Raw genomic sequence first — 107,399 nt, 5'->3', positions numbered from 1 at the left:
TTGCCGCAACCGCGCTGGCGCGGCGAGGACCTGGCGGGCCGCAGCATCCTGCTGTATGGCGAACAGGGCTTCGGCGACATCATCCAGTTCCTGCGCTTCGTGCCCGAGATCGCGCGGCGCGCACAGACGGTGCATGTGCGGGTGTTGCGCCCGCTCGAGCCGCTGCTGGCGCAGTTGCCGGACAACTGCAAGGTCGTGCCGCAGGGCGCGGCCCTGCCGCAGACCGACTACCAGTGTCCCCTCATGAGCCTGCCGGCCGTGCTGCGCACGACGCAGGCCACCGTTCCTGCGGTGATTCCCTACCTGCACGCGGACCGCGCGCGCGTGGGAGCGTGGCGGGAGCGGCTTGCGGGGCCGGGGCTGAAGGTCGGCATCGCGTGGGCGGGGAAACCCACGCATCGGCTGGACCACCTGCGCTCGATGCCGCTGGAAATGTTCCGGGGAATCGCCGCTCCGGGCTGCAGGTTCTTCACGCTGCAGCCGGACCTGCGCGAAGAGGACCGCGCGGCCCTGGCACGGTGGCCGCAGGCGCAGGACCTGGGGCGCGAGCTGCGCGACTTCGGGGACACCGCAGCCATGATGGAGGCGCTGGACCTGGTCATCGCGCCGGACACGAGCGTCGCTCACCTGGCTGGCGCGTTGGGGCGGCCGGTGTGGGTGATGCTGCAGTACATGCCGGACTGGCGGTGGATGCTGGGGCGGGATGATTCGCCGTGGTATCCGACGCTGCGCTTGTTTCGGCAGGAGGCGCCGGATGACTGGGCGCCGGTCGTCGCCAGGGTGCGGCGGGAGCTGGCGGACCTGGCCGCGGGCCGCAACGGCTCGTAACACGCGAGCGAGGGTCGACACAGGGAGAGTGTCCGTCACGCCACGGCATCGTTCGCATCGCTTGTCGCAGCGCTGGCTCCGCTATACAACGGGGCCATGCTGTACGGCCAGTATGAAGCTTCACTGGTACTCGCCTCCGTCCTGGTGGCGATTCTTTCCTCCTACACCGCGCTGACCGTCGTCGAGCGCGTGTCCCACGCGCCACGGGCGGCGGCGCGCTGGTGGATCGTGGGAGGCGCGTTTGCCATGGCGACCGGGATCTGGGCCATGCACTTCGTCGGCATGCTGGCGTTCCAGTTGCCGATCCCGCTCGGGTACGACTTCGGTATCACGCTGCTGTCGTGGATGATCCCGGTGCCCGTCGCGGCTCTGGCGCTCTGGCAGGTGCGCCAGCCGCGGCCGGACGTGCGGCACCTGGCGGTGTCCGCCGTACTGCTTGGAGGCGGCATCAACGCCATGCACTACGTGGGCATGAGCGCCATGCGGATGGACCCCGCGATCGTCTGGAACTGGCGGCTGGTGGCGGCCTCGGTGGCCATCGCCATCGCCGCCGCCGGCGCCTCGCTGTGGATCGCGTTCCGCCTGCGCAGCAACGCCACGCCGCACGTGTGGGCCTTCCGCGCAATTGCCGCCGTCGTGATGGGCGCCGCCATCGCGGGCATGCACTACACGGGCATGGCCGCCGCCCAGTTCCCGGCCGGGACCATCTGCGGCGCGGTAACCGGTTCCTTCAGCGTGAGTGAACTGGCCTCGCTGGTGATCGTGGCGACCTTCGCCATCCTGCCGGTGGCCCTGCTGGCGTCGGTGTACGACGCGAAGCTCGAAGCGCGCGCGCAAGGCCTTGCGCTGCTGGAGCGCGCCGCCGGCGAGCGGCAGGCACTGCTGGAGCAGGAAAGCGCAGCGCGCGTCGAGGCCGAACGGCTCAGCGCCCTGAAGGACCAGTTCCTGGCGACGCTCTCGCACGAGCTGCGGACGCCGCTGAACGCGGTGCTGGGCTGGGCGCAGCTGCTGCGCCTGAAGCGCGACGAAGCCACCTTGCAGAAGGCGATCGACACGATCGAGCGCAACGCCCGGCTGCAGGCGCAGCTGATCGAAGACCTGCTGGACATGAGCCGCATCGTGGCCGGCAAGGTGCGGCTGGAGCTGCAGATGGTGGACCCGGCCGCGGTGGTCGAAGCCGCGGTCGAATCGGCCCGGCCGGCCGCCGCCGCCAAGCGCATCGAGCTGGGCGCCTTCATCGAGCGCGATCTCGGGCAGGTGAGCGGCGATCCGGCGCGGCTGCAGCAGATCCTGTGGAACCTGCTGTCCAACGCCGTCAAGTTCACGCCCGAAGGCGGGCGCGTCGACGTGCGGCTGACCCGCGTGGAAGGCGAAGCGCTGGTGGTCGTCGAGGACAACGGCGGCGGCATCGAGGCGGCTTTCCTGCCGCACGTGTTCGACCGCTTCCGGCAGGCCGATGCTTCGACGACACGCGTGCACGGCGGGCTCGGCATCGGCCTGGCGATCGTGCGGCAGCTGGTGGAGTTGCATGGAGGGAGCGTGGCTGCGGCCAGTGAGGGGCTGGGCCGGGGCTCGGTCTTTTCGCTGCGCCTGCCGCTGGCCAACGTGCACGGGAACGCCCCGTGTTCCGCCGACGCTGCGCCCGCCATCGCGACCAGCCTCGCGTTGGCGCCGGTCGATTTTTCCGGCATGCGCATCCTGGTGGTGGATGACGAGCCGGACGCGAGGCAGGTGGTGAACCAGCTGCTGCTGGCGTGCGGCGCCGAGGTGCTGCTGGCCGGCGGAGCCGAAGAGGCCTTGCGCGTGCTGGCCGAGGGCCGGCCGGACGTCCTGGTCAGCGACATCGGGATGCCGGGCGTGGACGGTTTCGAATTGATCCGGCGCGTGCGCGGAATGCCGGACCCGGAGCTGGCGCGCGTGCCCGCGATGGTGCTGAGCGCCTTTGCGCGCACCGAGGACCGGGCCCGCGCTACGCGCAATGGCTTCGATTGCTATGTGGCGAAGCCAGTGGAGGCGAAGGAGTTCCTGGCGGCGATGGCGGGGTTGGCGAAGGGGAAGGTTGTGCCGGTGGCGGGGTGGCAGGGCTGCTCGAGCACTACGAAAGTATTGATGCGGTGAATCGAATGCCGCGCGCGACGTGGCTGCGTCCGCGGACAATCCGGAGTACCTGGTGCAAAGCAAAAAGACAGGCGGCCAGGCGGCGCATCAGCCGTCTGCGTTGCGCAAGAAGAGGCGCTGAGCGGAGCCCCGCCCCGAGCCTAGTAGAATCCACGGCTGAACCGCGGGCGTCGTTCAATGGCAGGACCTGAGCTTCCCAAGCTCAAGACGTGGGTTCGATTCCCATCGCCCGCTCCACCCCCTCACTCGATCACCTCGTCCGCCCGCAGCCGCGCCGCTTCCGGGATCGTGATGCCCATCGCCCGGGCGACCTTCAGGTTGATCACGAATTCGAAGTTCATCGGCTGCTCCATCGGCAGTTCGCCGGGATTCGCGCCACCCAGGATCTTCGCGACGTACTCCGCCACCTTGCGGGCGGTGGCGAAGAAGTCGAGGCCGTAGGACAGCATTCCCCCGAAGCCGCGATGGGCGACGAAAAGGGGCGCCCGCAGCTCCGAGGAGAGCGCGATCCATTCGCGCTGCAAGGCCATGTTGACCGGCGTGATCTGCAGGATGATCGCGTCCGGCCGCTCGCGGCGCAGCGCGGCTGCCACCTTCTCGAAGCCCGCCGCCGAATCCAGGTCCAGGCGCAGCAAGTTCACGCCCAGCACGCGCGCCTCCTCGTCTTCCGCGGCTTGCACCGCTGCGACCTTGGCCTCGCTTCCATGGGCGAGCAGCAGGCTGGCAGGCGAGCCGGGGTACGCGACCCGCGCCGCTGCCGGCAGCGCCGCCTTCAGCAGTTCGAGGCGCTTGGGCACCAGGTCGTCGGGGAAGTTCGCCATGCCCGTCAGCTGTCCGCCGGGCCGCGCCAGGCTCGTGACCAGGCCCGCACGCACGGGATCCGGCACCGGGAACGCGACGATCGGCAGGCTGCGGCTGGCCGCCATGACCGCCCGGATCGCGGGCGTGCTCAAGGCGACGACGAGGTCCGCCTTGAGCCTGACCATTTCGGCCGCGAAGTCGGCATAGCGCTCCATCCGGCCTTCGGCGTAGCGCCACTCGAAGACGAGGTTGCGGCCTTCCGCGAAGCCAAGCTCGCCCAGCCTCTGCGTGAAGACATTCAGCAAGCGCTGGTCGTCCGGCGAGTTGTAGGCGGTGAACCCGAACCAGCCAACCCGGTAGACCTTGCCGGCGGCTTGCGCCAGCGCCTCGAGCGTCGCGAGCAGCGCCCCGGACGCCAGGACCAGGGAACGTCGATGAATCATCGAACCACCTCCGTCGTTGGAAGGAGCAACCAGCCCTCACCGCGCGATCCGCAGCACCTGCACCGGCCGCGGAAAGCCCTTGAGTTCCAGCGCTCCGGCTTTCTCGAACGGCGCAACCTCGCCGGCCCGCGCCGCCGCGCGCTGCTGCACCAGTGTTTCGCCCGCGGCCGCCTCCGAGCACAGGCGCGCCGCCAGGTTGCAAACCGCGCCCACGGCGCCATAGTCCAGGCGCCCTTCGAATCCGATCAGCCCCATCGTTGCATAGCCCTGCGCGATGCCGACGCCCATGCCGAGCTCGTAGCCCATGCTCGCCCACTCCTGCGCGAGCTCGGCGAAGACGGCATGCATTTCCAGCGCCATCCGGATCGCGCGCGCCGCGGGGTTGTCCACCGGCACCGGATCGTTGAAGAAGATCATGATGCCGTCGCCCGCGAAGTGCTCCACGGAGCCTTGATGCTTCATGATCAGGGCGCCCATCTGCCGGTGGTACTCGCGCAGCACGGTGTGCACGTCCTCGGGGTCCACGCTTTCGGAGAAGGCCGTGAATCCGCGCAGGTCCAGGAACACCACCACGATCTCGCTGCGGTGGCTGCGCATGGCGTCCAGCTGTCCGCTGAGGATCAGGTCGGCCACGGCCGGCGAGAAGAAGCGCTTCAGGTAGGACAGCTTCTGCAGTTCCTCGACGCCCTCTTTCACGCGCTGCTCCAGGCGCAGGTTCCAGTCCGCCAGCTCCCGCTTCTGCACCTCCACCTGGTCGTGCAGGGTCTTGATGCGCAGCAGCGAGCGCACGCGCGCCAGCAGCTCCGGCCGGTTGATCGGCTTGGTCAGGAAATCGTCGGCGCCCACGTCCAGGCCGCGGACCCGGTCCTCGCGCGCATCCAGCGCGGTCACGAGCACGACCGGCAGCAAGGCCGTCCTCGCATCGGCCCGCAGCGCCTGGCAGACCTGGAAGCCGTCGAGCCCGGGCATCATGACGTCGAGCAGGACCAGATCCGGCGCTTCGGCTTCGATCGCCCGCAATGCCTGCTCGCCGTCGGCCGCGGACTCCACTGCGTACCCTGCGGCGCCGAGCATGTCCACCAGCAGCTTCACGTTGGAAGGCGTGTCGTCGACCACCAGGATGCGGGCCGGCTTCATGCCCGGGCCTCCAGCGCCTGCTTCACGGTAGCCAGGAAGGACTTCACGTGGATCGGCTTGGTGATGAAGCCGTCGAAGCCGGAGACGACGACGCGCTGCTGGTCGTCCGGCATCACCGAGGCCGACACCGCGAGCACGGGCATCCGCAGGCCGGCTTCTTCGCGGATGGACCGCAGCACCGCCACGCCGTCGGTGTCGGGCAGCTGGATGTCCATCAGGACCAGGTCCGGCTGGTGCTGCCTGGCCGCGGCCAGCCCCTGCGCGCCGGTGCTGGCCTCGATCGTGCGGTAGCCGGCGAACTGCAGCAGGTCGCGAAACAGCTTCATGTTCCGGTCGTTGTCCTCGACGATCAGGATGGAATTCATGCAACCTCCTGCTGCGGCAGCCGGACGACGAAAGTCGATCCCTGGCCCACCTGGCTTTGCATCCGGATCGTGCCGCCGTGCAGTTCCGCCAGCCTGCGTGCCAGGGCCAGGCCGAGGCCCGAACCCTCCACCTTGCCCGGATGGGCGCCGCTGGCCTGGCGGAACTCCTCGAACACGAGCTCCTGGTCTTCGGCCTTGATGCCGATGCCCGTGTCCTGCACCGCGATCTCCAGCGCGTCCGCCGCCGTGGCGGCGCTGACGCTCACCTCGCCCCCGGCAGGCGTGAACTTCACCGCGTTGGACAGCAGGTTGATCATGATCTGCTTGAACTTGCGCTCGTCCGCCACCCACTGCCGGGGCACCTTGTCGCAGTCCAGGCGCAGGGCCACGCGGCTGCGGCTCGCGCGCTCCCGCATCAGCGACAGCGTGCTTTGCAGCGCCGCCGGCACGTCGAAGCGGGACAGCTCCAGGTCCATGCGTCCGGCTTCGATCTTGGAGAGGTCCAGGATGTCGTTGATCAGGGACAGCAGGTGCACGCCCGAGGCATGGATGTCGGCCAGGTAGTCCGCCTGCTTTTCGTTCAGCTCGCCGAACATCCGCTCCAGCAGCGCCTCCGAGAAGCCGATGATGGCGTTGAGCGGCGTGCGCAGTTCGTGCGACATGCTGGCGAGGAACTCGGTTTTGTGCCGGCCGGCGACTTCCAGCTCGGCGCTCTTGCGCCGGATCTCGCGCAGCGCTTCGCTCAGTTCCTCGGTTCGGAGGTCCACCTTGCGCTCCAGGTTGCCGTACAGGTCGCCCAGCGTCGCCGCGAGGTGGTTCACCTGGCCCGCCAGGCCTTCCAGCTCGTCCCCGGTGCGGATCTCGATGCGATGCGACAAGTCGCCGCCGGCGAGCACGCTGGCGCCCTCGCCGATGGCCATGATGGGCTTGGCCATGCGGCGCGAGACGTAGATGCTGGCCAGCACCGCGAGCGCCAGGCCCAGGAGCAGCAGCAGGCCCGTCCGGCGCAGCGCCGCGTACACCGGCCCCAGCGCCTCGGAGACGGGCTGCTCCACGAACACCAGCCAGTGCAGCGAGGGGATCTCGGCGTGCGCCGACAGCACCTGGGCGCCATCGGGTCCGTGCGTCACTCGCGGCGTCCGATCCTCGTGCGAGCGCGCGCTCGCGACCTGCGGCAGCGCCGAGAGATCCAGCTTGCGCAGCACCAGGCTGATGTCCGGATGGGCGATGAGGCGGCCATCGGCATCCACCACATAGGCGCTGCCGTTCTCGCCCGCCTTGATCTGCGAGATCACGTCCCAGATGAACTTCAGGTTCACGTCGGCCACGATGACGCCGCCCGCGTGGCCGCCTTCGGCCACGGCGATCGTCATGTAGGGTTCCGTCTCCTTGCGGAAGGAGACCGGGCCGAAATAGGTCTCGCCCTGGCGCGGCAGCACGAAGCGCGGATCGCGCGAGTGGTCGGCCGCCGGGTCGACGCGGTCGGCGCTGAGCCGCGACACCTTGAGGCGCTCGTGCCCCTGGGCATCGAGCAGCATCAGGTCCGTGATGGCAGGGACCTGGCGCAGCAGCTTCAGGAAGTCCAGCCGGACCTGGTCCTCGCCCGTGCCCGCGGGCCGGGGAAAGCGCATCCACCCCATCTGGTGCTCGATCTCGCGCACGTAGGCTTCGATGCGCGACGCGGCGAACGCCGCCTTCTCGGCCTGCAGGTTCAGCACCGCGGACTGGTTCTCGCGGTAGGTGAAGGACAGCTGCACCAGGCCGCTCACCAGCAGGGCGGTTCCCACGACCGCCACGAAGTAGATCGCGTACTTGCGTCCGAGCGAGCTGGGCAGGATCCGCATCCGGCGCAGGAAGGAGCTGTTCATGGCTGGGCTGCTGCTGCCGTGCAGAATACACGCGCGCCAACCGCGGCGCCACCACCGCCGAGGGGATGACGCCGTGCAAGGCGGTCGGCCAGTTGGGAATCACCATCCCGGCGGAACTGCTCATCACGGCGGAAATGATCGACTGAGACGCGCTTCCCTTGCCCGATGCGCCGTCGATGCCATGCTGGCGCGAGCCGGCGCGCTGCACTATCTTGCGGCATGGATCGCACGACGCGAAGCTTCACGCTGGCTGCCGCCCTGGCGGCCGCGCTCGCCGCCGGCTGCGGCGGTGGGGCCGGCAGCGCGCCCATGGCGCAGGCCGCAAGCCGGTGCCCCTGCGTCACCACCTTCGCCGGCTCCGGCGAATTCGGCAACACCGATGGCATGGCGCTCTCCGCGCAGTTCACCTTCCCGCACGCGGTGGCCATCGACGGTGACGCGCAGGTGCACGTCGCCGACTACGGCAACAACAGCATGACGCGCCTGATCGCGGGCGGGCTGGTGTTCACGCTGGAGGAGGACCCGACGGACTTTCCGCTTCCGCAGGAGGAGACTGTGGATGCTGAAGGGAACCGCTATGTCGCGGATACCTATGGCAACCGCATCCTGAAGGTCTCGCCGGATGGCGTGACGAGCGTGCTCGCGGGGACCGGAGAGTCCGGCGATGACGATGGCGCCGCGGCAAGCGCGAGCTTCAGTTTGCCGACGGGGGTGGCCCTGGGAGGCGATGGCGTGCTCTATGTGGCGGACATGGGGAACCGGAAGATCCGGAAGATCACGCTCGGGTGAGCCAAGTCAGCACAGGGTCAGCCCGCCAGGCAAGTCCCTATCCCCAGCGCATGTAAATCGCCAGCCTCTCCGAGGGGGGAATGGGCGTGCGCCATGAGCCGCCATTGCCCCCCGCAAAAACCGTGTGTACCGTTTTCCGGCCTTTGCGGAGGGAGTGCGTCCGCGTGGCATCCACTTCAGGAGAGCGACATGCGAAACACAACATGGATGTTGGCAGCCCTGATCACGGGTCTTCTCGCGGGCTGCGGAGGCGGCGGGGGCGGCGGCTCCCTGCAGCCGAAACCGCTGGCGTCGACCTTGCTGCCCGTGCAGGGCGCCGGCCCCACCACCAACTTCGGCTTCGACCTGGGCATGGTGGTGGGCAACCGCTACTACTTCACCGACCGCACCAATGCGTCCGTGGACGTGTTCGACACGGGTTCCGGCGCGCAGGTGGCGCAGATCAAGGGCACCGGCGCCAATGCCTTCGCCGGCACCGGCGCCAGCAACGCCGTGTCGGGGCCCGATGGCATCAACGCCGTGGGCAACCTCATCTACGTGGGTGACGTGAACTCGGTGAAGATCATCGATCCCTCGACCAACACGATCATCAAGACGATCGTCGTGGGCAACCAGAACGTGCGCGCCGACGAGGGCTGCGTGGATCCGACCCACAACCTGTACTTCATCGCCACGCCGGAAGGCAGCCCGCCGTGGGTAACCGTCATCAACACGCAGACGCAGATGATCGTGGCGCAGATCAATTTCGTCGATCCCGCGGGCAATGCGACCGCCGGCCTCGAGGAGTGCCAGTACGACACGGCGTCCGACACCTTCTTCATCAACAACGACGGCACCACCGCCAACCCGAACGGCGAGCTGATCTCGATTCCCGGCGCGTCCATCCGCGGCATCGCTGCCGGCGCGACGGTCAACTACACCACGCTGGCCGGCGCGGTGGGTTACTCCGAGGGCAATTGCGATCCGACCGGGCTCGCACTGGGGCCCGGCACCGACATCGCCGTCAACTGCCGCGAGGGCACGGCGGGCGCGCCGCTGCTGGTGGAGATCTTCAACCGCAACACCGGCGTGATGGTCACCACGCTCAATGCGGGCGGCGGTGACCAGCTGGAGTACGACGCCGGCCAGAACCGCTACTTCTCGGCGGCCAGCCGGTGGACCCCGAACGGCCTGTCCTCGGGCGGGTCCTGCGTGGCCAACGGCGCGGCTGCGTGCACGCCGCGCCTGATCACCATCGATGCGGGCACGCGAACCATCCTGTCCAAGGTGGCAACCGGCAACAACGCACACTCGGTCGCGGTCGACCCGGCCTCGGGGCTCGTCTTCGTGCCGGTCTCGTCGGACGCGAGCCCGGCGGGTTGCATCAACTGCAACAACGGCAGCGCCGGCGTGCTGATGCTCACGACCCGGTATTGAGGCCACAAGCGCGGCCTGGGACCGCGCGAGGCACCTGCGCGACACCCCTTGGGGAAACCCCCATCCGGCCGGGCGGCGCTTTGGTGAAAGCATTCGCCACCCCCTCGCCAGGCCGGAGGTCCAGCGCGTGCCCGTCTCGCCAGCTGATCGCACCGTTTCCCGCCCGGGCGCCGACGGCCCGCTGCTGTCGGTGCGGGACGTCACCGTGCGCTTCAGCGGCATCACGGCCCTGGACGGCGTGTCCTTCGACGTGCGCAAGGGTCAGATCGCCGGCCTGATCGGCCCCAACGGCGCCGGCAAGACCACCCTCTTCAACTGCCTGTCGCGCCTCTACGGCTACTCCCAGGGCTCGATCCGTTTCGACGGCCAGGCCCTCGAAGGCGTGCCGCGCCACGGCATCGCCCGCCTGGGCATAGCCCGCACCTTCCAGAACCTGGCGCTGTTCTCCACCATGAGCGTGCTGGACAACATCAAGGTGGGCCGCCACGCCCGCACCCGCAAGGGCTTCCTCGCCAACGCGCTGCGCCTGCCCGGCGTGGGCGCCGAGGAGGCCGACAGCAGCCGCCGCGCCGCGGAGCTGGTGCGCTTCCTCGGGCTCGAAGCGGTGGCGGACCGCCGCGTGGCCGACCTGCCCTTCGGCACCCGCAAGCGCGTGGAGCTGGGGCGGGCGCTGGCCAGCGAACCCACCTTGCTGTTGCTGGACGAGCCCGCCGCCGGCCTCAACCACGAAGAGGTCGGCGCGCTGGGCAGCCTCATCCGTTCCATCCGCGACCAGTTCCGCCTCACCGTGCTGCTGGTCGAGCACCACATGGGCCTGGTGATGAGCGTGTCCGACCAGGTCGTCGCGCTCAACTTCGGCCGCAAGATCGCCGAGGGCACGCCGCAGGAGGTGCGCAACCACCCCGACGTGATCCAGGCCTACCTGGGGACGCAAGGCTGACATGACCACCCCGCTGCTCGAAGTTCGCAACTTGCACGCGGGTTACGGTCCCACCGAGGTGCTGCACGGCCTGGACTTCAGCCTGGAGGAAGGCCACATCACCGCCCTGCTCGGCGCCAACGGCGCCGGCAAGACCACGACCTTGCGCGCCATCTGCGGCATGGTGCAGGCGAGCGGCGACGTCCTGTTCGACGGCCAGCGCATCACCGGCAAGGCCACGGAAGACATCACGCGGCTGGGCGTCGCGCACGTGCCCGATGGCCGCGGCACCTTCACCGATCTCACGACCGAAGAGAACCTGCGCCTGGGCGCCTATGCGCGCCGCGACCGCAGTGCGGCCAGCCTGGCGCAGGACTACGAGCGCATGTACACGCTCTTTCCCATCCTCAAGGAAAGGCGGCACCAGCAGGCCGGCACCTTGAGCGGCGGCCAGCAGCAGATGCTGGCGGTGGCGCGCGCGCTGATGCTGCATCCGCGCCTGCTGCTGCTGGACGAACCTTCGTTCGGCCTGGCGCCGCTGGTGGTGAAGGACATCTTCGAGGTGATGCGCGACATCAACGCCACGCAGCAGGTCAGCATCCTGCTGGTGGAGCAGAACGCCGCGATGGCGCTGAAATTGGCCGGCAGCGCGCACCTGCTGGAGACCGGCCGCATCGTGCGCAGCGGCCGCAGCACCGACCTGATGAACGACGACGCGGTGCGCCGCGCCTACCTGGGGTATTGATGGAAGCCTTCCTGCACCAGGTGGTCAGCGGCCTCGCCACCGGCGGCATCTACGCCAGCCTGGCGCTGGCGCTGGTGATGATCCACAACGCCACGCGCCTGGTGAACTTCGCGCAAGGTGAGATGGCGATGTTCGCGACCTATCTCTGTTGGACGATGCTGCAGGCGGGCTGGCCTTACTGGGCGGCTTTCGGGTCCACCGTGGTGCTGGCCTTCGTGCTGGGCGTGGCCATCGAGCGCATCATCATCCGGCCGGTGGAGCGTGCGCCGGTGCTGACGGTGGTCGTCGTGTTCATCGGCCTGCTGTTGATCCTGAACTCGCTGGCTGGGTGGATCTTCACGTACACGATCAAGAGCTTCCCCAGTCCCTTCCCGAGTGGGCCGCCCTTCGGGCTGCACATCGTTTCCTGGCACGAGCTGGGCGCGATTGTCGTGACCTTGTGCGTCCTGCTGCTCGTGTTCCTGTTCTTCCGCTTCACGCCGCTGGGCCTGGCCATGCGGGCGGCGGCGCAGAACCCGGAGTCGAGCCGGCTGGTGGGCATCCGCGTAGGCTGGATGCTGGCCCTCGGTTGGGGCTTGGCCGCAGCGATCGGCGCGACCGCGGGGATGATGGTCGCGCCCATCGTGTTCCTCGATCCCAACATGATGACGGGCGTCATCCTCTACGCCTTCGCGGCGGCCCTGATGGGCGGCATCGACAGCCCCGGCGGCGCGGTGGCGGGCGGCTTCATCGTCGGCGTGCTGGAGAACCTGGTAGGCGCGTACGTGATCGGGACGGAGTTGAAGCTGACCGTGGCCCTGGTCCTGATCGTCGGCGTGCTGGTGGTGAAGCCCGCCGGGATCTTCGGGCGCACGATCGTCCAGCGGGTGTGATGCCATGTCCGCCGTGAGCACCGACCTCGCGCCCCTGCAAAACGTCTCCGGCAACGCGGCCGGCGGCGTTCGGGGCTGGTCGCCGCGCGTGGTGATCTGCGTCGCGGTGCTGCTGCTGGCCGCCTGCGCCCTGCCCTTCCTGGTCAGCAACTACCGCGTCTTCCAGTTCACGATGGTCCTGATCTACGCCATCGCGCTGCTGGGGCTGAACATCCTCACCGGCTACAACGGCCAGATCTCGCTGGGGCACGGCGCCTTCTATGCGATCGGCGCGTACGTCACCGCCATCCTCATGGACCAGGGCAACGTGCCTTACTGGGCCTGCATCCCGATTGCGGGTGCGGTGTGCCTGTTGGCGGGTTTCCTGTTCGGGCTGCCGGCGCTGCGCCTCGAAGGCGTGTACCTCGCGCTTGCCACTTTCGCGCTGGGCGTCTGCCTGCCGCAGCTGCTGAAATACAAGGGGCTGGAGCACTGGACCGGCGGCGTGCAAGGCATCTCGCTGATGAAGCCCGATCCGCCCATCGCGGACATCTTCGGGCTGAAGCTCAACCCGGATCGCTGGCTGTTCCTGTTCACGCTGGCCGTCACCGTGGTGATGTTCGCGATCGGCTGGAACCTGCTGCGCGGGCGCGTGGGCCGCGCGCTCATCGCCATCCGCGACCAGCCCATCGCCGCCTCCACCATGGGCATCAACAACGCCCTGTACAAGTCGCTCGCCTTCGGCGTCAGCGCGCTGTTCACCGGCGTGGCGGGCGCGCTGGGGGCGATCGCGGTGGCCTTCGTCGCGCCGGACAGCTTCACCATCTTCCTGTCCATCTCGCTGCTGGTGGGCATGGTGGTGGGCGGGCTGGCTTCCATCACCGGCGCGTTCTGGGGCGCGCTGTTCATCCAGTTCGTCCCCAATGTCGCCGACAGCATCTCCAAGGCCGCGCCCTGGGCCATCTATGGCGCGCTGATGATCCTTTTCATGTACGTGATGCCCACGGGCATCGCGGGTGCCTTGCGCCTGGCGTCGCAGCGGCTGCGGCGACGCCGGGACTCCGCGGCGGGGTGATCGCCGTTTCCTCTCCCTGAAAGGACTCCCTATGGCCATCAAGAACCGCATGCTGTGGGCCGCACTGGGGCTCGCCCTGGCCGCCGCCCCCGCCGCGGCGCAGCAGAAACAGTACGGGCCCGGCGCCAGCGACACCGAGATCAAGGTCGGCAACACCATCCCGTACAGCGGGCCCGCATCGGCCTACGGGATCATCGGCAAGGTGGAGGCGGCCTACTTCAAGATGCTCAACGAGCAGGGCGGCATCAACGGCCGCAAGATCGACTACATCTCGCTGGACGACGGCTACAGCCCGCCCAAGGCGGTGGAGATGATCCGCAAGCTGGTGGAACAGGACGAAGTGCTGTTCACGGTGAGCACGCTGGGCACGCCGTCGAACTCCGCCATCCACAAGTACATGAACCAGAAGAAGGTGCCGCACCTTTTCCTGGCCACCGGTGCGAGCAAGTGGAACGACCCCAAGGACTTCCCCTGGACCATGGGCTTCAACCCCAGCTACCAGGCCGAAGCCAGGCTCTATGCGGCGGACATCCTGCGCAACCACCCGAACGCGAAGATCGCCATCCTTTACCAGAACGACGACTACGGGAAGGACTACCTCAAGGGCTTCATGGACGGCCTGGGCGACAAGGGCAAGGCCATGGTCATCAAGACCGCGACCTACGAGGTCACCGACCCCACCGTCGATTCGCAGATCGTCACGCTGCAGTCCTCGGGCGCCGACGTCTTCTTCAACATCACCACGCCCAAGTTCGCGGCGCAGGCGATCCGCAAGGTGGCGGACGTCGGCTGGAAGCCGGTGCACTACCTGAACCAGGTGTCGGCAAGCGTGGGCGCCGTGCTGAAGCCCGCGGGCCTGGACAAGTCGGTGGGCCTGGTCTCCATGCAGTACTTCAAGGACCCGACCGACCCGAAGTGGGCCAACGACCCGGCGATGAAGGACTACTTCGCCTTCATGAAGGCGCGCGTGCCCGATGGCGACCCGGCCGACGGCCAGGCCACCTACGGGATGATGGTGGCGCAGCTCACCACCGAGCTGCTGAAGATGTGCGGCAGCAACCTGACGCGCGAGAACCTGATGAAGCAGGCTGCGAGCTTCAAGAACTACCAGATCCCGCTGGCGCTGCCTGGCGTGACGGTCACCACCGGCCCGAACGACTTCGCGCTGTTCCAGACCATGCAACTGGTCAAGTTCGACGGCAAGACCTGGCAGGGGCTCGGCGAGCCCGTGGCAGTGAAGTAGCGGCTATCGGAGGCCGGGGTCTCAGGACCCGGCCACCTTCATCTTGTCGATGAGGATCGAGCCCACGGTCTTGGCGCCGTAGTTGTAGACGTCCGCGCCGACGGCCTGGATGCCCATGAGCATGTTCTTCAGGTTGCCGGCGATCGTGATCTCTTGCACCGGGAAGGCGATCTCGCCGTTCTCCACCCAGAAGCCGCTGGCGCCGCGCGAATAGTCGCCGGTCACGTAGTTCACGCCCTGCCCCATCAGCTCGATGACGAACAGGCCGGTGCCCAGCTTCTTCAGCATCTGCACCAGGTCGTCGCCGGGCTGCGTCAGGCGCGAGGTCAGCGACAGGTTGTGCGAGCCGCCGGCGTTGCCGGTGGTCTTCATGCCCAGCTTGCGGGCCGAGTAGCTGCTGAGGAAGTAGCCTTCCACCCGGCCGGCGTCGACCACCTTGCGGGCCCGCGTGCGCACGCCTTCCTCGTCGAAGGCCGCGCTGCCCTTGCCGCGCTGGACGAAGGGGTCCTCGTCGATGTGCACGTGCTCCGGAAAGACCTGCTTGCCCAGCGAATCCAGCAGGAAGGTGCTCTTGCGGTACAGCGAGCCGCCGCTGATGGCCTGCACGAAGCCGCCCAGCAGGCCGGCAGCCAGCGGCGACTCGAACAGCACCGGGCATTCGCGCGTCGGGATCTTGCGCGACTTCAGGCGGGCCAGCGCGCGCTCGGCGGCGTAGCGGCCCACGGCTTCCGGCGAAGCCAGTTCCGCGGCCGAACGCATGGAGCTGTACCAGGCGTCGCGCTGCATCCCGTCGCCCTTGCCGGCGATGGGCGCCACCGAAATCGAGTGGCGCGAGCTGGCATAGCCGCCACGGAAGCCGTGCGTGTGGGCGCTGAAGAAGTGGCTCTGCTGCGCCGAAACGCCGGCGCCTTCGCTGTTGGTGATGCGCTTGTCGGTCTGCAGGGCCGCGCGCTCGCAGCGCAGGGCCAGCTCGGCGGCCTGCTCGCTGGTCACGTCCCAGGGGTGGAAGAGGTCCAGGTCGGGCTGGGCGCCGGCCGGGGCCACGTCATCGAGGTCGGGCAGGCCGGCCACCGGGTCCTGGGCGGTGAAGCGGGCGATGTCGTAGGCGGCCTGCACCGTGCGCTGGATGGCCGGACGCGAGAAATCGGAAGTGCTGGCATTGCCACGCTGGTTGCCCACGTAGACGGTGACACCGAGGGACTTGTCGCGGTTGCGCTCGACCGTTTCCAGTTCTCCCTTGCGGACCGAGACACTGAGACCGCAGCCCTCGGAGGCTTCGGCGCCGGAGTTGGTCGCGCCCAGCTTGCGGGCATGGTCCAGCGCGAAATCCACCAGTTCCTCGAATTCGGAGCGGCTGTAGCTGAAGCCGTGGGCGGCTTGCGCGGGTTCGTTCTTCATGGCGGGCTATGATACTTTGCAGAGCACGGCCGCTGCGGCCGTGCAGCCCTCTTTCGCATACCCCATGTCCCGCAAACCCAAGAAGGGCTACTACGTCAAAGGCCATTTCGTGGCCGAAGGCAGCGAGCTCGACCTCCAGCTGAAGGCCGAAGTGACCGGCGGCGAGCCGAGCAAGACCGACCTGAAGAAGGAAAGCACCGAACTCCAGAAGCTCGGCGAAGCGCTGCTGACCCTGCGCGAAGACCTCTTCACGCGCCTCGAACTGCCCGAACAGCTGGTGTCCGCGCTGGCCGACCTGAAGCGCATCACCAACTTCGAGGGCCGCCGCCGCCAGATGCAGTACGTCGGCAAGCTGATGCGCCAGCAGGACGAGGCCACCTTGCAGGCCGCGCGCGACGCGCTGGAAGAACAGCGCGGTGGCTCCGCACAGCAGACCCTGGCCCTGCACGCCGCCGAACGCTGGCGCGACGAGCTGGTCGCCAGCGACGACGCCCTGCAGCAGTGGCTGTCCGCCCACCCCGACACCGACGCGCAGCAGCTGCGCGCGCTGGTCCGCCAGGCCCGCAAGGACGCCGCGCCCACGCAGGACCAGGTCTCGCGCGGCGAAGTGCCGCGCAAGGGCCGGGCCTTCCGCGAAATCTTCCAGATCGTGCGCGAACGGCTGGAGCAGGAAGAAAACGAAGATGAGTGATTTAGCCGCCGCCCGCATCGGCATCGTCTCGATCAGCGACCGGGCTTCGTCCGGCGTCTACGAGGACAAGGGCCTGCCCGCGCTGAAGGACTGGCTGGGCAAGGCGCTGAAGAACCCGCTGGCCTTCGAGGAACGGCTGATCCCGGACGAACAGGCGAAGATCAGCGCCACGCTGATCGAACTGGTGGATGCCGGCTGCGCCCTGGTGCTCACCACCGGCGGCACCGGCCCGGCGCCGCGCGACGTCACGCCCGAGGCAACGCTCGCCGTCGCCGACAAGGAAATGCCCGGCTTCGGCGAGCAGATGCGGCAGATCTCGCTGCGCTTCGTGCCCACGGCCATCCTGTCGCGGCAGGTCGCGGTGATCCGCGGCAAGACGCTGATCATGAACCTGCCGGGGCAGCCGAAGGCGATCCAGGAGACGCTGGAAGGCCTGAAGGAAGACGGCAGGCAGGTCGTGCCGGGCATCTTCGCCGCTGTGCCCTACTGCATCGATCTGATCGGCGGCCCCTACCTCGAGACGAACGACGAGGTGTGCAAGGGGTGGCGGCCGAAGAACGCGGTCCGGCCCCGATAACCCTTATTTGCCGACCAGCTGCGTGTACTTGTCGGAGTCGAACGACTCCTTCTTCGCCGCGCCGGCCGGCACGCAGTTTTCCCCACGCGCCTGCAGCTTCTCGATCGCCTGCCACAGCAACGCGATCTGGTGTTCCTGCGTGCCGGCGTTGTCGATCAGGCCCTTCATGGCCTGCGACAGCGGGTCGTCGGCGGCCGTGACGCCGTAGGCGGAGAAGCCCATCTTGGCCGCGGCTTCCTCGCGCCGCGCGCCGTCCTCGGCCTGGATGATCCGCGCCGGGATGCCCACCGCCGTCGCGCCCGGGGGCACCGGCTTGGTCACCACGGCGTTGGAGCCGATGGCGGCGTCATCGCCCACCTCGAAGCCGCCCAGCACCTTGGCGCCGGCGCCCACGACCACGTTGCGCCCCAAGGTCGGATGCCGCTTGGAGCCCTTGGTGAGCGAGGTGCCGCCCAGGGTCACGCCCTGGTAGATGGTGCAGCCGTCGCCGATCTCCGCCGTCTCGCCGATCACGACACCCATGCCGTGGTCGATGAAGACGCCATTGCCGATCTTGGCGCCCGGATGGATCTCGATGCCGGTCAGCCAGCGCGAAAGCTGCGAAACGAGCCGGCCCACCCAGCGGAAATCGCGCAGCCACAGGCCGTGCGCCACGCGGTGCAGCAGCAGAGCGTGCAGGCCCGGATAACAGGTGACCACCTCCCACTTGCTGCGCGCGGCAGGGTCGCGGTCGAGGATGCACTGGATGTCGGAACGCAAGCGGCTGAACATGGGGTGTTTACTTATGCCCGGACAGTCTAAGGCTTTGCCTTTTTGGCCGCTTCGCCCATGGCCTTGGCGACACCACGCAAGATGTGGATTTCCTCGGGGGTCGGTTGCGCGCGATTGAAAAGCTGGTTCAGCCGCGGCATCAGCTTCTTGGGCGCCTTCGGGTCCAGGAAGCCGATCTCCACCAGCGCCTGCTCCCAGTGCGCCAGCAATCCCGCCACCGCCTGCGCGTCGGCGGCGGGCGTGGCCGGGGGCCGGGCTGCGCCGAAGCCGCCCAGGCACTGGCGCCATTCGTAGGCGACCACCTGGATCGCGGCGGCCAGGTTCAGCGAGCCGTAGTCCGGGTCGGTCGGGATCTGCAGCGCCACGTGGCAGCGGTAGACGTCCTCGTTGCGCATGCCGTAACGCTCGGACCCGAACAGGAAAGCGACTGACTCGCCGCGCGGTGCCAGCGGCTCCAGGTGCTCGCGCGGGGTGCGGGTGGGCGGACCGAAGTCGCGCGCCGTCATCACGGTGGCGCACAGGTGCGTGATGCCCTCCAGCGCTTCCTCCAGCGTTTCGACGGCGCGGGCCTTCTGCAGCACGTCCACCGCGCCGCTCGCGCGCTCGATGGTCTCGTCGCGTTCCAGCACGTCGTCCCAGCGGGGCTTCACGAGCACGAGGTCGTCGAAGCCCATGACTTTCATGGCGCGGGCGGCGGCGCCGACGTTGCCGGCATGGCTAGGCTGGATGAGGATGAAGCGCGTGGTCACCACGGGATTGTCACGCAAGGCCGCTACACTTTTTGACATGGATCGTCCTGTCACCCTGAAGGCGGCCGCAGTTCAGGTGTCCGCCGGGTTGATCCTGGGCCTGAGTGCGGTCATCTACGCCATCTCGTACGCGGCCCTGATGTTCTCGGGCCAGCTGGCGCCCCTGCTGCCTTACGCCATCACGGTAACCTTGATCACGGCCGCGGTCGGCGGCTTCTACGGATTGTTCTCCGAAGAGCCCACCATCGTCAGCGGCCCGGACTCCAACACCTCGTCGGTCATCGCCGGCATGCTGCTCACGGCCACGGCCGCCGCCCTGCCGGGGCCGCAGATGCTGGAGCACGCGCTGGTGCTGCTCGCCCTCGCGTCTTTCACCTGCGCCGTCGCCTACCTGGCCATCGAGCGCTACCGGCTGGCGCGGCTGGTCCGCTTCATTCCCTTCCAGGTGATGGCCGGCTTCCTGGCCTCGGCCGGCTGGCTGATGGCCAGCGGCGCGCTGAACATCGTCGCCGGCACGCCGCTCACGCGCGCGGGGCTGCAGGCCCTGTTGGAACAGCCCTGGCGGCCCGAGTTGCTGGCCGGCCTGGCGCTGGCCGGCGTACTGGCCGCGCTGAACAAGCGCTTCAAGCCGGCGCTGGCGGTGCCGTTGTTCATCGTCGTGGTCAGCGTGGCCATCAACCTGGTGACGCGCGTCGGCTGCCCGCATGTGGCTGCCTGCGCCGCGGACACCTGGTTCTTCCAGCCCTTCGACCGCCTGCCCTGGGTCGCGCCCTGGCACCTGCAGGTCGACGCCACCCTGCTGCACCAGCTGCCGGTGCTGCTGCCGTCCTTCATCGCGGTGGCCTTCGTCGGCACGCTGACGGTGCTGCTGTCCCTGAGCAGCCTGGAGCACACCTATCAACGTGACTTCCGGCTGGAGCCGGCGCTGCGCGTGCACGGGCTGATGACGCTGCTGGCGAGCGCGCTGGGCGGCTACGTCCTGGCCGTGTCGGTGGGCCGCAGCGTCATGCTGCGCCAGACCGGGGGCGGCCGCCTGAGCGGGCTGGTCAGCGCCCTCGTCTGCCTGGGCATGCTGTTCGGCCTGGCCTGGGTGGTCGCCTGGATCCCCAAGGTGGCGCTGGGCGCCCTGGTGCTGGTGCTGGGCGTGGGCATGCTGCGCCAGTGGTTCTGGGACTTGCGCACGCGGCTGCCGCGCGCCGACTGGCTGCAGATCGGCGGCATCCTGGTGTGCGTCGTCCTCTTCGGTTACGTCGTGGGTTTCCTGGTGGGCCTGCTGGCCGCCTGCATCTTCTTCGTGGTCACCTACAGCCGCATGCCAGCCATCCGGCTCGCCACCACGCTCGCCACGGTGCGCAGTTCCGTGATCCGCGAAGTGGAGGACCAGCAGTTCCTCTCCAGCGCCGGCAGCACCTGCCGGGTCGGGCGCTTCGAGGGCTACGTGTTCTTCGGTGTCGCCAACTCGATCTACGAGTGGTACCGCACCGGCGACGGCGCGGACTTCCGCCTGCTGGTGCTGGACTTCTCGCATGCGCGCGGCATGGACCATTCGGCCGCGACGGTGATCGCCCGCATCGTGCGCGCCGAAGCGCAGCGCGGCGGCCGCGTCATCCTCGCGGCCAGCAGCGCGGCGCGCCAGGTGCTGGACGCCAACCTGCCGGCCGAAGCGGCCGGCGTGCTGGAGGTCACCGACAGCTTCGACACCGCGCTGGAACACGCCGAAGAAGCCGTGCTGGCGCTGCGCCCCGTGGCGGACGCCGGCGGCGGCGCCGCCGCCAGTCCCGCGCTGCGCTGGCTGGACGCGGCGGCCGAACGCGAAGCCTTCCTCGCCTTCACGCAGAACCTGCAGCTGCGCGCGGGCGACCAGCTGTTCGCGGAAACGCAGGCTTCCACCGAGATGTACTTCATCGAAAGCGGCTGCCTGGAAGTGGTGAAGGCCAACGGCGTGCAGCAGCCCTTCCGCCTGGCCAAGGTGGTGGCTGGCTCCATGATCGGCGAGATGGCGCTCTATTCCGGCGAGCCGCGCACGGCCAGCGTGCGCGCGGCGCAGGAAAGCGAGCTGCTGATGCTGACGCTGGAAGCCTGGCAGCGCATGCAGCGCGACCGGCCCGAACTGGCGCGCGCGCTGGACCGGCACGTGATCCGCGGCCTCGCCAACCGCGTCAGCCGCACCAGTGCCGCGCTCAGCCAGCAGGACGCCTGACCCGGGCTTTCACATGGCGCAATCCCCTCGGGAAGCGTTCCGACAGCCCAGCCGGTAAAATCGCGCTAACCTCCCGCCTGTCGCATCGCCGGCAGGCGACCCGCCTGGTGTCCCGGGCGCAGCTCTTCGCACAACTCATGTCGTCCAACCAGCACCCCATGCTCAACGTGGCCGTCAAGGCCGCCCGCGCCGCCGGCGCCATCATCAACCGGGCCGCGCTCGACGTCGAGAGCGTCCGCATCTCGCAGAAGCAGGTGAACGATTTCGTCACCGAAGTCGACCACGCCAGCGAACAGGCCATCATCGAAACGCTGCTGCAGGCCTACCCCGACCACGGCATCTGGGCCGAGGAATCGGGCCGCGAACATGGCCGCGCCGGCGCGGACCACGTGTGGGTCATCGACCCGCTGGACGGCACCACCAACTTCATCCACGGCTTCCCGGTCTATTGCGTCAGCATCGCGCTGCTCGTGAAGGGCCGCGTCGAGCAGGCCGTGGTCTACGACCCCACCCGCAACGACCTCTTCACCGCCACGCGCGGCCGCGGCGCCTTCCTGAACGATCGCCGCCTCCGCGTGAGCAAGCGCACCCAGCTGAAGGACTCGCTGGTCTCCACCGGCTTCCCCTTCCGGCCGGGCGACAACTTCAACGTGTATCTCCGCATGATGTCCGACGTCATGCAGCGCACGGCGGGCCTGCGCCGCCCGGGCGCGGCGGCGCTCGACCTCGCCTACGTGGCCGCCGGCTTCACCGAAGGCTTCTTCGAGACCGGCCTGTCGCCCTGGGACGTGGCAGCCGGCTCGCTGCTGGTCACCGAGGCCGGTGGCCTGATCGGCAACTTCACCGGCGAATCGGATTTCCTGGAGCAGCGCGAATGCGTGGCCGGCAACCCGCGCATCTACGGCCAGCTGGTCGGCCTGTTGAAGAAGTACAGCAAGTTCGCCACCGCCGGCGAGAAGGCCGAACTGCGCCAGAACACGCTGCGCCTGGTCGACCCCGAAACCAAGCCGGGCACGCAGGTGGAAGAAGCCGGGAAGCCCGAAGCCGGCGAAGCCGGAAAGCCCGAAGCGGAGGCCTGACGGGCCGGGCATGGCGGACCTGCACGGGCATCCCTGGGCCGGCACGCTGTTCGCCGCGCTGGGCGCGACCGTGGCCGCCATCATCGGCCGCCACGCGCTGCGTGCCACGCTGCGCCGGCTGGCGCGGAGCAACCCGCTGGTCCTGTGCATGCTGGACGCCACCGAGCGCGCCGGCGCCGCCGCCATCCCCATGCTGGCGCTGCTGCTCGTATGGCAGGCCGCGCCGCAGGAGCTGCCGCACCTGGTGACGGTGCGGCACTTCACGACCCTGCTGTTGATCGGCTCGCTGACCTGGTTCACCAACGCGGCCATCGGCGGCCTGGTGCGCGGCGTGATCGAGAAGCACCCGGTGGACACCGAGGACAACCTGGACCAGCGGCGCATCCAGACCCAGACCGACGTGCTGGGGCGCACCGCGCAGGTGGTCGTGATCATCGCCGGCAGTGCGATGGCGTTGATGACGTTCCCCAGCGCCCGCCAGGTGGGCACGAGCCTGCTGGCCTCCGCCGGCGTGCTGGGCATCGTGGGCGGCATCGCGGCGCGACCCGTGTTCGCCAACCTCATCGCCGGCCTGCAGCTGGCGATCTCGCAGCCGATCCGCCTGGACGACGTGCTGATCATCGAGGGCGAATGGGGCAAGGTGGAGGAGATCACCGGCACCTACGTGGTGCTGAAGATCTGGGACGAGCGGCGGATGATCATCCCGCTGCAGTACTTCATCGAGAAGCCTTTCCAGAACTGGACCCGCACCGGCTCGCAGATCCTGGGCACGGCCTTCCTCTACGTCGACTACGAAGTGCCCATCGAGGCGATCCGCGCCGAGGCCAAGCGCATCTGCGAAGCGGCGCCCGAATGGGACAAGCGCGTCTTCAACGTGCAGGTGACCGACCTCACCGACAAGTCGGTGCAGCTGCGCGTGCTGGTTTCCTCGCGCGACGCCGGCCGCAGCTGGGACCTGCGCTGCAAGGTCCGCGAAGGGCTCATCGCCTTCCTGGCGCGGGAATATCCGCAAGCCTTGCCGCGATTCCGCATCGCGGAGCGTCCGCAGGCGCAGGCCTGACGCTGCGGGGCCCATGGGCCCAAAGTCCGATTGCCAGCCGCGCTACCGCCGGGGATGGTGTCTTCTCCAGGAGACCCACACCATGGCCAAGGACAAGAAGGACAAGCACGCCCCGATCGAAGCCGTGCCGGCGCCGGGCAAGCTGAAGACCAGCGAGTACGAGGAAGAGCTTTACAAGCTGCACGTCGAACTGGTGAAGCTGCAGCAATGGGTGCAGCACACCGGCGCCAAGGTCTGCGTCGTGTTCGAGGGGCGCGACGGCGCCGGCAAGGGCGGCACCATCAAGGCCATCACCGAACGCGTGAGCCCGCGGGTGTTCCGCGTGGTGGCGCTGACCGCGCCCAGCGAACGGCAACAGAGCCAGATGTACCTGCAGCGCTACGTGCCGCACCTGCCGGCCGGCGGCGAGATCGTCATCTTCGACCGCAGCTGGTACAACCGCGCCGGCGTGGAGCGGGTGATGGGCTTCTGCACCGACGCCCAGGCGCAAGAGTTCCTGCAGGCCGTGCCGCTGATCGAGAAGGCGATCGTCGACTCCGGCGTCCTGCTCCTCAAGTACTGGCTGGAAGTGAGCCCTCAGGAGCAGACCCGCCGCCTGCAGGACCGCATCAAGGACGGCCGCAAGACCTGGAAGCTGTCGCCCATGGACCTGAAGTCCTACAGCCGCTGGTTCGACTACTCGCGCGCCCGCGACGACATGTTCAAGGCCACCGACACCGAGTTCGCGCCCTGGCTGGTGGCGCATACCAACGACAAGCGCCGCGGCCGCCTGAACATCATCACCGACCTGCTCTCGCGCATCCCCTACAAGGCGGTGCCGCAGGACAAGGTGGTGCTGCCCAAGCGGCAGAAGCCGGGTGAGTACCGCGAGCCGGATTACCCGTACCGGTTCATCAAGGAAAAGTTCTGAGCGAGGCCGGCATGGACAGGGAGCTGCCGCTGCTGGCCGAGGCGCCGCGCGGGCGGCTGCCGGTGCTGCAATGGCTGGCGCAGTACCAGCCGCAATGGCTGGCCCCCGACCTGCTGGCGGGGGCGACTGCCGCCGCGGTGGTGATCCCCAAGGCGCTGGCCTACGCCACCATTGCCGGCCTGCCGGTCCAGGTGGGCCTGTACACCGCGCTGGTGCCGATGGCGGTCTACGCGCTGCTCGGCACCTCGCGGCCGCTGAGCGTCAGCACCACCACGACGCTGGCCATCCTGGCCGGGGCCGCCCTGGCGCCATTGGCGGCGGGCGGTCCGGCGGCACTGGCGGTCGCCTGCGCCACGCTGACGCTGCTGGTGGGGGTGATGCTGTTCGCAGCCGGCCTGCTGCGCCTGGGCTTCATCGCCAACTTCATCTCCGAGCCGGTGCTGGTGGGCTTCAAGGCCGGCATCGGCATCGTCATCATCGTCGACCAGGTCCCCAAGCTGCTGGGCGTGCACTTCACCAAGGGGGACTTCGTCCACAACATCGGCGCGATTGCGCTCAACCTGCCGCATACCTCGTGGGCAACGTTGGCGGTGGCCGTCGCCATGGTGGTCATCCTGCTGGGGCTGGAGCATGTGTCACCGCGCGCGCCGGCACCGCTGGTGGCCGTGGTGGCCGGCATCCTGGCCATGAAGTTCCTGGACCTGGGCCGCTTCGGCGTGGAAGCGGTGGGTAACGTGCCGACCGGCCTGCCCTCGCCCACGCTGCCGGACTGGCACCTGCTGGCGACGCTGGCGCCGGCAGCGGCGGGCATCGCCCTCATGAGCTTCACCGAGTCGATCGCCGCGGCGCGCGCTTTCGCCGAAAGCAACGAACCACCGCCCGGAGCCAATCGCGAACTGCTCGCCACCGGCCTTGCCAATGCCGCCGGCGCGCTGCTGGGCGCCATGCCGGCCGGCGGCGGCACCTCGCAGACGGCAGTGAACCGCCGCGCCGGGGCGCGCTCGCAGCTTGCCGGCCTGGTGACCTCCGCGCTCGCGCTCGCCACGCTGCTGCTGCTCGCGCCCTTCATCGGCGCCATGCCGCAAGCCACGCTGGCTGCCGTGGTGGCAGTCTATTCCGTCGGGCTGATCGAACCGCACGAGTTCCGCGCCATCCGCCAGGTGCGCCGCACCGAGTTCACCTGGGCGCTGGTGGCGATGGCAGGCGTGATGCTGCTCGGGACGCTGCAAGGCATCCTGGTGGCGATCATCGTGTCGCTGCTGGCGCTGGCGTACCAGGTGTCGGACCCGGCGGTGCACGTGCTGGCGCGCAAGCCGGGGACCAACGTGTTCCGCGCGCTCTCCTCGGAGCACCCGCACGACGAGACCTATCCGGGCCTGCTGATGTTGCGGCCGGAGGGGCGCATCTTCTTCGCCAACGCGAACCGCCTGGGCAGCAAGGTCACCGAACTGATCGCCGAACAGCGGCCGCAGGTGGTGGCGCTGCACTTGCGCGGCGTGTTCGACCTGGAATACACCGCGCTCAAGATGTGGATCGAAGCCGAAAAACGTCTGCGCGCGGCAGGCGTCACCATCTGGCTGGTGGGCATGAACCCCGGCGTGTTCGCCATGGTCCGGCAATCGCCGCTGGGCGAGGCTCTCGGCGAAGAGCGCATGTTCCACAACCTCGAACAGGCGGTCGCCGCCTGGCGGGCGCGCGGCCTCGGCGCCGCTACGCCGCCGACCGGTACAGCGCCCGCACCAGGTCCGTCTGCGTGATCATGCCGACCAGCCGCTGCTTCCCGTCGATGATGGGAATGTGGTGGTGGCCGTCCTCGGAGAACACCGGCACCAGGTCCGCCAGCGGGCGATCGGCACTGGCCACCCGCACGTTGCGGGCCATGATCTGGCCCACCACCTCGGGCCGCTCGGTGTGCGTGAGGCCGGTGGCCCGCAGCAGCTGGCGCAGGCGGTCGCGCAGGCCTTCGTGCTGGTCCAGGTCGGCCAGGCGCATGAAGTCCGCGGGCGTGACGATGCCGGCGATGTGCCCGGCGCGGTCCACCACCGGCAGCGCCTTGATGCGCCGCTCGCGCATCAGCGTCCAGGTTTCCTGCAGCGAGGCGCCGAAGGCCACCGACACCGGCTCGCGCGTCATCACGTCCTCGCAGCGCAGCGCGCCCAGGCGGCGCTGGTAGGCGGCCATCTCGGCGTGTTCCAGCAGGTCCTGCAGGTCGGCGCGGCTGATGTCCACCACCTGGTTGTAGTGCGCCAGGGCGACGTCGAGGTCGGCCTCGGAGAAGCGCCGCCCGGCCACGGTCCGCACGCCCAGCGCGCTCGTGGCGCCCTGCGCGCGCGGGTAGGGACGGCCTGTGAGGCTGTTGTAGACGATGCCGGCGGTCACCAGCAGCAGCGAATTCCCCATCACCGGGAACAGCGCGAAGTGGAAGCCGGTGGTGTGCGTCACCACCATCAGCAGCGCCGCCGCGCCGCCCGGCGGATGCAGGCAACGCAAGGTGACCATCAGCGCGATCGCGCCGGCCACGGCCAGGCCGGCGGCCAGGGCCGGGTCCGGCACCAGGTTGGCGCAAGCGATGCCCACCAGGGCCGACAAGGTGTTGCCGCCCACCACCGACCAGGGCTGTGCCAGCGGGCTCGCCGGCAGCGCGAACACGAGCACCGCGGACGCGCCCAGCGGCGCGACCAGCCAGGCCGCGATCGGCAGCGGCCCCGCCAGCGCGTGGCTGAAGACGGCGGCGAACAACATGCCCAGCGCAGCGCCGGCGACAGCCCGCAAGGTCTCGCGGCCATCGATGCCCACCGGCGCCGGCCACCAGCGGGCCAGCCAGCTGCGGAGCGTTGCGGGACGGGGGGACGAAGGGGAAACGGCGACGCTGTCGCGGAAAGACGGAGGCACGGAAAACTGCGGGAACTGCTGGCCGGGGCGAGATTGTCGCCGATCCGCCCGGAAGTCGCCCCGGAGCGCCGTCGATAATCGGGGCCGAATGAGCCAGAATCCCGCCGCCCCCGACCTCAGCAAGCACACCCCCATGATGCAGCAGTATCTTGGGGTGAAAGTCGACCATCCGGACACTTTGGTGTTCTACCGGATGGGGGACTTCTACGAGCTGTTCTTCGGCGACGCCGAGAAGGCGGCGCGGCTTCTTGACATTACCCTGACGCGTCGCGGCATGTCCGCCGGCGAGCCGGTGGTGATGGCCGGCGTGCCCTTCCACTCGATGGAAAACTACCTGGCGCGCCTGATCAAGGCCGGCGAGTCGGTCGCCATCTGCGAACAGGTGGGCGAGGTCGGCGCCAGCAAGGGCCCGGTGGAGCGCAAGGTGGTGCGCGTGGTCACGCCCGGCACGCTGACCGACACCGAGCTCCTCACCGAGAAATCCGAAGCGGTGCTGCTGGCCCTGCACCAGGCGCCGCGCAACAAGGTGGGCCTGGCCTGGCTGAGCGTGACACAGGGCGCGCTGCAGCTGGCCGAATGCGACGCCGACGCACTGGAAGCGTGGATCGCCCGCATTGCACCCAGCGAGCTGCTGCACAGCGCCGCCGATCTCACGCCGGCTTTCATGCAGCGCCTGCAGGCCCTGCGCCTGGCCGGCCTGCCCATGACGGCCAGGCCCGAATGGCAGTTCGAAGCCGGACTGGGCCAGCGCAAGCTGCTGGAGCAGCTGCAGGCCGCCAGCCTCGCAGCCTGGGGCGCCGAGGACTTGGAGCATGCCCATGCGGCCGCTGCCGCCCTGCTCGCCTACGCCGAACACACGCAGGGCCGCGCGCTGTCGCACGTGCGGCAGCTGCAGGTGGTGCGGGACGGCGAGCGCATCGAGCTGCCGCCGGCGACGCGGCGCAACCTGGAACTGGTGCAGACCCTGCGCGGCGAGGACGCGCCCACCCTGTTCTCGCTGCTGGACACCTGCATGACCGGCATGGGCAGCCGGGCGCTGAAGTCCTGGCTGCTGGAGCCGATGCGCGACCGCGGCGTGGCCACGCAAAGGCTGGAAGCCATCACCAGCATGCGCGAAGGCCTGTGGCAGAAACTGCGCGGCGAGCTGAAGGGCGTGAGCGACGTGGAGCGCATCACGGCGCGCATCGCGCTGCGCCAGGTGCGTCCGCGCGAGCTCGTCGGCCTGGGCTGGGCGCTCTCGAAATCGCAGCAGCTGGGCCTGATGCTGCAAGGCCTGCCGGGGTTGCTCTCCAGTGCCGCGGCGGACCTGCAGCCGCCGCCCGGCTGCGCCGAACGGCTGGTTGCGACGATCAAGGAAGACCCGTCGGCGCTGGTGCGCGACGGCGGCGTCATCGCCACCGGCCACGACGCCGATCTCGACGAACTGCGCGCGATCCAGGACAACTGCGACGGCTTCCTGCTGGAGCTGGAAACGCGCGAGCGCGCCCGCAGCGGCATCGCCAACCTGCGCGTGCAGTTCAACAAGGTGCACGGCTTCTACATCGAAGTCACGCAGGGGCAACTGGACAAGGTGCCGGACGACTACCGCCGCCGCCAGACCTTGAAGAACGCCGAACGCTTCATCACGCCGGAGCTGAAAGCCTTCGAGGACAAGGCGCTGTCGGCGCAGGAGCGCGCGCTGGCCCGCGAGAAGTGGCTGTACGAGCAACTGCTGGACGACCTGCAGCAGCACATCCCGGCCCTCACGCGCCTGGCGCGTGCGCTGGCGGGGCTGGACGCGCTATGCGCGCTGACGGAGCGTTCACTGACGCTGAACTGGTGCCGCCCGGTCTTCATCAAGGAACCGGGCATCGAGATCACGCAGGGCCGCCACCCGGTGGTGGAAGCGCGGCTGGCCGAGACGCACGGCGGCAGCTTCATCCCCAACGACACGCGCATGGGCCCGAAGCAGCGCATGCAGGTGATCACCGGTCCCAACATGGGCGGTAAATCGACCTACATGCGGCAGGTGGCGATCGTCTGCCTGCTGGCCTCGATGGGTTCCTACGTACCGGCGCAGGCCTGCCGGCTGGGACCGATCGATGCCATCCACACGCGCATCGGCGCGGCGGACGACCTGGCCAATGCGCAGTCGACCTTCATGCTGGAGATGACCGAGGCCGCGCAGATCCTGCACGGCGCCAGCGCGCAGAGCCTGGTGCTGATGGACGAAATCGGCCGCGGGACTTCCACCTTCGATGGCCTGGCCCTTGCTTCCGGCATTGCCGCGCACCTGCACGACAAGACCCAGGCCTTCACCTTGTTCGCCACGCACTACTTCGAGCTGACGGAGTTCCCCGCGAAGCACCACTGCGCGCTCAACGTGCACGTGGGCGCCACCGAGTCCGGTGCGGACATCGTGTTCCTGCACGAGATCCTGCCCGGACCGGCCAGCCGCAGCTACGGCATCCAGGTGGCCCGGCTGGCAGGCATGCCCACCGGCGTGGTCAACCACGCGCGCCACGCCCTGGCTGCGCTGGAGAAGCACCAGGAATCCAGCCGCGAGCAGGTAGACTTGTTCGCGCCCCCGCCCGCCGCCGAGGCGTCCGCGCCGAGCAAGGCAGAGGCCGCCCTGTCGGCGCTGGACCCGGACGCGCTGAGCCCGCGCGAGGCGCTGGATGCGTTGTACCAACTCAAGAAACTGATCCAACCATGACGTACTGCGTCGGCATCAAGCTCAATGCGGGACTGGTGTTCCTGTCCGACTCGCGCACCAACGCGGGCGTGGACAACATCAGCACCTACCGCAAGATGATCATCTACGAGAAGCCGGGCGACCGCTTCATGGTGCTGCTGTCGGCGGGCAACCTGAGCATCTCGCAGTCGGTGCGCGAGATCCTGCAGGTGGAGCAGCTGAAGGAGACGCCCGAGTCCGAGCCGCTGACCATCTGGAACTGCAACAGCATGTTCGACGCCTGCCGCATCCTGGGGCAGGCGGTGCGGCACGTGTACCAGCGCGATGCGCAGTCGCTGAAGCACGCTGGCGTGGAGTTCAACGTCAACCTGATCTTCGGCGGCCAGATCCGCGGCGAGAACATGCGCCTGTTCCAGGTGTACTCCGCCGGCAACTTCATCGAGGCGACGGCCGAGACGCCCTACTTCCAGATCGGCGAGTACAAGTACGGCAAGCCGGTGCTGGACCGCGTGCTGACGCCCGAGACCGACCTGGACGAAGCCGCCAAGTGCGCGCTGGTGTCCATGGACTCCACGATGAAGTCCAACCTGTCGGTCGGCCCGCCGCTGGACCTGGTGGTGTACGAAGCGAACCGCTACGAGACCGACAAGGTGGTCTGCATCGACATGCAGAACCCGTACTACCGCATGCTGCACACGGGCTGGGGGCAGAAGCTGCGCGAGGTGTTCGACAGCCTGGAGGACCCGGTCTGGGACGACGCCCACACCGACACGCCGCTGCGCTGCGAAGACACCACGGGCGGCCGCAACAAGCCGCTGAAGAAGATCACGCGGCCGGAAGAAAAACTGATTTGAGCCTCGTCGTCTTCTCCCACGCCAACAGCTTTCCGGCCGGCACCTACACCGTCCTCTTCAAGAGCCTGCGTTCGCGCGGCTTCCTGGTGAAGGCGGTGGAGAAGTTCGGCCACGAGCCGCAGTACGCGCCTTCGAACAACTGGCCCCATCTCGTGCAGCAGCTGCACGACTTCGCCGACCGCGAGGTGCAGAAGGCCGGCGAGCCGGCCTTCCTGGTGGGGCATTCGCTGGGCGGCTTCCTGAGCGTGATGTGCGCCGCCCTGCACCCCAAGCTCGCGCGCGGCGTGCTGATGTTGGATTCGCCGCTGCTGGGCGGCTGGAAGTCGCATGCGTTGCGCGCCGTCAAGCGCACGCCGCTGGTGGGCTCCATCTCGCCTGGCGCGGTGAGCCGCAAGCGCAAGAACCGCTGGCCCTCGCGCGAGGAGGCGCTGGAAAATTTCCGCCGCAAGAAGGCCTTCGCGCACTGGGAACCGCAGGTGCTGGCCGACTACATCACGCACGGCACGCACGACGAGGACGGCCAGCGCGTGCTCGGCTTCGATCGCGAGATCGAGACGGCGATCTACAACACCATCCCCGACAACCTCGACCGGATGCTGGCCAAGCATCCGCTGAAGTGCCCGGCTGCCTTCATCGGCGGGCTCGAGTCGGAGGAGATGAAGCAGGTCGGGATGGCGATGACGCAGAAGGTCACGCAAGGCCGCGTGATGATGCTCGAAGGCAGCCACCTGTTCCCGATGGAAAAGCCGCTGGCGACCGCGGCGGCGATCGAGGCGGCCTTGCTGGCCATGTGATCGCCCGGTGCGGACCGGTTGCGGCCGGTACTGCTTTTCGTTTCAGAAGTTGCAGGCGGATGGCAGGGTTTGCTTCTGCTGTCCTACGAGCGTGTCATGCGCGCGCCCACACGGCGGTTCGCGCAAATGGTCCAGATTGACTTCCATGCGTCCTACTCCGGCAGCCACTGCCTTCACCGCCCCGCCGCTCGGGTTGCTCTTCGCCGAACCGCTGCGCGCCCTGCTCGACCTGTGCGCCAACCGGCTGAAGCACCTGCCCCACTACGAGGGCGACGGCCATCCGGTCGTGCTCTATCCCGGGCTCGGGTCCGGTCCGCTGGGCACGTCGGACCTGCGCACCTACCTGCGCAGTTGCCGCTTCTCGGTGCACGACTGGGAGCGCGGCATCAATACCGGTCCGGAGGGACGCCTGGATGAATGGCTCGAACCGCTGGCCGAGCACGTGCTGGCGCTGCAGGAACAGTCCGGAAAGCGCGTCAGCCTGGTCGGCTGGAGCCTGGGCGGCATCTACGCGCGGGAAGTCGCCAAGCGCGTCCCGCAGGCGGTGCGCCAAGTCGTCACCCTGGCCACGCCGGCCCATTCGCTGGGCCGCGGCAACCATGCCGGGACGCTCTACACGCTGATGGGCGGCGACTCGTCGAAGCTGACCCCGGCGCTGCAGGCGCAGCTGGCCGCGCGGCCGCCGGTGCCCACCACCTCCATCTACAGCCGCAGCGACGGGATGGTCAGCTGGCGCGGCTGCGTGGAGCCGCCCGGAACGGAAGTGGAGAATGTGGAGGTGCACGCCAGCCACCTGGGCATGGCGACGCACCCGGAGGTGCTGCGCGTCGTCGCCGACCGGCTGGCGCAGCCCGAAGGCGGCTGGCGGCCTTACCGCCGCCGCGTCAATCGCGCCAGTCCACCCAGCCGGTGAAGGCCGTCAGCAGCACGATGATGCCGAAGGCAATGCGGTACCAGGCAAAAGGCGTGAAGCTGTGGGAGGAGATGTAGCGCAGCAGCCAGCGCACGCACAGCCAGGCGGCCAGGAAGGAAAACACCAGGCCGACGGCGAACAGCGGAATGTCCGCAGCCGACAGCAGTGCGCGCTCCTTGAACAGGCTGTACACGCCGGCGCCGATCAGCGTCGGAATGGCCAGGAAGAACGAAAACTCGGTGGCCGCCTTGCGCGACAGGCCCAGCAGCATGCCGCCGATGATGGTGGAACCGCTGCGGCTGGTGCCCGGGATCAGCGCCAGGCACTGGACGAAACCGAGCTTCAGGGCGTCCAGCCAGGTCATGTCGTCGACTTCCTGCACCCGCACCTTGTGGTTGCGGCGCTCGGCCCACAGGATGATGAAGCCGCCCAGGATGAAGGTAGTCGCGACGACCGGCGCGGTGAACAGGTGTTCCTTGATGGCCTTGCCGAAAGCCAGGCCCAGCACCACGGCCGGGAAGAAGGCGACCAGCACGTTGGTGGCGAAACGCTGGGCCTGCCGGTCGCTCGGCAGCTTGACGATGGTTTCGCGGATGCGCTGCCAGTAGACCAGGATGACCGCCAGGATGGCGCCGGTCTGGATGGCGATGTCGAACACCTTGGCCTTCTCGTCGTCGAAGTGCAGCAAGGCACCCGTGAGGATGAGGTGGCCCGTGCTGGAGATCGGCAGGAACTCCGTCAAGCCTTCCACGATGCCCATGATGGCGGCTTTCACCAGCAAGACGAGGTCCACGTACGCTCCCGCAAAAAGGGCGGATTATCGCCGGCCAGCCTGACCGGAAGCCGCGCCGTTACAAGCCGCGTGCCTCAGCCGTTGAACTTGTCCGACACGCCGCGTAGCTTTCACGCCGGGAAGCCACGCGCGCCGAGCCTACAGTGCCGTCGCCCCGCCCCGGCACCATAGCCGGCATGAAAATCATCAGCCTCCTCCATGTGGTGGTCGCCCAGGCCTTCTACCGTTGGGCCATGTCCGAGATCAGCCCCACGCACCCGGACGTGCCCAACATCGTCCGGCGGCAGCAGGAACTGGCCGAAAAGTACCGCCGGATGTGGGCCTGAGGCCCCTGGGCGCCGCTGAACGGCGCCGCGTTTGACTCCCCGCGGGCTGCATTTCACGGCCCGCCGCCCGCATTCCGTCGCAGCCGCGTGGTGGCGGCGGGGCTCTCCTTGCACAGTGCGTCCATCGCAACCGGAGAGCCCCATGATCATCCAGCTCGTTTACCAGCACCCCGAAGCCATCGGCCAGATCCTGCGCAGCACGCCCACCTGGGTGTGGGGCCTGGCCACCGCCCTGGCCGCGCTCGGCGCCAGCCAGCTGCGGGCCCGCACCGCCAGCCTGGCCCGCGTTTCCCTGATGCCCGTGGCCATGACCGGCTTCTCGGTCTGGGGCATGGTCTCCGCCTTCGGCAATTCGCCGCTGCTGACCCAGGCCCTGGGCCTGTGGCTGGCCGCCGCGGTGATCGTGGGCGCCTTCGTCGCCCGCCTGTCCGCCAACGCCCGCTACGACGCCGCCACCCGCACATTCGCCATCCCCGGCAGCGTGGTGCCCTTGCTGCTGATCGTGGGCATCTTCCTCGTCAAGTACGTGGTCGGCGTCGACCTCGCCATCGCGCCCCAGCTGATGCGCGACAGCCAGTACGCCCTGACCGTCGCCGGCCTGTATGGCGCCTTCACCGGCCTGTTCGTCGGCCGCACCGCCCGCCTGTGGCGCCTGGCCCTGCCGTCCCGCGCCGTCCTCGCCGCCTGAACCCCAAACTTCGCCAGGAGAACCGCCATGCTGACCGACGACCTCGAGAAACAGGCCCGCCGCCGCGCCGGCGCCAAGATGGGCTGGTACATCCATGCCACCGTGTACGTTGCCGTCAACGCCCTGCTGGCGATGATCTCCGCCATGAGCTCCCATGCCTGGGCCTTCTTCCCGGCGGCGGGTTGGGGCATCGGCCTGGCGATCCATGGCCTGGTGGTGTTCGGACGGACCAGCGGCCTCCGGGAGCGCATGGTGGCCGAGGAACGCCGCCGCCTGCTGCAGGAACGGGAGCGGCTGCAATGAAGCCCGCCCTCCTGCGCTATGCCGGCGTGGTGCTGCTCGCACTGCTGGCCGCCGCGGCGCACGCCGGCGTCGGAGTCCGGGAACTGCCGGGCCTCGAAGGCGACGGACCGGTCACCGTGTTCTACCCGACCAACGCGCCCGCCCAGACCAAGGTGCTCGGCCCCTTCACGCTGCAAGTCGCCTGGGGGGCCGCGCCGGTGCGCGGCAACGGCCGCCTGGTGGTGATGTCGCACGGTTCCGGCGGCTCCCCCTGGGTCTACAGCGACCTGGCGATGCGGCTGGCCGAAGCGGGCTTCGTCGCTGCGCTGCCGGAACACAAGGGCGACAATTGGCACGACCACAGCATGGTCGGCCCGCAGACCTGGAAGCGCCGCCCGTTCGAAGTGTCGCGCGCCATCGACGCGATCGCCGCGGACCCGCAGTTCGCGCCCCTGCTCTCGCTGGACCGCGTCGGCATGTGGGGCATGTCGGCCGGGGGCCACACGGCGCTCACGCTCGCCGGCGGCCGCTGGTCGCCCGCGGCGCTGAGCGCGCACTGCCAAGTGCACATCGACGACGACTTCCCCACCTGCGTGGGCACGATGCTGGAACTGCACGGGACCTGGGCCGACGGCCTGAAGAAGGCCGGCGCCCGCTTCGCCATCCGCCACCGCCTGGACGACGCGACCTGGTACGGCCATACCGACCCGCGCATCGCCGCCATCGTGGCCGAAGTGCCGCTGGCGGCCGATTTCGACCCCACCTCGCTGGCGCACCCGAAGGTGCCCCTGGGACTGGTGCGCAACGGCCAGGACATCTGGCTGAAGCCGGCGTACCACATCGACGTCGTCGCCAGGTCCTGCGGCAGCAACTGCACGATGGTGTCGAACCTGGCCGACGCCGGCCACGGCTCGCTGATGTCCCCCCTGCCGCCCGACCTGCACGGCCCCGAAGTGCGCCTGCTCGCCGACCCGGCCGGCTTCGACCGCGCCCTGGTGCCGCAGGCCCATGCGCGCATCACCCAGTTCTTGCAACAACACCTGCTCCCCTAGAATCGTCCGAGATGCACCAGCCGCTCAGCCCCGAACAGATCGAGAGACTCGCCCGCAAGCGCGCGGGCGCCAAGCTTGGCTGGTACATGCATGCCTGCATCTACGTGCTGTTCAACCTCGCCTGGTTCCTGGGCGCGTATTTCGGCATGGGCCACCACCGCTGGACCTGGTTCCCGACGATCGGCTGGGGCATCGGCGTGGTGCTGCACGGCGTCTCGGTCTTCGTGCTCGGTTCGTCCAGCGGCCTGCGCGAGCGCATGGTGGCGCGCGAGCGCGAGCGCCTGCAGCGCGAGCAGTCCCGGCTGCCATGAGCATCGACCTCGTCGCCAAGCTGCGGAACATGCTGCAGGTGATGGCCTTCTGCCTGGCCATCGCAAGCATCCAGTACTTCTTCATCCCGGACCGCGGCTACGGCCCGCCGCTGGTGTATTCGCTGGCCATCGGCATGGTGACCTGGGCCTTCATCGACCTGGGACGGCACCTGCTGCCCTCGTCGGAGGAGACCGGCTGGCCCAAGGGCTTCCCCGGGGTGGCCATCGTCATCGTGGGCATCGTCATCGGCTTCTTCGCGGGCAACTTCATCGGCGACGTGCTGTGCCTGCACTTCCACCTGTACCAGGGGCCGCCGCCCACGGACCTGGCGGCCGAGACGCGCAGCTCGGTGATGATCACCGTGCTGGCCACCATCGCCTGCAGCTACTACTTCTATAGCGCCGGCCGCAGCAGCTACCTGGAACGCAAGATGGGCGAGGCGCAGCGCCACGCCAACGAGGCGCGCCTGAAGCTGCTCGAGACGCAGCTGGAACCGCACATGCTGTTCAACACGCTGGCCAACCTGCGCGTGCTGATCGCCATCGACCCCGCGCGGGCCCAGCAGATGCTGGACCACATGATCGCGTACCTGCGCGCCACGCTGGACGCCTCGCGCACCACCACGCACTCGCTGCAGGCGGAGTTCGACCGGCTGCACGACTACCTGGAGCTGATGTCCATCCGCATGGGCCCGCGCCTGGCCTACGAACTGGCCTTGCCGCCGGAGCTGGCGGCGCGCCCGGTGCCAACCTTGCTGCTGCAGCCGATCGTGGAGAACAGCATCAAGCACGGCCTGGAGCCGCAGGTGCAGGGCGGCCGCATCGAGGTGCGCGCCCGCAGCGAAGACGCGCAGCTGGTGCTGGAGATCAGCGACAGCGGCGCCGGCGCCGGCGCCGGCGCGCCCGCCCCGAACGGCGGCGGCTTCGGCCTGACGCAGGTGCGCCAGCGCCTGGCGGCGCTCTATGGCGAAGCCGCCCGCTATGAATTCGAGAGCGCACCGGGCACGGGCGCGCGCACCCGCATCACCCTGCCCCTCGCCGCGACATGAGCCCGCAGGGCCGCCCCAAGGGCGAGTACCGCAATGCGTAGCATGGAGGTTTGCCAGTGACCACCGCCCTGATCGCCGAAGACGAACCGCTGCTCGCGCAAGCGCTGCAGGCGGAACTGAAACGTGCCTGGCCGGAGCTGGAAGTGCTGGCCATGGTCGGCGACGGCGCCGCCGCGGTGGAGGCCGCGCTGCAGCAGCGCCCCGAGGTGCTGTTCTTCGACATCCGCATGCCGGGCCAGGGCGGCCTGGAAGCGGCGGCCGACCTGGCCGATGCCTGGCCCGCCGACGCGCCCTTCCCCGCGCTGGTGTTCGTCACCGCCTACGACCAGTACGCCGTGCAGGCCTTCGAGGCGCAGGCGGTGGACTATGTGCTGAAACCGGTGCAGGCGAGCCGCCTGCAGAAGACGGTGGAGAAGGTACGCGGCGTGCTGGCGCGCCGTGCCAGCCTGCCCATGGACGCCACGCTGGAGCAATTGCGCCACCTGCTGGCCGGCGCGCCGGCCGCGCCGGCCGCGCAGCTGAAGGTGATCCAGGCCAGCGTGGGCAGCAGCATCCGCATGGTGCCGGTGGAAGAAGTGGTGTTTTTCGAGGCGGCCGACAAGTACGTGCGGGTGGTGACCGGCGAGCACGAGGTCCTGATCCGCACGCCGCTGAAGGAGCTGCTGCCGCAGCTGGATGCGAACCTGTTCTGGCAGGTGCATCGCGGAACCGTTGTGCGGGCGACCGCGATCGAGAGCGTGCTGCGGGACGAGGCGGGGAAACTGCACCTGGCCTTGAAGGGGCGCAAGGACAAGCTGGCCGTGAGCCGGCTTTACGCGCACTTGTTCAAGGCGATGTGACTGCTGGGGGGCGCTGGCGCGCAACCCAGCCTGCCCAAGCCCGCTGAACTAGGAAGCGTGCGCCGGACGGGCATACGCGACCGCGTAGCCCTCTTCGACGTGCGGCGTCACGCACCAGGAGATCTGCACGTGCGTGCCGTCGGCCGCGCGCAGAGGAAACTCGCCTTGCCAGGACTGGCTCCACTTGGTCACTGCCTGCTCCACCTGCAGGGTCCAGCGCGCCGGCGCCAGCGTGGCGACGCGGCGGCCTTCCAACTGCTGGCGCGGCTGGCCGACCAGCGCGGCGAAGGCCTCGTTGGCCTCGACGAAGCGGCTTTCCGCATCGACCAGGGCGATGGCGGCCGCGACGTTCTCGAAGACGCCGCGGAAGCGCATCTCGCTGTGGCGCACGTCGGCTTCGAAGGCGCGCGAGCGGATCAGCGCCTCCACGGTGCTCACCAGCACCTGCGGTTCCACCGGGCTGACCAGGTAGGCGTCGGCGCCGGTGCGCAGGCCGGTGGCGTGGTCGTCCGGCTGCACATGGACCGCCGACACGTGGATGACCGGCAAGGTGGAAGTGGCCGGCTGGCTGCGCAGCAGGCGACAGACCTCGAAGCCGTGCAGGTCCGGCAGGTGAACGTCCAGCACGATGGCGGCGACGCCCTCCTTGGCGGCCATCTCCAGGGCCTCGGCCCCGCCCGCGGTTTCCACCGTGGCGAAGCCCGCGGCGCGCAGCACGCGCGACAGGGAATAACGGGACGTGGCGTTGTCGTCCACCACGAGCACGGTGTGGTGGCGGGTGCCGGAATCAGAAGCGGAATTCATGGCTGGGCCAGCATAGTCGCGATTGCACGAGGATGGGGTTGCGCGGCTGGGCTGGAGCCGCAGTTAGGGCTGCTGTCTGGCAGAGCCTGTGGGTCCTGTCCTACAGGGCGTGGCGCATCCTCCCGTGTCTACTACAAGCCATCGAATTGCACGAAAGGCGCTCCGCAACCGACAAATCGAACGAAGCGCGTTTCGTCTCCCGGTCACCCCGACTCCTCTGAGTCCCCTCCTCCTCCGGGGTGAGCTGGTCCGGCCCTCCGTCCCGCGACTGGCATTGTTACCCCCAGGTCTGACCTGGGGGTTCTTTTTTTTGGGTACCGCTCGGTCGTCTCCGTCTGACGTCCACCGCCGGGCAGGGCCGGCATGCAAACCTTTGCACTGTCTTTACTCTGTAAACACACTCAGAGGAAAGAAGTGCACATGAAAGACGGAAAACCCCAGGACGACCGCGAGACGCCGCGCAGGCGGCTCTCCGACCGCGGCGGCGGCCAGCGCAGGACGCGCGGCTATGTCGAGCGGGCGACGGCGCAGGGCCATAGCGGCAGAGGCAGCGAAAGCGTGCTGCCGCACCTGCGCGACCAACTGAGGCTGAAGGCGCTGCTGCCTTCGCCCTTCCCGACGCCGGACGAAGAGAAGCCCGGCAAGGACCAACACCACCAGTAGCAACGCGGGACGGCGCGACCCAGCGAGCTGAAGGGCACGGCAAGAAGGCCCCGGCCGTGGGCAGGCGAAAAAAAGGCCCCAGGGTGACCCGGGGCCGAATCGCTTGGAGCTCCTGTTCTGGCGTCAGGAATCCGGAGCGCTGCTCAGTGCCAGTGGCGGCCGCGCCAGGCACGGTGCGGACCGTAATAGACCGGCGCGTAGACCACCGGCGCGGGCCGCACATAGACCGGCGGCGCGACGTACACGGGCTGCGGGGCCATGTAGACCGGCTGCGGAGCCACGTACACGGGCGCCGGTGCATAAACCGGCGCGGCATAGACCGGCGCGCCGATGGCGATGCCCGGCAGGCCGATGCCGACGGACACGCCGACGGAAGTGCGCGCCTGGGCGGCGCCGATGCCGGCGGCGGCCAGGGCCAGGACGACGGCGATGGATTTCAGTTTCATAAGACTCCTTGGATTCGGCCATGCCCGCCCGACCTTCTGGGCCAGGCGGCATGCCCTCCCCGATTTAACGTGCGTGAGCGCGTACTGATTACGGCTGTCCGGTGATTCCCGTTGCCAGTCGTAACCCGGCCGTATCCCTTAGTTCGCAGCGGCCTGCCGGGGGCCCGCCCGGCCCCTGCATGCAGGCATGACAAAATCGATGGGATATGGCTTCCCCGAATGACAGCAAAGAAGGCGCGCCCAAGCCCAGCAACTTCCTGCGGCAAGTGATCGAGCGCGACCTGGAACAAGGCACCTACGCCGGCCGGCACTGGTCCGGCCATCCCGCCGATGGCGCCCAGCAGAAGGCCGGCCCGGCCGACCCCGCGCGCATCCGTACCCGGTTCCCGCCCGAGCCCAACGGCTACCTGCACGTGGGCCACGCCAAGAGCATCTGCCTGAACTTCGGGCTGGCCCAGGACTACCAGGGCATCTGCCACCTGCGCTTCGACGACACCAACCCCGAGAAGGAGGAGCAGGAGTACGTCGACGGCATCAAGGACGCGGTGCACTGGCTGGGCTACGGCTGGGACGCGAACGGCATCACGCACCTGTACCAGGCCAGCGACTACTTCGACTTCATGTACCGCGCGGCCGAGTACCTGGTCGAGGCCGGCTTCGCCTACGTGGACGAGCAGACGCCGGAAGAGATGCGCGTGAACCGCGGCGACTTCGGCCGGCCGGGCGTGGACAGCCCCTTCCGCAGCCGCTCGATCGAGGAGAACCTGCAGCGCCTGCGCGACATGCGCGACGGCAAGCTGCCCGATGGCTCCGCCGTGCTGCGCGCCAGGATCGACATGGCCAGCCCGAACATCAACATGCGCGACCCGACGATCTACCGGATCAAGCATGCGGAGCACCACAACACGGGCAGCAAGTGGTGCATCTACCCGATGTACACCTTCGCGCACCCGATCGAGGACGCGCTGGAGAACATCACCCACAGCATCTGCACGCTGGAGTTCGAGGACCAGCGGCCGTTCTACGACTGGCTGCTCGATCGCCTGGCCGAAGGCGGGCTGATCAACACGCCGCATCCGCGCCAGTACGAATTCGCGCGCCTGAACCTGACCTACGTGCTCACCAGCAAGCGCAAGCTGAAGCAGCTGGTGGACCAGGGCCATGTGTCCGGCTGGGACGACCCGCGCATGCCGACGATCGTGGGCATGCGCCGTCGCGGCTACACGCCTGAGTCGCTGCGCCTGTTCGCCGACCGCATCGGCGTGAGCAAGGCCGATTCGTGGATCGACTATTCGACGCTGGAAATCGCGCTGCGCGACGACCTCGACCCGAAGGCGGCGCGCGCGATGGCGGTGCTGGACCCCGTGAAGATGGTGGTCACGAACTGGGACGAGCTGATGGGTGCGGGCCACCTGGATCCCTGCTCGGCGCCGGTGCATCCGCACGATCCGTCGCGCGGCCGCCGCGACTTCATGTTCGGCCGCGAGCTGTGGGTGGAGCGCACCGACTACGAAGACACGCCGCCGAAGGGCTTCTTCCGCCTGTTCCCGGGGAACAAGGTGCGGATGAAGTACGGCCATGTGATCGAGTGCGTCGGCGCGACGCGCGATGCCTCCGGTGCAGTGACCGAGATCCAGGCTCGCCTGGTGCCGGACACCAAGAGCGGCACGCCCGGTGCGGATGCCGTGAAGGTGAAAGGCAACATCACCTGGGTCGGCGTGGCCGATGGCGTGAAGGCGGAAGTACGCATGTATGACCGCCTGTTCTCCGTGCCGCAGCCCGGCGCCGGTGACCGCGACTTCCTCGAGGAGCTGAACCCGGATTCGCTGAAGCTGGTGACGGCCTATGTGGAGCCGTCGCTAGGCAAGGCGCACGGCGACGAGAAGTTCCAGTTCGAGCGGCACGGCTACTTCGTGGCGGATCGGAAGGATCACGCGGCGGGGAAGCCGGTGTTCAACCGGGTGACGGGGTTGAAGGACAGCTTCGGGAAATAGGGCTAGCGGCGCTTAACCCCAAATCGGGTATGATCGTACCCAATTTGAGTACAACCGCGATAACCATGGCCGATGCCCTGTTCCCCAGGGTACGGCAACGCGTCCTGGGAATCTTGTTCGGCAATCCGAACAGGAGTTTCTTCGCGTCCGAGGTCATGGCCTTGGCGCAATCGGGCCGCGGCGCCGTGCAACGGGAGTTGGCCGACCTCACCGCCGCCGGACTGCTGAAGGTCACGAGCATCGGCAACCAGAAACACTACCAGGCCAATGAAGCAGCGCCCGTCTACGGCGAGCTGCGCAGGTTGGTGCTGAAGACCTTCGGTCTCGCCGATGTCCTGCGCGAGGCGCTCGCGCCGCTGGCCGCGCGGATCGACGCGGCCTTCGTTTTCGGATCCGTGGCCAAGCAGGTCGACACCGCCGAGAGCGATATCGACGTCATGGTCCTCAGCGAATCACTTGGCTACGCGGACATCTTCGGAGCGTTGGAGCCCGCGTCGGTCAGCCTGGGCCGGCCCGTGAACCCCACCGTGTATACGACCGCACAACTTGCAAAGCGCTCGAAACAGGACAATGCCTTCGTCCGACGAGTGCTCGCGCAGCCGAAGATCTGGCTGATCGGGCAGGAGGAGATCCTGCATGGCCTCGGAGCCTGAGAACCTCTGCGGTCCCGGCAAGCCCTTGCGCAGGGAGCCGCCGGCTGTGCCGGTTACCGCCCGGCGAACCGATACATCGTCTTCCAGCTGCTGCCACACACGCTGAAGCTCGGACCCGAAGTGTGGCGCGTGCTGGCCAAGTGTCATGCGACGAGGAATCTCGGCGAATACGAAGGGCTGCTGGAAGTCGATGAACGCCTCTTGGCCGACCTGATCACCGCAACGTATGCCGTCGCCGATGCGCTGCAGCGCGTCCTGCTCGACTCGCCTTAGCGGCTCCAGAGCGTACCTTCGCCCCTGCACGCCACCAACGCACGCGGCGCAGCGGTCCAAGTCGCATCTCCATCCCTCGGCCGCAACTCACACGGCCCCGCCGCGAATCGCATGCCCGATGGCTGCTGCGGCAGGATCAGGACCGAGTCATCCGGCAAGGTGACGTGCGCGCCATCGGTGGCGTAATGCACCCGCAGCGTGGTGCCGTCCGAGCAGGCGTAGCTCGCCAGGTCCAGGTACGGCGGCGGGCTGGACGCGCAGGCGGCGAGGAGGATGGGCAGGAGGACAACCAGGCGCATGCCTGAGGTTGTACCGCAAGTGGCATGGCTGCCGGGTCAGCCCGGCATGTCAAGGGCGGGATTAGCGGTGGTACAGCCGCGCGATCTCCGGCCCGAAATGCGCGATCAGGTTGTTCCGCTTCAACTTCAAGGTCGGCGTGATCAGTCCGTTCTCCACGGTCCACGGTTCCGTCGTCAGGGCCACCGAGCGCGGCTGCGCGTAGTACGGGAAGCTCTTGGTCAGCTCGCGGATGCGCGCCAGCACGGCCTGGACCGCCGCGGGGGCAAGCAGCGAAGCCGCAGACGCGGGATCCAGACCCAGTTCGCCGGCGAGGCGAGTCCACGGCTCGCGCCCCAGCACCACGATGCAGGCAATGAACGGCCGGTTGTCGCCGAAGCAGTACGACTGCTCGAACAGCGGGTCGGCGACGATGGCCATCTCCAGGTCCACCGGCGCGATCTTCTCGCCGGTGCTCGTGACGATGATTTCCTTCACCCGGCCCAGGATGCGGATGCGTCCCTGCTCGATGGCGGCCTGGTCGCCGGTGTGCAGCCAGCCGTCGGCGTCGATGGCCTTCGCCGTGTCTTCCGGTCGCTTCCAGTAGCCGCGCATCACGTTCGGGCCGCGCACCAGCAGTTCCTTGTTCTCGCCGATGCGCACCTCCACGCCGGGCAGCGCGCGACCCACGGTGGCGGGGTCGTTGTCCTGCGGCGTGTTGGCGGCAACCACGGGCGCGCTCTCGGTCATGCCGTAGCCCTGCACGATGGGCAGGCCCAGGCCGAGGAAGCAGCGCGCGATCGGCCCCGACAGCGCGGCGCCGCCGCTCACCGCGACGCGGATGCGGCCGCCGAACTGCGCCAGCAAGGGCTTGGCAACCAGCGCCGACAGCAGCGGCCACAACAGTGCATCGCCGGTCGCCGAGCCGCCCGCTTCCACCGGCAGCCCCTGTTCGCGGCAGAAGCGGCGCCAGCCCACGGCCTGCGCCAGTTCGAACAGGCGCAGCTTCAGCGGCGACGTGGCCAGCGTCTCCTGCACCTTCGCGTAGACGCGCTCGTAGATGCGCGGCACCGAGACCAGGATGGTCGGCCGCACCGTCTTCATGTCCTGCGGCAGTTGCGACACCGAACGCGCGAAGGCCACGCAAGCGCCCGCCGCGATGGGCAGGTAGTAGCCGCCCGTGCGCTCGAAGGTGTGCGACAGCGGCAGGAAGGACAGGAACACGTCGTCGCTGCCCGGGTGCAGCCGCTCCACGGCGCCCTTCACGTTGGACAGCACGTTGCGATGCGTCAGCATCACGCCCTTGGGCTTGCCGGTGGTGCCGGAGGTGTAGACGAGAGTGGCGAGGTCTTCCTCCGCCGGCCCTGCCACGGCTTCGGCCGCCGCGCCGTTGCGGCGGGCCAGCCAGACATCCAGCGACAGGACGGCAGGTCCCGTGCCTTCGGGCGACTTGTCGCATTCGCGCAGGACGACGTTGCGCAAGGTCGCGGGAACCGCGCCTGTCGCCGCGATGGCCTGCCACTGCTCCTTCGTGTCCGCCACCAGCAGTTCGGCCTCGCTGTCGGCCAGGATGTAGGCGATGCTGGCCGGGTTGTCGATGGCGTGCATCGGCACCGGCACGCAACCCTGAGCCAGCGCCGCCTGGTCGACGCTCACCGCGTCCAGGCCATTGGGCAGCAGGATCGCGACGCGCGCGCCGCGCGCCACGCCCAGCGCCGACAGCGCGCGGCGGAACTGTTCCACCCGTTCGCCGAAGGCTTGCCAGCTGATGCCGACCCAGTGGCTGGTCGCCGGGTCCCACTGGCGGTAGGCCTCGCCCTGCGGCGTGCGCGCGATGCGCCAGGCCAGGAGTTCGGCGAGCGTGCGGACGGAGGAGAGGTCGGCGGTGGATTCGGACATGGACGGTGAGCCTGGGAACACCCGCCATTGTCTCAAGGACGATTGCGCCGCCGCCAGCAATGGTTCGTTGCCGGCGGTGACGTCAGTGCTTGTACGCCGTGCACCCCACCGCCAGGTCCCCTTCCCGCCGGACGTACGCCGTCTTCATGAACACCTCGCCCGTCACCGGGTGCACCCACTTGTAGTCCACCCAGCCTTCGCCGCGGTCGCGCGCCACGCGCACCATCTCCAGGCCGAAGGCCTTGCCGTCCACGTCCTTCACTTCCGGGCCCTTGCCCAGGCGCGCCGGGTTGTTGCCGTGGGCGACGAACAGCGACGTCCTCAAATCCAGCGCGATCAGGTACAGGTCGCGATGGATGAAGCGGCCCGCGTCCAGCCGGTTCACGTCGTCCAGCAGCGCCTGCCGGCCGTGCGCGCGCTGGAAATCGCAACCGGCCTGCACCATGGCCACCGCTTCCTCCAGGCTGCCATGCTCGCGGTCGCCCAGCTGGAAGCCGTCCACCGCCTTCAGCAAGGTCACCGCGCGCTCCTGCAAGGCGGCGGCGGTGCGGGCCGCGCCCTTGACGAAGGCGGCGTTGTCCTGGGTGGTGCTGTCGATGCGCGCCACCGCGGTGTTGACGTTCTCGATGCCGCTGCTCTGCTCCTGGCTCGCCACGTCGATCTGGCGGATCAGGTCCGCCGCCTGCCGCACCGCGGCGACGATTTCCGCCATCGCGCGGCCGGCCTCCTCGACGCTGCTGCCGCCGGCATCCACCGTCTGCACCGAACCGACGATCAGCGCCTTGATGTCGCGCGCCGCCTCGGCGCTGCGCTGCGCCAGCATGCGCACCTCCGCGGCCACCACCGCGAAACCGCGGCCCTGCTCGCCGGCCCGCGCGGCCTCGACGGCCGCATTGAGCGCGAGGATGTTGGTCTGGAAGGCGATGCCGTCGATCACGCCGATGATGTCGCGGATGCTGCCCGAGCTGGCGCGGATCGATTCCATCGTCTGCACCACCTGCCGCATCACGGCGCCGCCCTGCTCCGCCCGCTCGGTGGCCGTGCGCACCAGCGCATGCGCTTGCTGCGTGGTGCCGGCGTTCTGGCGCACGGCGGCCGTCAGCTCCTCGATCGAAGCGGCGGTTTCCTGCAGCGAGTCGGCCTGGGTCTCGGTGCGCTGCGCCAGCGCCTGGTTGTCGCGACTGATCTGCGCCGCGTTGAGGGCCACGTTGCCGGTCCCCGTGCGCACTTCGCCGACGACGTTGAACAGCTTTTCGCGCACGTCCTGCAGCGCCTCCATCAGCGGGAGCAACTCGCCGCTGGCGGCCAGGTCGATGGGGACAGCGAGGTCGCCGCCCGCCAGGCTCTGCATGGCGGCGGTCGCGGGACGCATCGGGCCGACCAGGCGGCGCAGCAGCCAGGCCGCTGTGGCCAGCACGGCCAGCAGCCCCGCCACGCCCAGCACCAGGGCCCAGGTGGCCGCGGCGCCCTGCAACTGGCCCACGGCCAGCGCGGTGAGCGCCGCCTGCAGCAGCAGCACCACCGCGAACGCAGCGCCCACGCGCGTGCTCAGGTCAGTGCGTTGTCGCACCTGGGCGGCCGGCACGCTCGCCGGCAAGGGCATGGCCATTCCCTGGGCGTTCATGCCCGGACCTCGCGAATCATCGGAACCCCTCCGGGGCGGTCTCGTGGGCGCCGCCCTCTTTGATGCAACGATTTGTTGCAAAGATTCTGGAGCTTCACTTCCTGAAATGTCCAGGGGGTGTGGGCAGGTGGCGCGCGCCTCGCGCCCAAAGGAGGAGGGAATCGTCAGGAATTCACGACAGCGGTGGCCCCTTGTCCGCCGCCGCCTGGCTCTGGCACAGTCGCGCCATGGTCCTGCTCGAATTTTCGATGGCACCCGTCGGCGAAGGCGAAAGCATGAGCCGGCAGGTCGCGCGCATCCTCGACATCATCGACCGCAGCGGCGTGCCCTACCAGCTCACGGCGATGGGCACCATCCTCGAAGGCGACTGGGAGCAGGTGATGGGCGTGGTCACGGACTGCTTCCGCGCCCTGCAGGCGGACACCAGCCGCATCAGCCTGAACCTGAAGATGGACTACCGCAAGGGCAGCGAGTCGCGCCTGGCCAGCAAGATCGACGCGGTCGAAGGCCACGTCGGTCGCAAGCTGCGCACCTAAGGCTAGGCCGCCTTCGCCGGGGCGACGACGCCCAGCCGGTCCAGCGCGTCCTTCAACTGGGTGACGGTGCGGTCGACGTTGTGCCACTTCTCCAGCCCGAACAGGCCGATGCGGAAGGTGCTGAAGTCGCTGCCCTCGTCGCACTGCAGCGGCACGCCGGCCGCGGTCTGCAGGCCTTCGCCCAGGAATTTCTTGCCGCTCTGGATTTCGGGGTCCGTGGTGTAGCTCACCACCACGCCCGGCGCCTTGAAGCCGTCGGCCGCCACGCTGGGCATGCCGCGGCCTTCGAACAGCGCGCGCACCTTGCGTCCCAGTTCTTCCTGCTCCGCGCGCACCTTGGCGAAGCCGTAGGCGCGCGTCTCCAGCATCGTGGTGCGCAGGCGCGTCAGGGCGTCGGTGGGCATGGTGGCGTGGTACATGTGGCCGCCGCCTTCGTAGGCTTCCATGATCTGCAGCCACTTCTTCAGGTCCATCGCGAAGCTGGTGCTGGCGGTGCCGTCGATGGCCTTGCGGGCGCGCTCGCTCAGCATCACCATCGCGCAGCAGGGCGAGCTGCTCCAGCCCTTTTGCGGCGCGGAGATCAGCACGTCGATGCCGCAGGCCTGCATGTCGACCCACATCGCGCCGGAGGCGATGCAATCCAGCACGAACAGGCCGCCCACGGCGTGCACGGCGTCGGCCACTGCGCGCATGTAGTCGTCGGGCAGCATCATCCCGGAGGCGGTTTCCACGTGCGGGGCGAACACCACGGCGGGCTTCTTCTCGCGGATGGCGGCCGTCACTTCGGCGATGGGCGCCGGCGCCCACGGCGCCTTCGGGCCGCTGCCGGTCTTGCGCGCCTTCAGCACGGTGGACGAAGCGGGGATGTTCCCCATCTCGAAGATCTGCGTCCAGCGGAAGGAGAACCAGCCGTTGCGGATGACGAGCACGTCCTTGCCGGTGGCGAACTGGCGCGCCACGGACTCCATGCCGAAGGTGCCGCTGCCCGGCACCAGCACGGTGGAATGGGCGTGGTAGACCTCCTTCAGGATCGCGGAGATGTCCTTCATCACGCCCTGGAAGCTGCGCGACATGTGGTTCAGCGCGCGGTCCGTGTACACCACGGAGAATTCGAGCAGGCCGTCGGGGTCGACTTGGGGCAGCAGTCCGGGCATGGTTGTCCTGGGAGTGTGTTCGAAGGGGAAAGAGCTTAGCACCCCTCGAAAAAGCCTCCCCCGGGCAGGCCGCTTGCCCCTCGGGGTCAGCAGCGCAGCTGGTGGTATTTCAGCTTGCTCTGTACCAGCTCGCGCTCGTCGGACGGCTGCACCGGCTGCGGCAGCTTGTCCAGCGCGGCCTGCTGCTCCACCAGCTGCGTGTCCAGCGCCTCGCAGCGCTCGCGCACCTCCGGCTTCAGCTCGGCCCGGCGGGCGAGCTTGGCGCGGTCCTGCGGCGGCGTGGCGTGGTGGTCCAGGCGGTGCGGCTTGGCGGCGCCGACCTCGCGCCCGCCGGTGCACGGCCGGTCGGAATAAGTGTGCGCGCCGCACTTGTACGACGGCCCTGCGTCAGCCACGCCGCACCACACCAGCCATCCCACCGCCGCCAGCGCAGCCAGGCTCCCGACACGCCTTCCCATCCCGTCCTCCTTGCAGATGGGCTGATGCTAAGAGAGCACGAGTGCTGGCCGCCAGGGCAGCTGATGCGTGAGCGCGACAGCTTTACGGTGGGCTTGCAGGTGTTACAGGTGGCGGACGCTGTCCTGGAACTCGTCGAGCGTGATTTCGCCGCGAACGTAGCGCTCGCGCAACTGCTCGACCTCCTGCTCGTCGCCCGGCGCGGCGTCCCCATCCCGCAAACCAGCGAAGGTGCGGAACAGCCAGAAGCCGACCACGACCAGCAGCATCCAGCCGATCGCCTGCGTGCCCGGGCCTGGCGTCCAGGGCCAGTGCACTCCGTAATTCGACCACATGCGCGACTCCTTTTAGTTCGAATTCCAGAACCGTCGCCTTAGCATGGCCCATGGCCAGCGCACCCTGCCATCGCTGCACCCTGATCGGTTCTCCCTGGACCGAGGTATACGCCACTCGCATTACCAGCTCGCGACATTACGCAAGACACACCCATTCCGCTTATGGTCTTGGCGTGGTCGACGCGGGAGCGCAGCGTTCCGCCAGCGGGCGGCACACTGTGGACGCCTTTGCCGGCGACCTCGTCGCCACCAATCCCGGCGAGGTCCACGACGGCCGCCCCCTCGGCGGCCCCTTGCGCAGCTGGCGCACCATCTACATCGAGCCCGCCTTCTTCGCGGGCCTCGCGCCCTTCGCGGGCGAAGTCGCCATCACGCGCGCGGCCTTCGCCGATCCCGAACTGCAGCAAGCGACGCTGGGCTTGCTGGGCGCGATGGCCCGCTGGCAGCAAGGCAGCGCCGACGCCCTCGCCTGCGAGGAGGCCCTGGCGAGTGCATGCGGCCTGCTGCTGGCACGGCACGTGAGTCGCCCCAGCCTGGAGCCGGTGCCTTCCGTGTCGATGGCGCGGGTGCGCGAGCGCCTGGCCGCCGGCCTGCTGCAGCCGCCCACGCTGGCGGAGCTGGCCGGCCTGGCGGGCCTGAGCCGTTTCCAGCTGCTGCGGCGCTTCGCGGCGCTGCATGGCCTCACGCCACACGCCTGGCTGGTGCAGCAGCGGACCGAGCACGCGCGCGCCCTGATCGCCGGCGGAATGGGCCTGGCCGAAGCGGCGGCGCTGTCCGGGTTTGCGGACCAGAGCCACATGACGCGCAGCTTCACGCGCCAGTTCGGCTTCACGCCGGGCGCCTGGCAGCGCGCGCGCCTGCAATAACGTTCAAGACGCCGGCGCGTCCAGCGGCCACAGTGAGGCCATGCGTTTCAGCCACCACCCTGCCATCTGGTCCGGCTTTCCCGAGCTGGCGGCCGGCGCCGTGTTCGCCGGCCGGATCCGGCCCGATGCGGACGCCACCCGGGCCATCGCCCACTACGAAGGCCTGGCGCGCCGGCGCCTGGCCGAAGCGGGCAGCGAGTCGGAGCTGCCTTCGATCCAGGCCTGGCGCCGCGCCTTCCAGCGCATGGGCCTCAAGCCGACGCAATATCGCTGCGCCTCGGAGTCCCTGCTGCGCCGCCTGCGCAAGGAAGGTGCCATGCCGCGCATCCACCCGCTCATCGACGCCTGCAATGCGATCTCGATGGCTTTCGCGACGCCGGTGGCGGTGCTGGACACGGCGCAGATCGTGGATTCGCTGCAGGTGCGTTTCGCCGAAGGCACCGAGAGTTACCTGAGCTTCGGCGGCGAGGTGGAGCATCCCGAGCCCGGCGAAGTGAGCTTCGTCGACGCCGCCGGCAACGCCCACGCCCGGCGCTGGACCCACAGGCAAAGCGGGCTGTCAGCGGTGCGGGAAGCAACGGCGGACGTCATCATCTTGGCGGAGGCACTGCATCCGGGCGCCGCCGACGAGATGCCGGGACTGCTGGCGGCCGTGACGGAAGTCCTGGCCGAGGTGTGGAATGCGCCCGTGGAGACCGCCCTGCTCTCCGCCAGTCGGCCCGAGATCGCCCGGCAGTCGCCTTGACCTGGACAGTGTGGCAAATTTGCAAGTGGGGGCTTGCAGATTGCAACGACTTGATACAAAGTGGCCGTAAATCCCTATGTCAAGCCTGTCACGCGTCACTTGCATAGACCTGCACACCATGCTTCCCGATGAGAGGGAAGCGCTGGCGCGGCAGCTTTATACCGTCCATGCCCAGATCTTCGCCGGGCTGGACTACGAGGGGTTCCGCAAATACGTGGTCGAGCGGCCCAGCTGGCACACCTGGATCTACGTGCGCCACAACATGAGCCACCAGCTGGTCGGCTACACGGCGATCCACGAGTTCCGCCTGAAGCTCAAGGGCGAGCCCTCGACGGTGATCCGCATGGAAGCGGGCACGCTGCCCAGCGCGCGCGGCCGCGACCTGACCATGGTCTATGGCCTGATGCGGCTGCTGCGCATCTGGCTGCGCCATCCCTTCCAGCGCGTGTGCATGTTCGCGGCGCTGACGCACCCCAGCAGCTACACCTTCCTCGCCCGCTACGCGCCGGTGATCTTCCCGCATTCCAGCCTCGAGGAAGTGCCGCCTTCGGTGATGGGACAGATGGAAGAACTGGCCGAAGGCTTCGGCCTGGAGCGGGTCGACGAGAAGAACCCGCTGCTGCGCCGCGTCGACTGGATCACGCTGGAAACCGACAGCGAGCGCGCCCGCTGGCAGGCCAGCACGCGCGCCGACACCCGCTTCTACATCGCCAACAACCCCGGCTATCCGCAGGGCCACGGCCTGTGCACGCTGATCCCCTTGAACGGGCTCATCGTGTTCCAGTGCCTCACGCGCTTCCTGTGGGGCCGCGCGGGGCGGCTGACCCGGCTGGCCCTGGGCCGGCCGATCTAAGCCTCCAGGGCCGATTTCAGGCGGCCCAGCGCGTCTTCCCACTGCCGCCCGATCGCCTCGAGCGAGCGCCGCGCCTGCTCCATCTGCGCCGGATCGAACTGCCACAGGCGCTCGCGCCCGATCCGCAGGTCCTGCACCAAGCCGGCGTCGGCCAGCACCTGCAGATGCTTGGTCACGGCCTGCCGCGAGATGTGCGTGCTGGCGGTGAGCTGGCTGATGGAAAACATGCCGCCTGCGCACAGCAGCGCCACCAGCCGCAGCCGGGTCTCGTCGCCGAGCGCGAAGAACACCCGCGCCAGTTCGGCCGGCGCCGCCTCAGCCTTTGGCGACATGGCCCCGGATGTTCTCCACCTGCGCGTCCCAGCCGCCCGAATTCATGCGGAAGGCCAGCGCGCGCCGCGCGGGCGGCACCTGGTCGAAGCCGGACTCCACCACCTTCAGCAGGGTGCCGCCACCGGGAGCGTCTTCCAGCGTGAAGGTCACCAGCGTGGGGGTTTCGCTGGCGTAGTCGACGCCGGGCTCCACCGCATACGGATGCCAGTGCCAGGACAGCAGCTTCTCGGGTTCCATGCGCTGGATCACCACGTCGAAAAAGATGTGCTCGTAGCCGGGATAGGTGATGGAGCCGCGGGCGCGCTGCCCCGGCGCGAAGCGCTGGCCCTGCAGCCTGGCGCCGAACCAGGTGCCGAATTCCGGCGCGTCGGCCAGGGCGCGCCATACCCGCGCGCGCGGGGCGTCAATGACGATGCTGCGTTCGATGCGGTCGGTCTCGCTGCTGCCCATAAGCAACCTCCTGGTTGCATTATTGGGGCAAGGCGACCGAAATGCAATCAGGCGGTTGCGCGACTCGGCTCGACCGCCTGCACTGCAGGCAGCGTGAAGCGGAAGGTGGCGCCCTCGCCCGGCGCCGATTGCGCCCAGATGCGCCCGCCCATGCGCGAGATGGCCCGTGCCACCGTGGCCAGCCCGATGCCCTTGCCCGGGAACTCGTCGGCATCGTGCAGGCGCTGGAAGGTGCCGAAGAGCCGGTCGGCATAGGCCATGTCGAAGCCGGCCCCGTTGTCGCGCACGAAGAACTCGCCGCGGCCGCCGCCCACGGTGATCTGCGCCAGCGGCCGCGCCGCGGTGAACTTCCACGCGTTGCCCAGCAGGTTCTCCAGCACCGAACGCAGGAGCCGCACGTCGCCCTGCGCGGTGAGCCCCGGCTCCACCCGCCACTCGACGCGGCGCTGCGGATGGTCGGCATGCAGCCGCTGCAGGATCTCGGTGGCCGTCTCGCTGAGGTTCACGGTCGAACGGATGATCTCCACCTCCGACACATGGGCCAGGCCCAGCAGTCCTTCGATCAGTTGCGCCATCGCGTCGGCGTTGGCGCGGATGCGCGCCAGGTAGTGCTGCGCGCGTTCGCCGGCAGCGCCGCGCAACTCCTCCTCCAGCAGGCGGCCGAAGGACTGGATGCGCTGCAGCGGCGACTGCAGGTCGTGCGAGACCGAATAGGCAAAGGACTCCAGCTGCTCGTTGGCCAGCCGCAGGGCGGACTCGTTGGCGCTGAGCTCGGTGATGTCGCTGTCGACGCCGACCCAGAACAGCACCTCGCCTTCGCCATCGCGCACCGGCACCGCGCGGTAGCTGGTGGTGTGCCAGGTGCCGTCGCGCGAGCGCAGCCGGCGCGTGCCCGCATAGACGCCGTCCGTGCGGCGCGCTTCCTGCCAGTTGCGCTGCACGGCGTCGGAGTCGTCCGGATGCAGCAGCTCCATCCATTCGTGGCCCAGCCACTTGGGCGGCGCGCCGCCGAACAGCTCGTACCAGGCCCGGCTGAAGAAGGTGGCGCCGCCGGCCGGGTCCACCGTCCAGAACGGCAGCGGCGCCTGTTCCGCGAGCGTGCGGAACAGCGCCTCCTGGCGCGCGAGCTCGCCGGTGCGCTGCGAAATCTTCTCTTCCAGGTTGGTGTTGAGGCTGCGGATCTCCTCCACCATGCGCACGCGCTGGCTGATGTCCTGCTGCGCGCCCTGGATCGCGATGATCCGGCCGTCCAGGCCACGCACCGGCTGGCCGATGGACCGCACCCAGACGCGCCGTCCGGTCGGCGTGATCATCTCCGCTTCGACGTCGAAGGGTTCGCCGCGATCGATGCAGTCCTGCAGCACGTGCAGGGCCTGCGGCAGCGAAGCCGGCGCCACCATCGCGATGACGTCCTTGAGGGTCGGCTCGGCGTCGGACGGCATGTCGAACAGGGCCGCGGATTCATCGGACCAGGTCACGCGTTCAGTCGCCACGTCCACCGAAAAACTCCCCAGGCGCGACAGGCGCCCCGCCATCTTCAGCAGCTCCGCCTGCGCATGCAGCCGGGCCTGCGCCCGCTTCATCTCGTCGATGTCGGTGGCGGTCCCATACCAGGTGCGCACGGCAGCGGGGCTGCCCACCGGCACCGCGCGCAGCAGGTGCCAGCGGTAGCTGCCGTCGTGATGGCGCAGGCGCAGCTCGATTTCCACCTGCCGCGGCTGCTCGAGCGCCCGCGCCAGCACGCTGAACACCACATCGCGATCGGCCGGATGCACGGCGTCGCGCCAGCGCGTGCCCCGCGCATCCTCCGCGGATCGCCCGGTGAAGTCGGTCCAGCGCTGGCTGATGAACTGCACGCCGCCACGCGCGTCCGAGCTGAAGACGATCTGCGGCATGGCCTGCGCCAGGTCGCCGAAGCGCTGCTCGGTCTGCGAGCGGCGGCGCGCCTGGCGGCGCAGCTGCCAGGTCAGCCCGAACACCACCAGCAGCGCGCCGGCCCACAGGCTCGAGGCCAGCAAGGCAAAGCGCCACCAGGGCGCCAGCAGCTCGGCGTAGCCGGTGCCGACCACCACCAGCAGCTGCGGATAGTGCGGCAGCACGCGATAGGCGTACATCCGGCGCAGGCCGTCGATGTCGCTGTCGCGCACGAACACGCCTTGCGGCGCGGCGGGAAGGAATTCGGTGAACAGCGGCAGCTGCGCGAAGTCGCGGCCCACCACGGCCTCGTCCGGCGGGCTGCGCACCATCAGCTGGCCGCTGCGGTGGTACAGCACCACCGCGCCCTGCTCGCCGAGGTCGATGCCGCGCCACGGCTGTTCGAAGTAGCCCGGCTCGAGGGCCGCGGTGACCACGGCCTTCACGGCGCCGTCGGGGCCGCGGATCGGCCGCGAGGCGCTGAGGTACCAGGTGCCGGTCGTCCGGCTGCGCACCAGCGGGCCGACGAAGAACTCGGTTTCCGGGCTGCGCAGGTAGGCCTGGAAATACGCGCGGTCGGCGACCGCGCGCCCGGTGGTGCCGGTGTCGGAGTCGTACAGCACCCGGCCGCTGGCATCGACCACCCACAGCGCCCGCACGTAAGGCAGGTCCTTGAGCTCGCCGCGCAGCAGGGCCCGGCCGGCATCGGTGCCGGCCCGGCCGGACTGCTCCAGCGCCTCGAGCCGCGCGATGGCCAGCTGCAGCCGGACGTCGACCGCCTGCAGCGTGCGGGTCGTCTGCTCGGCGATCACCTGCGACAGCGACGCCACCTGCTCGCGCCCGCTGCGCACCGCCTCGCCGTGCAGGAACACCAGGACGGCGGCCAGCAAGGGGCCGGTGAACAGCGCGAACGCCAGTACCAGCCACCCCGTCCTGCGCATGCCGCCGGTGTGTCCCATGCTCGGCATTGTGGCCTGCAATTCGCTGGCAGGCAGTCGCGCCGTCGGCTGACAGCCCCCCGCCGGCGGGCCCTGCTGAAATGGGCCGGTCCCGTTTGCAGGAAGGAGCGCCCATGACACAACAAGCCACCATCCGCGGGGAGGTCTGCTTCCGCGCCGGCGACGGCATGCCGCTGGAGATCCCCGATGGGCCCGTCTCGATCGAGGTCGCCGCCGACAGCGTCACCCTGGGCTGGGAAGACGGCCCCGGCAACGCGATCTCCGCGGCCATCCCGCGCGACGACTACGAGCGCTACGTGCGCGAGGGCAAGATCCGCGTGCAGGGCGCGTGATGCTCCCCGCCATGCCGGCCTGGGCCGCGGTGGCCCTGATCGCGCCGGCCCTCGCCGGGGCGGTGCTGGTGCGCCCCTGGCGCCAGTTGCAGGGCCCGGACACCCACCTCGGCACGCCGCTGCTGGCCCTGGCCACGCTGCTGCCCTGGCTGTGGGCCTGGCCGGGCCTGTCCGCGCTGCCGGTGCCGCTGCACTGGTCGGGCGGGCCGCTCGCCGTGCTGCTGCTTGGCTGGCCACTGGCCGTGCCGCTGCTGGTGTTCGCCGGCCTCAGCACGATGCTGACCACCGGCGCCAGCCTGCCCGAGGCACTCTCGGCGATCGCCTGGTGCGGCATCCTGCCGGCCACGGCCACGCTGGCCCTGGGCTACGTGATCCGGCGCACTTTCGGCACGCATCCGGTCGCCTACCTGATGGGACGCGCCTTCCTGGTGCCGCTGCTCGCCCTGCTGGCCTGCGGCCTGGCCGCGGCCTTCATCGCGCCGGTGGCGCACGGCGCGGGTGGCGACATGAAGGCCGTGGTCTCGCTGCTGATCGCGATGGGCGAGGCCTCGTGGACCTGCGCCGTCGCCAGCCTGCTGGTGGCCTACAGGCCGCAATGGCTGGCCACTTGGTCGGACGCTTTGTACCTGCCGCAGGCCGCCAAGGCGCGCGCGCCCCGCCATCGCGCCTGAAACGCCGTGGTATGGTCGCGCCCCATGCCGATCCACACCCCGCCCCACATCGCCCCCTCCGCCTGCTGCGTCCACGCGGACTGAGGCGCGGCGATGGCCTGGCTCTGGGTGGCCACCGTCCTCTGGGCGGCGCTGGCACAGACCGCACGCAACGCGGCGCAACGTTCGCTGGTCGCGCAGGCCGGCACGCTGGGCGCGACGCTGGTGCGTTTCCTCTATGGCATCCCCTTTGCCGCCGTGGCGGTGTGGGTGCTGCACCTGTTGACGCCTGCGCCGGTGCCGGCCTTCGGCGGCAGCTACTTCGCCTGGCTGGCGCTTGGCGCGGCCGGCCAGCTGGCGGCCACGGCCTTCATGCTGGCCGCGATGAAGGAGCGCAACTTCGTCATCGGCGTGGCCTATTCCAAGACCGATGCGCTGCAGGTGGCGGCCTTCGGCGCCCTCTTCCTGCGCGAGTTGCCCGGCTGGGCGACGCTGCTGGCGATGGCGCTGGCGACCGCCGGCGTCGTGCTGCTGTCGCTGCCGGCCCGGAGCGCCGACGCCGCCGCGCCGGCGTGGACCGGCCGCGCCGCCTTGCTGGGGCTGGCTTCCGGCGCCGGCTTCGCGCTGTCGGCGGTCGGTTACCGCGGCGCCTCGCTGCAGCTGCCGGGCGTGCCGGCCTGGTTGATCGGGGCCTGGGGCGTGCTGTTCGCGCAGATCCTGCAGACCGTGGTGCTGGGTGGCTGGCTCGCCTGGCGTTCGCCCAGTGCCTTGCGCGCCACCGTCAGCGCCTGGCGCATCTCGCTGGTGGCCGGCGCCGCCGGCGCGCTGGCCTCGCTCGGCTGGTTCACGGCCTTCGCGCTCACGACCGCCGCCAACGTGCGCACGCTGGGCATGGTGGAAGTGGTGTTCAGCTATCTCGTCTCGCGCCGCCTGATGCGCGAGAAGCTCTCGCGCACCGAACAGGGCGGCCTCGCGCTGGTGGCGGCCGGCCTGCTCTGCCTGGGCCTGCAGGCTTGAACGGAGGCGGCCGGTAGGTCGCGATCCATTGCGGAGCCAGGCCATGGAAACCACGCATCAAGCCTTCTGATGCCTCGGTGTAAGCGAGGGGCGCCGCCATCCGCGCACTTGTGCCGCTCCTACACCAAATCAGCATGGACACGCACGGTCCTTGCAGGTACAAGGAAGCAGCATTGCAGTCGATCGACCGAGTACGAACCATGAGCTTCGGAACGCTGCTGTACCGCTATTTCTTCTTCGGCTGGCTGTTCAAGGACGTCAACCGCGGCAACGTCATCGAGCGTGCGGCCGCATGGCGCCACAACCAGGCGCAGGCGCGCTGGCTGCCCACGTACATGCGGCGCTGGCTCTGGGTCTGCGTGACGCTCTACGCGCTGGGCGGCCTGGCCGAATGGCTGCTGCATGCGCCCGGCATCTCAGTGCTGTTCTACGTCCCCAGCGCGCTCAGCGTACCGATCAACGCCGTGATCGGCGCGGCCTGGGTCGGCCTGAAGGTGATGCCCGCGCAGCTGTAGCGGCGCTTACTCCGACGAAGGCGCAAGCCCTGCCACCGCGGTGCGCGCGTGCTCCGCGAGGTGGTCGACGAAGGCGCGCGTGCGTGCCGGCAGGAAGCGGCGGCTCGGCAAGGCCGCCACCAGCGCGATGCGACTCGTGATCCAGGGCGACAGCACGCGCTGGAGGTAGCCCCCCTTCAGCATCTGCGCCACCAGGTCCACCGGCTGGCTGCTGATGCCCGCGCCTTCCAGCGTCGCGCGCAGCAGCACGTCGCCGTGGTTGGAGGTCATCGCCATCGGCACGTCCATGGTCAGCTGGCGGTCGTTGTAGGTGGGGTCGATCAGCGTCAGCGGCCGCGGGCGCATGCCGGGCACGCGCAGGCGCAGCAGGGAATGCTGCTGCAGGTCTTCCGGCTTCATGGGCTCGCCGCGCCGCGCCAGGTAGGAAGGCGCGGCACAGAGCACGCTCTCGGCGTGGTGGATGGTGCGCACGATCGCGGTGGAGTGGATCGGCGCGAGGTCGGTCACCACGGCCAGGTCGAACTCCTCCACGTTGGGATCGGTCACGTCCTGCACTTCCAGGTCCAGCAGCACGTCCGGGTGCAGCTGCTGGAAGGTCACCGCCGCCGGCGTGACAAGGTGCGAAGCGAGCATCGGCGTGGAGAGGATGCGCACGGTGCCGCTCATCTCCTTGCTGTGCGCGTGGGCCATCGCGTCCGCCTGGTCGATCTCGGCCAGGATCGGCCGCAGCCGTTTCAGGTAGGCCTCGCCCGCCGGCGTCAGGGAGAGCCGCCGGGTCGTGCGCTGCAGCAGGCGCACGCCCAGGTGCGTCTCCAGGTCCCCCACCAGCCGGGTCACCACGGCCGGCGCCATCTCCAGCTTGCGGGCGGCCGCGGCGAAACCGCCTTCATCGACCACCTGCTGGAAAACCCGCATCGATTGCAGTCTGTCCATGCCTTGATTATTGCTCGATCGTCAATGGATGCTTGTTGCTGAGGGTGTTTTTTGATCGAAAGCGCAGGAATACAGTCTACCCATCGCTTCAGACAAACGCACCGAAAGGACACACACCATGAACAGCACCCGTCTCGTGATCGCCGCCGCCGCCCTCGCCACCGCCGCCTTCGGCGCCATGGCCGACGAAGCCGACGGTTCCCAGAACGTCCTGAGCTTCCAGGGCTCCAAGACCCGCGCCGAAGTGCAGGCCGAACTGGGCGCCTACAAGAAGGCCGGCGTGAACCCCTGGGCCATCGCCTACAACCCGCTGAGCCAGTTCCGCAGCTCCAAGACCCGCGCGCAAGTCCAGGGCGAATACATCGCCAACCGTGACGCCGTCGCCGCGCTGAACGCCGAAGACAGCGGCTCCGCCTACCTGGCCCAGCACCAGGTGACGAACGCCACCCGCATGCTGGCTTCCCAGCCCGCGCAGTCCGGCAGCGCCGAGTAAGTCCCCCGCCGCGCCCCCTCCGGGCGCGGCCCTGTTTTACCCCGAGAAGAAAGAAATAACCATGAAGAACTTGAGCCTCCTCCTCGTCACCGCCGCCACCGCCGTGGCTGCCGCAACCGCTTCCGCCGCCGCGTACGCCGGCCCGATGTGGACCGACAGCAGCTGGCGCGTGCACGACGTGCCCAGCACCCGCAACGCCGCCGACGTGCGCGCCGAGTTCGACCAGTTCAAGAAGGGCCCGAATCCCTGGGGCTCCTCGTACAACCCGCTGGCGAACTTCCGCAGCACGAAGACCAGCGCCCAGCTGCAGGCCGAGTACATCGCCAACCGCGACAGCGTCTCCGCGCTGAACGGCGAAGACAGCGGCTCCGCCTGGCTCGCCTCCCGCCCCGCCACGAGCGCCTCGCGCTTCGCCGGCCAGCCCACGAACGCGCAATAAGTTCACGGCGGGCCCCGCGCGCCGCGGGGCCCGGCTAGGGCCGGGCGCGGAATAGCTGTATGCTCATACAGTGGAAATCGCCGCCAAGCTCGCCATCCTTGCCGACGCCGCCAAGTACGACGCCTCCTGCGCGTCCTCCGGCGGCGTCCAGCGCGATTCCAGCAGCGGCCGTGGCCTGGGCTCCAACGAGGGCACCGGGATCTGCCACAGCTATGCGCCCGACGGGCGCTGCATCTCGCTGCTGAAGATCCTCCTGACCAACTACTGCCAGTACGACTGCCTGTACTGTGTCAACCGCGCCAGCAGCAACGTGCCGCGCGCCCGCTTCGCGATCGACGAGGTCGTGCGGCTCACGCTGGACTTCTACCGCCGCAACTGCATCGAGGGCCTGTTCCTCTCCAGCGGCATCATCCGCAGCCCCGACTACACGATGGAGCAGCTGGTCGAGGTCGCGCGCCGGCTGCGCGAAGAGCACGACTTCCGCGGCTACATCCATCTCAAGACCATTCCCGACGCCGCACCTGACCTCCTGCGCCGCGCCGGCCAGTACGCCGACCGGCTGTCGATCAACATCGAGCTGCCGACGCAGCAGGGCCTGGCGGAACTCGCGCCGCAGAAGGACGGAGCCGCCATCAAGCGGTCGATGGCGCGGCTGCGGGTGCAGATCGAAGCGGCCCGGGGCGAGGCGCGGGATGCTTCGCGCGCCCCGACATCGATTCCAGGCGCCCGGCCCGCTCGCGCAGCGGCGCCCGCCTTCTCGGCCGCCGGCCAGAGCACGCAGATGATCGTCGGGGCCGATGGCGCCGACGACGCGGCCATCCTCGCCACCAGCGCGCAGCTTTATGGCGCCTATCGCCTCAAGCGCGTCTGCTACTCCGCCTTCAGCCCCATCCCCGACGCAGCCTCGGCGCTGCCCCTGCAGGCGCCGCCGCTGGCGCGCGAGCACCGCCTGTACCAGGCCGACTGGCTGATGCGCTACTACGGCTTCGCGGCGGACGAAATCGCGTCGCCACGCACGGGCGGCATGCTGCGGCTGGAGGTCGATCCCAAGCTCGCCTGGGCGCTGGCGCATCCCGAACGCTTTCCGGTCGACCTCAATCGCGCGCCGCGCGAGCTGCTGCTGCGCGTGCCCGGCCTCGGCGTCAAGGCGGTCGACCGGCTGCTGCTCGCCCGCCGCGTGCGGCGCGTGCGGGCCGAAGACCTGAAGCGCCTGCACGTGCCGGTGGCCAAGGTGCTGCCTTTCGTGCTGGCAGCCGACCACCGGCCGGCGCGGTCCGCGCTGCCGTCACCCACGGCCGCGCCGCAGCAGGCGGCCCTGTTCTGAGGCGACAACGATGCGCGTGCAGCTGGCCAGCGAAACCGACCTGGACGGCTTCCGCCGTGAAGCACGCGCGCTGCTGGCCAGCCGCGCGCGGCCGGCGCAGGTGGAGTGGTCGGTCGAAGGCGGCCAGGAGGATCTCTTCGCCGCCGACGAAACCGTGATGGAACCGCAAGGGCCGGCGCCTGCGCTGCGCGTGCCGCCCGCTTTCGTCGAACTGTGCCAGCACGTGCTGCTGCATCGCGAGCCGCAACGCTTCGCCCTGCTCTATCGGCTGCTGTGGCGGCTGGCGCACGAGCCGAATCTGCGCCACGACCCGCTCGACCCCGACATGCTGCAGGCGCGCGAGTTCGCGCAGGCGGTGCGGCGCGACATCCACAAGATGCACGCCTTCGTGCGCTTCCGCCCGGTGGGCGACGCAGGCGATGGCGCGCAGCCGCTGCACGTGGCCTGGTACGAGCCGGCGCACCGCATCGTCGAAGCAGTGGCGCCCTGGTTCCAGCGCCGCTTCGCCAACATGCGCTGGGCCATCCTCACACCCGACGCCTGCGTCGAATGGGATGGCAGCGTGCTGCAGCTGCGTCCCGGCGCCAGCCGCGCCGAGGCGCCGCCGCCCGATGCCGGCGAGCAGCTGTGGCTCACCTACTACCGCAACATCTTCAACCCGGCGCGGTTGAAGCTGGCGACGATGCAGAAAGAGATGCCGCGCCGCTACTGGCCCAACCTGCCGGAAGCGCAGTTGATCGCGCCACTGGCGGCCGAAGCGCGCGAGCGCAGCACTCGCATGATCGAGCAGCCAGCGAGCACGCCGTTGCGCCGCATCCCGATCGCACCGGCGGCAACGACGATGCTGCCGCCGGAAGGCCTGCCGCGGCTGAACGCAGCGATGCAGCAATGCCGCACCTGCCCGATCGGCGCGCTCGCGACGCAAGCCGTGGCCGGCGAAGGCCCGCTCGCGCCGCGCCTCATGTTCGTGGGCGAGCAGCCCGGCGACCAGGAAGACCTGCGCGGGCGGCCCTTCGTCGGGCCCGCGGGCCAATTGCTGGAGCGCGCCTTCGCGGAGGCCGGCATCGTGCGCGAGGAGGTCTATCTCACAAACGCGGTGCGCCACTTCAAGTACGACCTGCGCGGCAAGCACCGCATCCACAAGACGCCCTCGCAGCAGGAGGCGCTGGCCTGCCTGCACTGGCTGCGCGAGGAGATCGCGCTGGTGCGGCCACGTGCGCTGGTGGCGCTGGGCGCGACGGCGGCGCGCTCGCTGCTGGGACGCAGCGTCGTCGTGCGCGCGGAGCGCGGCACCTGGCTCGCGCGCGGCGACGGCCTGCAGGTGCTGGTCACGCTGCATCCGTCGGCACTGCTGCGCCTGCCGGTTTCGCAACAGGCCCGTGCGTTCGAGGAATTCGTCACGGATCTCCGGCGCGCCGCAGCCTGAGCCGCGTGCATCTGCTCACGCCCCTTTGCAGAAGGCTGCTTGGCCTACGCGCGAGCGACAAGGTCCGGTTGCACCATGGAGGCATAGCAAGGAGCAGTACCATGAAAAGCACAGCCATCATCTGCGCCGCCCTCGCCGGAACGCTCGGCTTCGGCAGCATCGCCTCCGCCCAGGAGTGGCATCGCGGCGACCGCGACAACCACGAGCAATGGCAGCAGCGCCACGAACAGCGCGATCACCAGTGGCAGCAGGAGCGCCGCGTGGAAGAACGCCACTCCAGCCGCGGCTGGAACCAGCCCCGCTACGTGGTGAACGAGCCGCGCTACGCTTACAACGGCCCGGCGTACTCCGGCGGCCACCGCTACTACCGCGGCGGCTACCTGCCGCGCGAATACATGAACGGCGGCTACTACGTGGGCAACTGGAACGCCTATCCGGGCCTGTACGCGCCGCCGTATGGCTACCAGTGGGTCAACGTCGACGGCGACTTCCTGCTGGTGGCGCTGGCGACGGGCCTCATCGCCAACGCGTTGATGCGCTAAAGGAGAAAGCTGGGGTGCGCTGGCGCGCAACCCAGCCTGCAGGCCCCAGCGGACCGATTGCGCGAAGGCTCAGTCGCCGCGCGCCAGGCGCATCTCGTTCGCGCCTTGCGCGGCGCCGCTCTCCGGCACGATCTCGCCGGCGCGCTCGCGCACGTCCGCGAGATGCGCATGCAGCCGCTCCGGCGCTTCGGGGCCGATGCCGATGTGCACGCCCGGCGTCAGCGTGACGTGCGCCGCCTCGAAGCCGCCCGCGCCCGCGCACAGTGTGAGGCGGGTCGGCGCGTCTTCGGCGGCCAGCACCAGCATCGCGGGCACCACCGCCTCGGGGCCGAAGGCCTGCAGCATGTCGGGCGGGAACAGGTCTTCGGTCATGCGCGTGGCCGCCGTGGGCGCCAGGCAGTTGACGCGGATGTCGTGCTTCTGGCCTTCGATGGACAGGGTCTGCATCAGGCCGACCAGCGCCATCTTGGCGGCGCCGTAATTCGCCTGGCCGAAGTTGCCGTACAGGCCCGAGGAGGACGTCGTCAGCACGATGCGGCCGTACTTCTGCTGCGTCATCACCGGCCACAAGGCCTTGCAGCAATGCACGGCGCCCATCAGGTGCACGTCCAGCACCAGCCGGAAATCGGCGATGTCCATCTTGGCGAAGCTCTTGTCCCGCAGGATGCCGGCGTTGCTCACCAGCACGTCCACGCGGCCCCAGGCGTCCAGCGCCTGCTGCACCATCGCCTGCACCGCCGCGAAATCGGTCACGGAAGCGCCATTGGCCAGCGCCTCGCCGCCCGCAGCGCGGATCTCGTCGACCACCGCCTGGGCCGCCGACACCGAGGCACCGGAACCATCCAGCGCGCCACCCAGGTCGTTCACCAGCACCCTGGCGCCACGCCGGGCCAGTTCCAGCGCATGCTGGCGGCCCAGGCCGCCACCGGCGCCCGTCACGATGGCCACGCGGCCCTTGAAATCCACACCCATTCGAGCTCCTGTCGACGAAAAAAGCCGGACGACTGTAGCGCATGGCCGCCGCTACCCCCTCCGGTGGATTGACGACAGCCCATCCGTCTTTCATCATTGCAACTTGAAACAAAGTTGGGGGTAGTGTCCCGTCACGGACCGCCCGCGCCATAACGGAGCTGAATCATGGGGATGTTCGACGGGAAACTCACGCGCTGGCTGGGCAAGCCGGAGCCGCAGCGCGGCTCGCGCGCGAGCGGCAGTTCGCGCCCCGCCCCCGCCCACAGCACCCAGTTCGCCGCGTCCCAGTCGCGCGATGCCAACACCAGCCAGCACGGCGTGCGCAAGGAAGTGCTGAAGGTCGTGATGCGCGAGACCTTGCACCGCAACGGCATCCCCGAAAGCTGGCTGTCCGCCGACCTGCTGCGCACCGCCAGCCCGCGCCGCGAGCCCGGCATCCACGTGCGCATGCTGGTGAAGCACTGGGACCCGCGCATCCTGCAGCATGGCGTCGCCCTGGAGCAGGAGTTCTACCGGCGCCTGCTGGGCATGGACCCGCTCGCCGCCAACTGGCTCATGGGCTTCTCCTGGCAGTTCGCCATGGAGGACCTGTCACGCTGCCCGCCGCTGCCGCATCCCGGCTCGTGGACCGCGCCGCAGGCGACCGACACGCTGTCGCCCGATGACAAGCCCACCACTCGTGCCGGCGACATCATCGAAGGACCGGTGATGATCCCGAAAAGCGAGGACGACGTGCGCGCCGACCTCGAACGCCTGCTGGCCCTGCGCGACGACGACATGAAGCGCCACGGCCCCTCCAGCCCCGACGGCTTCGCGCCGACCCGGCCCGTCCAGCTCTAGCGCGTGGCACCTTGAGGGCGGGCGACTGCTGGCGGCAAGGACTGGCGCTGGCGGCAGGTTGCCTGCTGCTGCTCGGCGCCGCCACCGCTGCGCCTTCCACTCCTGAACCGGTCGCGCGGCAGGCCGTGCTGGACCTGAGCGCGCCCGGCGCGACCGCCGGCCTGCACGAACTGCGGGGTGACTGGGGCTTCATCTGGCAGCGCTTCCGCGATCCCGAGCATCCCAGCCTGCCCGGCACGATCGCGCATGTGCCCGGCGACTGGAACGAGTTGCCCACCGGCGGCAAGCCGCCCGGCCCCGAAGGCTACGGCACCTACGTGCTGGAAGTGCGCTGCCCCGAGGGCGAGCAGCTCGCGCTGATGGTGCCGGTGGAGCGCACCGCCATGCGGCTGTACGTCAACGGCCGGCTGGCCGCGGCCCAGGGCGACCCTGGCGCCAGCCCGGCGCAGGCGCAACCGGCCATCGCCCGGCGCGCCATCCTCACCGACCCGTACTCGTGCCCGCTGCAGATCACCGCGCACGTCTCCAACTACGAGCACCGCGCCGGCGGCATGATCCGCGCCCCGGTGGCCGGCCCGCTGGAGCTGCTGGCCAAGGAATACAACCAGCGGCTCGCGCTCGACACCCTGCTGGTGGGCGCCTACCTGGTGCTGGGCGTGGCGCCGATCGTTTTCTGGCTGGGGCGGCGGCAGGACACCGCGCCGCTCTTCACCGGCCTGTTCTGCCTGGCGCAGATGGCCTACGTGGACATGATGGGCGACCGCATGCTGCTGCAGCTGGCCAGCCCCGAGACGCCGTGGGAGACCTACCTCACCACCGAATACCTCGCCTGGTTCGCGTCGATGGCGCTGTTCCCGAAAATGGCGGACAAGCTGTTCCCGCGCACCGTGCACGCCATGGCGGTGCGGCTCGCGCTGCTGCTGTTCGGCCTGGGGGCGGCCGCGGTGGTGCTGCTGCCGGCCCGCGTGTTCAGCGAGCTGGTGGTGTACGGGCAGGTGGCGGGCGCCGCCATCGCGCTGTACGTGAGCCTGGCGCTGCTGCGGGCCACGCGCCATGGGCGGCCGGACGCGGGCGTGCTGCTGGCCGGCATGGGCTTCCTGGGGCTGGTGCTCGCGGTCAACGTCGTGCAGTTCTACACCGGCCTCGCCCTGAGCAGCATCACCGCCTTCGGCCAGCTCGCCTTCGTGCTGACCGGCCCGATGGTGCTGCTGCGCCGCCTGGGCCGCGCGCTGACGGTGGAAGAACTGCGCACGGCCGAACAGCGCGAAAAGGTCGACCTGCTGGTGCGCGCCACGCAGGCCGGCATCCTGGACTGGGACGACACCCGCAACGTCACGCGCTATTCGCCGCGCCTGCTGGAGATCATGGGCTACCCGCACGGCACCGAAACCGCGGACTGGCCGCAGTTCTTCGAGCACATCCACCCCGAGGATCGCGCCCTGGTGCAGGACGAGTTCACCAACCAGCTGCGCGACCGCTCGGTGCGGGACGCGGAGCTGCGCCACGAACCCATGGAGTACCGGCTGCTGCGGCGTGACGGCACGCCTGTGTGGGTGCACGCGGAGGCCATCAGCGTCCGCGGCCGCGACGGCCGCACGCTGCGCTATATCTCGTCCTTCCTCGACATCACCGGCCACCGGCAGGTGGCAGAGCGCCTGCAGCGCCAGAACGAGGCGCTGGCCGAGAACGCGCGGCTGCGCGAGGACGTCGAGCGCATGTCGCGCCACGACCTGAAGACGCCGCTGAACAGCATCATCGGCGTGGCGCGGCTGCTGCGCGAGGACGCGCACCTGCAGCCGGAACAGCGCGAGCTGCTCGCCATCAGCGAGCGCGCCGGCTACCGCATGCTGGAGATGGTGAACCTGTCGCTGGACCTGCACCGCATGGAGACCGGCACCTACGAGTTCCGGCCGCAGGCGGTGAACCTGGTGGACGTGGTCTCGCGCGTGCTGCTCGACCTGCAGTCGCTGGACGCCGCGGCGCAGGTGCCGGTGCAGATGGGGCAGGCCTTCACCGGCCCCGTCTATGCGCGGGCCGAGGAACTCCTGTGCTATTCCATCCTCGCCAACCTGCTGAAGAACGCGATCGAGGCCACGCCGCCGGACAGTAAGGTGAGCCTCTCCATCATGCCGGGCGACCCCGTGCGCGTGAACATCCACAACCCCACGCGCGTGCCGGCCGCGGTCGAGGCCCACTTCTTCGAGAAATACGTGACGGCCGGCAAGTCGGGCGGCACCGGCCTGGGCACCTATTCGGCCCGGCTGATGGCCCGGGTGCAGGAAGGCGAACTCGCCATGTCCACCGGCAGCCACGGCACCGTGCTCACGCTCACGCTGCGCGGCCTGGGCGCCGAGCAGTTGCCCGCCGCCCGCTCGCCTGGCCGCCGGCCGACCTCCGCCCCGGTCGCGCCGCTGACGCTCGCGGACATCCCCGCCACCCGCGTCCTGCTCGCCGACGACGACGAATACAACCGGCTCCTGCTGCTGCGCTACCTGCCGGCGCCGCCCTTCACCGTGGACGTGGCCGCCAACGGCCACGACGCGATCGCGGCGATGGAGCGGCACTGGCCGGACCTGGTGCTGATCGACATGGAGATGCCGCGCATGAACGGGCTGGAGGCGGTGCACTGGATCCGCGACCGCGAAGCCCGCGAGGGCCGCGAGCCCAGCCCCATCGTCATGATGTCGTCCAACGACGACCCGGGCTCGGTGCGGCGCGGGCTGGGCGCGGGCAGCAACCGCTACCTCACCAAGCCCTTCACGCGCGAAGCGCTGCTGGCGGTGATCCACGAACTGGTGACCGGCGTCGTTTCCGGCCCGGCGCCCTTGCCGCCGCAGCCGCGCCTGCGCGACGACCAGCCGCCGTCCACGCCGGAGGCCAGCGTGCGCGTGGACGCGGAGCTGCTGCAGGAGGTTCCGGCCTTCCTCGCCTCGCGGCGGGCCATGGTCGCCTCCATGGCGCAAGCCCTGGCCACCGGCGACCGCGAGCAATTGCGCTCGGTGGCGCACCGGGCGGCCGGCGGGCTGGCCTTGTTCGGTTTCCACTGGGCGGCGTGGCAGAGCCGGCGCATTTCGCAGCAGGCGGCCGGTGCCGAAACCCAGGCGCTGGAGCGCGACATCGCGGCGCTCAAGGACCACCTGGAAAACGTCCAGGTGTCATGACGGCCCCAAAACAAAAGCGGCCCGAAGGCCGCTTTCGCTTCAACGCCGCCGGTGCTGCGGCGCCCCGCTGGATGGCCCGCGGTTCGGCAGGTGCCGGAACATGATGCGGCCCTTGGTCAGGTCGTAGGGTGACAGCTCCAGGCTGACCAGGTCGCCCGCGATGATGCGGATGTGGTTCTTGCGCATCTTGCCGCCGGTGTAGGCCACGAGTTCGTGACCGTTGTCCAGGATCACGCGGTACCGCGAGTCCGGCAGGATTTCGGCCACGCGGCCGTTCATTTCAATGAGCTCTTCCTTCGCCATGCGAATTCCTTCTCTTGCCGGCCCGCGGGCCGGGGCGTGCAAACCGGCGCGGGTGCCTGGGGCAAAGGGCGAGGGTTTGCTTCGTGTAAGTGGCCGGCTCCCTGCAGAGGTGCCAGCCTCGGACGCGAATATTGTAAGCCTGGATGGGTTTCCTTGCCCGGCCGGGTCAGGCCGCGGCCGCGACGATGCCGGCGATCTGCTCGCGCAGCCAGGCGATGCCGCGGTCGCCGCCCGAGCGGGCGTCCCAGCACAGGAGCGACTGGTAGCCGGGCAGCGCGAAGGGCAGCTCCTGGACGTGCAGCTGCGCCTCGAATTCGCGCGCCACCCGGGCGCCCAGCACCGCCGCGTGCTCGCTGTGCTGCAGTTGGTGGACGATCTGGCCGAAGCTCGTGACGGCGATCTGCGCCAGCCGCTGGCGCCCGCCCTTGGCCAGGATCTCGTCGATCCGGTCGTCGAGGTTGGACGTGCCGTAGCCCAGGAACACCTGCGCAATGGCGCAGAAGCTGTCCAGCGTCACCGGCTCGGCCGCGCGCGGGTGGTCCTTGCGCATCACGTAGACGTAGCGGTCCTCGTACAGCAGCTGCGTTTCCATGTCGCGCGGGCGCTGGATGCGCGACACCATCGCCAGGTCCAGCTCGCCCTTGTGCAGGTGCTCGGCCAGCGACCAGGTGCCGGGCGGCACCCAGACGAAGCGGATGCCCGAGCCGCAGGCGATCAAGGTGCGCGAGAGCGCCGGCATCACCAGCCGGCTCGCGTGGTCCGAACCGGCGACGCGGAAGATGCGGTTGCTGGACGCCGGGTCGAAGGGCTGGTCCGCTTCCAGCAGCGCGGCCAGGTCCGCCAGCAGCTGCTCCACCTGCGGCGCCAGCCCCAGCGCCCGCTCGGTCGGCACGACGCCGTGCGCGGTGCGGGTGAACAGGGGATCGCCGAAGACCTCGCGCAGGCGGTTCAGCGACGCGCTCACCGCGGGCTGGCTGAGGAACAGGCGGGCGGCGGCGCGCGACACGTTCTTCTCGCGCATCAGCGCGTCGAAGGTGCGCAGCATGCCGACGTCGAGGCTGCGGATATCAGGCCGGTTCATATCTCCTATCCAAACAACTGACTGGACGGCGCGCTGGCTGCTGCGGCAGCATGGACGGACCTCGAACGACAAAAGGAGACAAGCATGATCCGCAGAAGAGAGTGGCTGGCCGCCGCAGCCGCCGCCGGCGCCCTGCCCGCCTGGGCTCAGAGCTTCCCGGCGCGGCCGGTGCGCATCGTACCCTTCGGCACCGGTGGCGGGCCGATCGACGCGCTGGCCCGCGTCTACGGCGAGAAGCTCGCGGCCCGCTGGGGCCAGCCGGTGATCGTCGACCCGCGCCCGGGCGCCAGCGGCATCATCGCCGCCGACGCGGTGGCCAAGGCGGCGCCGGACGGCCTCACGGTGCTGATGACGCTGCCGCTCACGCACGTGAACAACGCCATCCTCATGCCCAAGCTGCCGTACGACCCGGTGAAGGACTTCCAGCCGCTGTCGATGCTGGCCACGGGCGGCCCGATGGTGGTGGCACGCACCGACGCGCCCTACTCCAACATCAAGGAACTGGTCGCCTACGCCAGGCAGAAGGGCCGCCTGACCTATGGCACCTGGGGCAACGGCTCCGCCGCCCACCTGTTCGGCGAGCTGCTGAAGCGCCAGACCGGCGCCGACCTGGTCCACGTCGCCTACAAGTCCGAAGCCGCGGCGCACACCGACATGTTCGGCGGCAACATCGACTTCGCCTGGGCCAACCCGTCGACGGCCAAGGCGCACAGCCAGGCCGGCAAGCTGAAGGTGCTGGGCATCGCCGGCACCAGCCGCGTGTCCACCATGCCCAACGTGCCCACCTTCAAGGAGCAGGGCTTCCAGGGCTTCGACATCGACAGCTGGATCGGCGTCTACGCGCCGGCGAAGACGCCTGCGCCCATCGTGGACGCATGGGTCGCCGCGCTGCGCGAAACCACCGAGATGCCGGACGTGCGGGGCAAGCTGGTCACCTTCGGCTTCGAGCCGCTGGGCAACACGCCGGCGCAGTTCATGGAACGCTACAAGGCCGACTATCCGCGCACGGCGGAACTGATCAAGGCCGCGGGCGTGACGATGGAGCAATGAGCATGGATCTTTCGACCCCTTCCACCGCGCCCGACAGCGGCACCGCCTACGGCAAGCCCGCGCCCGTGCACCGCAAGGAGCTCACCGAAGTGGGCCCGGGCACGCCGATGGGCGAGCTGCTGCGGCGCTACTGGCACCCGATCGGTCTGGCGGCCGACGCCACCGCCACGCCGCGCCAGGTGCGCGTGCTGGGCGAGGACCTGATCCTGTTCCGCGACGGCCAGGGCCGCCCCGGCCTGGTCTACCCGCACTGCGCGCACCGCGGCACCTCCCTGTACTACGGCAAGGTCGAAGAGCGCGGCATCCGCTGCTGCTACCACGGCTGGCTGTTCGACGTGCAGGGCCACTGCCTGGAGCAGCCCTGCGAGCCGGAAGGCGGCCGCAGCCGCGCCACCGCCCGCCAGCCCTGGTATCCGGTGCAGGAGCTCTATGGCCTGGTCTGGGCCTACCTGGGCCCGCCGGACCGCAAGCCGGTGCTGCCCCGCTACGAATGCCTGGAAGTGCTGGAGGACGGCGAGTTCATCGAAGCCGACGACCGCAGCATCGGCGGCGGCGGCCCGGCGGTGATCCCCTGCAACTGGCTGCAGCACTACGAGAACCTGGTCGACCCCTTCCACGTGGTCATCCTGCATTCATCCTTCAGCGGAACGCAGTTCGTGCCGGAGATGGCCGTGATGCCGCAGGTGAACTGGGACATCGCGGAACACTCGGTGCGCACCTTGTCGACGCGCCAGCTGCCGGATGGCCGCACCTTCCGCCGCATCAGCGAAGCCGGCCTGCCGACCCTGCGCGTGATCCCGAACCCGCGCGTGGGCCGCTACGGGCCGGTGGAGTCGCTGGGCTGGGTGCTGCCCATCGACGACCACAGCTTCCGCATCTACGTCCTGGGTCGCGTACGCGAACAAGGCGAGCTGCACCGCATGCGCTCACGCCCGGACGGCAAGAAGCTGTGGGAGGAACTGAGCGAGGCCGAGCACCAGGTGTACCCGGGCGACTACGAGGCCATGGTGAGCCAGGGCGCCGTCGCGAAGCACTCGGAGGAGCACCTGGCCACCACCGACCGCGGCATCGTGATGCTGCGGCGCGTGCTGCAGAAGCAGCTGGAGGTGGTGCAGGCCGGTGGGAACCCGGCGGGAGTGTCGTTCGACCCGGACGCGCCGCCGGTGAAGTTCACGGCGGGCAACTGGATCGAATGATCTTCACTTCGCGCTGACGCCGTCCACCACCATGTGCGAGCCGCTCGCGATCAGCAGGACGTCGCTTCCGAGCTGCACGTAGCGCGTGCCGGGCGGTGCCTTGGGCAGCTTGCCCAGCACCGCCTCGGGCACGGCCGCTGCGCCGGCGTGCGAAGGCAGCTTCTCGCCGATCTTCCACTGCACGCTCGACGCGCTGCCCGGATGCGCGGCATACCAGGCCTGCACGTCTGCGCGATGCTTGTCGTTGATGTAGGCGCCGGCCATCGTGTCCTTGCGGCCTTCGCGGCCGGCCTTGCCGACGTTGTCGCGCATGCTGGGGTCGGCGCGATCGTCCAGCGTCGCCTTGGGCTTGAGCTCCTTGGGCGCATCGTCGTCGCCGGGCGCCGCCAGCGCGGGCAGGGAAGCGGCCAGGGCCGCGAGCAGAAAGGCAGGAAGAAAGGGCACGCGCATCGTTCGCTCCGGAAACACAGCGCGAACTCTCGGCTGAGCCGCGCGCGGCGCCCGTAGGACAGCCGCGCGTTTACCGCTCAGACAGCCGCGAGGGCCGGTGCGACGGCTGCCTTGGTCAGGCCCAGGCGCTCCGGCGAGATGTACTGCAGCCGGTACTGCTCGAAGGGCAGGGTGTCGGCTGCTTCCACCGCTTCCTGGTCGGCGATGGACTGCTGCACCAGTGCATCCATCTTCGTCTGCAGGCCGCTGGCCAGCGGCAGCTTCAGCAGCTTGGCCTTGGCCTGCTCCGACTGCGCCAGCGTGAACGAAGCAAAGCTGTTCTCGTGGTCGCGCGCCATGGCGGCCAGCACGCGGGCCGAAGGCAGCATCTCCGGCGCCTGCAGCAGGGCCTCGGCCGCGCGCACGGCGTCGCTGTAGTCGGTGGTGCCGTGCACCTGGTCGAGCACCGCGGCGATCGGCGCGCACTCCGCGACGATCTCCGCGCCCCAGTCGGTGAGTTTCACCTCGCGGCCGGCACGTTCCAGCAGCAGGCTGGGCTCGCGGCCAAAGGCAGCGGTGCGATGCTGGTTGCGGCCCAGCGCGGCAATCTCTTCCGGCGTGTCGCCGGGGCTGTCGGCCAGCAGGCAATGCAGCAGGAACACGTCGAGGAAGCGGATGGTCTGCGCCTTGATGCCGATCGGCACGAAGGGGTCGAGGTCCATCAGCCGCACTTCCACGTATTCGACGCCGCGCTCGCGCAGCGCATGCAGCGGCCGCTCGCCAGGCTTGATCACGCGCTTGGGTCGGATCGTGCCGTAGAACTCGTTCTCGATCTGCAGCAGCGTGGTGGCAAGCTGGTTGTACTCGCCACCCGGGTTGGTGATGCCGATCGCCTCGTAGGCCGGGTAAGGCCGCGTGAGCGCCTCGTGCAGCGAAGCGGCATAACCATCGAGGCTGTTGTAGCTGACGGCCAGGCTGGCCTGCGCATCGCTCTGGTAGCCCAGGCGGCCCATGCGCAGCGAGGTGCCATAAGGCATGTACACCGTGCCCGCGGTCAGCGCCTGCAGCTCGTGCTTGCGCCCGGCCACGAAGCTGGAACAGGCAGCCGGCGAAGCGCCAAAGAGGTACAGCAGCAGGAAGGCGTGGCGGCGGAAGTTGCGGATCAGCCCGAAGTACTGCGCGTCGCTCACGCCCGGCAGCGACCAGTTGTAGTGGATGCCGGAGATGGTCTGCATGCGCCGGCCGTAGCGGTGCGCGAGGCCCATTCGGTACACGCTCTTCGCGCGACCCACGTTGGACGAACCGTAGCGGCCGATCGGGATGGTCTCGTCGGCCGGCAGCGTGCAGGGCATGCTGCTCACCCACATCATTTCGTCGCCGAGCGCGCGATACGTGTACTGGTGGACCTGCGTCAGTTCCTCCAGGCACTGCTCCACGCTGGCGTGCACGCCGGTGATCAGCTCGAGCTGCGACTCGCTGTAGTCGGTGGTGATGTTCGGGTGCGTGAGGGCTGAGCCCAGCGCCAGCGGATGCGGCGTGGCCGCCAGCGCGCCGGTCAGGGTCGCGCGCAGGCTCTCCTTCTCGATGCCGCGACGGATGCCTTGCAGGCGCGCGGGCGCTAGCGTGCTCAAGGCTTCTTGCAGTTTGTTCATGTTCTGTCTAGGTGCGCCCGGGGGCCTCTTCTCGAAAGTGGGGCGAAGGTAACACCTTTGCGACAAACCTGCTCGCCAGGGCTCAATGGGCGCCCAACACCTTGACCAGCCAGGTGTTCAAGTCGCGGATCTCCTCCATGCTCACCGAATGCCCCATCGGGTATTCGTGCCATTCGACCTCGTAACCCAGGGCCTGCAAGGCGTTGCGCGTGGCGGTGCCGCGCTCAGGAATGACGACGTCGTCGAAGCTGCCATGGGCCAGGAAGATCGGCGTCTGCAGGTTCGCGGCGCTGCGCTCACGCTCGGTGGTTTCCGCAAGCGGCAGGTAGCCGGACAGACCCGCGATGCCGGCCAGCCGCTCGGCATGGCGCAGGCCCGTCAGCAAGGACATGGCACAGCCTTGCGAGAAGCCGGCCAGCACGATGCGGTTCGCGGGAATGCCGCGCTCCTCTTCGCGCGCCAGCAGCGCCTCGACCATGTCGCGCGAACGGCGCAGGCCGGCTTCGTCCTGCACGCCCTGCATCTCGGTGCCGAGGATGTCGTACCACGCGCGCATGCGGTAGCCGCCATTGATCGTCACCGGCATCACCGGCGCATGGGGGAAGATGAAGCGCACGGGGCCCAGCGCATCGAGGTCGAGTTCCTGCGCGACGGGCACGAAATCGTTGCCGTCGGCGCCGAGGCCGTGCAGTATGAGGATGCTCGCTTGCGGGTGCGGACCCGACTCGGCTTCGATGGTTTCCAGCGCGGCCATGGACTTGCTCCTTGTGGCAGGCGAGCATAGCGCCGTGCGGCTGGCAAGCGGCGTCCGACAGGGCAATCAACCCCGTCCGACTTGCCCCGGGCCGGAAGCAGCCGCAGAGTAAGAGGCAGACGTTGAAAGGAAACCGCATGAAAGTGCAAGTGAACACCAGCAATGCGATCGAAAACAAGGACGCCCTCGAAAGCTGGGCAAGCGACTACCTCAATGAACACCTGGCCCGCTTCGACCAGGACCTGACGAGCATCGAAGTGCAGCTGAGCGACGAGAACCACGGCACCAAGGGCGGCGACGTGGACAAGCGCTGCATGATGGAGGCGCGCGTGACCGGCCGCGCGCCGATCGCCGTCACCAACTACGCCCCGGACCAGAACCTGGCCTTCCGCGGCGCCGCCGACAAGCTGGCCCATGCGCTGGACCATGCCTTCGGCAAGCTGGATCGCCGCGAGCACCGCGGCCGCGACACCATCCGCAAGGACAGCGAAGTGGTCGAAGCGATTTCGACCATGCCCCCGCAGACCTGACCCTCAGCCCGCCACCGGCCCCTTTGGCCCATCGGCCCCTTGCGGCCGATGGGCCAGCTGTTTGCGTCAGCTGCCCGAAGGGCCGCCGGCGACCATGGCGTTGGCGGGGCCGACATAGCCCAGCACGCTGTTCCACACGCCGCCATTCCACTGGTGGTCGGCCGCGGTGGCGTGGATGGGTGGGACGTTCGAGCAGGCCGCGAGCGCAGCGGCACAGGCGAGCGAGGCAATCCAGCGAAGCATGAAAATTCTCCCCTTTTGGTCGTTGGCCATTGGAACCGGGCGGCCATCGCGCGGCCGTAGGCGCGGCGCGGCAACGCGGGTCGGCCAAAGCACGCGGGACACGCGCCGCAACACTTGTACCAACGTGTTTCTGCTTGGTGAAGAGCAACACCGCGCGTTTCACGCCGGTGCGTAAATGGCGCTCCGCGTCCGGCGGCCGCCGGGGCGGAAACCCATACCAACAGGAGCGCCTCATGAATCTCGCGTTGAAGAAAACGACGTGCCGCGCATTGGTCATCTCGTTGCTTGCACTGTCTTTCCAGAGCGCCCGCGCCGGGATGATCGGGACGGAGCAGGCCACCGCCGAATCGGCCCCGAGCGAGCGCACGCTGCTGCTGAACTCGCTGGACCGCAGCGAGGTCGCGACGCAGCTGCAGGCGGCCGGGGTCGACCCGGTCGCCGCCCGCGAACGCGTGCGCAGCATGACCGACCAGGAAGTGCACGCCATGGCGCAGGACATCCAGACCGCGCCCGCCGGCGGGGTGAGCACCTGGGGCTGGGTGGCCATCGTGGTGGTGATCGGCCTGATCTGGTACTACGCGGTGCGCAAGTAAGGGCGTGATGCAGGCGAACCCTTTCGTCCTGCGCACGGCGCGGCGGCTCCTGCCGGGGCTCGCCGCGCTCGTGCTGGCCGGCTGTGCCCAGCTGGTGCCGCAGACCGTCGGCCTGCGCACCGGCTGGCCCGCCGGCGTGCCGCAGTCGGTGGAACTGTCGCAAGTGCCCTTCTTCCCGCAGAAGGAGATGCAATGCGGCCCGGCCGCGCTGGCGGAGGTCCTCAACTACAGCGGCGCGCTGGTCAAGCCCGACGACCTGGTCAGCGAGGTCTGGCTGCCCGCACGCAATGGCAGCCTGCAGCTGGAGATGCTGGCGGCTCCGCGCCGGCATGGCCGCGTGGCCTACCGGCTGGAACCGCGCTACGGCGACCTGCTGCGCGAAGTGGCGGCCGGCAACCCGGTGCTGGTGCTGCAGGACGTGGGCTTGATGTCCCCCTTGCTGCCCGAATGGCACTACGCGGTCGCCAACGGCTTCGACTATCCGACCGGCACCATCTACCTGCGCTCGGGCGTGACGGCCCGCGAGGCGACTTCCTTCACGGCCTTCGAACGCACCTGGATCCAGGGCAACTACTGGGCGATGGTGGTGACGCGGCCCGACCGCATCCCGGTGACGGCGACCGAGGAACGCTGGCTGCAGTCCCTGCTGGGGCTGGCGCGCGGCGGCGACACCGAAGCCGTGGTGCAGGGCTATGCCGCGGCGCTGCAGCGCTGGCCCGACAGCCTGCCGGCCGCCATCGGCCTGGCCAATGCGCTGCACACGCGCGGCTCACTGGCGCAGGCCGCCGGCGTGCTGCAGGACGCGCTGCAGCGCAATCCGCAGTCGGTCATCGTGCTGAACAACCTGGCGCAGACCCTGTCGGACCTGGGACGGCATGCCGAGGCGCTGGCCCTGATCGAGCGCGCCAATCCGGACAGCCCGTTCGCGGCGGACGTGCGGGCAACGCGGGAGTTGATCGAGAAGCGGATGCACACGCCGGCGCATGCCGGGGTGCGCTGACACGCAACCTAGCCTACGACAGCGCGCGCCACCCGGCTCACGAAGCCCGGCGCGCGCGCCGGGTCGAGCCAGCGCACGACCACCACGGCGTCGTGCGCGGGATCGATCCACACGTAGTGGCCGCCCGCGCCCACCATGAACCAGCTCTCGCGCGAAGCATCGGCGAACAGGTGCCCGTCGCGATTGAGCCAGGTGAGCCAGCCGTAGAAAGGCGCGATCGCACAAGGCGTGCGCATGCGCTCCACCCAGCCGGCCGGCAGCAGGCGCTCGCCGCGATGCACGCCGTCGGCCAGCAGCAGCTGCGCGACGCGCGCCTGGTCGCGCGCGCTGATGCGGACGCCGCCGCCCCAGTGCGTGCCGCCCGGCACCGACTGCAGGCGCAGGCCGCCGATTTCCGTCCAGGCGTCGTCGTAGCCTTCCCAGCGGAAGCCGGCGCCGCCGCCCAGCGGCCGCAGGATGCTTTCCTCGAACACTTCCGGCAAGGGCCGGCGGAACAGGTGCAGCAGCGCCAGCGCGAACTGGTTGATGCGCACGTCGTTGTATTCCCAGTAGCTGCCGGGCGCCTGCAACTGGCGCGGCTCGCCCTTTTTCCCTTGCGGCGGCTTGGGGTCGTGCGCGACGCGCCGGTTGTGCTCCACCGTGTCCGGCAGGCCGAAGCAGCTGCCCTGCCACTCGCTGGTCTGCTCCAGCAGGTGCACCCAGCGGACCTGGCCGTTGTGCGGGCCGTCGAAGCCGATGCCCGGCAAGGTTTCGCCCACGCGCTGCTGCACGTCCGGGATCAGGCCGCGCGCGTGCGCAACGCCCGCCAGCAGCGCAAGGTAGGTCTTGGCCACGCTGAAGGTCTGGTCGGACCGGTCCGGTTCGCCCCAGGCCGCGGCTTCCTGGCCGCCGCGCAGGACCACGCCCGACACGCCGCCGCGCACGTGCACCGGCCCGCGCAGCCGGTTGTACGGCGCGGGGTCGTCGTGGTGGACACCCCAGCGCGCGGGGTCCGCCTGCGGGTCGCGGGGCCAGGGCACTTCGTGCGCCTGCGAAAAAGCGATCGCTTCGTGAAAATCCGGCATGGGCGCAAGGATAGCTCTGCTACGCTTGTCCCATGCCCCTGGAGTTGGTGACCGAGCGGATCGTGATGACGCCGCTGCCCTCGGCGACCGTCGTGCTGCTGCGCGATGGGCCTGCCGGCCTCGAAGTGTTCCTGCTGCGGCGCCACGGCCAGTCGGACGTGCTCGGGGGCGCCTACGTGTTCCCCGGCGGCAAGGTCGATGCCGAAGACGCCGAATGGGCGCAGCAGACCGATCTCGCGCCCGAACGGATGCACGCGCTGCTGGGCGAACCCGAGATGCAGCCGCCGGCCGCCGCCACCCTGTTCGTCGCCGCCATCCGCGAGGTGTTCGAGGAAGCCGGCGTGCTGTTCGCCAACATCACCCCGCAAGCGGCGCGCGACGCCTGGGACACGCTGCGCAGCGGCCCGCGCTTCGGCGAGCTGCTGGCCGGCCGCGGCATCGTGCTGGCCGCCAGCCAGCTGCAGCCCTGGTCACGCTGGATCACGCCGGAGCGGCCCAGCGTCGGCCGCAAGCGCTTCGACACGCGCTTCTTCGTGGCCGCGGTGCCGCCCGGCCAGGAGGCCGCGCACGACACCATCGAAGCCACCGAGAGCGTGTGGTTGCCGCCCCGCACGGCGCTGCAGCAGTACTGGGACGGCGCCATCGACCTCGCGCCGCCGCAGATCATGAGCCTCGCCCACCTGGCGCGGCACGCCAGCGTCGCCAGCGTGCTGCAGCAGGCGCGCGATCGCACGCCGCCCTGCATCCGGCCGATGCCGCTCGACATCGAGGGCGTGCGCACCTTGTGCTATCCCGGCGACCCCGGCCACAGCGACCGCCTGCAGGTGCTGCCCGGTCCCACCCGCCTGCACTATCGCAACAAGCGCTTCGAACCGGACGCCGGCCTCGCCATCCTCCTGGGCGACTGACGCCGCACAGCGCCGCAAGCCTACAGTCGCTGGCGCCGCGCACCTGCGCGACAGCATCTCGCGCGCGGCTTCAATCTCCCTGAAAGCCAGTCGGTCACCGCGCTACAAAGACAGGGATCGGACTCTTCCGCTTCCGCAGGCGATGAGCGAGACCATTGTCCAGTGGGCCGGCTGGCTTCCTGCGGTGCCGCGCACGTGTCCCTCGCCTCCCGGTGGCCTCGGCCTACAGGGCCGGACAGCGGCAAGACCTTAACCTTGTTGCCAGAGCAGACATACCAGGAGGTCCGAGATGAGCCCGCTGATGATGCGGTTCTTCACGCTGGTCGGCATTGCACTGGCGGCCGCCAGCATGCAGCTGAAGGCCCGGGCCGACCAGCCCGGGCAGCCGCACCAGGTGCAGGCCACCACCGTTTCCTACCTGCGCTGAGTCCATGATGGAATCCAGCCCCCTTGCCCGCCCCGGGCAGCGGCAGGGCGGCGCCATGGCCTGGGCCCTGACGCTCGCGCTGGTCCTCGGTGGCGGCGTCTACGCGTCCGGCCATGGTTCGCCGTCGCAGGAGCAGGTGGATCCGGCGGTGCGCCAGGTCGTCGAAAGCCAGTTGCAGGCCTTCGCCGCCGACGACGCCGGCAAGGCCTTCGCGCTGACCGACCCGGCGCTGCGCACCCGCTTCGGCGGCGATGCCGAGACCTTCCTCGCCACGGTGCGCTCGCAGTACCCCATGGTGCTGCGGCCCGCCAGCGTGCTGTTCCTGAAGCCGGCGAGCGACGGCACGATCGCGCTGCAGAAGGTGCGGATCACCGACACCGAAGGCTCGAACTGGGTGCTGACCTACCTGCTGAACCGGCAGCAGGACCACCAGTGGCGCATCGCCGGCACCATCATCGAACCGGAGGGCGCGCAGGTCATCGCCTGACGCCCGTCGCCCCGCCCACGACAAAAGGCCCGCATGCGCGGGCCTTTGTTCTTGCTGCGAGGACGCGGGTCAGTTGCGGTCGGTCTTGGCCGCGTGCTTCTTGTGCTTCTTGCTGGTGTGCTTGGTCATGGACTTCGAGCCCATGCTGTCGCTGCTGGCCATCGTGGTGGACGAACCCGCGCTGGCGCCGGCCGTCGTGGAAGCCGCGGTGCTGGCGCTGCCCGTCCCCATCGTGCCCTGCGCCATCGCGCCGCCGTTGCCCGGCGTGCCCGTCGTCCCCATGGGGGTGTTCTGGCTGCTGCGCTGGCCGGCGCCCTGCGCGGGGTTGGCGACCGACGGATTGGGCGGCGTGCCCTGGGCGAAGGCCAGGGAAGCGGTGGCCGCGGCGGCGACGACCAGGGCTTTGAGCGTGGTGGACATGCGTGTTCTCCTGTAGCTTTGACTGTGATGTTTCCGGCGGATCGCCGGTATCCCTAGCGTGGAGAAACGCCGAGGCGCGCTGGGTCAGCGGCCCGCGCGGGCCGCTGTCGGACGCAGCCGATCCCCGTGCCTACGCTGCCGGCAGCAGCGAAGCGAGCGGGCGCGTTTCCGGCAGCACGTAGACGACGCTGCGCGCCTTGCCCAGCACCGGGTGCACGACGCGCTCGTAGAAGTCCACGGGCACCACCACACAGCCCCAGGACACGCGCTTGTCCGCCGGGTTCGCGCTGGCGAGGCGATCGGCGCGCATCTTCCAGGTGCGCCCCGGGCGCACGCGGTGGATGGCGAAGGCGCTTTCGTAGTCGACCCAGACGATGGGCTCGCCCTTGTCGTTGCGGCCCGGCGCGGCTTCGAAGCGGCCGGCCGGCGTGGTGCGTTCGGCCACCGGCACGTGGCCGGTCTGGGCATGGGCGCCGACTTCCGGCGCGATGTCGTCGCCGACCGCCTGGCCCAGCAGGGCCGAGGTCTCGCCGACCAGGCGCCCATTGGCGCCGAACACATAGAGTCTCGCGTGGAGTTTGTCGACGACGGCGAAGGGCCGCCCCCGGTTGTCGTCGCTGCGCTTGACCCAGGCGATGACGCGTTGCGCTTCCGCCGAAACTTCCCGCGCGCCGGCAGCCGCCGCCGCGCAAACCAATGCCGTACCCACGGCTGCGAGGCGCAGCCACCGGCTTCCAGTGCGCATGTCCGAGTCCCCTGCGAGCCTCGTGGCTCGTCAGGGGCGGATGCTAGCACTGCGTTGGCGGCTGGCTCAGCTTCGCGGAGTGAAAGCGCTAATGCAGGATTATTTGTGCAGCGCGACCTGCTGCAGCCCCTGCTGCTGCCCCGTGACGTCATAGGCGCCGAACACCTGCTGCGCCGTCTTCACCTCGGGCAGCACGTAGATGATGGCGCCGTACTTGTGGACCATCGGGCTCAAGGTGTCTTCGTAGAAGCTCACCGGCAGGTTGATGCAGCCGAAGGAGATGCGGTTGTCCTCGATGGTGCGGCTGGCCAGGCGCTCCAGGCGGCGCTCGGACGCCACCAGCGGGCGGATGCGGTGCATCGAGACGGCAGCGTTGTAGTCGACCCAGACGACGTCTTCGCCACCCGAATTGCGGCCCGGTTCGGCGACGAAGCGGCCGGCCGGCGTCGTCTTCTCGTATTCCTTGACCTGGTTCAGCGGCTTGTCGCCGACGCCCGGATAGGTGTCGTCGCCGTGTGCCGCGCCCAGCAGCGCCGGGGCGCTGTCTTTCAGCTTGCCGTCGGGCCCGAACACGTAGACGCGGGCATCGGCCTTGTCGACGATCACGAAGGCGTGCTTCTTGAAGTCGCCGGTGTAGACCGCCCAGTTGGCGACCTGGCGCGCTTCCGCGGAAGGATCTTCGCCGCTGAAGTCGGCCAACCGCAGCCCGCCCTTGCCGGGGCCCGGAACGTCAGGCGGCGCGGCGGGCGCGCGCTGCACGCTCGCCTGCTGCTGCTCCTGGGCGTGCTTGTTCTTCATGATGCGCAGCGGCGGCACGATCAGCACCAGCAAGGCCAGGCCGACCAGCGCGCCCTTGCGCAGCGAGTCGAAGAACTCGGAGGACTTCCGTTCGGGGGCTTCGGGCTTGGACATCGCCGGACGCTTCAACCCAGCTGCGCCGGCGGCGGGGAGGTTTCGTCGCGCCACCAGTCGATCTGCAGCGCGGGGTCGGCGCATTCGCAGCCAAGCGCGTAGTCGAAGTCGGTTTCCGGCACCGCGGCCATCAGCAGCGCGGGGGGAACGCCGGCACCGGCCGGCTCGTTGGGTTGCAGTTCAGGCATGGCGACTCTCCCTCTCGATGGAGAGCATTGTTCCGGGCCACCCCCCATCCGTCCTATCCGCGCAAGACGCAAGGCAGCGTAGGAAGCGCCCTACGCATGAGTCAAATACCTAGGTGATTGCCCGGAGAGGGTGCCGGGTTCAGGCCTGCGCGGGCCGCTTGCCACGCAGCTTCATCGCCAGCGCGTAACCGGCCACGAGCACCACGCCGGCGACGACGCCGGTGGCGGCGTGCAGCAGCAAGGTCGTGAGGGTTCCGACGGCGCCGCCGCCATCGGCCAGCGTCTCGGTCCAGTGTTCCAGCGGCGGAATGCCGTGCGCAAGGATGCTGCCGCCCACCAGGAACATGGCCACGGTGCCGGCCACCGACAGGAATTTCATCAACCAGGGCGCTGCCCACAGGATGGCGCGGCCCGTGGCCTGGGCGGGCGCGCTGGCGCGCCTGGCCAGGAAGGCCCCGAAGTCGTCCAGCTTCACGATGGCGCCCACCAGTCCGTAGACGCCGGCGGTCATGATCACCGCGATGCCGCACAGCACCGCGACGCGCGTGACGAAGTCCGCGCCCGCGACCGAGCCGAGCGTGATGACGATGATCTCCGCCGACAGGATGAAATCGGTGCGGATCGCGCCCTTGATCTTGTCGCGCTCCATGGCGCCGATGTCCACCTGCGGGTTGGCGCTGGCCTCCAGCAGTTCCTCGTGGTGCGCCTCGTCTTCGTCCTTGCTGTGGAGCAGCCGGTGCGCCACCTTCTCCATCGCCTCGAAGCAGAGGAAGGCGCCGCCCAGCATCAGCAGCGGCGTCACCGCCCAGGGCGCGACGGCGCTGATGGCCAGGGCGGCGGGCACGAGGATGGCCTTGTTGACCAGCGAGCCCTTGGCCACCGCCCACACCACCGGCAGCTCGCGCTGCGGCGACACGCCGGTGACCTGCTGCGCGTTCAGCGCGAGGTCGTCGCCCAGCACGCCGGCCGTCTTCTTGGCGGCAAGCTTGGTGAGCAGGGCGACGTCGTCCAGCAGCGTGGCGATGTCGTCGAGGAGCGCGAGAAGGCTGGAGGCCATCCGCCGATTATCATGAAGAGATGCCAGATAGTGGGGCGCCGTCGCCCGTCCACCAGGCGGAGCTGCGCCCTTCCGGCCGGCGTTTCGCCGCGCCTGCGAACCTGCCGCTGCTGCAGGCCGCCGCGGCTGCCGGCATCGCGATGGAGAGTTCGTGCCGCAACGGCACCTGCCGCACCTGCCTGCGCCCGCTGCTGGCGGGCCGCGTGCATTACCGCATCCCCTGGCCCGGGCTGCTGCCCGAAGAAAAGCAAAGCGGCGCCTGGGTGCTGCCCTGCGTCGCCTTTCCCCTCACCGACGTGGTGCTGGGGGATCAATAATTGCCCGTGCGGTACGGGCTGCGCGGCACGTACTTGTGCTCGCCGTCGGGAATGGGCTCCGCCTTCGGGTCCGGCCGGTGCTGGACCGCGTTGGTGCCCTCATCCCCTTGCGCCTGCCGACGCCGCGGACGATTCGCGTCATCACCTTGCTGCTTCGGCTTGCTGGAACGTCGGTAGAGGTTCATGCAGCCACCTTAGGCAGCGCGTGCAAGGGCTGCTGTAGGACGAGGACGAACCGCGTGTCCGCCGCCGGCCGACTGTGCCGGGTCAACCTGCCAACAATGGCATAGTCCGGCGATGCGCGGCAAGTTCATGCTTTTGGTTCTGGTTGCCGTGGCCGCCGGGGCGGTCGCGGCGCCTGCGCCCTTCGAGGACACCATGGGCCAGCGCACGCTGGCCTGCACCAGTTGCCACGGCCGCGAAGGCCGCGCCGGCCCGGACGGTTACTACCCGCGCATCGCGGGCAAGCCGGCGGGCTACCTTTACAACCAGTTGCTGAACTTCCGCGAGGGCCGCCGCCATTACGGCCTGATGGCGGGCCTGCTCGATCCGCTGTCGAACGAGTACCTGGCGCAGATCGCCCATTACTTCGCGCAGCTCGACCTGCCCTACCCGCCGCCGCAGCGCGTCGACGAAGCGCCCGAGGTCCTCCAGCGCGGTCGCGCGATCGCCACCAACGGCGACGCGGAGCGCAACCTGCCGGCTTGCGCGCACTGCCATGGCCACGCGCTGACCGGCGTGCAGCCCAACGTGCCGGGCCTGCTTGGACTCTCGCGCGACTACCTCAACGCGCAGCTGGGCGCCTGGCGCACCGGGCAGCGGCGCGCGCATGCGCCCGATTGCATGGCGGAGATCGCGCGGCGGCTCTCGCCCGAAGACCTGGGCGCGGTGACCGCCTTCCTCGCCAGCGAAGCCCTGCCGGCCAACCCGAGGCCGGTGGCCGAAGCCGTCAGCGCCCCCGCGCCGGCCGCGACCCGCCACAAGGGCCGCAAGGCCGCTCCGCCACCGCCGCCCGCGCCCGAGCCGCCGCCCATGCGCTGCGGCTCCGCGCCGCTGCCGGCCGCGGCTGGAGGCCGCCCATGATCCGGCGGCTGCTGTGGGCGCTGCTCGCGCTGCTGCTGCTGGCGGCGGCGCTGGTGTGGGCCTGGAACTTCTGGGGCACGCCCAGCCTCGACGAATCCCCGCCGACCACGCCGCCCAACAGCGACCAGGTCGCGCGCGGCGCCTATCTCGCGCGCGTGGGCAACTGCATGCTGTGCCACACCGAGCGCGGCGGCACACCTTACGCAGGCGGCCGGGCCATCGAGACGCCGTTCGGCACCGTCTATTCGAGCAACATCACGCCCGACGCCGCCACCGGCATCGGCGGCTGGTCGGCCGGCTACTTCCGGCGCGCGCTGCAGGAAGGCCGTTCGCGCGATGGCCGCCTGCTGTACCCGGCCTTCCCCTACCCGCACATGACGCTGGTGACAGCCAATGACGCCGATGCGCTGTTCGACTACCTGCGCAGCCTGCCGCCGGCCAACAAGCCGAACCGCGCGCACCGGCTGCGCTGGCCTTACAGCACGCAGGCAGCGCTGGCTGTCTGGCGGGTGCTGTACTTCCGGCCGGAGAAATTCGAGGAAGACGCGACCCACACGCCGGAATGGAACCGCGGCGCCTATCTCGTGCGCGGCCTGGCCCACTGCGGCGCCTGCCACACCGCGCGCAACGCGCTGGGCGGCAGCAGCGACCTCACCGACCTGTCGGGCGGCCTGATCCCGATGCAGAACTGGTATGCGCCCTCGCTGTCCTCGGCCAGCGAGGCCGGCACCGCCGATTGGCCGCTGGCCGAGATCGAGCAGCTGCTGTCCACCGGCATCGCGCCGCGCGCGACCACCTCGGGCCCGATGGCCGAAGTGGTGCTGAACAGCCTGCAATACCTGGAGCCGGGCGACATCCGCGCGATGGCGGTGTACCTGAAAAGCCTGCCGCCCACGCCGGGCGATACGGATCCGCTGGAAGTGCGCAATCCGACGGACCAGGTGCTGTCGCGCGGCAGCAAGATCTACAAGGACCGCTGCATCGAGTGCCACGGCGACCGCGGCCAGGGCGTGCCCAACGCCTATCCCGCACTGGCCCGAAACCGGCAGGTGACGCTGCCCGTGACGGCCAACCTGGTGCAGGTGGTGCTGCATGGCGGCTTCGCGCCGGCCACGCGCCGCAATCCGAAGCCCTTCGGCATGCCGCCGTTTGCCACGCAGCTGTCGGATGCGGACGTGGCCGCGGTCCTCAGCTACGTGCGCGCCTCCTGGGGCAACCGCGCTTCGCCGGTTTCGGAGTTCGAAGTGGCCCAACAGCGCAGCAGCGCGCGCCCATAATGCAGGCCATGCCGCTGCGACGCGTCGACCTTCCCCCGGACGTGCCCGGCCAGCTGTGGCTGGGCGCCATGCCGGGCCGCTTCGAGGCCTGGTCCTCGTTCGAGAACCAGGCCGAGCGCAACCGGCTGGGGCTGGTGGTTTGCCTGACGCCGCGCGCCGAGCTGTCGGAGCTCTCGCCGGACTACCACGCGGCCGTGGTCGCCGGCCGCCTGCCCTTTCGCTGGCAGCTGGCGCCGATGCGCAACTTCGGCCTGCCGGAAGACCCGGCGGCCTTCCGCCGCGACATCAACTCGATCGCCGAAGGCCTGCGCAAGGGCGACTCGGTGATGCTGCATTGCGCCGCCGGCATGGGCCGCACCGGCACCGCCGCCGCCTGCGTTCTCAAGGCGCTGGGCTATTCCGCCGCCGACGCCTTGCAGCGCGTGCGCGACGCCGGCTCGAACCCGCAGAACGCGGAGCAGTCTGGGCTCGTCGACTGGTTCTGAAGGCAGGACTGCCGGACGCAAAAGGCGCAAAGGTTACGCAAAAGACGCAAAAGAACAGCCAATTGGATTGGATTCTTTTGCGCACTTTGGCGGATTTTTTTGCGACCTTTGCGTCCGGAAGTCCGTCCGCCTTCAATGCGCGAACGGATTCGCGAAAGTGAACATCATCGCCACGCCGACGCCGATCAGGAAGTTGGCGTCGATGAGGCCGGCCAGCAGGAACATCTTGGTCTGCAGCTCGTTCATCAGTTCGGGCTGCCGCACCGCGCCGTCGATGAAGCGGCCGCCCATGGTGCCGATGCCGAGGCAGGCGCCGATCGCGCCCAGGCCGATGATGAGACCGCATGCAATCGCGACCAGTCCGACGTCTGTCATTGGGAAGCTCCTGAAGTGATGCCTGCATGGTGCAGGCCCGGCTTCACGAAGGCGATGACGCGGGAGGTAATGGGGCGATGCGCTGCCCGGCGACGGCGGCCAGCGCTTGCGCGCTGACGCGCTCCGGCGCGATCTCCGCCAGAGGCTGCAACACGAAGGCGCGCTCCAGCATGCGCGGATGCGGCACCGTCAGCCGCGGGCTGTCGATGCGCGCGTCGCCATAGAGCAGCAGGTCGAGGTCCAGCGTGCGCGGCGCATTGCGGTACGGGCGCTCGCGCCCCGCCTCGTTCTCCAGCGTTTGCAGGGCCGCAAGAAGCGCGCAGGCATCGAGCCGCGTCTCCACCGCCGCCACCGCATTCACGTAGTCCGGGCCGCCGGCATCCACCGGCGCCGAGCCGTAGAAGCGCGAGCAGCGCAGCACGCGAGTGTGCGGCAGCTGCGCGATGCCCTGCAACGCGCGCTGCAAGGCCGGTACCGGCTCGCCGAGGTTGGCGCCCAGCCCCACCCAGGCGGTGACCGGTTCGCGCATGGAGATCAGGACGCGCGGTCGCCGGCCTGGTCGCCGCCACCCGCACCGGCGGGCTTGCGGCGGCGGCGCCGGCGCTTGCGCGGCGCGTCGCCGCTGCCCTCGCCTTCGGCGGCCGCCGTTTCCGGCTGCGCGCCGGATGCTTCCGCCGGCGGCGCCGGAGGCCGCGGCGCGCGCACGCGGCGCTGGCCCTTCTGCTGCTCGTCGCGCAGCTGCATCACCAGGTCCTCGCGGACGGTGTCGCTCGCCAGGCTGAATTCCTGCCACCAGTCGGCCAGCACCACGTCGACCTCGCCGACGTCGGCGCGCAGGCGCATGAAGTCGAAGGCGGCGCGGAAGCGCGGCTGCTCCACCAGGCTGAAGGGCGTGGTGCCGGTGCGCTTCTCGAAACGCGGCTGCATCATCCAGATCTCGCGCATGTCGGCGCCCAGCTTGCCGCGGCCCGAGATGTCGCCGATGCGCGCATCGAACACTTCGTCGATCGCTTCCTGCAGCGCCGGGAAAGGATGCTGCTTGCGCGCCAGGCGCTGCGACCAGCCGTCGCGCACGTCGGCCCACAGCACGCTGGCCAGCAGGAAGCTGGCAGCCACCGGCTTGCCCTCGCCCACGCGGCGGTCGGTGTCCTGCAGCGCGGCGCGCACGAAGGGTTGCGCGGCGCGCTCGACGATCAGGTCCAGCAGCGGATAGATGCCACGGGCCATGCCCAGCGTCTTCAGCTGCTCGATCGTGGCGATCGCGTGGCCCGTCTGCAGCAGCTTCAGCATCTCGTCGAACAGGCGGCTTTGCGGCACGTCGGCGAGCAGCGGCAGGTTGGGCAGCAGCGCCGCCTTGCTCTTGGCCTCGAACTTGAAGCCCAGCGCGGCCAGCTTGGCCGAGAAGCGCACGGCGCGGATGATGCGCACGGGGTCTTCGCGGTAGCGGGCCGCCGGGTCGCCGATCATGCGCAGCGTGTGCTTCTTGGCGTCCTGGATGCCCTTGTGGTAATCGACCACGATGCGGCGCTCGGGGTCGTAGTACATGGCGTTGATGGTGAAGTCGCGGCGCGCCGCGTCTTCTTCCTGCGGGCCCCAGACGTTGTCGCGCAGCACCCGCCCGCTCGCGTCCACCGCGTGCTTCATGCCGGCCAGCTCGTTCTTGCTGGTGCGCTCGTTGCCGCTCACCGCCTCGGCGGCGGCGGAGTCGAGGTTGGCGCGGAAGGTCGAGACCTCGATCACCTCGTGTTCGCGCCCGCGGCCGTAGACCACGTGCACGATGCGGAAGCGCCGGCCGATGATGAAGGCGCGGCGGAACAGGCCCTTCACCTGCTCCGGCGTGGCGCTGGTGGCCACGTCGAAGTCCTTGGGCCGCAGCCCCAGCAACAGGTCGCGCACGGCCCCGCCCACGATGTAGGCCTCGAAGCCGGCTTCCTTGAGCGTGTGCACCACGTTGAGGGCGCGCTCATCGACCAGGGTGGGATCGATGCCGTGCTCCTCGGGCCCCACTTCCTGGCGCTTGCCGAACTTGGGTTTGGCGCCGCCGCCGAGCAGATTGGCGATGAATTTCTTGATCATTGGAACAGGTCGAGTATGCGCCAACCGCGCTCCAGGGCGATGGGACGCAGCCGCGCGTCCGGATTGGTCGCCACCGGGTGGTCGACCTGCTCCAGCAGCGGCAGGTCGTTGGTGGAATCGGAATAGAAGGTGGTTTCGACATCGAGCCAGTCCAGGCCGCGCTGCTTGAGCCAGGCCTCGACGCGGACGACCTTGCCTTCCCGCATGGACGGGACGCCGGCGATCTCGCCGGTGATCCAGCCGTCCTTGCCGCGCTCCAGCTGGACGGCGATCAGCTCCGGCACGCCGAAAGCGGCGGCGATCGGGGCCGTCACCAGCTCGTTGGTGGCGGTGACGATGGCGACCAGGTCGCCGGCCTGCTGGTGCTCCCGCACCAGCTCCATGGCATCGGGGCGCAGCGGCAGGATCCAGTCTTGCATGAAGCGCTGGTGCGCCTCGCGATAGGCAGCCTCGCCGCGCTCGCGCATGGCCTCGACGGCGAAACGCACGTAGTCGTGGATGTCCAGCGTGCCGGCCACGTAGTGGGCGTAGAACTCGTCGTTGCGGCGCTTGAACCGGACCGGGTCGGTCCAGCCGATCTGCTGGGTGAACTCACCCCAGCTGTAATCGGAATCCAGCGGCAGCAGCGTGTGGTCCAGGTCGAACAATGCGACCTTGGGTTTGCTCATTCGTTCTCCAACATGGAACGGATCAGGGGGATGGTGATGGCCCGCTGGGTCTGCAGCGCGTAGGCGTCCAGGTGGTCCAGCAGTTGCAGCAGGCTGTCCAGGTCGCGCGAGAAGCGGGACAGGATGAAATCCATCACCTCGTCGCTCAGGAAGACGCCGCGGGCGTCGGCGGCCTGCCGCAGCACGGCGCGCCGCTCCGGCTCGCTCAGCACCTGCAGCTGGAACACGTGGCCCCAGCCCAGGCGGGTGCGCAGGTCTTCGCGCAGCTGCAGCTGGGCCGGCGGCAACAGGCCGGCGGCCAGCACGCCGCGCTGCAGGGCCTGCGCCTGCACGAAATACGAAAAGGCGGCGTGCTGCTGCACGGCCGAATAGAGGTGGACTTCGTCCATCAGCACCACCGCCCAGCGTTCGTCGAAGGGCGGCGGCTCCGCCATGGAGGGGTCGAGCCAGCCGACGAGGGCGCCTGCTTCGCGCAGGCTGGCTTCCACCGCCCGCAGCAGGTGCGTCTTGCCGCTGCCGGAGGCGCCCCAGAGGTAGGTGGGCACCGGCGAGCGGGTGGGACTGCCCACCCAGAGCTGCAGGTGTTTCCAGGCGGCCTCGTTGGGGCCGGCCAGGAAACCCGCCAGGCTGGGCGCGCGGGCGAGTCCGATATCGAGGGCAAGCTGCTTCACGGGAAGGAGGAGGGGCAGAAGCCGGGCGCATGGACCCGGCCAAGTAAAATCGACCGCAAATTCTATCGGCCGGCGCTACCCGGGCTCGGCTCACCCCAACTCCATGAACTCCACCCCCCTCTCCTACAAGGACGCGGGCGTCGACATCGACGCCGGCGACGCCCTGGTCGAACGCATCAAGCCGCTGGCGAAAAAGACCATGCGCGAAGGCGTCCTGGCCGGCATCGGCGGCTTCGGCGCCCTGTTCGAGGTGCCCAAGCGCTACCAGGAGCCGGTGCTGGTGAGCGGCACCGACGGCGTGGGCACCAAGCTGAAGCTGGCCTTCGAGTGGAACATGCATTCCACGGTGGGCATCGACCTGGTGGCCATGAGCGTCAACGACGTGCTGGTGCAGGGCGCCGAGCCGCTGTTCTTCCTGGATTATTTCGCCTGCGGCAAGCTGGACGTGGACACCGCCGCCGCCGTGGTGGGCGGCATCGCCCGCGGCTGCGAGCTGAGCGGCTGCGCCCTGATCGGCGGCGAAACCGCTGAAATGCCGGGCATGTACCCGGCCGGTGAATATGACCTGGCCGGTTTCGCGGTCGGCGCCGTCGAAAAGTCCAAGATCCTGACCGGCCGCGATGTCCAGGCAGGCGACGTGGTGCTGGGCTTGGCGTCCAGCGGCGTGCATTCCAACGGCTTCTCCTTGGTGCGCAAGTGCATCGAGCGCGCCGGCGCCCAGCTGCCGGCCACCCTGGACGGCAAGCCCTTCCGCGAAGCCGTGATGGAGCCGACCCGCCTGTACGTGAAGCCGGTGCTGGCCGCGCTGGCGCAGCACGCCGGCATCAAGGCCCTGGCCCACATCACCGGCGGCGGCCTGCTGGAGAACATCCCCCGCGTGCTGCCGGACGGCCTGGCCGCCCAGCTGCGCAAGGGCAGCTGGCCCCAGACCGAGCTCTTCGCCTGGCTGCAGAAGACGGCCGCCATCGACGATTTCGAGATGAACCGGACCTTCAACAACGGTATCGGCATGGTCGTCGTGGTGGCGCCCGCGGAAGCGCAGGCGGTTGCGGACACGCTGCGCGCCCAGGGCGAACAGGTGCACGACATCGGCCGGATCGCGCCGCGCGGCGACGGCGCCCAGGTCACGGTCGGCTGACCCTCCGATGCAGCAGCGCGCCGCGGCGAAGTTGCCCGCGGGCGTCTGGGCGCTGGGCTTCACCAGCCTGCTGATGGACGTCTCCTCGGAGCTGATCCACAGCCTGCTGCCCGTCTTCCTCGTCACCACGCTCGGCGCCAGCATGGTCACGGTGGGCCTGCTGGAAGGCGCCGCCGAGGCCACGGCGCTGGTGGTGAAGGTCTTTTCCGGGGTCTGGAGCGACTGGATCGGCCGGCGCAAGCCGCTGGCCTTGCTCGGTTACGGGCTGGCCGCCGTCACCAAGCCCCTGTTCGCGCTGGCCACAGGCACCGGCATGGTGGTCGCCGCGCGGCTGATCGACCGCGTCGGCAAGGGCATCCGCGGCGCGCCGCGCGATGCGATGGTGGCCGACTTCGTGCCGGCCGAACAACGCGGCGCCGCCTACGGCCTGCGACAGGCGCTGGACACGGTGGGCGCCTTCACCGGCCCGCTGCTGGCGATCGCCTTCATGCTGCTGTGGGCCGACAACATCCGGCTGGTGTTCTGGATTGCGGTGGTGCCGGCCTTCCTGTCGGTGGCGGTGCTGCTGGCCGGCGTCCACGAGCCGCCGTCGTCGCAGCGGCAGCAACGCGGCAACCCGATCTCGCGCGAGAACCTGCGCCTGCTGCCGCCGGCCTTCTGGTGGGTGGCGGCGGTCGGCGCGCTGTTCACGCTGGCGCGCTTCAGCGAAGCCTTCCTGGTGCTGCGGGCGCAGCAGGGCGGCCTGGCGCTGCACTGGGTGCCGCTGGTGCTGATCGTCATGAACGTCGTCTATGCGCTGGGTGCCTATCCGCTGGGCAAGCTCGCCGACAGCATGAGCCATCGCGGCCTGCTCGCCACCGGCCTGGTGGTGCTGGTCGCGGCCGACCTGCTGCTGGCGTCCGCCAACCACGGCGGGTTGCTGTGGAGCGGCATCGCGCTATGGGGCCTGCACATGGCGATGACCCAGGGCCTGCTGGCCACGATGGTCGCCGACACTGCGCCGGCGCAACTGCGCGGGACCGCCTTCGGCATGTTCAACCTGGCGAGCGGCATCGCCTTGCTGCTGGCGAGCGGGCTCGCCGGATGGCTGTGGGAACACGTTGGAGCTCCCAGCACTTTCCTCGCCGGAGCGGGGCTGAGCGTGGCGACGCTGCTGCTCCTGGCCTTCCGGCGCATGTCCTAAACTGATCGACGCCGGTCCGGTGCCGGACTGGCGCGCCGGCCGCTTCCGGGGAAGAATTCGTCCCGTCATCCACTTCCAAGGTCGCGAGGGCCCCATGAAAAGCTGTCTGCTTCTGATCGATGTGCAGGAATCCTTCCGGCACCGTCCCTACTTCCGGGCGGAAGCCCTGCCCGCCTACCTCGAGAAGCAGAACGCATTGATCGCGGCCTGCCAGCAGGCCGGCGTGCCGATCGTGCGCATCCTGCACAGCGACGGCCCGGCCGTCCCCGGCAATCCCTTCGCCATGGAGTCCGGCCACGTCCGGCCGATGGAAGGCCTGGCGGCGGTCGAACCGGCAGCCACCTTCGTCAAGCGCCGCCATAGCGCGCTGGTCGGCACCGGCCTGGACGTCTGGCTCACGCAGAACAACATCGGCCGGCTGATCGTGAGCGGCATCCGCACCGAGCAATGCTGCGAGACGACCACCCGCCACGCGTCCGACCTGGGCTGGCAGGTGGACTTCGTGACCGAGGCCACCCACAGCTTCGACATGCAGCACGAAGACGGCTCGCCGCTGACGGTGGCCATGCTCCAGGCCCGCACGGCGGCGGTGCTGAAGGACCGCTTTGCCCGCATCTGCACGGTGGCCCAGGTGGCCGACCGGCTCGTGACCGAGGCTCAATGACGGAAGTGCTGTTCCTGCTGCTCCCCGGCGCCCTGGTCCTGGACTGGGCCGGGCCGGCGGAGGCGCTGCGCATCGCCAACCAGGTGCTGGCCGCGCGCGGCCAGCCGCCGCGGTTCAAGCTGCGCTACGTGGGGCCGCAGGACAGCATGCCGACTTCGGTCGGCCTTCCGGTCGCCGGCGTGGAGCCGCTGCCGGCGCACGTGGCGGACGGCAGCTGGCTGGTGCTGGTGGGCCTGGCCGGAAAGACGGTGGACGTGTCGGCGCCGCCGGCCCGCGCCGCGATCCGCTGGCTGGCCGGCTTGCAGGAAGCGCTGCCGCGCATCCGGCTGGTCACCATCTGCGCCGGCGCGCTGCTCGCCGCCCATGCCGGCCTGCTGCAGGGACGGCGCGCCACCACCCACCACCAACACCTGGAGGAACTGCGCAGCGTCGCGCCCGGCTGCGAGGTGGTGTCCAACCGCGTGTTCGTGCTCGATGGCGGCGTGGCGTCCAGCGCCGGCATCACGACCGGCATCGACCTCGCCCTGCACCTGGTCGCCGAAAGCTGCGGCCCGGCGGTGGCGGCGGAAGTGGCCCAGACCATGGTGGTGGCGCTGCGGCGCGGGCCGAACGACCCGGAGCTGTCGCCCTTCCTGGCCTATCGCAGCCATATCCACCCGGTGTTGCACCGTGTGCAGGACGCCATCGGCGCCGAGCCCCAGGCGGAATGGAGCGTGCCGCGCATGGCGCGCATCGGCCACACCTCGCCGCGGCACCTGACGCGCCTGTTCCTGGAACACGCGGGGGTGGCGCCACTGCAATACCTTCGTCGTATCCGCCTGTCGCTGGCGGAGGCGGCGCTGGCCGCCGGGCGCAACGTCACGCAGGCGGCCGAAGTGGCCGGTTTCAGCTCCGACACCCAGCTGCGCCGCGCCTGGCGGCAGTTCGGGCTGGCGGGAACGCCTTCCGTTGGCGTTGCAACGCTACAAAACTTCTAGCAGATAAGCCCTTCGCTGCTGGACGGCTGAGCCGAATCGGTCCATAGTGGGCTGCTCGTTGGGAGGGGAACTGTCATGCCCGTCGTCGCCGTCGTCAACCGCAAGGGAGGAAGCGGCAAGAGCACCTTCGCGGCCCATGTCGCTGCCTGGTGCGCCCGCCAGGGCCATTCCGTCATGCTGGGGGACATCGATCGCCAGCAGTCCAGCCGCGGCTGGCTGCGCCGGCGCGATCCGTCGCTGCCCGGCATCGCGCCCTGGGCCATCGACCAGAAGAACGTGCTGCGGGTGCCCACCGGCATCACGCACGTGGTCCTCGACACGCCGGGTGGCTTGCACGGCTTCGAACTCGCGCGCATCGTGATGTTCGCCGATGCCATCATCCTGCCGGTCTGCCCGTCCCTCTTCGACCGCGAGTCCGCCGCCGCCTGCCATGCGGAGCTGATGACGCTGCCGCGCACGGCCAAGGGCCAGTGCAAGCTGGCCGCCATCGGCATGCGCGTGGACGGCCGCACCAACGCCGGCGAAGTGCTGAAGGACTGGGCGCAGCAGCGCAACCTGGAAATGCCGGGGCTGTTGCGCGAGACGCAGAACTACGTGCGTTGCCTCGAACGCGGGCTGACCCTGTTCGACCTGCAACCGAGCCAGGTCGCCACCGACCTGGCGCAGTGGAAGACTATCCTCGACTGGCTCAAGCCGGTGCTGAACCCGCCGCCGGTGGTGAAGGAAACCCCGCGCGAGATCCTGAAAGCGCAGCCGCCGAGCCGATTGGCGGGCGTGCTGGCCGGAGCGAGGCCGCTCAATTCCGGAGTGCTGTCCCGCGCGGCCTAGTGCTTCGCGCGGCGCAGGTCCGCGACCCGATCCGCGATCGCGTCGATGTCCAGCGCGTCCTGCGCGTGGACCAGGTAAGTCTCGAGGTCGTCCACCGCCATCTCGGTGTGGCCCTGCTCCGCATGCGCGAGGCCGCGGTCGCGGTACTCGGCCCAGGCGTCGGGCAGCAGCACCAGCAGGCGGTTCTGCACGGCGATCAAGCGCTGCCAGTCCTCCTGCGCACGATGGATCTCCTTCAGGTTGCGCAGCATGCGCGCCAGGATGTCGCGCGGCGGCGCGGCCTGCAGGTAGAGGCCCAGCGGCACCTCGAATTCATCGACCAGCCCGCTGCGCCGCTTGTACGGCTCCAGCCGTTCCGACAGTTCCTCGCGTGACAGCGACTGGCCCGTGAACGGGTCGATCACCACCTGCCCCTTCGGCAGGTTCACCTTCACCATGAAGTGGCCGGGGAAGCAGACGCCGCGGGCATGCAGGCCGATGCCCTGGGCCAGCTCGATCCAGAGGACGGCCAGCGAGATCTGGATGCCGCGCCGCGTGCGCAGCACCACGTTCAGGTAGCTGTTGTCCGGGTCGCAGTAGTCGTTGACGTTGCCGCCGAAACTGAGGTCGCGGAAGAAGAACTGGTTCAGCGTGCGCAGGCGCTGGAGGGCGGCAGCATCGGCGGGGATGCGGCGCTTCAGGCGGGCCAGCAGCTGGTCGACGTCGCCGAGGACCACCTGCAGGTCGAGATCGGGGTATTCATCCTGGGCCACGCTGGCCGCGGCTTCGAGCAAGGGGAAGTGCTCGTCGCTCTGCACCAGCATCCGGAAATACTCCAGAGCCGTCGGCGCTGCGAATTGCATGGTCATGCGTTCTTTTTAATGGACGGGCCAATGAGCGTCAAGCCAGCGTTGCAGTGCAACCTCAGCGAGTGACAAATTGGCGCAGCTTCAATCCCCCGATGCGCAGCGCACCGAAGTACAGGACACCGGACGCGGCCATCATCAGCGCCATCGCGCCGATGCGCTTGAAGGGCTCGGCGCGCCAGGCCACCCAGGGCAGGCTGCCGTTGGCCCACATCAGGAACACGGCCAGCAAGGCGGTGGCGGCGAACACCTGGAGGGCGAACATGGGCCAGCCGGGGTGCGGGCGGTAGCGGCCCTTCTTCAACAGGCCGGCCAGCAGCAGGCCCGAGTTCACCAGCGCCCCAAGACCGATGGAGAGCGCAAGGCCCGCATGCTTCAGCCAGGGCACCAGCGCGACGTTCAGCAGCTGCGTGGTCACCAGGGCGACGATCGCGATGCGCATCGGCGTCTTCATGTCGTGGCTGGCGTAGTAGCCCGGAGCCAGCACCTTGATGGCCACCAGGCCCAGCAGTCCGGTGCCGTAGCCGGCCAGCGCCAGCGCGACCTGCTCCACGTCGCTGTCCTTGAAGGCGCCGTAGTGAAACAGCGTGGCGACCAGCGGGCGCGCGAACACCAGCAGCGCCACCGAGCAGGGGACGGCCGCCAGCACCACCAGCCGCAGGCCCCAGTCCAGCATGGCCGAGTAACGGTCCTCATCGCCGCTGGCGCGCGCCGCGGCCAGCTGGGGCATCAGCACCACGCCCAGCGCGACGCCCAGCATGGCGGTCGGGAACTCCATCAGCCGGTCGGCCGAATTGAGCCAGCTCACGCTGCCCGCCGCCAGGTGCGACGCGATCTGCGTGTTGATCAGCAGGGAGATCTGGGCGACGCTCACGCCCAGCAGCGCCGGCAGCATCAGCCGCAGGATCTTGCGGGTGGCCGGGTCGTTCATCGAAGCCTTCAGGCTCGCGGCCGCCAGGCCGATGCGCGGCAGCATGCCGATGCGCCTGAGCGCCGGCAGCTGGCAGGCCAGCTGCAGGATGCCGCCCACCATCACGCCCACGCACTGCGAGTAGATCGGCTCGATGCCCAGCCGCCGGAACAGCGGCACGCCCAGCAGGATGGACAGGATCAGCGTGACGTTCAGCAGCACCGGCGAGGCCGCCGGCACGGCGAACTTCTTCCAGGTGTTGAGGATGCCGCCCGCCAGTGCCACCAGCGACATGAAGCCGATATAGGGGAACATCACGCGCGTCATGACGACGGCGGCGTCGTATTCCTTCAGCCCGCTGGCCAGGGCCCAGACCAGCAGCGGCGCGCCCACCACGCCGGCGAGGCACAGCAGCACCAGCGTCCACAGCAGCACGGTGGAGACGTGGTCGACGAGCACCTTGGCGCCCTGGTCGCCCTCGGTGGCCCGGCAGCCCGCCAGCACCGGCACGAAGGCCTGGCTGAAGGCGCCCTCGCCGAACACCCGGCGGAACAGGTTGGGGATGCGGAAGGCGACGTAGAACGCGTCCGTCAGGGCGTTGACGCCGAACACCGAAACCATCAGCACGTCCCGGAACAGGCCGGTGACGCGGGAAGCCAGGGTGAGGAGGGAGACGGTGGATGCGGCTTTGAACAGACTCACTGGCCCGAGTTTAGCCCGGCGGTCCACCCTGAAGCCCCCTCCCCGGCCAGGGAACGCCGGCGGGCTATAATGGTGGGCTTTGCTGGCATCATCCTCAGACAAGTAAGGAACACACCATGGCTTCTGCAAAACCCAAGAAGAAGAACCCCCGCCTGGCATCCGGCCGCAAGCGCGCCCGCCAGGACGTCAAGCTGAACGCCGCGAACACCTCGCTGCGCTCCAAGTACCGCACCGCCGTGAAGAACGTCGAGAAGGCCGTCGCCGCCGGTGACAAGGCCAAGGCGACCGAACTCTTCGCCAAGGCGCAATCCATCGTGGACACGGTTGCCGACAAGGGCATCTTCCACAAGAACAAGGCCTCGCGCGACAAGAGCCGTCTGTCCGCCAGGGTCAAGGGCCTGCAGGCCGCCGCCTGACGAACCAGTCGGGCAAGCACGTGAGGCGCAAGCTTCACGCCGTTTGAACCGGGTGCGCTGCCAGCAAAGCAAAAAAGGAAAACCGCCTTCGGGCGGTTTTTTCTTGGGCGCTCCGGAAGGGCTTGGCCCCTAGGACTGCGCCTCTTCCAGCGCCGCCATCGCCCGCCCGAACACCTCGTCGAGCGCACAGCGCAGGCGCGTGACCTCGTCCTGCAGCACGGCGACCCGCCGGCTGTCGCCCACCAGCGTTTCGGTGGCGGCCCAGCGGGCCTCGCAGGCGTAGAGCTCGCGGCGCAACCGCTCCCAGGCTTCGAACTCCCGGTCGACCCGACCCTGCTGCAACTTCTTCATGGCTTCCCGACGTCCGGCGTGCCCGTGCTTTTGCTAGAGTGCACGGTGATCCCCCGCGATGGTAGGCGGCGCAATGCGACCGAGCCTGAGCAAACCTGAGCGCCGGACCTCGCAGTACACGAGCCATGAATCCGCAGGACGGCCCACCGGCCGACATCACCGACCTCCTCCTCGACGCCATCTGCACCGTCGACGAGCAAGGGCACTTCCTCGCCATCCGCGGCGCCTGCGAGGCCATCTTCGGCTACCGGCCCGACGAGATGCTCGGCAAGCGCATGATCGAATTCGTCTACGAAGGCGACCGCCAGCGCACGCTGCAGGCGGTGGACCGCATCATGGACGGCTACCTGCAGCGCCACTTCGAGAACCGCTACGTGCGCAAGGACGGCCGCCTGGTCCACATCATGTGGTCCGCGCGCTGGTACCCGGAAGACGGTGTGCGCGTCGCGGTCGCACGCGACATCACCCATCGCAGCGAGGCCGCGGCGATGGCCGAGACCTTGCCGGCCGCCGACACCGGACCGGCGTGGCGCCTGGGCAGCGCGCCGCCGCGCCTGGTCCCGCCCGGCCTGTCGGCCGTACCGCTTTCGGCGCAGGACCACACGGTGCTGCTGGCCCTGGCCACGGGCGGCGAATGCGTGCGCCGGCAGGCGATCGTGAAGGCGCTCGGCGAGGACTACCTGCAATACGACCAGCGTCGGCTGGACACCCAGATGCGGCGGCTGCGCCGCAAGGTGGAACAGGCCTGCGGCCTGCAGTTGCCGGTGGCCACGGTGCGCGGCGTGGGCTACCGCGTCTACCAGCGGATCGAGGTCTGCGACTAGGAACCTAGGCCCGCGGCTGCCGGTCTTCCGGCAGCAGGCAGGCCTCGCCCACCTGCAGGTCGTTGTCCTTGGCGAAGTTCAGCACGAAGTCCCAGGCCATGGGCTCGGCCTTGCGCAGTTCGCTGTTGACGATCACGCACTTGATGCCGTTGATGACCGTGGGCACGCACCAGGGCGAGTAGCTGAGGTGGGAGCCGGGCTGGGCGCCGCCCGGACGGAACTGGCTCATGACGCCGGCCAGGCGCTCGGCCCAGTCGCTGGGCCGGAAAGTCCGCCCTGCGCGGGTAATGCCCTGGATGAAGACTTCTTTGGCGTCGCTGGAGACCATGGGTGGGAGTCGTGCTGCAGCGGATGGGACGGGTAGTCCTTGCTGCATTGCACAAGTATTCTATCTTATATAAGAGTTCAGCCTCGCAGCCACCGCCGGGCACCACCCCCGCGGCGAGGGGGCATCGGTGTGATGCGGAATTGTCAAACAACCATCGCAAGCCGTGTGCCTACAATTGCACTTCAACGGCTCACGTCACAGGAGCCCGTGAAGCCAGCTTCACGGGGCCCGCGTTGAGCCGCTTTTCATTTGTGATGCTGAAAGGTTGACTTCCATGGCCCAGATCGAGGCTTCCTCGCCCCATACCATGAACACCTACGGCCGCCTGCCGATCGCGCTGTCGCACGGCCAGGGCGTGCACGTCTGGGACGTCAACGGCAAGCGATACCTGGATGCGCTGGCGGGCATCGCCGTGAACACCCTGGGGCACAACCACCCCAAGCTGGTGCCGGCCCTGCAGGACCAGATCTCCAAGATCATCCACAGCTGCAACTACTACCACGTGCCCAACGCGGAGAAGCTGGCGGCCAAGCTGGTCGAGCTCTCGGGCATGACCAACGTGTTCTTCGGCTCGACCGGCCTGGAAGCCAACGAGGCGGCGATCAAGCTGGCGCGCAAGTTCGGGCACGACAAGGGCATCGAGCGCCCCGAGATCGTGGTCTACGAGAAAGCCTTCCATGGCCGCAGCATCGCCACGCTGTCCGCCACCGGCAACGAGAAGGTGCAGCAGGGCTTCGGCCCGCTGGTGGAAGGCTTCATCCGCGTGCCGCTGAACGACATCGACGCGCTGAAGCAGGCCACCGAGGGCAACCCCAACGTCGTCGCCGTGTTCTTCGAGACGATCCAGGGCGAAGGCGGCATCAACCAGATGCGCATCGACTACCTGAAGCAGGTGCGCGCCCTGTGCGACCAGAAGGACTGGCTGCTGATGATCGACGAAGTGCAGTGCGGCATGGGCCGCACCGGCAAGTGGTTCGCGCACCAGTGGGCCGGCATCGTGCCGGACGTGATGCCGCTCGCCAAGGGCCTGGGCTCCGGCGTGCCGATCGGCGCGGTGGTGGCCGGCCCCAAGGCCGCCAACATCTTCCAGCCAGGCAACCACGGCACCACCTTCGGCGGCAACCCGCTGGCCATGCGGGCCGGCGTGGAGACGATCCGCATCATGGAAGAAGACGGCCTGCTGGAAAGCGCCGCGCGCGTCGGCGCCCACCTGAAGGGCGCGCTGCAGCGCGAGCTGGGCAACCTCGACGGCGTGGTCGAAGTGCGCGGCCAGGGCCTGATGATCGGCGTCGAACTGGCCCGCAACTGCTCGGTGCTGACGCAACGCGCCTGCGACGCCGGCCTGTTGATCAGCGTCACGGCCGACACCGTCATCCGCCTGCTGCCGCCCCTCATCATGACCGAGGCCGAGGCGGACCAGGTCATCGCGATCCTGGTGCCGCTGGTCAAGGACTTCCTGGCGCAATGACCATGACGATTCGCCATTTCCTGCAGTTCACGGATTTCTCGGCGGAGGAGCACGCCTGGGTGTTCAAGCGCGCCGGCGAGATCAAGCGCAAGTTCAAGAAGTACGAGAAGTACCACCCGCTGGCCGACCGCACGCTGGCCATGATCTTCGAGAAGGCTTCCACGCGCACCCGCGTGAGCTTCGAGGCGGGCATGTACCAGCTGGGGGGCTCGGTGGTGCACCTCACCACCGGCGACAGCCAGCTGGGACGCTCGGAGCCGATCGAGGACAGCGCCAAGGTGATCAGCCGCATGGTGGACATGGTGATGATCCGCACCTTCGGCCAGGACAAGATCGAGCGCTTCGCCGAGCACTCGCGGGTGCCGGTGATCAACGGCCTCACCAACGAGTTCCATCCCTGCCAGATCCTGGCGGACATCTTCACCTACATCGAGCACCGCGGCTCGATCCAGGGCAAGGTGGTGGCCTGGGTCGGCGACGGCAACAACATGGCCAACACGTGGCTGCAGGCGGCGGAGCTGCTCGGGTTCACCGTGCACGTGAGCACGCCCACCGGCTACGAGGTGGACCAGGACATCGCCGGCATCCGCAGCCGCGACAGCTACAAGGTGTTCCGCGACCCGATGGAAGCCTGCCGCGGCGCCGACCTGGTGACCACCGACGTGTGGACCAGCATGGGCTTCGAGGCCGAGAACGAGGCGCGCCGCAAGGCCTTCGCCGAATGGTGCGTCGACACTGAAATGATGAAGGTGGCCAAGCCCGACGCCCTCTTCATGCACTGCCTGCCCGCGCACCGCGGCGAGGAAGTGGAAGCCGACGTGATCGACGGCCCGCAGTCCGTGGTGTGGGACGAGGCGGAGAACCGCATGCACGTGCAGAAGGCGCTGATGGAGTTCCTGCTGCTAGGAAAAGTGGACGATTGACGTTGGCGGTGCGCAGCGAGCTGCGCACCCTACAGGTTCGCAGCTTCGCGTTCCTTGACCTCGTCCAGCACCGAAGCCACCGCATCGCCCAGCTGCGCGATGTCGAAAGGCTTGCGCAGGATGCGCGGGCGACCGGCCAGGCGCTCCACGGCCGCCATGTCGGCGTAGCCCGTGGCCAGGATCACCGGGATGTCGCCGATCCTCTTGCGCGCTTCCGAGATGACTTCCGCGCCGGTCATGTCCGGCATCGCATAGTCCACCACCAGCAGGTCTGGCTTGATGGTTTCCAGCTGCTGCAGCGCCTCGTGGCCGTTGGCGGCTTCGGTCACGCGGTAGCCGATCAGGCTCAGGCACTCGACGATCACGCGGCGCACGTCGGGGTCGTCCTCCACCACCAGAATGTGGCAGCTCCCGGCCTGGGCCGGCACCGCGGGTTCCTGGTTGCGCATGGACGTCGGCTCCTCGGCCTCGCTATCGGCCTGCGGGAACAGCAGTTCGACGACGGTGCCCTGGCCTTCCACGCTGCGCAGGCGCGCGATGCCGCCCGACTGCCGGGCGAAGCCGTACACCTGGCTCAGGCCCAGCCCCGTGCCCCGGCCCACCGGCTTGGTCGTGAAGAAGGGATCGAACACCTTGGCCAGGATGTTGGGCGCGATGCCCGTGCCGTTGTCCGTGATCGTCAGCAGCACGTAGTCGCCGGCCGGCAGGTCGCGCTCGTCGGTGTCGAAGTAGCGGGTGCCGGTGGCGATGGCCAGCTTGCCGCCTTCGGGCATCGCATCCTTGGAGTTCACGGCGAGGTTCAGGATCGCCATCTCCAGCTGGCCCGGGTCCAGCACCACGGCGGCGTCTTCCTCGCACAGGTCGAACTGCACTTCCACCCCGGAACCGACCGAGATCTCCAGCAGGTCGCGCATGCCATTGAGCAGCTGGTTCACGTGCGTCAGCTTGGGCAGCAGCGACTGGCTGCGGGCGAAAGACAGCAGCTGGTTGGTCAGGCGCGCGCCGCGCCGGGACGCGCTCTTGGCGCGCTCCACCACGGGCTTGACCTTCTCCTCCTTGGCATAGAGGGAGACCAGCTCGAGGTTCATGTTGACCACGTGCAGCAGGTTGTTGAAGTCGTGGGCGATGCCGCCCGTGAGGCGGCCGATCGCCTCCATCTTCTGCACCTGCGTGAGCGCGGCCTGGGCCCGCTCGCGCTCGTTGATCTCCTTCATCAGGCGGTCGTTGGCGCTGGCCAGCTCGCGGGTGCGGGTGAGGATGCGATCCTCGAGCTCGCTGTTCAAGCGCTGCAGTTCGCCGCGCGTGCCGCTCAACTCCTGCAGGTGTTCGCGCGCAGCGTACTGGCGGCGGCGCGCGCGCACGGCCGACTCGGCGGCGCTGGCCAGTGTCTCGGCGTTCAGCGGGCGCTCCAGCACCACCAGGTTGCCCAGGCTGTGCAGGCTGTGGAAATCCTTCTCGGGCCGCCGCCCCTCGCGCTTGGTGGCCAGCACCACGAAGGGGAAGTCGGACCAGGGCGGCTGCTGCTGCAGCCATTGCATGAGCCGGTTGTCCGCCAGCAGTTCGGCCAGCGCCTCCTCGGTGAGGATGACGCTGGCAGCGCCCTGCTCCAGGCAATCCATCAATTCGTCGCGGCTCTCGCAGACCTGGGCGGTGATGCCCTGGTGTTCGAGCACCCCGTGGACGACGACCGCATCGCGGCCGCGCGGGGCGTGGATCAGGACGCGCAGGTCGTTCACTTCGCGCCCCTGTCGCCCAGCAGCGCGGTCTCGCCGCGGTAGGCCGCCACGCCCGTCAGCACGCCTTCGAAGTCGCTCAGCTCCTGCCCCACCTCGATGCCGCCGGGCGCCATGCGGAACTCCCGGATCGTCTGCTCGTGATGGTTGGTGCGGCTCTTCACCATCGACACGGCCTTCAACAGCTGGCCCCGCGCCTCGAAGAAGCGGAACAACAGGATGCCGTCGCTCAGGTAGCTCATGTCCACATCGGCCCGCGTCTCGCCCACCAGGCCGTGCTGGCCCAGGATCAGGATGGTGACCACGTTGAGGTTGTTCAGGTAGGTCAGCAGCTCGTGCATCTGCAGCATCAGGTAGCGGCTGCCCGGCATGGCCTGCAGGTAGGCGTTGAGGCTGTCGATCACCACGATCTTGCAGTCGTCCTCTTCCACCGCGTGCCGCACCATGTGCGCAAACTCGCCCGGCGACACTTCGGCGGGGTCCAGCGGAATCACCTGCAGCTGGCCGGTGAGGACGTATTCCTCGATGTCGATGCCCAGCGCCTTGGAGCGGATCACGAGCGTGGACAGGCCTTCGTCGAACAGGTAGTAGGCCGCCCGCTCGCCGCGCCGCAGGGCCGCTAGCGTCACGGCCATGGCCGTGGTGGTCTTGCCCACGCCGGACGGGCCGCAGAACAAGGTGTTGCTGCCGCAGGCCAGGCCGCCGCCCATGAGTGCGTCGAGCTTCAGGAGGCCGGTGCTGGCGATGCGGGCGTGCGACGCCATGCGGTGCTCCGCGGCGACCAGCCGCGGGAACACGGCGAGGCCGCCGGTGTCCAGCACGAAATCGTGCTCGCCGCCGCGATACTTGATGCCGCGCATCTTCGCGACATTCAGCCGGCGACGCTCGGGCCCGTACTGGTCGACGGACTGCTCCAGGTTGATGACGCCGTGCGCGATGCTGTGCAGCTGCAACTCGCTGTCCTTGCCGGAGAGGTCATCGAGCAGCAGCACGGTGCAGCCCTGCGCCGCGAAGAACTTCTTCAGCGCCAGCACCTGGCGCCGATAGCGCAGCGGGTTCTGTGCCAGCAGGCGCATTTCCGACAAGCTGTCGAAAACGACCCGGCTGGGCCGCAGCTCGCCGACCGCCTTCATCACGCGGTGCACCGTCTCGCCCAGTTCGATCTCGGAAGGATGCAGGATCGACTGCTCCGCCTCGGGGCCGAGGCCCTCGCTGCTGACCAGTTCGAAGATTTCGATGTCGTTGGTCGTCCAGCCATGCGAGGCCGCGACGGTGCACAGTTCTTCCGCCGTTTCGGAGAGCGTGACGTACAAGCCCTTCGCGCCGGCGTCTGCGCCCTGCCGGAGGAACTGCAGGCCGAGCGTGGTCTTGCCCGAGCCTGGATTGCCTTCGATCAGGTACAGGTGATTAAGGGGAATGCCTCCGCCCAGGACGTCGTCAAGGCCGGGGATCCCGGTCGAGGCGCGTTCCTGGATCGGCAGGCCGTCAATAGGGCGGTGTCGTCTCATCCAGTGCGAACAGCCACGAACTCAGGGGAGGCTGCCCGGCCATCGTAACGGTTGCTTTCGGCCCAAGGTGTAGTCCGAGTCCGACATCGCTGAGCGACTTTCGCTCCTGATCAGTGTTTCGCCTCGGCTTCCTGCAAGGCCCGCCACATCACCTTGCCGCTGCCGCTCTTGGGCAGCGCCTCCGCAAACTGCACGATGCGCGGCGCCTTGTAGACGGCCATCGTTTCCCGGCACCAGTCGACGATGTCCTGCTCGCTCACCTGGCCCTTGTGCGAGGGCCGCAGCACCACCATGGCCTTGACGGTCTCGCCACGGTAGGCGTCGTGGGCAGCGATGACGCAGGCTTCCTGGATGGCCGGGTGCTTGAACATCAGCGCTTCCACTTCGGCCGGCCACACCTTGAAGCCGGCGGCATTGATCATCCGCTTCAGGCGGTCGGTGAGGAAGAAGTAGCCGTCTTCGTCAGTGCGCCCGAGGTCGCCGGAGCGGAAGAAGCGCTTGCCCTCGAATTCGACGAAGGCGGCGGCCGTTGCTTCCGGCCGCTTCCAGTAGCCGTCGAACACCATCGGGCCGTGCATGATGATCTCGCCCTGCTCGCCGGGCGGCAGCTCGCGCAGCGTTTCGGGGTCGACCACGCGCGCGTCGCAGCTCATGAAGGGGATGCCCAGGCATTGCTGCTTGGGTGCATCGGAGGGATTGCTGTGCGAGGGCGCAGCGGTCTCGGTGAGGCCATAGCCTTCGACGTAGCGCAGGTCGAACTGCTCCAGCAGCCGCTGCGCCACCGCTTGCGGCATCGCCGCGCCGCCACCGCCGATGTGGACCAGGCTGGAGAGGTCGTAGTTCGCGAAGTTCGGGCTGGCCATCAGGTCGATGACCATCGTCGGGATGTTGGTCCAGCTCGTGACCTTGCGATTGGAGATGAGCCAGCCGGCGACGTCGCGGTCCCAGCGCGGCATCAGCACGATGCTCGCGCCCATGTAGATGCAGGCCTGCATCGCGCTGACCATGCCGGTGATGTGGAACATGGGCACCACGACCAGCGCCACGGTCTCGCAGGTGCCGTTGCCCCAGGTGGCGCTGGCCACCGCGTTGTGCATCAGGCTGCGGTGCGGGTGCATGCAGCCCTTGGGATTGCCGGTGGTGCCGCTGGTATAGGGCAGCACGGCGAGGTCGGCGGGCCCCACTTCCAGCGGCGGCAGCGGCAGGCTGTTGTCCAGTGCCGCGGTCCAGGCGTGCACCTCGCCGCTCGCGAGCTGCGGCAGCGGATGGCGCGTGAGCAGCCAGTCGCGCCAGGCCGCAGGCATCGGTCCGCCGTCCGGCGAAGCCGGGTCGAAGGCATCGGTGAACTGCGTGACGACCAGGTGCCGCAGGCGCTGCGCTTCCGGCAGCTGCGCGTCGGCCTTGGCGATCTCCGCCGCCAGGTCGCCGGTGGTGATGGCCACCTTCGCGTCCGGATCGGTGATGTAGTGCTTGAGCTCCTCGGCCCGGTTCATCGGATTCACCGGGACGACCACCGCGTTGGCGCGCAGGATGGCGAAATGGGCGATCACCAGCTGCGGGCAGTTCTGCATGTCCAGCAGCACCCGGTCGCCCTTGCGCACGCCCAGCGCATGCAGGCGCGCGGCCAGGAGCTCGGCCTGGCGCTGCAGCTCCGCATACGAAGTGACGCGATCGAAGAACACCAGCCCTGGCTTGTGCGGGTAGCGGCGGGCGCTGGTCGCCAGGTTGTCCCACAGCGAAGTGGCCGGGACGGTCAGGGAATGGGGCAGGCGCTTGGGCCAGAACTTGTAGTGCGGGCGGTCCATGGGTCCTAGGGTTCCTTCGGGCGCAGGGTAGCCCGCGAGCCGCGGGCCGGCATCCGGGAAGCTCCCAAGGCCGGTCACATTGGCGACCGGCGCCTGCCTTAGCATCGCGCGATGCTGAAACCCTTCGCCTTCGTGCTCGGCCTCGCGTGCGCCGCTTCCACCGGGGCCTTCGACCTCGAGGGCCATCGCGGCACGCGCGGCCTGGCGCCCGAGAACACCCTGCCCGCCTTCGGCCGCGCCATGTCCATCGGCGTTGACACGCTGGAGCTGGACGTCGCGATGACAGCCGATGGCGTGCTGGTGGTCTCGCACGACCCCTTCCTCAACCCGATCCACACCCGCGATGCGGCGGGCCAATGGCTGGAAGGCAAGCGCGGGCCGCTGATCCGCTCGCTCACCCTCGCGCAGCTGCAGGCGTATGACGTGGGCCGCATCCGCCCCGACACCAGCTATGCGAAGACCTTCCCGAGCCAGCAGCCGCAGGACGGCGCGCGGGTGCCGACGCTGAAGCAGGTGTTCGAGCTGGCGCGCTCGCGGCGGGCCTTGGTGCGCTTCAACATCGAAACCAAGGTCTACCCCGACCACCCCGAAGACTCGGACCCGCCGGAGGTGGTGACGAAGGCCCTGCTGGCCGCGGTGCGCGAGGCGGGCCTGCAGGACCGCGTGACCGTCCAGAGCTTCGACTGGCGCACCTTGCAGCTGGCGCAGAAGCTGGAACCCGCCATCCCCACGGCCTACCTCACGGTGCAGACCCGCAACAGCGACAACACCCGCGACCCGGCCTGGACCGCGGGCCTGAAGCTGGAGGACTACGGCAGCGTGCCGAAGATGGTGAAGGCCGCCGGCGGCGCCATCTGGTCGCCCAATAGCGGCGCGCTGACCGAGCCGCTGGTGCGCGAAGCGCAGTCGCTCGGACTGAAGGTGCTGCCCTGGACCGTCAACGAGCCGGCGGAGATGGACCGCCTGCTGGCCTGGGGCGTCGACGGCATCATCAGCGACTACCCCGACCGGCTGCGCGAGGCGATGGCGCGCCGTGGCATGACGCTGCCGGCGCCCGCGCCCTAATGGTCGTGCCGGTGGTGCGCATCCGGGTAGTGCGGATGCGCATGCACCAGCGGCACGTGTTCGTGCCGGTGTGAATGCCGCGTGCCGGGCGGCACCGGCGGCTCGTGTTCATGCGCGTGGTGCTCGTCACCGGCGCCGTGCACGTGTTCGTGCTCGTGGACCGTCGCCTCGTGCGCGTGGCGGTATTCGTGGCGCTCCGTCAGGTGCAGCCACACGCCCAGGCCCATCAGCAGCGCGGCGGCCGCCAGCTTGGCTGTCAGCGGCTCGTCCAGCAAGGCCACGGCCAGCAGCGCGCCGAAGAAGGGCGCCACCGAGAAGTAGGCGCCGGTGCGCGCGGTCCCCAGGTGGCGCAGCGCGCGCACG

117 protein-coding genes and 1 tRNA gene (2 of these 118 only partly in view) are annotated in these 107,399 nt (G+C 69.3%); 70 read left to right on the top strand and 48 right to left on the bottom strand.

Features of this window, described 5'->3' with window-relative positions; all coding sequences use genetic code 11:
* The 4 genes from HHL11_RS14885 to HHL11_RS14870 form a co-directional block, all read left to right on the top strand.
* Window positions 1-828: the 3' end of a tetratricopeptide repeat protein gene (locus HHL11_RS14885; protein WP_169419132.1), read on the top strand. It extends 987 nt beyond the left edge of the window; only the last 828 of its 1,815 coding nucleotides appear in the window; its start codon lies beyond the left edge, outside the window; its stop codon occupies window positions 826-828.
* Between the two features lie 96 nt (window positions 829-924).
* The gene (locus HHL11_RS14880) at window positions 925-2,946 is read left to right on the top strand and encodes a hybrid sensor histidine kinase/response regulator (protein WP_169419131.1); all 2,022 of its coding nucleotides are present in this window, start codon (window positions 925-927) and stop codon (window positions 2,944-2,946) included.
* A 19-nt stretch (window positions 2,947-2,965) separates the two neighbouring features.
* A complete protein-coding gene (locus HHL11_RS34645; RefSeq protein WP_169419130.1) occupies window positions 2,966-3,067 on the top strand; it encodes an HVA1 family protein in 102 nt (33 codons plus the stop codon).
* A 42-nt stretch (window positions 3,068-3,109) separates the two neighbouring features.
* A tRNA-Gly gene (locus HHL11_RS14870) sits at window positions 3,110-3,183 on the top strand.
* Window positions 3,184-3,188: 5 nt separating this feature from the next.
* Here the strand turns inward: HHL11_RS14870 and HHL11_RS14865 are convergent.
* From HHL11_RS14865 to HHL11_RS14850, 4 genes are read right to left on the bottom strand one after another with little or no spacing between them, the layout of a single operon-like run.
* Window positions 3,189-4,190: an ABC transporter substrate-binding protein gene (locus HHL11_RS14865; RefSeq protein ID WP_169419129.1), complete on the bottom strand. Its 1,002-nt coding sequence runs from the start codon at window positions 4,188-4,190 to the stop codon at window positions 3,189-3,191.
* 36 nt (window positions 4,191-4,226) lie between these two features.
* Window positions 4,227-5,327 carry an adenylate/guanylate cyclase domain-containing response regulator gene (locus tag HHL11_RS34640; RefSeq protein ID WP_169419128.1) on the bottom strand — a complete coding sequence of 367 codons (1,101 nt, stop codon included), beginning with the start codon at window positions 5,325-5,327 and terminating at the stop codon, window positions 4,227-4,229.
* Entirely contained in the window at window positions 5,324-5,692 is a 369-nt protein-coding gene (locus tag HHL11_RS14855) for a response regulator (protein ID WP_169419127.1), read from the bottom strand. The genes HHL11_RS34640 and HHL11_RS14855 overlap by 4 nt, the downstream gene beginning before the upstream one ends.
* Window positions 5,689-7,560, bottom strand: coding sequence for a sensor histidine kinase (locus HHL11_RS14850; RefSeq protein ID WP_169419126.1), 1,872 nt, complete (start codon window positions 7,558-7,560; stop codon window positions 5,689-5,691). Before HHL11_RS14850 ends, HHL11_RS14855 begins: the two co-directional genes overlap by 4 nt.
* Before the next feature lie 219 nt (window positions 7,561-7,779).
* On the opposite strand from HHL11_RS14850, the gene HHL11_RS14845 reads away from it, so the two are divergent.
* The 7 genes from HHL11_RS14845 to HHL11_RS14815 all read left to right on the top strand — a co-directional run bounded on the left by HHL11_RS14845 (window position 7,780) and on the right by HHL11_RS14815 (window position 14,598).
* Entirely contained in the window at window positions 7,780-8,349 is a 570-nt protein-coding gene (locus HHL11_RS14845) for an NHL domain-containing protein (protein WP_169419125.1), read from the top strand.
* Window positions 8,350-8,538: 189 nt separating this feature from the next.
* Complete coding sequence (locus tag HHL11_RS14840; protein ID WP_169419124.1) at window positions 8,539-9,765, top strand: YncE family protein; 1,227 nt, start codon at window positions 8,539-8,541, stop codon at window positions 9,763-9,765.
* Between the two features lie 127 nt (window positions 9,766-9,892).
* Window positions 9,893-10,705: an ATP-binding cassette domain-containing protein gene (locus HHL11_RS14835; protein WP_169419123.1), complete on the top strand. Its 813-nt coding sequence runs from the start codon at window positions 9,893-9,895 to the stop codon at window positions 10,703-10,705.
* A gap of 1 nt (window position 10,706) precedes the next feature.
* Complete coding sequence (locus HHL11_RS14830) at window positions 10,707-11,429, top strand: ABC transporter ATP-binding protein (protein ID WP_169419122.1); 723 nt, start codon at window positions 10,707-10,709, stop codon at window positions 11,427-11,429.
* Window positions 11,429-12,301: a branched-chain amino acid ABC transporter permease gene (locus tag HHL11_RS14825; RefSeq protein ID WP_169419121.1), complete on the top strand. Its 873-nt coding sequence runs from the start codon at window positions 11,429-11,431 to the stop codon at window positions 12,299-12,301. The genes HHL11_RS14830 and HHL11_RS14825 overlap by 1 nt, the downstream gene beginning before the upstream one ends.
* A 4-nt stretch (window positions 12,302-12,305) precedes the next feature.
* On the top strand, window positions 12,306-13,355 hold the full coding sequence (locus HHL11_RS14820; RefSeq protein WP_169419120.1) for a branched-chain amino acid ABC transporter permease: 1,050 nt from the start codon (window positions 12,306-12,308) through the stop codon (window positions 13,353-13,355).
* A 31-nt stretch (window positions 13,356-13,386) separates the two neighbouring features.
* Window positions 13,387-14,598, top strand: a complete 1,212-nt coding sequence (locus HHL11_RS14815) for an ABC transporter substrate-binding protein (protein ID WP_169419119.1) — start codon at window positions 13,387-13,389, stop codon at window positions 14,596-14,598.
* A gap of 21 nt (window positions 14,599-14,619) precedes the next feature.
* Here HHL11_RS14815 and pmbA read toward each other — a convergent pair whose 3' ends face one another.
* On the bottom strand, window positions 14,620-15,996 hold the full coding sequence (gene pmbA, locus HHL11_RS14810) for a metalloprotease PmbA (RefSeq protein ID WP_169419118.1): 1,377 nt from the start codon (window positions 15,994-15,996) through the stop codon (window positions 14,620-14,622).
* A 64-nt stretch (window positions 15,997-16,060) separates the two neighbouring features.
* Between pmbA and yjgA the strand changes: the two genes are divergently transcribed.
* Together yjgA and mog are read left to right on the top strand one after the other, a co-directional pair.
* Window positions 16,061-16,687, top strand: coding sequence for a ribosome biogenesis factor YjgA (yjgA, locus tag HHL11_RS14805; RefSeq protein ID WP_169419117.1), 627 nt, complete (start codon window positions 16,061-16,063; stop codon window positions 16,685-16,687).
* Window positions 16,680-17,264: a molybdopterin adenylyltransferase gene (gene mog / locus HHL11_RS14800; RefSeq protein WP_169419116.1), complete on the top strand. Its 585-nt coding sequence runs from the start codon at window positions 16,680-16,682 to the stop codon at window positions 17,262-17,264. The genes yjgA and mog overlap by 8 nt, the downstream gene beginning before the upstream one ends.
* A 3-nt stretch (window positions 17,265-17,267) precedes the next feature.
* Here the strand turns inward: mog and cysE are convergent, their stop codons facing one another.
* Together cysE and HHL11_RS14790 are read right to left on the bottom strand one after the other, a co-directional pair.
* Window positions 17,268-18,035 carry a serine O-acetyltransferase gene (cysE, locus tag HHL11_RS14795; protein WP_169419115.1) on the bottom strand — a complete coding sequence of 256 codons (768 nt, stop codon included), beginning with the start codon at window positions 18,033-18,035 and terminating at the stop codon, window positions 17,268-17,270.
* Between the two features lie 26 nt (window positions 18,036-18,061).
* Window positions 18,062-18,784: a TrmJ/YjtD family RNA methyltransferase gene (locus tag HHL11_RS14790; protein ID WP_169420054.1), complete on the bottom strand. Its 723-nt coding sequence runs from the start codon at window positions 18,782-18,784 to the stop codon at window positions 18,062-18,064.
* Between the two features lie 37 nt (window positions 18,785-18,821).
* Here HHL11_RS14790 and HHL11_RS14785 point away from each other — a divergent pair, with 37 nt between their 5' ends.
* From HHL11_RS14785 to HHL11_RS14765, 5 genes are all read left to right on the top strand, one after another.
* The gene (locus HHL11_RS14785) at window positions 18,822-20,984 is read left to right on the top strand and encodes a SulP family inorganic anion transporter (protein WP_169419114.1); all 2,163 of its coding nucleotides are present in this window, start codon (window positions 18,822-18,824) and stop codon (window positions 20,982-20,984) included.
* Between the two features lie 137 nt (window positions 20,985-21,121).
* Entirely contained in the window at window positions 21,122-22,063 is a 942-nt protein-coding gene (locus tag HHL11_RS14780; protein WP_169419113.1) for an inositol monophosphatase family protein, read from the top strand.
* A 10-nt stretch (window positions 22,064-22,073) separates the two neighbouring features.
* On the top strand, window positions 22,074-23,123 hold the full coding sequence (locus tag HHL11_RS14775; protein WP_169419112.1) for a mechanosensitive ion channel family protein: 1,050 nt from the start codon (window positions 22,074-22,076) through the stop codon (window positions 23,121-23,123).
* 82 nt (window positions 23,124-23,205) lie between these two features.
* A complete protein-coding gene (gene ppk2 / locus HHL11_RS14770) occupies window positions 23,206-24,033 on the top strand; it encodes a polyphosphate kinase 2 (protein ID WP_169419111.1) in 828 nt (275 codons plus the stop codon).
* An 11-nt stretch (window positions 24,034-24,044) separates the two neighbouring features.
* Window positions 24,045-25,790 (top strand): SulP family inorganic anion transporter, encoded by a 1,746-nt coding sequence (locus HHL11_RS14765; RefSeq protein WP_205964282.1) that lies wholly within the window; start codon window positions 24,045-24,047, stop codon window positions 25,788-25,790.
* On the opposite strand, the gene HHL11_RS14760 is transcribed toward HHL11_RS14765, so the two are convergent.
* Window positions 25,744-26,925: an HPP family protein gene (locus HHL11_RS14760; protein WP_425355198.1), complete on the bottom strand. Its 1,182-nt coding sequence runs from the start codon at window positions 26,923-26,925 to the stop codon at window positions 25,744-25,746. The two genes, HHL11_RS14765 and HHL11_RS14760, sit on opposite strands and share 47 nt — an antisense overlap.
* 88 nt (window positions 26,926-27,013) lie before the next feature.
* On the opposite strand from HHL11_RS14760, the gene mutS reads away from it, so the two are divergent.
* From mutS to HHL11_RS14740, 4 genes are all read left to right on the top strand, one after another.
* Complete coding sequence (gene mutS / locus HHL11_RS14755) at window positions 27,014-29,620, top strand: DNA mismatch repair protein MutS (protein WP_169419109.1); 2,607 nt, start codon at window positions 27,014-27,016, stop codon at window positions 29,618-29,620.
* Window positions 29,617-30,453, top strand: a complete 837-nt coding sequence (locus HHL11_RS14750) for a proteasome-type protease (protein ID WP_169419108.1) — start codon at window positions 29,617-29,619, stop codon at window positions 30,451-30,453. Before mutS ends, HHL11_RS14750 begins: the two co-directional genes overlap by 4 nt.
* Complete coding sequence (locus tag HHL11_RS14745) at window positions 30,450-31,247, top strand: alpha/beta fold hydrolase (RefSeq protein WP_169419107.1); 798 nt, start codon at window positions 30,450-30,452, stop codon at window positions 31,245-31,247. The genes HHL11_RS14750 and HHL11_RS14745 overlap by 4 nt, the downstream gene beginning before the upstream one ends.
* A gap of 145 nt (window positions 31,248-31,392) precedes the next feature.
* A complete protein-coding gene (locus HHL11_RS14740) occupies window positions 31,393-32,160 on the top strand; it encodes a lipase family alpha/beta hydrolase (protein WP_169419106.1) in 768 nt (255 codons plus the stop codon).
* On the opposite strand, the gene HHL11_RS14735 is transcribed toward HHL11_RS14740, so the two are convergent.
* Window positions 32,132-32,953, bottom strand: coding sequence for an undecaprenyl-diphosphate phosphatase (locus HHL11_RS14735; RefSeq protein ID WP_169419105.1), 822 nt, complete (start codon window positions 32,951-32,953; stop codon window positions 32,132-32,134). The genes HHL11_RS14740 and HHL11_RS14735 overlap by 29 nt on opposite strands.
* Window positions 32,954-33,129: 176 nt before the next feature.
* On the opposite strand from HHL11_RS14735, the gene HHL11_RS14730 reads away from it, so the two are divergent.
* The 7 genes from HHL11_RS14730 to HHL11_RS14700 all read left to right on the top strand — a co-directional run bounded on the left by HHL11_RS14730 (window position 33,130) and on the right by HHL11_RS14700 (window position 37,500).
* A complete protein-coding gene (locus HHL11_RS14730) occupies window positions 33,130-33,279 on the top strand; it encodes a hypothetical protein (protein ID WP_169419104.1) in 150 nt (49 codons plus the stop codon).
* Window positions 33,280-33,421: 142 nt separating this feature from the next.
* The gene (locus HHL11_RS14725) at window positions 33,422-33,967 is read left to right on the top strand and encodes a DUF6622 family protein (protein ID WP_169419103.1); all 546 of its coding nucleotides are present in this window, start codon (window positions 33,422-33,424) and stop codon (window positions 33,965-33,967) included.
* A 27-nt stretch (window positions 33,968-33,994) separates the two neighbouring features.
* Entirely contained in the window at window positions 33,995-34,270 is a 276-nt protein-coding gene (locus HHL11_RS14720) for a 2TM domain-containing protein (protein WP_169419102.1), read from the top strand.
* Window positions 34,267-35,301, top strand: coding sequence for an alpha/beta hydrolase family protein (locus HHL11_RS14715; RefSeq protein WP_169419101.1), 1,035 nt, complete (start codon window positions 34,267-34,269; stop codon window positions 35,299-35,301). The genes HHL11_RS14720 and HHL11_RS14715 overlap by 4 nt, the downstream gene beginning before the upstream one ends.
* Before the next feature lie 11 nt (window positions 35,302-35,312).
* Entirely contained in the window at window positions 35,313-35,612 is a 300-nt protein-coding gene (locus HHL11_RS14710; RefSeq protein ID WP_169419100.1) for a 2TM domain-containing protein, read from the top strand.
* On the top strand, window positions 35,609-36,661 hold the full coding sequence (locus HHL11_RS14705; protein WP_169419099.1) for a sensor histidine kinase: 1,053 nt from the start codon (window positions 35,609-35,611) through the stop codon (window positions 36,659-36,661). Before HHL11_RS14710 ends, HHL11_RS14705 begins: the two co-directional genes overlap by 4 nt.
* 50 nt (window positions 36,662-36,711) lie before the next feature.
* Window positions 36,712-37,500 (top strand): LytR/AlgR family response regulator transcription factor, encoded by a 789-nt coding sequence (locus tag HHL11_RS14700; protein ID WP_169419098.1) that lies wholly within the window; start codon window positions 36,712-36,714, stop codon window positions 37,498-37,500.
* A 48-nt stretch (window positions 37,501-37,548) separates the two neighbouring features.
* Here the strand turns inward: HHL11_RS14700 and HHL11_RS14695 are convergent, their stop codons facing one another.
* Window positions 37,549-38,304, bottom strand: a complete 756-nt coding sequence (locus tag HHL11_RS14695) for an ATP-binding response regulator (protein ID WP_169419097.1) — start codon at window positions 38,302-38,304, stop codon at window positions 37,549-37,551.
* Window positions 38,305-38,724: 420 nt separating this feature from the next.
* On the opposite strand from HHL11_RS14695, the gene HHL11_RS14690 reads away from it, so the two are divergent.
* Window positions 38,725-38,967, top strand: coding sequence for a hypothetical protein (locus HHL11_RS14690; RefSeq protein WP_169419096.1), 243 nt, complete (start codon window positions 38,725-38,727; stop codon window positions 38,965-38,967).
* Window positions 38,968-39,110: 143 nt separating this feature from the next.
* On the opposite strand, the gene HHL11_RS14685 is transcribed toward HHL11_RS14690, so the two are convergent.
* Window positions 39,111-39,413 carry a hypothetical protein gene (locus HHL11_RS14685; RefSeq protein ID WP_169419095.1) on the bottom strand — a complete coding sequence of 101 codons (303 nt, stop codon included), beginning with the start codon at window positions 39,411-39,413 and terminating at the stop codon, window positions 39,111-39,113.
* A gap of 206 nt (window positions 39,414-39,619) precedes the next feature.
* Between HHL11_RS14685 and HHL11_RS14680 the strand changes: the two genes are divergently transcribed.
* The 3 genes from HHL11_RS14680 (at window position 39,620) to HHL11_RS34400 (ending at window position 42,333) form a co-directional block, all read left to right on the top strand.
* A complete protein-coding gene (locus HHL11_RS14680; protein WP_169419094.1) occupies window positions 39,620-41,407 on the top strand; it encodes a glutamine--tRNA ligase/YqeY domain fusion protein in 1,788 nt (595 codons plus the stop codon).
* A gap of 65 nt (window positions 41,408-41,472) precedes the next feature.
* Window positions 41,473-42,060 (top strand): nucleotidyltransferase domain-containing protein, encoded by a 588-nt coding sequence (locus tag HHL11_RS14675; protein WP_240980078.1) that lies wholly within the window; start codon window positions 41,473-41,475, stop codon window positions 42,058-42,060.
* Between the two features lie 120 nt (window positions 42,061-42,180).
* On the top strand, window positions 42,181-42,333 hold the full coding sequence (locus HHL11_RS34400) for a hypothetical protein (RefSeq protein WP_240980077.1): 153 nt from the start codon (window positions 42,181-42,183) through the stop codon (window positions 42,331-42,333).
* Here the strand turns inward: HHL11_RS34400 and HHL11_RS14665 are convergent.
* The 3 genes from HHL11_RS14665 to HHL11_RS14655 all read right to left on the bottom strand — a co-directional run bounded on the left by HHL11_RS14665 (window position 42,330) and on the right by HHL11_RS14655 (window position 46,132).
* Complete coding sequence (locus HHL11_RS14665) at window positions 42,330-42,632, bottom strand: MliC family protein (protein WP_169419092.1); 303 nt, start codon at window positions 42,630-42,632, stop codon at window positions 42,330-42,332. The two genes, HHL11_RS34400 and HHL11_RS14665, sit on opposite strands and share 4 nt — an antisense overlap.
* A 61-nt stretch (window positions 42,633-42,693) precedes the next feature.
* Entirely contained in the window at window positions 42,694-44,508 is a 1,815-nt protein-coding gene (locus tag HHL11_RS14660; protein WP_169419091.1) for an AMP-dependent synthetase/ligase, read from the bottom strand.
* An 82-nt stretch (window positions 44,509-44,590) separates the two neighbouring features.
* Window positions 44,591-46,132, bottom strand: a complete 1,542-nt coding sequence (locus HHL11_RS14655) for a methyl-accepting chemotaxis protein (RefSeq protein WP_169419090.1) — start codon at window positions 46,130-46,132, stop codon at window positions 44,591-44,593.
* Window positions 46,133-46,359: 227 nt separating this feature from the next.
* Between HHL11_RS14655 and HHL11_RS14650 the strand changes: the two genes are divergently transcribed.
* Window positions 46,360-46,668, top strand: a complete 309-nt coding sequence (locus tag HHL11_RS14650) for an MTH1187 family thiamine-binding protein (protein WP_169419089.1) — start codon at window positions 46,360-46,362, stop codon at window positions 46,666-46,668.
* A 2-nt stretch (window positions 46,669-46,670) separates the two neighbouring features.
* Here the strand turns inward: HHL11_RS14650 and HHL11_RS14645 are convergent, their stop codons facing one another.
* The 3 genes from HHL11_RS14645 to HHL11_RS14635 form a co-directional block, all read right to left on the bottom strand.
* Window positions 46,671-47,822 (bottom strand): aminotransferase class V-fold PLP-dependent enzyme, encoded by a 1,152-nt coding sequence (locus tag HHL11_RS14645; RefSeq protein WP_169419088.1) that lies wholly within the window; start codon window positions 47,820-47,822, stop codon window positions 46,671-46,673.
* Window positions 47,823-47,908: 86 nt separating this feature from the next.
* Window positions 47,909-48,280: a hypothetical protein gene (locus tag HHL11_RS14640; RefSeq protein WP_169419087.1), complete on the bottom strand. Its 372-nt coding sequence runs from the start codon at window positions 48,278-48,280 to the stop codon at window positions 47,909-47,911.
* 102 nt (window positions 48,281-48,382) lie between these two features.
* Entirely contained in the window at window positions 48,383-48,613 is a 231-nt protein-coding gene (locus HHL11_RS14635) for an SHOCT domain-containing protein (RefSeq protein ID WP_169419086.1), read from the bottom strand.
* A gap of 50 nt (window positions 48,614-48,663) precedes the next feature.
* Between HHL11_RS14635 and HHL11_RS14630 the strand changes: the two genes are divergently transcribed.
* The 3 genes from HHL11_RS14630 to HHL11_RS14620 all read left to right on the top strand — a co-directional run bounded on the left by HHL11_RS14630 (window position 48,664) and on the right by HHL11_RS14620 (window position 51,077).
* Window positions 48,664-49,479 carry an AraC family transcriptional regulator gene (locus HHL11_RS14630; protein WP_169419085.1) on the top strand — a complete coding sequence of 272 codons (816 nt, stop codon included), beginning with the start codon at window positions 48,664-48,666 and terminating at the stop codon, window positions 49,477-49,479.
* Between the two features lie 40 nt (window positions 49,480-49,519).
* A complete protein-coding gene (locus HHL11_RS14625; protein ID WP_169419084.1) occupies window positions 49,520-50,224 on the top strand; it encodes a B3/B4 domain-containing protein in 705 nt (234 codons plus the stop codon).
* A gap of 118 nt (window positions 50,225-50,342) precedes the next feature.
* Window positions 50,343-51,077: a hypothetical protein gene (locus tag HHL11_RS14620; RefSeq protein WP_169419083.1), complete on the top strand. Its 735-nt coding sequence runs from the start codon at window positions 50,343-50,345 to the stop codon at window positions 51,075-51,077.
* On the opposite strand, the gene HHL11_RS14615 is transcribed toward HHL11_RS14620, so the two are convergent.
* Genes HHL11_RS14615 through HHL11_RS14605 form a run of 3 tightly spaced genes read right to left on the bottom strand, consistent with a single transcriptional unit; the run spans window position 51,074 to window position 54,733 of the window.
* A complete protein-coding gene (locus HHL11_RS14615; protein WP_169419082.1) occupies window positions 51,074-51,409 on the bottom strand; it encodes an ArsR/SmtB family transcription factor in 336 nt (111 codons plus the stop codon). The two genes, HHL11_RS14620 and HHL11_RS14615, sit on opposite strands and share 4 nt — an antisense overlap.
* Window positions 51,393-51,860, bottom strand: coding sequence for an SRPBCC family protein (locus HHL11_RS14610; protein ID WP_169419081.1), 468 nt, complete (start codon window positions 51,858-51,860; stop codon window positions 51,393-51,395). The genes HHL11_RS14615 and HHL11_RS14610 overlap by 17 nt, the downstream gene beginning before the upstream one ends.
* A gap of 47 nt (window positions 51,861-51,907) precedes the next feature.
* Window positions 51,908-54,733, bottom strand: coding sequence for a PAS domain-containing protein (locus HHL11_RS14605; RefSeq protein WP_169419080.1), 2,826 nt, complete (start codon window positions 54,731-54,733; stop codon window positions 51,908-51,910).
* A gap of 113 nt (window positions 54,734-54,846) precedes the next feature.
* Here HHL11_RS14605 and HHL11_RS14600 point away from each other — a divergent pair, with 113 nt between their 5' ends.
* From HHL11_RS14600 to HHL11_RS14585, 4 genes are all read left to right on the top strand, one after another.
* Entirely contained in the window at window positions 54,847-55,065 is a 219-nt protein-coding gene (locus HHL11_RS14600) for a hypothetical protein (protein ID WP_169419079.1), read from the top strand.
* Window positions 55,062-55,736 (top strand): hypothetical protein, encoded by a 675-nt coding sequence (locus tag HHL11_RS14595; RefSeq protein WP_169419078.1) that lies wholly within the window; start codon window positions 55,062-55,064, stop codon window positions 55,734-55,736. The genes HHL11_RS14600 and HHL11_RS14595 overlap by 4 nt, the downstream gene beginning before the upstream one ends.
* Before the next feature lie 93 nt (window positions 55,737-55,829).
* Window positions 55,830-56,732: a DMT family transporter gene (locus HHL11_RS14590; protein ID WP_169419077.1), complete on the top strand. Its 903-nt coding sequence runs from the start codon at window positions 55,830-55,832 to the stop codon at window positions 56,730-56,732.
* 200 nt (window positions 56,733-56,932) lie between these two features.
* Window positions 56,933-57,247 (top strand): hypothetical protein, encoded by a 315-nt coding sequence (locus HHL11_RS14585; protein ID WP_205964281.1) that lies wholly within the window; start codon window positions 56,933-56,935, stop codon window positions 57,245-57,247.
* Between the two features lie 6 nt (window positions 57,248-57,253).
* On the opposite strand, the gene HHL11_RS14580 is transcribed toward HHL11_RS14585, so the two are convergent.
* Complete coding sequence (locus HHL11_RS14580; RefSeq protein WP_169419075.1) at window positions 57,254-58,180, bottom strand: LysR family transcriptional regulator; 927 nt, start codon at window positions 58,178-58,180, stop codon at window positions 57,254-57,256.
* 118 nt (window positions 58,181-58,298) lie between these two features.
* Between HHL11_RS14580 and HHL11_RS14575 the strand changes: the two genes are divergently transcribed.
* The 5 genes from HHL11_RS14575 (at window position 58,299) to HHL11_RS14555 (ending at window position 62,404) form a co-directional block, all read left to right on the top strand.
* A complete protein-coding gene (locus tag HHL11_RS14575; RefSeq protein ID WP_169419074.1) occupies window positions 58,299-58,673 on the top strand; it encodes a DUF4148 domain-containing protein in 375 nt (124 codons plus the stop codon).
* A 70-nt stretch (window positions 58,674-58,743) separates the two neighbouring features.
* Window positions 58,744-59,112, top strand: coding sequence for a hypothetical protein (locus HHL11_RS14570; protein ID WP_169419073.1), 369 nt, complete (start codon window positions 58,744-58,746; stop codon window positions 59,110-59,112).
* Between the two features lie 70 nt (window positions 59,113-59,182).
* A complete protein-coding gene (locus HHL11_RS14565; protein ID WP_169419072.1) occupies window positions 59,183-60,436 on the top strand; it encodes a putative DNA modification/repair radical SAM protein in 1,254 nt (417 codons plus the stop codon).
* A gap of 10 nt (window positions 60,437-60,446) precedes the next feature.
* Window positions 60,447-61,862, top strand: a complete 1,416-nt coding sequence (locus tag HHL11_RS14560; protein ID WP_169419071.1) for a UdgX family uracil-DNA binding protein — start codon at window positions 60,447-60,449, stop codon at window positions 61,860-61,862.
* Between the two features lie 101 nt (window positions 61,863-61,963).
* Entirely contained in the window at window positions 61,964-62,404 is a 441-nt protein-coding gene (locus HHL11_RS14555) for an RcnB family protein (protein ID WP_169419070.1), read from the top strand.
* Between the two features lie 69 nt (window positions 62,405-62,473).
* Here HHL11_RS14555 and HHL11_RS14550 read toward each other — a convergent pair whose 3' ends face one another.
* Window positions 62,474-63,376 carry an SDR family NAD(P)-dependent oxidoreductase gene (locus tag HHL11_RS14550; RefSeq protein WP_169419069.1) on the bottom strand — a complete coding sequence of 301 codons (903 nt, stop codon included), beginning with the start codon at window positions 63,374-63,376 and terminating at the stop codon, window positions 62,474-62,476.
* A 165-nt stretch (window positions 63,377-63,541) separates the two neighbouring features.
* On the opposite strand from HHL11_RS14550, the gene HHL11_RS14545 reads away from it, so the two are divergent.
* Together HHL11_RS14545 and HHL11_RS14540 are read left to right on the top strand one after the other, a co-directional pair.
* Window positions 63,542-64,216 carry a hypothetical protein gene (locus tag HHL11_RS14545; protein WP_169419068.1) on the top strand — a complete coding sequence of 225 codons (675 nt, stop codon included), beginning with the start codon at window positions 63,542-63,544 and terminating at the stop codon, window positions 64,214-64,216.
* Between the two features lie 11 nt (window positions 64,217-64,227).
* Window positions 64,228-67,377, top strand: a complete 3,150-nt coding sequence (locus HHL11_RS14540; protein ID WP_169419067.1) for a response regulator — start codon at window positions 64,228-64,230, stop codon at window positions 67,375-67,377.
* A 39-nt stretch (window positions 67,378-67,416) separates the two neighbouring features.
* Here HHL11_RS14540 and infA read toward each other — a convergent pair whose 3' ends face one another.
* Together infA and HHL11_RS14530 are read right to left on the bottom strand one after the other, a co-directional pair.
* The gene (gene infA, locus HHL11_RS14535) at window positions 67,417-67,680 is read right to left on the bottom strand and encodes a translation initiation factor IF-1 (protein WP_169419066.1); all 264 of its coding nucleotides are present in this window, start codon (window positions 67,678-67,680) and stop codon (window positions 67,417-67,419) included.
* Between the two features lie 166 nt (window positions 67,681-67,846).
* Window positions 67,847-68,761 carry a LysR family transcriptional regulator gene (locus HHL11_RS14530; RefSeq protein WP_169419065.1) on the bottom strand — a complete coding sequence of 305 codons (915 nt, stop codon included), beginning with the start codon at window positions 68,759-68,761 and terminating at the stop codon, window positions 67,847-67,849.
* A gap of 84 nt (window positions 68,762-68,845) precedes the next feature.
* On the opposite strand from HHL11_RS14530, the gene HHL11_RS14525 reads away from it, so the two are divergent.
* The gene (locus HHL11_RS14525) at window positions 68,846-69,811 is read left to right on the top strand and encodes a Bug family tripartite tricarboxylate transporter substrate binding protein (protein WP_169419064.1); all 966 of its coding nucleotides are present in this window, start codon (window positions 68,846-68,848) and stop codon (window positions 69,809-69,811) included.
* Between the two features lie 2 nt (window positions 69,812-69,813).
* Window positions 69,814-71,007: an aromatic ring-hydroxylating dioxygenase subunit alpha gene (locus tag HHL11_RS14520; RefSeq protein WP_169419063.1), complete on the top strand. Its 1,194-nt coding sequence runs from the start codon at window positions 69,814-69,816 to the stop codon at window positions 71,005-71,007.
* A gap of 3 nt (window positions 71,008-71,010) precedes the next feature.
* Here HHL11_RS14520 and HHL11_RS14515 read toward each other — a convergent pair whose 3' ends face one another.
* From HHL11_RS14515 to HHL11_RS14505, 3 genes are all read right to left on the bottom strand, one after another.
* Complete coding sequence (locus HHL11_RS14515) at window positions 71,011-71,457, bottom strand: hypothetical protein (protein WP_169419062.1); 447 nt, start codon at window positions 71,455-71,457, stop codon at window positions 71,011-71,013.
* Between the two features lie 77 nt (window positions 71,458-71,534).
* Window positions 71,535-73,088 carry a glutamate--cysteine ligase gene (gene gshA, locus HHL11_RS14510; protein WP_169419061.1) on the bottom strand — a complete coding sequence of 518 codons (1,554 nt, stop codon included), beginning with the start codon at window positions 73,086-73,088 and terminating at the stop codon, window positions 71,535-71,537.
* Window positions 73,089-73,170: 82 nt separating this feature from the next.
* Window positions 73,171-73,842 (bottom strand): alpha/beta hydrolase, encoded by a 672-nt coding sequence (locus tag HHL11_RS14505; RefSeq protein ID WP_169419060.1) that lies wholly within the window; start codon window positions 73,840-73,842, stop codon window positions 73,171-73,173.
* A gap of 137 nt (window positions 73,843-73,979) precedes the next feature.
* Between HHL11_RS14505 and HHL11_RS14500 the strand changes: the two genes are divergently transcribed.
* Complete coding sequence (locus tag HHL11_RS14500) at window positions 73,980-74,372, top strand: HPF/RaiA family ribosome-associated protein (RefSeq protein ID WP_169419059.1); 393 nt, start codon at window positions 73,980-73,982, stop codon at window positions 74,370-74,372.
* A gap of 66 nt (window positions 74,373-74,438) precedes the next feature.
* Here HHL11_RS14500 and HHL11_RS14495 read toward each other — a convergent pair whose 3' ends face one another.
* Entirely contained in the window at window positions 74,439-74,615 is a 177-nt protein-coding gene (locus HHL11_RS14495) for a hypothetical protein (RefSeq protein ID WP_169419058.1), read from the bottom strand.
* Window positions 74,616-74,848: 233 nt separating this feature from the next.
* Between HHL11_RS14495 and HHL11_RS14490 the strand changes: the two genes are divergently transcribed.
* Together HHL11_RS14490 and HHL11_RS14485 are read left to right on the top strand one after the other, a co-directional pair.
* Window positions 74,849-75,208 carry a PA2779 family protein gene (locus HHL11_RS14490; protein WP_169419057.1) on the top strand — a complete coding sequence of 120 codons (360 nt, stop codon included), beginning with the start codon at window positions 74,849-74,851 and terminating at the stop codon, window positions 75,206-75,208.
* Window positions 75,209-75,215: 7 nt separating this feature from the next.
* Entirely contained in the window at window positions 75,216-76,208 is a 993-nt protein-coding gene (locus HHL11_RS14485) for a PA2778 family cysteine peptidase (RefSeq protein ID WP_169419056.1), read from the top strand.
* An 8-nt stretch (window positions 76,209-76,216) separates the two neighbouring features.
* On the opposite strand, the gene HHL11_RS14480 is transcribed toward HHL11_RS14485, so the two are convergent.
* Window positions 76,217-77,272: a serine hydrolase domain-containing protein gene (locus tag HHL11_RS14480; RefSeq protein ID WP_169419055.1), complete on the bottom strand. Its 1,056-nt coding sequence runs from the start codon at window positions 77,270-77,272 to the stop codon at window positions 76,217-76,219.
* 32 nt (window positions 77,273-77,304) lie between these two features.
* Between HHL11_RS14480 and HHL11_RS14475 the strand changes: the two genes are divergently transcribed.
* The 3 genes from HHL11_RS14475 (at window position 77,305) to HHL11_RS14465 (ending at window position 79,094) form a co-directional block, all read left to right on the top strand.
* Complete coding sequence (locus HHL11_RS14475) at window positions 77,305-78,180, top strand: NUDIX hydrolase (protein ID WP_169419054.1); 876 nt, start codon at window positions 77,305-77,307, stop codon at window positions 78,178-78,180.
* A gap of 289 nt (window positions 78,181-78,469) precedes the next feature.
* Window positions 78,470-78,607 (top strand): hypothetical protein, encoded by a 138-nt coding sequence (locus HHL11_RS14470; RefSeq protein WP_169419053.1) that lies wholly within the window; start codon window positions 78,470-78,472, stop codon window positions 78,605-78,607.
* Between the two features lie 4 nt (window positions 78,608-78,611).
* Window positions 78,612-79,094 carry a DUF4864 domain-containing protein gene (locus tag HHL11_RS14465; protein WP_169419052.1) on the top strand — a complete coding sequence of 161 codons (483 nt, stop codon included), beginning with the start codon at window positions 78,612-78,614 and terminating at the stop codon, window positions 79,092-79,094.
* 69 nt (window positions 79,095-79,163) lie between these two features.
* Here HHL11_RS14465 and HHL11_RS14460 read toward each other — a convergent pair whose 3' ends face one another.
* The 5 genes from HHL11_RS14460 to HHL11_RS14440 all read right to left on the bottom strand — a co-directional run bounded on the left by HHL11_RS14460 (window position 79,164) and on the right by HHL11_RS14440 (window position 82,416).
* On the bottom strand, window positions 79,164-79,514 hold the full coding sequence (locus HHL11_RS14460; RefSeq protein WP_205964280.1) for a proteophosphoglycan ppg4: 351 nt from the start codon (window positions 79,512-79,514) through the stop codon (window positions 79,164-79,166).
* A gap of 130 nt (window positions 79,515-79,644) precedes the next feature.
* Window positions 79,645-80,259, bottom strand: coding sequence for a L,D-transpeptidase (locus tag HHL11_RS14455; protein ID WP_169419051.1), 615 nt, complete (start codon window positions 80,257-80,259; stop codon window positions 79,645-79,647).
* Window positions 80,260-80,358: 99 nt separating this feature from the next.
* Complete coding sequence (locus HHL11_RS14450; protein WP_240980076.1) at window positions 80,359-81,171, bottom strand: hypothetical protein; 813 nt, start codon at window positions 81,169-81,171, stop codon at window positions 80,359-80,361.
* An 11-nt stretch (window positions 81,172-81,182) separates the two neighbouring features.
* A complete protein-coding gene (locus tag HHL11_RS14445; protein ID WP_169419050.1) occupies window positions 81,183-81,359 on the bottom strand; it encodes a hypothetical protein in 177 nt (58 codons plus the stop codon).
* 139 nt (window positions 81,360-81,498) lie between these two features.
* The gene (locus HHL11_RS14440) at window positions 81,499-82,416 is read right to left on the bottom strand and encodes a DUF808 domain-containing protein (RefSeq protein WP_169419049.1); all 918 of its coding nucleotides are present in this window, start codon (window positions 82,414-82,416) and stop codon (window positions 81,499-81,501) included.
* Window positions 82,417-82,436: 20 nt separating this feature from the next.
* Here HHL11_RS14440 and HHL11_RS14435 point away from each other — a divergent pair, with 20 nt between their 5' ends.
* Complete coding sequence (locus HHL11_RS14435; protein ID WP_169419048.1) at window positions 82,437-82,733, top strand: 2Fe-2S iron-sulfur cluster-binding protein; 297 nt, start codon at window positions 82,437-82,439, stop codon at window positions 82,731-82,733.
* Here the strand turns inward: HHL11_RS14435 and HHL11_RS14430 are convergent.
* Window positions 82,727-82,918, bottom strand: a complete 192-nt coding sequence (locus tag HHL11_RS14430; protein WP_169419047.1) for a hypothetical protein — start codon at window positions 82,916-82,918, stop codon at window positions 82,727-82,729. The two genes, HHL11_RS14435 and HHL11_RS14430, sit on opposite strands and share 7 nt — an antisense overlap.
* A 127-nt stretch (window positions 82,919-83,045) precedes the next feature.
* On the opposite strand from HHL11_RS14430, the gene HHL11_RS14425 reads away from it, so the two are divergent.
* The 3 genes from HHL11_RS14425 to HHL11_RS14415 are packed head-to-tail and all read left to right on the top strand — an operon-like array spanning window position 83,046 to window position 85,578.
* Window positions 83,046-83,816: a c-type cytochrome gene (locus HHL11_RS14425; RefSeq protein ID WP_240980075.1), complete on the top strand. Its 771-nt coding sequence runs from the start codon at window positions 83,046-83,048 to the stop codon at window positions 83,814-83,816.
* Window positions 83,813-85,093 carry a c-type cytochrome gene (locus HHL11_RS14420; RefSeq protein WP_205964279.1) on the top strand — a complete coding sequence of 427 codons (1,281 nt, stop codon included), beginning with the start codon at window positions 83,813-83,815 and terminating at the stop codon, window positions 85,091-85,093. Before HHL11_RS14425 ends, HHL11_RS14420 begins: the two co-directional genes overlap by 4 nt.
* A gap of 8 nt (window positions 85,094-85,101) precedes the next feature.
* The gene (locus HHL11_RS14415) at window positions 85,102-85,578 is read left to right on the top strand and encodes a protein-tyrosine phosphatase family protein (protein WP_169419045.1); all 477 of its coding nucleotides are present in this window, start codon (window positions 85,102-85,104) and stop codon (window positions 85,576-85,578) included.
* A gap of 132 nt (window positions 85,579-85,710) precedes the next feature.
* Here the strand turns inward: HHL11_RS14415 and atpE are convergent, their stop codons facing one another.
* From atpE to hda, 5 genes are read right to left on the bottom strand one after another with little or no spacing between them, the layout of a single operon-like run.
* Window positions 85,711-85,953, bottom strand: coding sequence for a F0F1 ATP synthase subunit C (atpE, locus tag HHL11_RS14410; protein WP_169419044.1), 243 nt, complete (start codon window positions 85,951-85,953; stop codon window positions 85,711-85,713).
* Window positions 85,954-85,996: 43 nt separating this feature from the next.
* The gene (gene folK, locus HHL11_RS14405; RefSeq protein WP_169419043.1) at window positions 85,997-86,482 is read right to left on the bottom strand and encodes a 2-amino-4-hydroxy-6-hydroxymethyldihydropteridine diphosphokinase; all 486 of its coding nucleotides are present in this window, start codon (window positions 86,480-86,482) and stop codon (window positions 85,997-85,999) included.
* Between the two features lie 5 nt (window positions 86,483-86,487).
* A complete protein-coding gene (gene pcnB / locus HHL11_RS14400; RefSeq protein ID WP_169419042.1) occupies window positions 86,488-88,029 on the bottom strand; it encodes a polynucleotide adenylyltransferase PcnB in 1,542 nt (513 codons plus the stop codon).
* On the bottom strand, window positions 88,026-88,697 hold the full coding sequence (locus HHL11_RS14395; RefSeq protein ID WP_169419041.1) for an HAD family hydrolase: 672 nt from the start codon (window positions 88,695-88,697) through the stop codon (window positions 88,026-88,028). Before HHL11_RS14395 ends, pcnB begins: the two co-directional genes overlap by 4 nt.
* Window positions 88,694-89,368 (bottom strand): DnaA regulatory inactivator Hda, encoded by a 675-nt coding sequence (hda, locus tag HHL11_RS14390; protein ID WP_169419040.1) that lies wholly within the window; start codon window positions 89,366-89,368, stop codon window positions 88,694-88,696. The genes HHL11_RS14395 and hda overlap by 4 nt, the downstream gene beginning before the upstream one ends.
* Before the next feature lie 103 nt (window positions 89,369-89,471).
* On the opposite strand from hda, the gene purM reads away from it, so the two are divergent.
* The 5 genes from purM (at window position 89,472) to HHL11_RS14365 (ending at window position 94,158) form a co-directional block, all read left to right on the top strand.
* Window positions 89,472-90,506, top strand: coding sequence for a phosphoribosylformylglycinamidine cyclo-ligase (gene purM / locus HHL11_RS14385; RefSeq protein WP_169419039.1), 1,035 nt, complete (start codon window positions 89,472-89,474; stop codon window positions 90,504-90,506).
* 7 nt (window positions 90,507-90,513) lie between these two features.
* Entirely contained in the window at window positions 90,514-91,689 is a 1,176-nt protein-coding gene (locus tag HHL11_RS14380; protein WP_169419038.1) for an MFS transporter, read from the top strand.
* 94 nt (window positions 91,690-91,783) lie between these two features.
* Entirely contained in the window at window positions 91,784-92,353 is a 570-nt protein-coding gene (locus HHL11_RS14375; protein WP_169419037.1) for an isochorismatase family protein, read from the top strand.
* Window positions 92,350-93,330: a GlxA family transcriptional regulator gene (locus tag HHL11_RS14370; protein ID WP_169419036.1), complete on the top strand. Its 981-nt coding sequence runs from the start codon at window positions 92,350-92,352 to the stop codon at window positions 93,328-93,330. The genes HHL11_RS14375 and HHL11_RS14370 overlap by 4 nt, the downstream gene beginning before the upstream one ends.
* A 75-nt stretch (window positions 93,331-93,405) precedes the next feature.
* Window positions 93,406-94,158: a ParA family protein gene (locus tag HHL11_RS14365; RefSeq protein WP_169419035.1), complete on the top strand. Its 753-nt coding sequence runs from the start codon at window positions 93,406-93,408 to the stop codon at window positions 94,156-94,158.
* On the opposite strand, the gene HHL11_RS14360 is transcribed toward HHL11_RS14365, so the two are convergent.
* Both HHL11_RS14360 and murJ read right to left on the bottom strand, forming a co-directional pair.
* Entirely contained in the window at window positions 94,155-95,006 is an 852-nt protein-coding gene (locus HHL11_RS14360) for a SirB1 family protein (protein ID WP_169419034.1), read from the bottom strand. The genes HHL11_RS14365 and HHL11_RS14360 overlap by 4 nt on opposite strands.
* A 55-nt stretch (window positions 95,007-95,061) precedes the next feature.
* Window positions 95,062-96,615, bottom strand: coding sequence for a murein biosynthesis integral membrane protein MurJ (gene murJ, locus HHL11_RS14355; protein ID WP_169419033.1), 1,554 nt, complete (start codon window positions 96,613-96,615; stop codon window positions 95,062-95,064).
* A 116-nt stretch (window positions 96,616-96,731) separates the two neighbouring features.
* On the opposite strand from murJ, the gene rpsT reads away from it, so the two are divergent.
* The gene (gene rpsT, locus HHL11_RS14350) at window positions 96,732-97,031 is read left to right on the top strand and encodes a 30S ribosomal protein S20 (protein ID WP_169419032.1); all 300 of its coding nucleotides are present in this window, start codon (window positions 96,732-96,734) and stop codon (window positions 97,029-97,031) included.
* Between the two features lie 129 nt (window positions 97,032-97,160).
* Here rpsT and HHL11_RS14345 read toward each other — a convergent pair whose 3' ends face one another.
* Window positions 97,161-97,382 (bottom strand): hypothetical protein, encoded by a 222-nt coding sequence (locus HHL11_RS14345; RefSeq protein ID WP_169419031.1) that lies wholly within the window; start codon window positions 97,380-97,382, stop codon window positions 97,161-97,163.
* Between the two features lie 125 nt (window positions 97,383-97,507).
* Between HHL11_RS14345 and HHL11_RS14340 the strand changes: the two genes are divergently transcribed.
* Window positions 97,508-98,206 carry a PAS domain S-box protein gene (locus tag HHL11_RS14340; RefSeq protein WP_169419030.1) on the top strand — a complete coding sequence of 233 codons (699 nt, stop codon included), beginning with the start codon at window positions 97,508-97,510 and terminating at the stop codon, window positions 98,204-98,206.
* Between the two features lie 4 nt (window positions 98,207-98,210).
* Here HHL11_RS14340 and HHL11_RS14335 read toward each other — a convergent pair whose 3' ends face one another.
* Window positions 98,211-98,534, bottom strand: a complete 324-nt coding sequence (locus tag HHL11_RS14335; RefSeq protein ID WP_169419029.1) for a DUF3579 domain-containing protein — start codon at window positions 98,532-98,534, stop codon at window positions 98,211-98,213.
* 274 nt (window positions 98,535-98,808) lie between these two features.
* On the opposite strand from HHL11_RS14335, the gene HHL11_RS14330 reads away from it, so the two are divergent.
* Window positions 98,809-100,002 carry an aspartate aminotransferase family protein gene (locus tag HHL11_RS14330; RefSeq protein WP_169419028.1) on the top strand — a complete coding sequence of 398 codons (1,194 nt, stop codon included), beginning with the start codon at window positions 98,809-98,811 and terminating at the stop codon, window positions 100,000-100,002.
* Window positions 99,999-100,925 (top strand): ornithine carbamoyltransferase, encoded by a 927-nt coding sequence (gene argF, locus HHL11_RS14325; protein WP_169419027.1) that lies wholly within the window; start codon window positions 99,999-100,001, stop codon window positions 100,923-100,925. Before HHL11_RS14330 ends, argF begins: the two co-directional genes overlap by 4 nt.
* A gap of 29 nt (window positions 100,926-100,954) precedes the next feature.
* Here argF and HHL11_RS14320 read toward each other — a convergent pair whose 3' ends face one another.
* The 3 genes from HHL11_RS14320 to HHL11_RS14310 form a co-directional block, all read right to left on the bottom strand.
* Window positions 100,955-102,661 carry a response regulator gene (locus tag HHL11_RS14320; RefSeq protein WP_169419026.1) on the bottom strand — a complete coding sequence of 569 codons (1,707 nt, stop codon included), beginning with the start codon at window positions 102,659-102,661 and terminating at the stop codon, window positions 100,955-100,957.
* Window positions 102,658-104,166 carry an ATPase domain-containing protein gene (locus HHL11_RS14315; RefSeq protein ID WP_169419025.1) on the bottom strand — a complete coding sequence of 503 codons (1,509 nt, stop codon included), beginning with the start codon at window positions 104,164-104,166 and terminating at the stop codon, window positions 102,658-102,660. Before HHL11_RS14315 ends, HHL11_RS14320 begins: the two co-directional genes overlap by 4 nt.
* A 110-nt stretch (window positions 104,167-104,276) precedes the next feature.
* On the bottom strand, window positions 104,277-105,971 hold the full coding sequence (locus HHL11_RS14310) for a long-chain fatty acid--CoA ligase (RefSeq protein ID WP_169419024.1): 1,695 nt from the start codon (window positions 105,969-105,971) through the stop codon (window positions 104,277-104,279).
* Between the two features lie 111 nt (window positions 105,972-106,082).
* Here HHL11_RS14310 and HHL11_RS14305 point away from each other — a divergent pair, with 111 nt between their 5' ends.
* Window positions 106,083-107,036, top strand: a complete 954-nt coding sequence (locus tag HHL11_RS14305; RefSeq protein WP_169419023.1) for a glycerophosphodiester phosphodiesterase — start codon at window positions 106,083-106,085, stop codon at window positions 107,034-107,036.
* Here the strand turns inward: HHL11_RS14305 and HHL11_RS14300 are convergent.
* Window positions 107,033-107,399: the end of a DMT family transporter gene (locus HHL11_RS14300; protein WP_169419022.1), read on the bottom strand. It continues 689 nt past the right edge of the window; 367 of the gene's 1,056 nt are visible here — the last part of the coding sequence; its start codon lies off the right edge, out of view; the stop codon is at window positions 107,033-107,035. The two genes, HHL11_RS14305 and HHL11_RS14300, sit on opposite strands and share 4 nt — an antisense overlap.

Origin of the sequence: Ramlibacter agri (assembly GCF_012927085.1) — a bacterium.
Taxonomy (GTDB): domain Bacteria; phylum Pseudomonadota; class Gammaproteobacteria; order Burkholderiales; family Burkholderiaceae_C; genus Ramlibacter; species Ramlibacter agri.
Note: the sequence above shows the minus strand (reverse complement) of the source record. Positions and strands in the feature narration are given on the sequence as shown.

What these genes read in the sequence shown, in the direction of transcription:
- HHL11_RS14880 (WP_169419131.1), top strand. Translation starts at nt 925, where the DNA reads ATGCTGTACGGCCAGTATGAAGCTTCACTGGTACTCGCCTCCGTCCTG.
- HHL11_RS14865 (WP_169419129.1), bottom strand. Translation starts at nt 4,190, where the DNA reads ATGATTCATCGACGTTCCCTGGTCCTGGCGTCCGGGGCGCTGCTCGCG.
- HHL11_RS34640 (WP_169419128.1), bottom strand. Translation starts at nt 5,327, where the DNA reads ATGAAGCCGGCCCGCATCCTGGTGGTCGACGACACGCCTTCCAACGTG.
- HHL11_RS14855 (WP_169419127.1), bottom strand. Translation starts at nt 5,692, where the DNA reads ATGAATTCCATCCTGATCGTCGAGGACAACGACCGGAACATGAAGCTG.
- HHL11_RS14850 (WP_169419126.1), bottom strand. Translation starts at nt 7,560, where the DNA reads ATGAACAGCTCCTTCCTGCGCCGGATGCGGATCCTGCCCAGCTCGCTC.
- HHL11_RS14845 (WP_169419125.1), top strand. Translation starts at nt 7,780, where the DNA reads ATGGATCGCACGACGCGAAGCTTCACGCTGGCTGCCGCCCTGGCGGCC.
- HHL11_RS14840 (WP_169419124.1), top strand. Translation starts at nt 8,539, where the DNA reads ATGCGAAACACAACATGGATGTTGGCAGCCCTGATCACGGGTCTTCTC.
- HHL11_RS14830 (WP_169419122.1), top strand. Translation starts at nt 10,707, where the DNA reads ATGACCACCCCGCTGCTCGAAGTTCGCAACTTGCACGCGGGTTACGGT.
- HHL11_RS14825 (WP_169419121.1), top strand. Translation starts at nt 11,429, where the DNA reads ATGGAAGCCTTCCTGCACCAGGTGGTCAGCGGCCTCGCCACCGGCGGC.
- HHL11_RS14820 (WP_169419120.1), top strand. Translation starts at nt 12,306, where the DNA reads ATGTCCGCCGTGAGCACCGACCTCGCGCCCCTGCAAAACGTCTCCGGC.
- HHL11_RS14815 (WP_169419119.1), top strand. Translation starts at nt 13,387, where the DNA reads ATGGCCATCAAGAACCGCATGCTGTGGGCCGCACTGGGGCTCGCCCTG.
- pmbA (WP_169419118.1), bottom strand. Translation starts at nt 15,996, where the DNA reads ATGAAGAACGAACCCGCGCAAGCCGCCCACGGCTTCAGCTACAGCCGC.
- yjgA (WP_169419117.1), top strand. Translation starts at nt 16,061, where the DNA reads ATGTCCCGCAAACCCAAGAAGGGCTACTACGTCAAAGGCCATTTCGTG.
- mog (WP_169419116.1), top strand. Translation starts at nt 16,680, where the DNA reads ATGAGTGATTTAGCCGCCGCCCGCATCGGCATCGTCTCGATCAGCGAC.
- cysE (WP_169419115.1), bottom strand. Translation starts at nt 18,035, where the DNA reads ATGTTCAGCCGCTTGCGTTCCGACATCCAGTGCATCCTCGACCGCGAC.
- HHL11_RS14785 (WP_169419114.1), top strand. Translation starts at nt 18,822, where the DNA reads ATGGATCGTCCTGTCACCCTGAAGGCGGCCGCAGTTCAGGTGTCCGCC.
- HHL11_RS14780 (WP_169419113.1), top strand. Translation starts at nt 21,122, where the DNA reads ATGTCGTCCAACCAGCACCCCATGCTCAACGTGGCCGTCAAGGCCGCC.
- HHL11_RS14775 (WP_169419112.1), top strand. Translation starts at nt 22,074, where the DNA reads ATGGCGGACCTGCACGGGCATCCCTGGGCCGGCACGCTGTTCGCCGCG.
- ppk2 (WP_169419111.1), top strand. Translation starts at nt 23,206, where the DNA reads ATGGCCAAGGACAAGAAGGACAAGCACGCCCCGATCGAAGCCGTGCCG.
- HHL11_RS14765 (WP_205964282.1), top strand. Translation starts at nt 24,045, where the DNA reads ATGGACAGGGAGCTGCCGCTGCTGGCCGAGGCGCCGCGCGGGCGGCTG.
- mutS (WP_169419109.1), top strand. Translation starts at nt 27,014, where the DNA reads ATGAGCCAGAATCCCGCCGCCCCCGACCTCAGCAAGCACACCCCCATG.
- HHL11_RS14750 (WP_169419108.1), top strand. Translation starts at nt 29,617, where the DNA reads ATGACGTACTGCGTCGGCATCAAGCTCAATGCGGGACTGGTGTTCCTG.
- HHL11_RS14740 (WP_169419106.1), top strand. Translation starts at nt 31,393, where the DNA reads ATGCGTCCTACTCCGGCAGCCACTGCCTTCACCGCCCCGCCGCTCGGG.
- HHL11_RS14730 (WP_169419104.1), top strand. Translation starts at nt 33,130, where the DNA reads ATGAAAATCATCAGCCTCCTCCATGTGGTGGTCGCCCAGGCCTTCTAC.
- HHL11_RS14725 (WP_169419103.1), top strand. Translation starts at nt 33,422, where the DNA reads ATGATCATCCAGCTCGTTTACCAGCACCCCGAAGCCATCGGCCAGATC.
- HHL11_RS14720 (WP_169419102.1), top strand. Translation starts at nt 33,995, where the DNA reads ATGCTGACCGACGACCTCGAGAAACAGGCCCGCCGCCGCGCCGGCGCC.
- HHL11_RS14715 (WP_169419101.1), top strand. Translation starts at nt 34,267, where the DNA reads ATGAAGCCCGCCCTCCTGCGCTATGCCGGCGTGGTGCTGCTCGCACTG.
- HHL11_RS14710 (WP_169419100.1), top strand. Translation starts at nt 35,313, where the DNA reads ATGCACCAGCCGCTCAGCCCCGAACAGATCGAGAGACTCGCCCGCAAG.
- HHL11_RS14705 (WP_169419099.1), top strand. Translation starts at nt 35,609, where the DNA reads ATGAGCATCGACCTCGTCGCCAAGCTGCGGAACATGCTGCAGGTGATG.
- HHL11_RS14695 (WP_169419097.1), bottom strand. Translation starts at nt 38,304, where the DNA reads ATGAATTCCGCTTCTGATTCCGGCACCCGCCACCACACCGTGCTCGTG.
- HHL11_RS14690 (WP_169419096.1), top strand. Translation starts at nt 38,725, where the DNA reads ATGAAAGACGGAAAACCCCAGGACGACCGCGAGACGCCGCGCAGGCGG.
- HHL11_RS14685 (WP_169419095.1), bottom strand. Translation starts at nt 39,413, where the DNA reads ATGAAACTGAAATCCATCGCCGTCGTCCTGGCCCTGGCCGCCGCCGGC.
- HHL11_RS14680 (WP_169419094.1), top strand. Translation starts at nt 39,620, where the DNA reads ATGGCTTCCCCGAATGACAGCAAAGAAGGCGCGCCCAAGCCCAGCAAC.
- HHL11_RS14675 (WP_240980078.1), top strand. Translation starts at nt 41,473, where the DNA reads ATGGCCGATGCCCTGTTCCCCAGGGTACGGCAACGCGTCCTGGGAATC.
- HHL11_RS14665 (WP_169419092.1), bottom strand. Translation starts at nt 42,632, where the DNA reads ATGCGCCTGGTTGTCCTCCTGCCCATCCTCCTCGCCGCCTGCGCGTCC.
- HHL11_RS14660 (WP_169419091.1), bottom strand. Translation starts at nt 44,508, where the DNA reads ATGTCCGAATCCACCGCCGACCTCTCCTCCGTCCGCACGCTCGCCGAA.
- HHL11_RS14655 (WP_169419090.1), bottom strand. Translation starts at nt 46,132, where the DNA reads ATGAACGCCCAGGGAATGGCCATGCCCTTGCCGGCGAGCGTGCCGGCC.
- HHL11_RS14650 (WP_169419089.1), top strand. Translation starts at nt 46,360, where the DNA reads ATGGTCCTGCTCGAATTTTCGATGGCACCCGTCGGCGAAGGCGAAAGC.
- HHL11_RS14645 (WP_169419088.1), bottom strand. Translation starts at nt 47,822, where the DNA reads ATGCCCGGACTGCTGCCCCAAGTCGACCCCGACGGCCTGCTCGAATTC.
- HHL11_RS14640 (WP_169419087.1), bottom strand. Translation starts at nt 48,280, where the DNA reads ATGGGAAGGCGTGTCGGGAGCCTGGCTGCGCTGGCGGCGGTGGGATGG.
- HHL11_RS14635 (WP_169419086.1), bottom strand. Translation starts at nt 48,613, where the DNA reads ATGTGGTCGAATTACGGAGTGCACTGGCCCTGGACGCCAGGCCCGGGC.
- HHL11_RS14630 (WP_169419085.1), top strand. Translation starts at nt 48,664, where the DNA reads ATGGCCAGCGCACCCTGCCATCGCTGCACCCTGATCGGTTCTCCCTGG.
- HHL11_RS14625 (WP_169419084.1), top strand. Translation starts at nt 49,520, where the DNA reads ATGCGTTTCAGCCACCACCCTGCCATCTGGTCCGGCTTTCCCGAGCTG.
- HHL11_RS14620 (WP_169419083.1), top strand. Translation starts at nt 50,343, where the DNA reads ATGCTTCCCGATGAGAGGGAAGCGCTGGCGCGGCAGCTTTATACCGTC.
- HHL11_RS14615 (WP_169419082.1), bottom strand. Translation starts at nt 51,409, where the DNA reads ATGTCGCCAAAGGCTGAGGCGGCGCCGGCCGAACTGGCGCGGGTGTTC.
- HHL11_RS14610 (WP_169419081.1), bottom strand. Translation starts at nt 51,860, where the DNA reads ATGGGCAGCAGCGAGACCGACCGCATCGAACGCAGCATCGTCATTGAC.
- HHL11_RS14605 (WP_169419080.1), bottom strand. Translation starts at nt 54,733, where the DNA reads ATGGGACACACCGGCGGCATGCGCAGGACGGGGTGGCTGGTACTGGCG.
- HHL11_RS14600 (WP_169419079.1), top strand. Translation starts at nt 54,847, where the DNA reads ATGACACAACAAGCCACCATCCGCGGGGAGGTCTGCTTCCGCGCCGGC.
- HHL11_RS14590 (WP_169419077.1), top strand. Translation starts at nt 55,830, where the DNA reads ATGGCCTGGCTCTGGGTGGCCACCGTCCTCTGGGCGGCGCTGGCACAG.
- HHL11_RS14585 (WP_205964281.1), top strand. Translation starts at nt 56,933, where the DNA reads ATGAGCTTCGGAACGCTGCTGTACCGCTATTTCTTCTTCGGCTGGCTG.
- HHL11_RS14580 (WP_169419075.1), bottom strand. Translation starts at nt 58,180, where the DNA reads ATGGACAGACTGCAATCGATGCGGGTTTTCCAGCAGGTGGTCGATGAA.
- HHL11_RS14575 (WP_169419074.1), top strand. Translation starts at nt 58,299, where the DNA reads ATGAACAGCACCCGTCTCGTGATCGCCGCCGCCGCCCTCGCCACCGCC.
- HHL11_RS14560 (WP_169419071.1), top strand. Translation starts at nt 60,447, where the DNA reads ATGCGCGTGCAGCTGGCCAGCGAAACCGACCTGGACGGCTTCCGCCGT.
- HHL11_RS14555 (WP_169419070.1), top strand. Translation starts at nt 61,964, where the DNA reads ATGAAAAGCACAGCCATCATCTGCGCCGCCCTCGCCGGAACGCTCGGC.
- HHL11_RS14550 (WP_169419069.1), bottom strand. Translation starts at nt 63,376, where the DNA reads ATGGGTGTGGATTTCAAGGGCCGCGTGGCCATCGTGACGGGCGCCGGT.
- HHL11_RS14545 (WP_169419068.1), top strand. Translation starts at nt 63,542, where the DNA reads ATGGGGATGTTCGACGGGAAACTCACGCGCTGGCTGGGCAAGCCGGAG.
- infA (WP_169419066.1), bottom strand. Translation starts at nt 67,680, where the DNA reads ATGGCGAAGGAAGAGCTCATTGAAATGAACGGCCGCGTGGCCGAAATC.
- HHL11_RS14530 (WP_169419065.1), bottom strand. Translation starts at nt 68,761, where the DNA reads ATGAACCGGCCTGATATCCGCAGCCTCGACGTCGGCATGCTGCGCACC.
- HHL11_RS14525 (WP_169419064.1), top strand. Translation starts at nt 68,846, where the DNA reads ATGATCCGCAGAAGAGAGTGGCTGGCCGCCGCAGCCGCCGCCGGCGCC.
- HHL11_RS14520 (WP_169419063.1), top strand. Translation starts at nt 69,814, where the DNA reads ATGGATCTTTCGACCCCTTCCACCGCGCCCGACAGCGGCACCGCCTAC.
- HHL11_RS14515 (WP_169419062.1), bottom strand. Translation starts at nt 71,457, where the DNA reads ATGCGCGTGCCCTTTCTTCCTGCCTTTCTGCTCGCGGCCCTGGCCGCT.
- gshA (WP_169419061.1), bottom strand. Translation starts at nt 73,088, where the DNA reads ATGAACAAACTGCAAGAAGCCTTGAGCACGCTAGCGCCCGCGCGCCTG.
- HHL11_RS14505 (WP_169419060.1), bottom strand. Translation starts at nt 73,842, where the DNA reads ATGGCCGCGCTGGAAACCATCGAAGCCGAGTCGGGTCCGCACCCGCAA.
- HHL11_RS14500 (WP_169419059.1), top strand. Translation starts at nt 73,980, where the DNA reads ATGAAAGTGCAAGTGAACACCAGCAATGCGATCGAAAACAAGGACGCC.
- HHL11_RS14495 (WP_169419058.1), bottom strand. Translation starts at nt 74,615, where the DNA reads ATGCTTCGCTGGATTGCCTCGCTCGCCTGTGCCGCTGCGCTCGCGGCC.
- HHL11_RS14490 (WP_169419057.1), top strand. Translation starts at nt 74,849, where the DNA reads ATGAATCTCGCGTTGAAGAAAACGACGTGCCGCGCATTGGTCATCTCG.
- HHL11_RS14485 (WP_169419056.1), top strand. Translation starts at nt 75,216, where the DNA reads ATGCAGGCGAACCCTTTCGTCCTGCGCACGGCGCGGCGGCTCCTGCCG.
- HHL11_RS14480 (WP_169419055.1), bottom strand. Translation starts at nt 77,272, where the DNA reads ATGCCGGATTTTCACGAAGCGATCGCTTTTTCGCAGGCGCACGAAGTG.
- HHL11_RS14475 (WP_169419054.1), top strand. Translation starts at nt 77,305, where the DNA reads ATGCCCCTGGAGTTGGTGACCGAGCGGATCGTGATGACGCCGCTGCCC.
- HHL11_RS14470 (WP_169419053.1), top strand. Translation starts at nt 78,470, where the DNA reads ATGAGCCCGCTGATGATGCGGTTCTTCACGCTGGTCGGCATTGCACTG.
- HHL11_RS14465 (WP_169419052.1), top strand. Translation starts at nt 78,612, where the DNA reads ATGATGGAATCCAGCCCCCTTGCCCGCCCCGGGCAGCGGCAGGGCGGC.
- HHL11_RS14460 (WP_205964280.1), bottom strand. Translation starts at nt 79,514, where the DNA reads ATGTCCACCACGCTCAAAGCCCTGGTCGTCGCCGCCGCGGCCACCGCT.
- HHL11_RS14455 (WP_169419051.1), bottom strand. Translation starts at nt 80,259, where the DNA reads ATGCGCACTGGAAGCCGGTGGCTGCGCCTCGCAGCCGTGGGTACGGCA.
- HHL11_RS14450 (WP_240980076.1), bottom strand. Translation starts at nt 81,171, where the DNA reads ATGTCCAAGCCCGAAGCCCCCGAACGGAAGTCCTCCGAGTTCTTCGAC.
- HHL11_RS14445 (WP_169419050.1), bottom strand. Translation starts at nt 81,359, where the DNA reads ATGCCTGAACTGCAACCCAACGAGCCGGCCGGTGCCGGCGTTCCCCCC.
- HHL11_RS14440 (WP_169419049.1), bottom strand. Translation starts at nt 82,416, where the DNA reads ATGGCCTCCAGCCTTCTCGCGCTCCTCGACGACATCGCCACGCTGCTG.
- HHL11_RS14435 (WP_169419048.1), top strand. Translation starts at nt 82,437, where the DNA reads ATGCCAGATAGTGGGGCGCCGTCGCCCGTCCACCAGGCGGAGCTGCGC.
- HHL11_RS14430 (WP_169419047.1), bottom strand. Translation starts at nt 82,918, where the DNA reads ATGAACCTCTACCGACGTTCCAGCAAGCCGAAGCAGCAAGGTGATGAC.
- HHL11_RS14425 (WP_240980075.1), top strand. Translation starts at nt 83,046, where the DNA reads ATGCTTTTGGTTCTGGTTGCCGTGGCCGCCGGGGCGGTCGCGGCGCCT.
- HHL11_RS14420 (WP_205964279.1), top strand. Translation starts at nt 83,813, where the DNA reads ATGATCCGGCGGCTGCTGTGGGCGCTGCTCGCGCTGCTGCTGCTGGCG.
- HHL11_RS14415 (WP_169419045.1), top strand. Translation starts at nt 85,102, where the DNA reads ATGCCGCTGCGACGCGTCGACCTTCCCCCGGACGTGCCCGGCCAGCTG.
- atpE (WP_169419044.1), bottom strand. Translation starts at nt 85,953, where the DNA reads ATGACAGACGTCGGACTGGTCGCGATTGCATGCGGTCTCATCATCGGC.
- folK (WP_169419043.1), bottom strand. Translation starts at nt 86,482, where the DNA reads ATGCGCGAACCGGTCACCGCCTGGGTGGGGCTGGGCGCCAACCTCGGC.
- pcnB (WP_169419042.1), bottom strand. Translation starts at nt 88,029, where the DNA reads ATGATCAAGAAATTCATCGCCAATCTGCTCGGCGGCGGCGCCAAACCC.
- HHL11_RS14395 (WP_169419041.1), bottom strand. Translation starts at nt 88,697, where the DNA reads ATGAGCAAACCCAAGGTCGCATTGTTCGACCTGGACCACACGCTGCTG.
- purM (WP_169419039.1), top strand. Translation starts at nt 89,472, where the DNA reads ATGAACTCCACCCCCCTCTCCTACAAGGACGCGGGCGTCGACATCGAC.
- HHL11_RS14380 (WP_169419038.1), top strand. Translation starts at nt 90,514, where the DNA reads ATGCAGCAGCGCGCCGCGGCGAAGTTGCCCGCGGGCGTCTGGGCGCTG.
- HHL11_RS14375 (WP_169419037.1), top strand. Translation starts at nt 91,784, where the DNA reads ATGAAAAGCTGTCTGCTTCTGATCGATGTGCAGGAATCCTTCCGGCAC.
- HHL11_RS14370 (WP_169419036.1), top strand. Translation starts at nt 92,350, where the DNA reads ATGACGGAAGTGCTGTTCCTGCTGCTCCCCGGCGCCCTGGTCCTGGAC.
- HHL11_RS14365 (WP_169419035.1), top strand. Translation starts at nt 93,406, where the DNA reads ATGCCCGTCGTCGCCGTCGTCAACCGCAAGGGAGGAAGCGGCAAGAGC.
- HHL11_RS14360 (WP_169419034.1), bottom strand. Translation starts at nt 95,006, where the DNA reads ATGACCATGCAATTCGCAGCGCCGACGGCTCTGGAGTATTTCCGGATG.
- rpsT (WP_169419032.1), top strand. Translation starts at nt 96,732, where the DNA reads ATGGCTTCTGCAAAACCCAAGAAGAAGAACCCCCGCCTGGCATCCGGC.
- HHL11_RS14345 (WP_169419031.1), bottom strand. Translation starts at nt 97,382, where the DNA reads ATGAAGAAGTTGCAGCAGGGTCGGGTCGACCGGGAGTTCGAAGCCTGG.
- HHL11_RS14340 (WP_169419030.1), top strand. Translation starts at nt 97,508, where the DNA reads ATGAATCCGCAGGACGGCCCACCGGCCGACATCACCGACCTCCTCCTC.
- HHL11_RS14335 (WP_169419029.1), bottom strand. Translation starts at nt 98,534, where the DNA reads ATGGTCTCCAGCGACGCCAAAGAAGTCTTCATCCAGGGCATTACCCGC.
- HHL11_RS14330 (WP_169419028.1), top strand. Translation starts at nt 98,809, where the DNA reads ATGGCCCAGATCGAGGCTTCCTCGCCCCATACCATGAACACCTACGGC.
- argF (WP_169419027.1), top strand. Translation starts at nt 99,999, where the DNA reads ATGACCATGACGATTCGCCATTTCCTGCAGTTCACGGATTTCTCGGCG.
- HHL11_RS14315 (WP_169419025.1), bottom strand. Translation starts at nt 104,166, where the DNA reads ATGAGACGACACCGCCCTATTGACGGCCTGCCGATCCAGGAACGCGCC.
- HHL11_RS14310 (WP_169419024.1), bottom strand. Translation starts at nt 105,971, where the DNA reads ATGGACCGCCCGCACTACAAGTTCTGGCCCAAGCGCCTGCCCCATTCC.
- HHL11_RS14305 (WP_169419023.1), top strand. Translation starts at nt 106,083, where the DNA reads ATGCTGAAACCCTTCGCCTTCGTGCTCGGCCTCGCGTGCGCCGCTTCC.